Annotated in this window: 86 protein-coding genes and 4 tRNA genes (1 of these 90 running past the window's edge); 45 read left to right on the forward strand and 45 right to left on the reverse strand. The window is 68.3% G+C overall.

Translation table 11 applies throughout. The features are described 5' to 3' along the window. A protein-coding gene (locus AC5P9I_RS06695) for an ABC transporter ATP-binding protein (protein ID WP_049466544.1) crosses the window boundary here: on the reverse strand, positions 1-281 show its beginning. It extends 367 nt beyond the left edge of the window; only the first 281 of its 648 coding nucleotides appear in the window; it begins with the start codon at positions 279-281; the stop codon falls past the left edge of the window. A gap of 75 nt (positions 282-356) precedes the next feature. Here AC5P9I_RS06695 and AC5P9I_RS06700 point away from each other — a divergent pair, with 75 nt between their 5' ends. The 3 genes from AC5P9I_RS06700 to AC5P9I_RS06710 all read left to right on the forward strand — a co-directional run bounded on the left by AC5P9I_RS06700 (position 357) and on the right by AC5P9I_RS06710 (position 3,224). Then, positions 357-998 (forward strand): arylesterase, encoded by a 642-nt coding sequence (locus AC5P9I_RS06700; RefSeq protein ID WP_049466546.1) that lies wholly within the window; start codon positions 357-359, stop codon positions 996-998. 87 nt (positions 999-1,085) lie between these two features. After that, positions 1,086-1,799 (forward strand): response regulator transcription factor, encoded by a 714-nt coding sequence (locus AC5P9I_RS06705; protein ID WP_002811889.1) that lies wholly within the window; start codon positions 1,086-1,088, stop codon positions 1,797-1,799. 153 nt (positions 1,800-1,952) lie between these two features. Next, positions 1,953-3,224: a sensor histidine kinase gene (locus tag AC5P9I_RS06710; protein WP_049466548.1), complete on the forward strand. Its 1,272-nt coding sequence runs from the start codon at positions 1,953-1,955 to the stop codon at positions 3,222-3,224. Between the two features lie 93 nt (positions 3,225-3,317). Here the strand turns inward: AC5P9I_RS06710 and AC5P9I_RS06715 are convergent, their stop codons facing one another. Continuing rightward, positions 3,318-4,019, reverse strand: a complete 702-nt coding sequence (locus AC5P9I_RS06715; protein ID WP_049466550.1) for an SGNH/GDSL hydrolase family protein — start codon at positions 4,017-4,019, stop codon at positions 3,318-3,320. A 213-nt stretch (positions 4,020-4,232) separates the two neighbouring features. Here AC5P9I_RS06715 and AC5P9I_RS06720 point away from each other — a divergent pair, with 213 nt between their 5' ends. The 9 genes from AC5P9I_RS06720 (at position 4,233) to AC5P9I_RS06760 (ending at position 11,594) form a co-directional block, all read left to right on the forward strand. After that, positions 4,233-4,628, forward strand: a complete 396-nt coding sequence (locus tag AC5P9I_RS06720) for a diacylglycerol kinase (protein WP_049466552.1) — start codon at positions 4,233-4,235, stop codon at positions 4,626-4,628. 33 nt (positions 4,629-4,661) lie between these two features. Beyond that, positions 4,662-5,411: a TerC family protein gene (locus tag AC5P9I_RS06725; protein WP_005408127.1), complete on the forward strand. Its 750-nt coding sequence runs from the start codon at positions 4,662-4,664 to the stop codon at positions 5,409-5,411. Between the two features lie 225 nt (positions 5,412-5,636). Next, the gene (locus AC5P9I_RS06730; protein WP_053462198.1) at positions 5,637-6,797 is read left to right on the forward strand and encodes an MFS transporter; all 1,161 of its coding nucleotides are present in this window, start codon (positions 5,637-5,639) and stop codon (positions 6,795-6,797) included. A gap of 564 nt (positions 6,798-7,361) precedes the next feature. Further along, positions 7,362-7,982, forward strand: a complete 621-nt coding sequence (locus AC5P9I_RS06735) for a LemA family protein (protein ID WP_130768587.1) — start codon at positions 7,362-7,364, stop codon at positions 7,980-7,982. A gap of 3 nt (positions 7,983-7,985) precedes the next feature. Further along, positions 7,986-8,873: a TPM domain-containing protein gene (locus AC5P9I_RS06740; RefSeq protein WP_053462200.1), complete on the forward strand. Its 888-nt coding sequence runs from the start codon at positions 7,986-7,988 to the stop codon at positions 8,871-8,873. Beyond that, on the forward strand, positions 8,873-9,367 hold the full coding sequence (locus AC5P9I_RS06745; RefSeq protein ID WP_049470590.1) for a TPM domain-containing protein: 495 nt from the start codon (positions 8,873-8,875) through the stop codon (positions 9,365-9,367). Before AC5P9I_RS06740 ends, AC5P9I_RS06745 begins: the two co-directional genes overlap by 1 nt. A 51-nt stretch (positions 9,368-9,418) precedes the next feature. Continuing rightward, the gene (lgt, locus tag AC5P9I_RS06750; protein ID WP_053506405.1) at positions 9,419-10,306 is read left to right on the forward strand and encodes a prolipoprotein diacylglyceryl transferase; all 888 of its coding nucleotides are present in this window, start codon (positions 9,419-9,421) and stop codon (positions 10,304-10,306) included. Further along, entirely contained in the window at positions 10,303-11,097 is a 795-nt protein-coding gene (locus AC5P9I_RS06755; RefSeq protein WP_053462203.1) for a thymidylate synthase, read from the forward strand. The genes lgt and AC5P9I_RS06755 overlap by 4 nt, the downstream gene beginning before the upstream one ends. 5 nt (positions 11,098-11,102) lie before the next feature. Continuing rightward, entirely contained in the window at positions 11,103-11,594 is a 492-nt protein-coding gene (locus AC5P9I_RS06760; protein ID WP_187756721.1) for a dihydrofolate reductase, read from the forward strand. A 111-nt stretch (positions 11,595-11,705) separates the two neighbouring features. Here AC5P9I_RS06760 and AC5P9I_RS06765 read toward each other — a convergent pair whose 3' ends face one another. The 10 genes from AC5P9I_RS06765 to AC5P9I_RS06810 form a co-directional block, all read right to left on the reverse strand. After that, positions 11,706-12,365 carry a DUF1287 domain-containing protein gene (locus tag AC5P9I_RS06765; RefSeq protein WP_130768585.1) on the reverse strand — a complete coding sequence of 220 codons (660 nt, stop codon included), beginning with the start codon at positions 12,363-12,365 and terminating at the stop codon, positions 11,706-11,708. Beyond that, positions 12,362-13,378 (reverse strand): symmetrical bis(5'-nucleosyl)-tetraphosphatase, encoded by a 1,017-nt coding sequence (locus AC5P9I_RS06770; protein ID WP_103282782.1) that lies wholly within the window; start codon positions 13,376-13,378, stop codon positions 12,362-12,364. The genes AC5P9I_RS06765 and AC5P9I_RS06770 overlap by 4 nt, the downstream gene beginning before the upstream one ends. A 15-nt stretch (positions 13,379-13,393) precedes the next feature. Beyond that, on the reverse strand, positions 13,394-13,777 hold the full coding sequence (gene apaG, locus AC5P9I_RS06775) for a Co2+/Mg2+ efflux facilitator ApaG/CorD (RefSeq protein WP_008268668.1): 384 nt from the start codon (positions 13,775-13,777) through the stop codon (positions 13,394-13,396). A gap of 13 nt (positions 13,778-13,790) precedes the next feature. Further along, positions 13,791-14,594, reverse strand: a complete 804-nt coding sequence (gene rsmA / locus AC5P9I_RS06780) for a 16S rRNA (adenine(1518)-N(6)/adenine(1519)-N(6))-dimethyltransferase RsmA (RefSeq protein ID WP_049470573.1) — start codon at positions 14,592-14,594, stop codon at positions 13,791-13,793. Next, a complete protein-coding gene (gene pdxA, locus AC5P9I_RS06785) occupies positions 14,591-15,571 on the reverse strand; it encodes a 4-hydroxythreonine-4-phosphate dehydrogenase PdxA (protein WP_057495060.1) in 981 nt (326 codons plus the stop codon). The genes rsmA and pdxA overlap by 4 nt, the downstream gene beginning before the upstream one ends. A gap of 3 nt (positions 15,572-15,574) precedes the next feature. After that, positions 15,575-16,918 carry a peptidylprolyl isomerase gene (locus AC5P9I_RS06790; protein WP_049470568.1) on the reverse strand — a complete coding sequence of 448 codons (1,344 nt, stop codon included), beginning with the start codon at positions 16,916-16,918 and terminating at the stop codon, positions 15,575-15,577. After that, positions 16,915-19,395 (reverse strand): LPS-assembly protein LptD, encoded by a 2,481-nt coding sequence (gene lptD, locus AC5P9I_RS06795; RefSeq protein WP_080355593.1) that lies wholly within the window; start codon positions 19,393-19,395, stop codon positions 16,915-16,917. The genes AC5P9I_RS06790 and lptD overlap by 4 nt, the downstream gene beginning before the upstream one ends. Positions 19,396-19,484: 89 nt before the next feature. Continuing rightward, positions 19,485-20,423, reverse strand: a complete 939-nt coding sequence (locus AC5P9I_RS06800; protein ID WP_130768583.1) for a histone deacetylase family protein — start codon at positions 20,421-20,423, stop codon at positions 19,485-19,487. Positions 20,424-20,432: 9 nt separating this feature from the next. Further along, positions 20,433-20,993 carry a cob(I)yrinic acid a,c-diamide adenosyltransferase gene (locus AC5P9I_RS06805; protein ID WP_130768582.1) on the reverse strand — a complete coding sequence of 187 codons (561 nt, stop codon included), beginning with the start codon at positions 20,991-20,993 and terminating at the stop codon, positions 20,433-20,435. Positions 20,994-21,001: 8 nt separating this feature from the next. Next, positions 21,002-21,586, reverse strand: a complete 585-nt coding sequence (locus AC5P9I_RS06810; protein WP_049470553.1) for a hypothetical protein — start codon at positions 21,584-21,586, stop codon at positions 21,002-21,004. A 109-nt stretch (positions 21,587-21,695) separates the two neighbouring features. Between AC5P9I_RS06810 and ubiH the strand changes: the two genes are divergently transcribed. Beyond that, positions 21,696-22,904: a 2-octaprenyl-6-methoxyphenyl hydroxylase gene (gene ubiH / locus AC5P9I_RS06815; RefSeq protein WP_130768581.1), complete on the forward strand. Its 1,209-nt coding sequence runs from the start codon at positions 21,696-21,698 to the stop codon at positions 22,902-22,904. Further along, on the forward strand, positions 22,901-24,082 hold the full coding sequence (locus AC5P9I_RS06820) for a UbiH/UbiF family hydroxylase (protein WP_053462213.1): 1,182 nt from the start codon (positions 22,901-22,903) through the stop codon (positions 24,080-24,082). Before ubiH ends, AC5P9I_RS06820 begins: the two co-directional genes overlap by 4 nt. A gap of 69 nt (positions 24,083-24,151) precedes the next feature. Here the strand turns inward: AC5P9I_RS06820 and AC5P9I_RS06825 are convergent, their stop codons facing one another. The 6 genes from AC5P9I_RS06825 to AC5P9I_RS06850 form a co-directional block, all read right to left on the reverse strand. Beyond that, positions 24,152-24,550 carry an EF-hand domain-containing protein gene (locus AC5P9I_RS06825; protein ID WP_130768580.1) on the reverse strand — a complete coding sequence of 133 codons (399 nt, stop codon included), beginning with the start codon at positions 24,548-24,550 and terminating at the stop codon, positions 24,152-24,154. A 65-nt stretch (positions 24,551-24,615) separates the two neighbouring features. Further along, a complete protein-coding gene (gene rlmM, locus AC5P9I_RS06830) occupies positions 24,616-25,683 on the reverse strand; it encodes a 23S rRNA (cytidine(2498)-2'-O)-methyltransferase RlmM (protein ID WP_049469712.1) in 1,068 nt (355 codons plus the stop codon). Further along, positions 25,667-26,227, reverse strand: a complete 561-nt coding sequence (locus tag AC5P9I_RS06835; protein WP_019661129.1) for a nucleoside deaminase — start codon at positions 26,225-26,227, stop codon at positions 25,667-25,669. The genes rlmM and AC5P9I_RS06835 overlap by 17 nt, the downstream gene beginning before the upstream one ends. A gap of 96 nt (positions 26,228-26,323) precedes the next feature. Then, positions 26,324-27,046, reverse strand: a complete 723-nt coding sequence (locus tag AC5P9I_RS06840) for a DUF6348 family protein (RefSeq protein WP_057495055.1) — start codon at positions 27,044-27,046, stop codon at positions 26,324-26,326. Between the two features lie 50 nt (positions 27,047-27,096). Further along, positions 27,097-27,750: a membrane protein gene (locus AC5P9I_RS06845; protein ID WP_049469715.1), complete on the reverse strand. Its 654-nt coding sequence runs from the start codon at positions 27,748-27,750 to the stop codon at positions 27,097-27,099. A gap of 43 nt (positions 27,751-27,793) precedes the next feature. After that, entirely contained in the window at positions 27,794-29,542 is a 1,749-nt protein-coding gene (locus AC5P9I_RS06850) for a glutamine--tRNA ligase/YqeY domain fusion protein (protein ID WP_130768579.1), read from the reverse strand. Between the two features lie 352 nt (positions 29,543-29,894). Between AC5P9I_RS06850 and AC5P9I_RS06855 the strand changes: the two genes are divergently transcribed. Further along, positions 29,895-30,158 carry a putative signal transducing protein gene (locus AC5P9I_RS06855; protein WP_049467989.1) on the forward strand — a complete coding sequence of 88 codons (264 nt, stop codon included), beginning with the start codon at positions 29,895-29,897 and terminating at the stop codon, positions 30,156-30,158. 30 nt (positions 30,159-30,188) lie between these two features. Beyond that, positions 30,189-30,854, forward strand: a complete 666-nt coding sequence (gene msrA / locus AC5P9I_RS06860) for a peptide-methionine (S)-S-oxide reductase MsrA (RefSeq protein WP_032956996.1) — start codon at positions 30,189-30,191, stop codon at positions 30,852-30,854. Positions 30,855-31,507: 653 nt separating this feature from the next. On the opposite strand, the gene AC5P9I_RS06865 is transcribed toward msrA, so the two are convergent. The 5 genes from AC5P9I_RS06865 to ahpC all read right to left on the reverse strand — a co-directional run bounded on the left by AC5P9I_RS06865 (position 31,508) and on the right by ahpC (position 36,470). Further along, on the reverse strand, positions 31,508-32,464 hold the full coding sequence (locus AC5P9I_RS06865; protein WP_049466524.1) for a transaldolase: 957 nt from the start codon (positions 32,462-32,464) through the stop codon (positions 31,508-31,510). Between the two features lie 50 nt (positions 32,465-32,514). Beyond that, positions 32,515-32,919 carry a nucleoside diphosphate kinase regulator gene (rnk, locus tag AC5P9I_RS06870; RefSeq protein WP_049466522.1) on the reverse strand — a complete coding sequence of 135 codons (405 nt, stop codon included), beginning with the start codon at positions 32,917-32,919 and terminating at the stop codon, positions 32,515-32,517. A 123-nt stretch (positions 32,920-33,042) separates the two neighbouring features. Then, positions 33,043-34,005: a LysR substrate-binding domain-containing protein gene (locus AC5P9I_RS06875; RefSeq protein ID WP_049466520.1), complete on the reverse strand. Its 963-nt coding sequence runs from the start codon at positions 34,003-34,005 to the stop codon at positions 33,043-33,045. A gap of 85 nt (positions 34,006-34,090) precedes the next feature. Then, the gene (gene ahpF, locus AC5P9I_RS06880) at positions 34,091-35,683 is read right to left on the reverse strand and encodes an alkyl hydroperoxide reductase subunit F (RefSeq protein WP_049466519.1); all 1,593 of its coding nucleotides are present in this window, start codon (positions 35,681-35,683) and stop codon (positions 34,091-34,093) included. A 223-nt stretch (positions 35,684-35,906) separates the two neighbouring features. Next, positions 35,907-36,470: an alkyl hydroperoxide reductase subunit C gene (ahpC, locus tag AC5P9I_RS06885; protein WP_005408159.1), complete on the reverse strand. Its 564-nt coding sequence runs from the start codon at positions 36,468-36,470 to the stop codon at positions 35,907-35,909. 322 nt (positions 36,471-36,792) lie between these two features. On the opposite strand from ahpC, the gene prmC reads away from it, so the two are divergent. Together prmC and pip are read left to right on the forward strand one after the other, a co-directional pair. Beyond that, entirely contained in the window at positions 36,793-37,650 is an 858-nt protein-coding gene (gene prmC / locus AC5P9I_RS06890) for a peptide chain release factor N(5)-glutamine methyltransferase (RefSeq protein WP_150827567.1), read from the forward strand. 48 nt (positions 37,651-37,698) lie between these two features. Next, entirely contained in the window at positions 37,699-38,640 is a 942-nt protein-coding gene (gene pip, locus AC5P9I_RS06895) for a prolyl aminopeptidase (RefSeq protein WP_053462225.1), read from the forward strand. A gap of 707 nt (positions 38,641-39,347) precedes the next feature. Here pip and AC5P9I_RS06900 read toward each other — a convergent pair. Next, positions 39,348-40,232 carry a LysR family transcriptional regulator gene (locus AC5P9I_RS06900; protein WP_049465736.1) on the reverse strand — a complete coding sequence of 295 codons (885 nt, stop codon included), beginning with the start codon at positions 40,230-40,232 and terminating at the stop codon, positions 39,348-39,350. Between the two features lie 105 nt (positions 40,233-40,337). On the opposite strand from AC5P9I_RS06900, the gene AC5P9I_RS06905 reads away from it, so the two are divergent. Next, on the forward strand, positions 40,338-41,747 hold the full coding sequence (locus AC5P9I_RS06905; protein WP_088476035.1) for an MFS transporter: 1,410 nt from the start codon (positions 40,338-40,340) through the stop codon (positions 41,745-41,747). A 65-nt stretch (positions 41,748-41,812) separates the two neighbouring features. On the opposite strand, the gene AC5P9I_RS06910 is transcribed toward AC5P9I_RS06905, so the two are convergent. Genes AC5P9I_RS06910 through AC5P9I_RS06925 form a run of 4 tightly spaced genes read right to left on the reverse strand, consistent with a single transcriptional unit; the run spans position 41,813 to position 44,682 of the window. Then, on the reverse strand, positions 41,813-42,610 hold the full coding sequence (locus tag AC5P9I_RS06910; RefSeq protein WP_049465741.1) for an N-formylglutamate amidohydrolase: 798 nt from the start codon (positions 42,608-42,610) through the stop codon (positions 41,813-41,815). Beyond that, entirely contained in the window at positions 42,603-43,157 is a 555-nt protein-coding gene (locus tag AC5P9I_RS06915) for an NUDIX hydrolase (RefSeq protein WP_049465743.1), read from the reverse strand. Before AC5P9I_RS06915 ends, AC5P9I_RS06910 begins: the two co-directional genes overlap by 8 nt. Beyond that, positions 43,154-44,104, reverse strand: coding sequence for a 5'-3' exonuclease (locus tag AC5P9I_RS06920; protein WP_049465746.1), 951 nt, complete (start codon positions 44,102-44,104; stop codon positions 43,154-43,156). Before AC5P9I_RS06920 ends, AC5P9I_RS06915 begins: the two co-directional genes overlap by 4 nt. Then, the gene (locus tag AC5P9I_RS06925; protein WP_049465781.1) at positions 44,101-44,682 is read right to left on the reverse strand and encodes a nitroreductase family protein; all 582 of its coding nucleotides are present in this window, start codon (positions 44,680-44,682) and stop codon (positions 44,101-44,103) included. The genes AC5P9I_RS06920 and AC5P9I_RS06925 overlap by 4 nt, the downstream gene beginning before the upstream one ends. Before the next feature lie 331 nt (positions 44,683-45,013). Here AC5P9I_RS06925 and pacR point away from each other — a divergent pair, with 331 nt between their 5' ends. Then, positions 45,014-47,335, forward strand: coding sequence for a PacR family protein (pacR, locus tag AC5P9I_RS06930; protein ID WP_049465748.1), 2,322 nt, complete (start codon positions 45,014-45,016; stop codon positions 47,333-47,335). A 52-nt stretch (positions 47,336-47,387) separates the two neighbouring features. Beyond that, positions 47,388-48,467 (forward strand): NAD(P) transhydrogenase subunit alpha, encoded by a 1,080-nt coding sequence (locus AC5P9I_RS06935; protein WP_057493435.1) that lies wholly within the window; start codon positions 47,388-47,390, stop codon positions 48,465-48,467. Between the two features lie 121 nt (positions 48,468-48,588). On the opposite strand, the gene AC5P9I_RS06940 is transcribed toward AC5P9I_RS06935, so the two are convergent. The 3 genes from AC5P9I_RS06940 to AC5P9I_RS06950 are packed head-to-tail and all read right to left on the reverse strand — an operon-like array spanning position 48,589 to position 49,961. Next, complete coding sequence (locus AC5P9I_RS06940; protein WP_053505765.1) at positions 48,589-49,050, reverse strand: DUF3106 domain-containing protein; 462 nt, start codon at positions 49,048-49,050, stop codon at positions 48,589-48,591. A 3-nt stretch (positions 49,051-49,053) separates the two neighbouring features. Further along, positions 49,054-49,380 (reverse strand): hypothetical protein, encoded by a 327-nt coding sequence (locus AC5P9I_RS06945; RefSeq protein WP_049465754.1) that lies wholly within the window; start codon positions 49,378-49,380, stop codon positions 49,054-49,056. Beyond that, the gene (locus AC5P9I_RS06950; protein WP_187756744.1) at positions 49,377-49,961 is read right to left on the reverse strand and encodes an RNA polymerase sigma factor; all 585 of its coding nucleotides are present in this window, start codon (positions 49,959-49,961) and stop codon (positions 49,377-49,379) included. The genes AC5P9I_RS06945 and AC5P9I_RS06950 overlap by 4 nt, the downstream gene beginning before the upstream one ends. Positions 49,962-50,058: 97 nt before the next feature. Between AC5P9I_RS06950 and AC5P9I_RS06955 the strand changes: the two genes are divergently transcribed. Together AC5P9I_RS06955 and AC5P9I_RS06960 are read left to right on the forward strand one after the other, a co-directional pair. Continuing rightward, on the forward strand, positions 50,059-50,379 hold the full coding sequence (locus AC5P9I_RS06955; protein ID WP_049465758.1) for an NAD(P) transhydrogenase subunit alpha part 2: 321 nt from the start codon (positions 50,059-50,061) through the stop codon (positions 50,377-50,379). Continuing rightward, a complete protein-coding gene (locus AC5P9I_RS06960; RefSeq protein ID WP_130768572.1) occupies positions 50,376-51,836 on the forward strand; it encodes an NAD(P)(+) transhydrogenase (Re/Si-specific) subunit beta in 1,461 nt (486 codons plus the stop codon). Before AC5P9I_RS06955 ends, AC5P9I_RS06960 begins: the two co-directional genes overlap by 4 nt. Positions 51,837-52,103: 267 nt before the next feature. Here the strand turns inward: AC5P9I_RS06960 and AC5P9I_RS06965 are convergent, their stop codons facing one another. Beyond that, positions 52,104-52,523 carry a hypothetical protein gene (locus AC5P9I_RS06965; RefSeq protein WP_049465762.1) on the reverse strand — a complete coding sequence of 140 codons (420 nt, stop codon included), beginning with the start codon at positions 52,521-52,523 and terminating at the stop codon, positions 52,104-52,106. A gap of 122 nt (positions 52,524-52,645) precedes the next feature. On the opposite strand from AC5P9I_RS06965, the gene sufT reads away from it, so the two are divergent. The 6 genes from sufT to AC5P9I_RS06995 all read left to right on the forward strand — a co-directional run bounded on the left by sufT (position 52,646) and on the right by AC5P9I_RS06995 (position 58,657). Further along, complete coding sequence (sufT, locus tag AC5P9I_RS06970; RefSeq protein WP_005415385.1) at positions 52,646-53,197, forward strand: putative Fe-S cluster assembly protein SufT; 552 nt, start codon at positions 52,646-52,648, stop codon at positions 53,195-53,197. A gap of 59 nt (positions 53,198-53,256) precedes the next feature. After that, positions 53,257-54,351 carry a branched-chain amino acid aminotransferase gene (locus AC5P9I_RS06975; protein ID WP_049465764.1) on the forward strand — a complete coding sequence of 365 codons (1,095 nt, stop codon included), beginning with the start codon at positions 53,257-53,259 and terminating at the stop codon, positions 54,349-54,351. 174 nt (positions 54,352-54,525) lie between these two features. After that, entirely contained in the window at positions 54,526-55,182 is a 657-nt protein-coding gene (locus AC5P9I_RS06980; RefSeq protein WP_130768571.1) for a hypothetical protein, read from the forward strand. Continuing rightward, complete coding sequence (locus AC5P9I_RS06985) at positions 55,179-55,514, forward strand: transcriptional regulator (protein ID WP_049465767.1); 336 nt, start codon at positions 55,179-55,181, stop codon at positions 55,512-55,514. The genes AC5P9I_RS06980 and AC5P9I_RS06985 overlap by 4 nt, the downstream gene beginning before the upstream one ends. A gap of 1 nt (position 55,515) precedes the next feature. Next, positions 55,516-56,538, forward strand: a complete 1,023-nt coding sequence (locus AC5P9I_RS06990; RefSeq protein ID WP_064237712.1) for a M23 family metallopeptidase — start codon at positions 55,516-55,518, stop codon at positions 56,536-56,538. Between the two features lie 376 nt (positions 56,539-56,914). Further along, entirely contained in the window at positions 56,915-58,657 is a 1,743-nt protein-coding gene (locus AC5P9I_RS06995; protein WP_049465771.1) for a S8 family peptidase, read from the forward strand. A gap of 88 nt (positions 58,658-58,745) precedes the next feature. Here the strand turns inward: AC5P9I_RS06995 and AC5P9I_RS07000 are convergent, their stop codons facing one another. The 3 genes from AC5P9I_RS07000 to wrbA form a co-directional block, all read right to left on the reverse strand. Continuing rightward, a complete protein-coding gene (locus AC5P9I_RS07000) occupies positions 58,746-59,231 on the reverse strand; it encodes an asparaginase domain-containing protein (protein WP_010481766.1) in 486 nt (161 codons plus the stop codon). A gap of 79 nt (positions 59,232-59,310) precedes the next feature. Then, positions 59,311-59,646, reverse strand: coding sequence for a DUF2069 domain-containing protein (locus AC5P9I_RS07005; protein ID WP_049465773.1), 336 nt, complete (start codon positions 59,644-59,646; stop codon positions 59,311-59,313). Then, on the reverse strand, positions 59,643-60,236 hold the full coding sequence (gene wrbA / locus AC5P9I_RS07010; RefSeq protein ID WP_049465775.1) for an NAD(P)H:quinone oxidoreductase: 594 nt from the start codon (positions 60,234-60,236) through the stop codon (positions 59,643-59,645). Before wrbA ends, AC5P9I_RS07005 begins: the two co-directional genes overlap by 4 nt. A gap of 77 nt (positions 60,237-60,313) precedes the next feature. On the opposite strand from wrbA, the gene AC5P9I_RS07015 reads away from it, so the two are divergent. Beyond that, on the forward strand, positions 60,314-61,588 hold the full coding sequence (locus AC5P9I_RS07015) for a YihY family inner membrane protein (RefSeq protein ID WP_049465777.1): 1,275 nt from the start codon (positions 60,314-60,316) through the stop codon (positions 61,586-61,588). Beyond that, positions 61,585-62,160: a TlpA family protein disulfide reductase gene (locus AC5P9I_RS07020; RefSeq protein ID WP_049465779.1), complete on the forward strand. Its 576-nt coding sequence runs from the start codon at positions 61,585-61,587 to the stop codon at positions 62,158-62,160. Before AC5P9I_RS07015 ends, AC5P9I_RS07020 begins: the two co-directional genes overlap by 4 nt. Positions 62,161-62,587: 427 nt before the next feature. On the opposite strand, the gene ppk2 is transcribed toward AC5P9I_RS07020, so the two are convergent. From ppk2 to hemA, 4 genes are read right to left on the reverse strand one after another with little or no spacing between them, the layout of a single operon-like run. Then, positions 62,588-63,370, reverse strand: coding sequence for a polyphosphate kinase 2 (gene ppk2, locus AC5P9I_RS07025; protein WP_005408184.1), 783 nt, complete (start codon positions 63,368-63,370; stop codon positions 62,588-62,590). Positions 63,371-63,416: 46 nt separating this feature from the next. After that, positions 63,417-65,123, reverse strand: a complete 1,707-nt coding sequence (locus tag AC5P9I_RS07030) for an O-linked N-acetylglucosamine transferase, SPINDLY family protein (protein ID WP_187756743.1) — start codon at positions 65,121-65,123, stop codon at positions 63,417-63,419. Between the two features lie 5 nt (positions 65,124-65,128). Beyond that, entirely contained in the window at positions 65,129-66,211 is a 1,083-nt protein-coding gene (prfA, locus tag AC5P9I_RS07035) for a peptide chain release factor 1 (protein ID WP_049468710.1), read from the reverse strand. Beyond that, positions 66,189-67,472 carry a glutamyl-tRNA reductase gene (gene hemA, locus AC5P9I_RS07040; RefSeq protein WP_049468712.1) on the reverse strand — a complete coding sequence of 428 codons (1,284 nt, stop codon included), beginning with the start codon at positions 67,470-67,472 and terminating at the stop codon, positions 66,189-66,191. Before hemA ends, prfA begins: the two co-directional genes overlap by 23 nt. Before the next feature lie 63 nt (positions 67,473-67,535). Here hemA and AC5P9I_RS07045 point away from each other — a divergent pair, with 63 nt between their 5' ends. The 8 genes from AC5P9I_RS07045 (at position 67,536) to ychF (ending at position 74,723) form a co-directional block, all read left to right on the forward strand. After that, complete coding sequence (locus AC5P9I_RS07045) at positions 67,536-69,221, forward strand: tetratricopeptide repeat protein (RefSeq protein ID WP_180995919.1); 1,686 nt, start codon at positions 67,536-67,538, stop codon at positions 69,219-69,221. Then, entirely contained in the window at positions 69,218-69,877 is a 660-nt protein-coding gene (gene lolB / locus AC5P9I_RS07050) for a lipoprotein insertase outer membrane protein LolB (RefSeq protein ID WP_049468717.1), read from the forward strand. The genes AC5P9I_RS07045 and lolB overlap by 4 nt, the downstream gene beginning before the upstream one ends. After that, entirely contained in the window at positions 69,874-70,743 is an 870-nt protein-coding gene (ispE, locus tag AC5P9I_RS07055) for a 4-(cytidine 5'-diphospho)-2-C-methyl-D-erythritol kinase (RefSeq protein WP_049468720.1), read from the forward strand. The genes lolB and ispE overlap by 4 nt, the downstream gene beginning before the upstream one ends. An 11-nt stretch (positions 70,744-70,754) precedes the next feature. Then, positions 70,755-70,831, forward strand: a tRNA-Gln gene (locus tag AC5P9I_RS07060). 140 nt (positions 70,832-70,971) lie between these two features. Further along, positions 70,972-71,931, forward strand: coding sequence for a ribose-phosphate diphosphokinase (locus AC5P9I_RS07065; RefSeq protein WP_005415400.1), 960 nt, complete (start codon positions 70,972-70,974; stop codon positions 71,929-71,931). 109 nt (positions 71,932-72,040) lie between these two features. Next, positions 72,041-72,658 (forward strand): 50S ribosomal protein L25/general stress protein Ctc, encoded by a 618-nt coding sequence (locus tag AC5P9I_RS07070; protein ID WP_005408191.1) that lies wholly within the window; start codon positions 72,041-72,043, stop codon positions 72,656-72,658. 48 nt (positions 72,659-72,706) lie between these two features. Further along, positions 72,707-73,285 (forward strand): aminoacyl-tRNA hydrolase, encoded by a 579-nt coding sequence (pth, locus tag AC5P9I_RS07075; RefSeq protein WP_049468722.1) that lies wholly within the window; start codon positions 72,707-72,709, stop codon positions 73,283-73,285. A 346-nt stretch (positions 73,286-73,631) separates the two neighbouring features. Next, complete coding sequence (gene ychF, locus AC5P9I_RS07080) at positions 73,632-74,723, forward strand: redox-regulated ATPase YchF (protein ID WP_049464661.1); 1,092 nt, start codon at positions 73,632-73,634, stop codon at positions 74,721-74,723. Between the two features lie 503 nt (positions 74,724-75,226). On the opposite strand, the gene AC5P9I_RS07085 is transcribed toward ychF, so the two are convergent. From AC5P9I_RS07085 to AC5P9I_RS07110, 6 genes are all read right to left on the reverse strand, one after another. Next, complete coding sequence (locus AC5P9I_RS07085) at positions 75,227-78,496, reverse strand: autotransporter family protein (RefSeq protein WP_049464663.1); 3,270 nt, start codon at positions 78,494-78,496, stop codon at positions 75,227-75,229. A gap of 261 nt (positions 78,497-78,757) precedes the next feature. Then, positions 78,758-79,399, reverse strand: coding sequence for a response regulator (locus AC5P9I_RS07090; RefSeq protein WP_049464665.1), 642 nt, complete (start codon positions 79,397-79,399; stop codon positions 78,758-78,760). Beyond that, positions 79,396-82,626, reverse strand: coding sequence for a hybrid sensor histidine kinase/response regulator (locus tag AC5P9I_RS07095; RefSeq protein ID WP_049464667.1), 3,231 nt, complete (start codon positions 82,624-82,626; stop codon positions 79,396-79,398). The genes AC5P9I_RS07090 and AC5P9I_RS07095 overlap by 4 nt, the downstream gene beginning before the upstream one ends. Positions 82,627-82,778: 152 nt before the next feature. After that, on the reverse strand, positions 82,779-83,972 hold the full coding sequence (locus AC5P9I_RS07100) for an EAL domain-containing response regulator (RefSeq protein ID WP_049464669.1): 1,194 nt from the start codon (positions 83,970-83,972) through the stop codon (positions 82,779-82,781). After that, on the reverse strand, positions 83,969-86,740 hold the full coding sequence (locus AC5P9I_RS07105) for a response regulator (protein ID WP_049464670.1): 2,772 nt from the start codon (positions 86,738-86,740) through the stop codon (positions 83,969-83,971). Before AC5P9I_RS07105 ends, AC5P9I_RS07100 begins: the two co-directional genes overlap by 4 nt. A gap of 163 nt (positions 86,741-86,903) precedes the next feature. Then, positions 86,904-89,642, reverse strand: coding sequence for a TonB-dependent receptor plug domain-containing protein (locus tag AC5P9I_RS07110; protein WP_049464673.1), 2,739 nt, complete (start codon positions 89,640-89,642; stop codon positions 86,904-86,906). 170 nt (positions 89,643-89,812) lie between these two features. On the opposite strand from AC5P9I_RS07110, the gene AC5P9I_RS07115 reads away from it, so the two are divergent. From AC5P9I_RS07115 to AC5P9I_RS07140, 6 genes are all read left to right on the forward strand, one after another. After that, positions 89,813-90,832 (forward strand): cyanophycinase, encoded by a 1,020-nt coding sequence (locus AC5P9I_RS07115; RefSeq protein WP_049464676.1) that lies wholly within the window; start codon positions 89,813-89,815, stop codon positions 90,830-90,832. Between the two features lie 105 nt (positions 90,833-90,937). Continuing rightward, entirely contained in the window at positions 90,938-91,954 is a 1,017-nt protein-coding gene (locus tag AC5P9I_RS07120; protein WP_049464674.1) for an isoaspartyl peptidase/L-asparaginase family protein, read from the forward strand. A gap of 137 nt (positions 91,955-92,091) precedes the next feature. Beyond that, positions 92,092-92,177: transfer RNA gene (locus tag AC5P9I_RS07125), tRNA-Tyr, on the forward strand. A gap of 24 nt (positions 92,178-92,201) precedes the next feature. Then, positions 92,202-92,275: transfer RNA gene (locus AC5P9I_RS07130), tRNA-Gly, on the forward strand. 49 nt (positions 92,276-92,324) lie between these two features. Continuing rightward, positions 92,325-92,400 (forward strand) — tRNA-Thr (locus AC5P9I_RS07135). Positions 92,401-92,441: 41 nt separating this feature from the next. Beyond that, positions 92,442-92,678, forward strand: a 237-nt coding sequence (locus AC5P9I_RS07140; RefSeq protein ID WP_495217355.1) for a GTP-binding protein, incomplete at its 3' end; no start/stop codon positions are given.

The raw sequence follows: 92,678 nt of genomic DNA on the forward strand, positions 1-92,678 counted from the left end.
ACGTTCTCGGCGGCAGTCAGCGCCGGCAGCAGGTGGAAGCTCTGGAACACGAAGCCGACCTCGCGCGCGCGCAGCTGGGCCCGAGCTTCCTCATCCAGGTCGCCCAGGTTCTGGCCCGCCAGCGCGATGTGGCCGCGGCTGGGCAGGTCCAGTCCGGCCAGCAGGCCGAGCAGGGTGGTCTTGCCGGACCCCGAGGCACCGACGATGGCCACACTGGTGCCTTCATGGACGGTCAGGGTGATGTTGTCCAGTATGTGGACTTCACCCTCCGGGCCCTGCACGGACTTGCCGACCTGGTCGACGGCGATGGCGACGGGCGCGCTGCGGAGGGACAGGCTGTCGATGAGGAGACTCCAATGCGCAAGACGGGATGGAGCCGGCGAGCCGGCGCGATGATGGTGCTGCTGCTGGGATTGCTGCTGCCCGGGCTGGCCGGAGCCAAAGGCCCGGCGGGCACGGTGCTGGTCCTCGGCGACAGCCTCAGTGCTGCCCACAATATCCCCGCCGACGCCGGCTGGGTCAGCCTGCTGCAGCAGCGGGTCAGGCAACAGTCGAAAACGCCGCCGCGCATCGTCAATGCCAGCATGAGCGGAGAGACCACTGCCGGCGCGCTGACCCGCCTGCCGGGCCTGCTGGCGAAGGAAAAGCCGACGGTGGTGGTGATCGCGCTGGGCGGCAACGACGCGCTGCGCGGGCTGACCCCGGCACAGGTGCAGGGCAACCTGGAAAAGATGGTGCAGGCCAGCCAGAAGGCCGGCGCCAAGGTGCTGCTGCTGGGCATCGACGTGCCGCCCAACTACGGGCCTGCTTACCGCCAGCGCCTGGCTGCGGCCTACAAGGCACTGGCCACGCAGTACAAGGTGCCGCTGCTGCCGTTCCTGCTGGAAGGCGTGGCCCTGCAGCCGGGCATGATGCAGGCCGATGGCCTGCACCCCACGGCGCAGGCGCAACCGAGGGTGCTGGACAACGTCTGGCCGCTCCTGCGGCCCCTGCTCTGAACGATTTACAACCCTCTTGACGGAACTTCACATCGCGTCCACCGTCGATCCGGCATGTTTCACAAAGCTGAAGTTAGAGGGAATCACATGCGTCAGACGAAGGAGACCTCCGGCTTGGTGCTGGTGGTCGAAGACAACCGCAACATCTCCGAGATGATCGGGGAATACCTGGAAGGTCGCGGCTTCGAAGTCGACTATGCACAGGACGGCCTGGATGGCTACCGCCTTGCGGCGGAGAACAGCTATGACGTCGTGGTGCTCGATCTCATGTTGCCGCGCCTGGATGGCATCGAAGTATGCCGTCGCCTGCGCAACGATGCGCGCAAGTCCACACCGGTGCTGATGCTCACGGCACGCGACACGCTGGACGACAAGCTCACCGGCCTCGGTTTCGGTGCCGATGACTACCTGACCAAGCCCTTCGCGATCCAGGAGCTGGAAGCCCGCCTGCGCGCGCTGATCCGTCGCGAACGCCGCCAGGTCGGTTCGGAAGTGCTGAAGGTCGCCGACCTGGTGCTCGACCCGGTCAGCATGCGTGCCACCCGCGCCGGCACCGAGCTGCAGCTGTCGCCGATCGGCCTGCGCCTGCTGACCATCCTGATGCGCGAATCGCCGCGCGTGGTCACCCGCCAGGAGATCGAACGCGAGATCTGGGGCAATGGCCTGCCGGATTCGGACACCCTGCGCAGCCATCTGTACAACCTGCGCAAGATCATCGACAAGCCGTTCGACCGTCCGCTGCTGCACACCGTGCAGAGCGCCGGTTACCGCATTGCCGATATCGCCCAGCCGATGGCCTGATCGGGGCCAGGCCGGTGCAGCATCAGGCCCGGCCGGGCAACGACCCCGCACCGGGCACGGATGACCGGCCGGCGCTGCCGCCGGTCATCCTCCGTGCACGACTACGGCGCAGCGCGCTGCCTATAATCGCAGCGCTCTGACCGGGACCCCGCAATGCCGCACGGCCTGCCGCGCAAGATCCGTATCGCCTTCATCCTGCAGGCAGTTCTGGCCAGCCTGGGCATCCTGCTCGGTGCCTGGCTGGTTTCGCTGGTGATCAAGCACAGCCTGGTCGGCGCCGCCCTGCGCGAGGAAGCGGCCTATTACTGGACGCTGCACGAAGCCTCGCCGGTACAGCCACCGCCCAACACCCAGAACATCCGCGGCTACCTGCTGGAAAGCGGGCAGTCGGCGCTGTCGTTGCCGGCCAACCTGCGCAACCTGGAGCCGGGGTTCCACGAGCTGCGCGGGGACGACCAGCTGGTACTGGTCGATGTACGTCCGGCCGGCCGCCTGTACCTGGTGTTCCTGCGTTCGCGTGCGGAGATGCTGGCGTTCTGGTTCGGCATCGTGCCGGTGCTGCTGACCCTGTTGGCGGTGTATGGCGCCAGCTGGGTCACCTACCGCGCCTCCAAGCGCCTGGTGTCGCCGGTGAACTGGCTGGCACGGCGCGTCTCGCGCTGGGACCCGGGCCACCCCGAAGCGGCCGATCTGGAGCCGAACAAGCTGCCGGCGGACATGCAGGGCGAGACCCGGCAGCTGGCGGCCGCCCTGCATTCGCTGGCCAACCGGGTCAGCGCGCACGTGGCCCGCGAGCGCAACTTCACCCGCGATGCCAGCCACGAGCTGCGCACGCCGTTGACCGTCATCCGCGTGGCCAGCGACATGGCGTTGGGCGATGAGACCCTGCAGCCGCGCCTGCGCCGCAGCCTGCAGCGCATCCAGCGTGCCGGCCGTGACATGGAAGCGGTGATCGATGCGTTCCTGATCCTGGCGCGCGAGGCCGATGTCGAACCGCAGATCGAGCTGTTCGACGTCAACGACATCGTCCGCTACGAGGTGGACAACGCCAACGAACTGCTGGGCAACCGGCCGGTGTCGGTGCACCTGCACAGCGAAGGCCCGGTGCAGCTGCACGCACCGCCACGGGTGCTGCAGGTGGTGGTCAGCAACCTGGTGCGCAACGCCTGCAGCTACACCGACGAAGGGCGCATCGACGTGCACGTGCTCGACGATCGCGTGGTGGTGCGCGACAGCGGCATCGGCATGTCCGCCGAGGCGCTGTCGCGCGCGTTCGAGCCGTTCTACCGCGCCGAGCCGAGCCGCCCGCAGGGAACCGGCCTGGGCCTGTCGATCGTACGCAGGCTGTGTGATCGCTTCGGCTGGAAGGTCAGCCTGGCCAGCGAGCCAGGGCAGGGCACCGAGGCCACGGTGATCTTCCGCTGATCCCCCGACCCCATTGCCCGTGATTCGGTAGATCCACGCCATGCGTGGATGGGGTTGCGGTAGCGCCGGGCCATGCCCGGCGTCCGCAGTCCCTCAGTTGCAGTGGACCTTCGGCGCCAGCGCCTTGGTCCAGATCGCGTAGCCGGCCGGGGTCATGTGCAGCATGTCTTCGCGGAACAGTGTCGCATCCGGCTGGCCGTCGGCGCCGAGCATCGGCGTGTAGATGTCGGTGAAGCCGGTGTTGGGCAGCCTGGCCAGTGCAGCCTTGATCAGCGCGTTGGCTTCCTTGATTGCCGGCAGCAGGTGCGCGCGCGACGGGCTCGGCTTGATGGACAGGTATTCCACCCGGGTCTTCGGCAGGTCGCGGTGCACGCGCTGCACGAAGGCGACCACATCGTCGCGCACCTGCACCGCGCTGCGGCCGCTGTTGAGGTCGTTGTCACCGGCGTAGAAGAACACCTTGCACGGCGCATACGGCACCACGATGCGGTCGGCATACCAGGTGCTGTCGCGCACTTCCGAACCGCCGAAGCCGCGGTTGAACACCGGCTGGCCGGGGAAATCGGTGGCCAGGCTCTCCCAGAAGCGGATGGAGGAGCTGCCGATGAACTCGATGCCACCGCGCGGCGGCGGGTTCGCCTGGTCCGCGCTGGCGAAGTGGGCCATGTCGCCGGCCCAGGCCACGTTGGAGACCTGTTCGGGCACCTGCGGCGGCCTGGCCGGGCCCAGGGCCTGGGCAAGCGGTGCGGCAGTCAGCAGGCCCAGCATCAGCAGGCAGGTGTGGCGACGGGACATCAGGCGCTCCAGCAGGCAAGGGAAGACCCATCATAGGAGCATGGCGCGGCCCGGTGCTTGCCCCTGGCAGGCCATTCGCCCGGGCCGCCGGGGATAGGGCCGGCGGCCTTGTGGCAAAATGGCGGCCGTCTGCCTATTCCTGTGCACCCATGATTCCCTGCCGTGCGTCTGAGCGGTTGCTGCGCCGCGCCCCTGTTGCTGGACGTTCCACCCGTGGCTGATCAGTTCGGTCATCTGCCGCGCGGCCCTCGCCGCATCTTCCAGGCCGCCCGCTGGTCCTGGCAGGGCCTGCGGGCCGCCTGGCTGCACGAGTCGTCGTTCCGGCTGGAGGTGTACCTGCTGATCCTGCTGACGCCAGCCGCGATCTGGCTGGGCCAGACCCCGGTCGAACGCGCGCTGCTGATCGGCTCGATGCTGCTGGTACTGGCCATGGAGCTGGCCAACTCGGCCATCGAAGCGGTCATCGAACGCTACGGCAGCGAGATCCACGAACTGGCCGGCCGTGCCAAGGACATGGGCTCGGCGGCGGTGTTCGTGCTGATGATGAACGTGCTGCTGTGCTGGGCGCTGGTCGTGGTTCCGCACGCGCTGGCCGGCAGCTACGGCTGAAACCCCATTCCCCCACTGCCTTGAAGAGTTTCCATGTCCTTTGAGTTCCTCGCCGACCCCAATGCCTGGGTGACCCTGTTCACGCTCAGCGCGCTGGAAATCGTGCTCGGCATCGACAACCTGGTGTTCATTTCCATCGCGGTCAGCAAGCTGCCGGAAGAGCGTCGTCCGTTCGCACGCAAGCTGGGCATCGCGGTGGCCTGCATCACCCGCATCGGCCTGCTGGTCTCGCTGGCCTACCTGGCGCACATGGCGGCCAACCTGTTCACCGTGGCCGGCATGGGCATCTCCATCCGCGACCTGGTGCTGATCGTCGGCGGCCTGTTCCTGATCATCAAGGGCTGCATGGAGATCAAGGAGCTGATCAGCGGCGGCGAGGATGAAGACCCCAGCACCACCAAGGCCTCGGCCGTGTTCGGCTACGTGATCGCGCAGATCGCGGTGATCGACATCGTGTTCTCGCTGGACTCGGTGATCACTGCCGTCGGCATCGCCGACCACATCCCGGTGATGGTGGCCGCCATCCTGCTGTCGGTGCTGGTGATGCTGCTGGCCGCCAACCCGCTGGGCCGCTTCATCGACGCCAACCCCACCGTGAAGATGCTGGCGCTGGCCTTCATCCTGATGATCGGCGCGGTGCTGATCCTGGACGGCCTGGACGTGCACGTGCCCAAGCCCTACATCTACGCTGCGATGGGCTTCTCGGTGCTGGTCGAGTGGCTGAACCTGCTGATGCGCCGCCGCGCCCGCGAGCACAACGTGCCGGGTGCCGGCAACTGGTAAGCACGCCACCGGCGTACACGTTTCCCAGAACCCCCGGCCCCGGCCGGGGGTTCTGCGTTGTGGGCCCCCGGCTCTGCAACGGCCCTGCGGTTTTTGCACGGATGGCGGATTTCCGGGGTCCACTTGTGAATCAGGATCAACAGTGTTTTCCCGGGCCGAGGCTTAATCCGGCGCAGCAAAGCGCGCAGGCTACGCACTCCCGATTCCCGCCCCCAGGAAACCCCCATGAATTCCAGAGCCGCCTTGCTGGCGCTTGCCGTTGGCGCCTTCGCCATCGGAACCACCGAGTTTGCCCCGATGGGCCTGCTGCCGGTCATCGCCGACGGCGTGGGGGTGTCGATCCCCACCGCCGGCATGCTGATCACCGCCTACGCCGTGGGCGTGATGCTGGGCGCGCCGGTGATGACCCTGCTGATGGGCCGTTTCGGCAAGCGCACCGCGCTGATGCTGCTGATGTCGATCTTCGTGGTCGGCAACCTGCTGTCCGCGCTGGCCCCCAACTACGGACTGCTGCTGCTGTCGCGCCTGGTCACCAGCCTCAACCACGGCGCGTTCTTCGGCATCGGTGCGGTGGTCGCCGCCAGCCTGGTGCCGAAGGAAAAGCAGGCTGCGGCCGTGGCCACCATGTTCATGGGCCTGACCATCGCCAACATCGGCGGCGTGCCGCTGGCGACCTGGGTAGGCCAGCAGCTGGGCTGGCGCCTGTCCTTTGCGGGGACTGCGGCGCTGGGCCTGATCGCAATCACCGCGTTGGGCTTCGCGCTGCCGGCGTCCGCGCCGGGACCGCGCCCCGACGTGCGCCGCGAACTGAAGGCGATCCTGCAGCCGCAGGTGCTGCTGGCGATGGCCACCACCGTGCTGGGCGCCGGTGCGATGTTCACCCTCTATACCTACGTCGCACCGGTGCTGACCGAATTGACCGGCGCCTCCAATGCCTTCATCGCGATGTCGCTGGCACTGATCGGCATCGGCTTCACCTTCGGCAACGGCATCGGCGGGCGCATGGCCGACTGGTCGCTGGATGGCGCCACCCGCATCCTGCTGGCCGTACTGGCGGTGCTGATGTTCGTGCTGCCGCTGGCCTTCATGAGCCACGCCACTGCGGCGCTGGGCGTACTGCTGTTCGGTGCGGCGACCTTCGCCCTCGTGCCGCCGCTGCAGATCCGGGTGATGCAGGTGGCCAGCGAGGCGCCGGGCCTGGCGTCGTCGATCAACGTGGGGGCGTTCAACCTGGGCAATGCGGTGGGTGCGGCGCTGGGCGGTGCGGTGATCAGCTCGGGCCTGGGCTACGCCGCGATTCCGGTGGCCGGTGGCCTGCTGGCGGCATCGGGCCTGCTGCTGGCGTGGCTGGGGCGTCCGCGCACTGCGGTGGCCGAGGCCTGCTGAGGGGGGGGGGCCGGCAGGGCTTGCAGCCCTGCACCCGCTACAGGCCAAGGCAACGGCCGAAGCAACAGCAACCGCAACAGCCGGCGCTGGTTTTCTGAGGGTTGGGCGGGGCGGTGTGGGTTGGCAGGACACGCCGTGAACCCATCCATGGGGGCTCGATGGCGCCATCCATGGCGCCAACGGTCCTGCCAACCCACACCGCCCCACCTCCGACAGATTGCTGCGATCGGTCGGAACGGCGTCCCGCTCTGGCAGGTGTCGACCTTGATCGCCTCGAATGCCTGAAAAACCGGCTTTTGCTTTTGATTTTTTCTTTTGATCTTCCCGCGGTGTGCAGGAAATTGTCCGTGGCCGGGAGGGTGGGTTGGCTGGGGGCGTGAGCGCCATGGATGGCGCGACCGAGCCTACATGGACGTATTCACGGCGTCCCCCAGCTAACCCACCCTCCCGGCCGATCCCGATAGCGCTTCCTTGCCAACCACCGCGGAGGGGGCGGCGCCCGATGGCCGGTCTTTCACCCGGACCATGGCATGCTCGGCGCCAAGCCCACCCGGAACCTCCGCCATGCGCCTGTTCACCCGTGTCCTGCCCCTGATGCTGCTGGCCTCCCTGCTGTCCGGCTGCGGCTACAACGCCATCCAGCAGAAGGATGAGGCGGTCAAGGCCAGCTGGTCCGAAGTGCTCAACCAGTACAAGCGCCGCGCCGATCTGGTGCCCAACCTGGTGCAGACGGTGAAGGGCTTTGCCAGCCAGGAAGAGCGTGTCCTGACCGAAGTCACCAACGCCCGTTCGCGCGTCGGCCAGATCAACGTCAACGCCGACGACGAAGCCTCGCTCAAGCAGTTCCAGCAGGCCCAGGGTGAACTCGGCAGCGCACTGTCGCGGCTGCTGGTGGTCACCGAGAACTACCCGGTGCTGAAGTCCGACCAGAACTTCCGCGACCTGCAGGCCCAGCTGGAAGGCACCGAAAACCGCATCACGGTCGCGCGCGGCCGTTACATCCAGCAGGTGCAGGACTACAACACCTACATCCGTTCGTTCCCGCAGGTGGTCACCGCCAAGATCTTCGGCTACAAGACCAAGCCGAACTTCACGGTGGACAACGAAGCGCAGATTTCCAACGCGCCAGCGGTCGATTTCGGCAACGCGCCGCAGCGCCAGCCGGCACCGCAGCCGGGCCACTGACCGATGCGCCTGGCCACCGCGCTGCTGGCCCTGCTGCTGTGGCTGCCGCTGGCAGCGCAGGCACAGCCGCTGGCGCCGATCCCTGCGCTGGACTCGCCGGTGGTCGATACCACCGGCACGCTGGACGCCACGCAGAAGCAGGCGCTGGTGCAGCAGGCGATCGAGCTGCAGCAGCGCAAGGGCAGCCAGCTGCAGGTGCTGGTGGTGCCCACGACCCAGCCGGAGGACATCGCGCAGTACACCACGCGGGTCTTCGACCAATGGCAGATCGGCCGCAAGGGCGTGGATGACGGCGTGCTGCTGGTGGTGGCCAAGGATGACCGGCGCGTGCGCATCGAGCCGGGCTACGGTCTTGAAGGCGCCATCCCCGATGCCATCGCCAACCGGGTCATCCAGGAATACCTGGTCCCGCGCTTCCGCAGCGGCGACTATGCCGGCGGCATCACCGATGCCACAGCGGTGCTGGTCAAGCTGATCGACGGCGAACCGCTGCCGGCACCGGTCAGCGGCCATCGCGGGCGCGAGCCCGGCGCTGGCGGCGACACCTGGTTCCTGGCGCTGTTCATCGGCGTGTTCGCCGGCAGCATCCTGCGCGGCGTCTTCTCGCGCGTACCGCGTCCGCTGCGCGGCCTGCTCGGCGGCGCGGGTGCGGCGCTGGCGGCGTTCCTGTTCACCTCCACGCTGCTGGCCAGTGGCCTGGCCGGCGTGGTCGGCCTGATCGTGGCGATGCTGTCCGGGCACCCGGGCCGCTTTGCCGGCGGTGGCGGTTGGGGCGGTGGCAGCTGGGGCGGGGGAGGCGGTTTCGGCGGAGGCGGTGGATTCGGCGGCGGTGGCGGCTGGGGCGGCGGCGGTGGCCGTTCCGGTGGCGGTGGCGCTTCGGGAGGCTGGTGATGATCCAACGTCTGTTCCGCCATGCATTTTCGCCCTCGGTGCGGCGCGCGTTCCCGCCGGCCACATTGCAGGCGATCACCGAGGCCATCGCGGCCGGCGAGCAGCGCCACGGCGGGCAGGTGATGTTCGCGGTGGAAGCGGATCTGCCGCTGGCCGCGCTGTGGCACAAGGTCACCCCGCGCCAGGCCGCCGAGCAGGCGTTCGCCCGGCTGCGCACCTGGGACACCGCCCACAACAACGGGGTGCTGATCTACCTGCTGCTGGCCGACCACGCGATCGAGATCGTCGCCGATCGTGGCCTGCACGGCCGGGTCAGCCCGGCGCAGTGGCAGCGGGTCTGCACCCACCTGCGCGAGGGCCTGCGCGGCGCTCATCCGGTCGAAGCATTGCAGGATGCGATCGACGAGGTCTCCAGCCTGATCGAAGGGCACTTTCCCGCTTCGACGCGGTCAGACGATGACGGCCTGCCCAACACGCCCCAGCTCCTTGGTTGAGCCGGGGCGGCACTGGCCCGAGAATAGGCGTTCAACCGCAAGGCACCTTCCATGATCTATTTCCACGACATCGACCCCATCGCCCTTTCGCTGGGGCCGATCAAGGTGCATTGGTACGGCATCATGTACCTGCTTGGCTTCACCGCGGCCTGGCTGCTGGGCCGCACGCGCATCGCCGCGGGGCGCCTGCCGGGCGTCGATGCCAACGGATTCTCCGACCTGCTGTTCTACGCCATGCTCGGCGTGGTGCTGGGCGGCCGCATCGGCTACATGCTGTTCTACGCGCTGGGTGACTTCTTGCACAACCCGCTGCTGCTGTTCAAGGTCTGGGATGGCGGCATGAGCTTCCACGGCGGCCTGCTCGGCGTGCTGGGTGCCTGCTGGTGGTGGTCGCGCAAGCACCGCCTGCACTTCTTCGACACCATGGATTTCATGGCGCCGCTGGTGCCGCTGGGCCTGGGCTTCGGCCGCATCGGCAACTTCATCGGTGCCGAGCTGTGGGGCAAGTACACCGACGGGACCTGGGGCGTGGTGTTCCCGTCGGGCCTGCCGGCCCCGCTGAACCAGCTCGACACTGCCACCCTGCAGGCGCAGTTCGCCACCGGCGCATTGAACCCGTACGCCCGCCATCCGTCGCAGTTGTATGAAGCGTTCCTGGAAGGCCTGGTGATGTTCGTGGTGCTGTGGACGGTGTCGGCCAAGCCGCGCCACCGCTATCTGGTCGGCGGCCTGTTCGCGCTGATGTACGGCCTGTTCCGCTTCGCCGTCGAATTCGTGCGCATGCCCGACAACGGTGTCTACGTGGCCTTCGGCTGGCTGACCCGCGGCCAGATCCTGAGCCTGCCGTTGATTGCCTTCGGCCTGGTGCTGCTGGTGATGTCGCGCCGCGCGCCGGTCCTGCAGCCGCAGCCGCCGGTGGCCGCCGGGGGCAAGGCATGAAGGCCTACCTGGACCTGCTGGCGCACGTGCTCGAGCACGGCGCCGAGAAGAGTGATCGCACCGGTACCGGCACCCGCAGCGTGTTCGGCTGGCAGATGCGCTTCGACCTCAACGATGGCTTCCCGCTGGTCACCACCAAGAAACTGCACCTGCGCTCGATCATCCACGAGCTGCTGTGGTTCCTGAAGGGCGACACCAACATCGGCTACCTGAAGGACAACCAGGTGCGCATCTGGGACGAGTGGGCCGACGAGAACGGCGACCTCGGCCCGGTCTACGGCAAGCAGTGGCGCAGCTGGGCCACTGCCGACGGTCGCGAGATCGACCAGATGCAGTGGCTGGTGGACGAGATCAAGCGCAATCCGGATTCGCGCCGGCTGGTGGTCAGCGCCTGGAACGTGGGCGAGCTTTCGCAGATGGCGCTGATGCCGTGCCACAACCTGTTCCAGTTCTACGTGGTGGACGGCAAGCTCAGCTGCCAGCTGTACCAGCGCAGCGGCGACATCTTCCTCGGGGTGCCGTTCAACATCGCCAGCTACGCGCTGCTGACCCACATGGTGGCGCAGGCCACCGGCCTGGGCGTGGGCGACTTCGTGCACACCCTGGGCGATGCCCACCTGTATTCGAACCACTTCGAGCAGGCGCGCGAGCAGTTGTCGCGTGAACCGCGCGCGCTGCCGACGCTGTGGTTGAACCCGGAGGTGACCGACCTGTTCGGCTTCCAGTTCGACGACATCCGCATCGACGGCTACGACCCGCACCCGGCCATCAAGGCGCCGGTGGCGGTATGAGTGCCCTGAAGCTGTCGATGATCGTGGCGCTGGACCGCAACCGTGGCATCGGCCAGGGCAATGCCATGCCCTGGCACCTGCCGGATGACTTCAAGCACTTCAAGGCGCTCACCCTGGGCAAGCCGATCCTGATGGGGCGCAAGACGGCCGAGTCGATCGGCCGCGCGCTGCCGGGGCGGACCAACCTGGTGCTGACCCGCAGCGGCCAGGTGCCGTTCGAGGGCATGCGCGCGGTGGCGTCGCTGGACGAGGCCAAGGCCATTGCCGAAGCCGAGGGCGCCCGCGAGCTGTGCATCATCGGTGGCGGCGAGATCTTCCGTCAGCTGCTGGACCAGGCCAGTGACCTGTACCTGACCTGGGTCGATGCCGAAGTCCCCGCCGATACCCATTTCCCCGAAGTGGACGTGCAGGACTGGCAGGAAGTGAGCAGCGAGCCGCACCCGACCGACGAACGGCACGCCCATGCGTTCCGCTTCGTGCACTACGTGCGGCGCTGATCGCGGAAGTATCAACGAAAACACCGGCGGGGTAGCGTCGACTGTTAGTCGACTATAGCGCGCAGCGCGGGGTTTTCAGGGGGGGCAGGAGCAGTCGACTAACAGTCGACTCTACCGGGACTGTCGCTGCGGCATCCGGTAATGCCCGATGATCGCGTGCTGGAACAGCAGGTTCTCTTCGCGCGTGCCGCGCGCGATGTTGTGCAGCACCAGCGGTGTGCCATTGGCCAGGCGCCGGTCAGAAACGATGCCCACGTGCAGCAGGCCGTTGCCATTGAGCTTCCAGGCAACGATGTCGCCGGCCGCGTAGTCGGCGGCGAGGGCCGTGACCGGTTGCTGCCAGCCCTGGCGCTCGAACCAGCGCATCAGGTTCGGTACACGACGATGATCGATGTTGCGGTCCGGCCGTGACAGGCCCCAGATCGCCGGATAGGCACTGAGGCTGCCGCGCATGTCCTCATGCACGCGTGCCTGCAGGTCCAGGCCCAGATCGCGCAGGGCGCGCACCACCACGTCCGTGCACACGCCGCGATCCAGTGGCACGTCGCCGCCGGGATAGGCCAGTACCTGGTAAGCAGGATCGTAACGGGTGGTGACGCCGATCTGCGCGCGGGCTGCGGCCACCAGTGGCGGCGAAGGGGCCCGCGGCTGCGTCGGCGCATGTGCAGCACCATCCGCAGCCGTGGGAGCAGGCGGCGAGCCGGGCTGGCAGCCGCTGGCCAGGGCCAGCGTCAGCAGCACCGTCCCTGGTGCCCAGCCGCGCCGCGTCACGCCTGCGGCGGGGGACTGTTGTTGGTGCCGCCACCCGCGCCGCCCCCTCCGCCACCACGACGGCGACGGCGGCGTGGGCCACGGTTGCCCGGGGTGGCAGCGGCGTTGCCGCCCTGTTCCTTGCCCTGTGTCGCAGCGGCGGGGCGCTCGTGCGCCGGTCGCGCGGGTGGGCGGGCGTTGGGCACTGGTGCCGGTACATCGCGGCCCGGGACCTGCACCACGCGCAGCTCGTCGGTATCCAGCTGGAGCGCGGTCAGCTTGCCGCCCCAGACCGCGCCAGTGTCGATGGCGTGCACGCCCTGGGTAATGGTCAGGCCCAGCGCCGACCAGTGGCCGCAGACCACCTTGAGGTCGCGCTCGACCCGGCCCGGCACTTCGAACCAGGGATACAGCCCCTGTTCCTGCGTGCCCGGCGTGCCCTTGTCCTCGATGCCGATGCGCCCGCGCGGGGTGCAGTAGCGCATGCGGGTGAGCACGTTGATGATCGCGCGCGAGCGGTCGTAGCCGGACAGGTTCGGGGCCCAGCTCGGCTTGTCGCCGTACATGTTGCGGAACAGCTTGCGGTAGCCGGCGCCATGCAGCTGCACCTCGACCTCGGCGGCATGCTTCTCGGCCATCTGCGTGGTCCACTTCGGCGCCAGGCCGGCGTGCACCATCATCCAGCCCAGCTCGCGGTCCACGTGCACCAGCTTCTGCAGCCGCAGCCAGTCCAGCAGTTCGTCGCGGTCCTCGGCCTGCACGATGCGCAGCAGGTCCGGGTTGACCTTGCGCTGTTCCTCTTCGGTACGCGAACCGACGGCCAGCAGCGAAAGATCATGGTTGCCCAGCACCACCACGCTGTGCTCGCGCAGCGAGTGCACCAGCCGCAGCGTTTCCAGCGACTGCCCGCCCCGGTTGACCAGGTCGCCGCAGAACCACAGGGTGTCCTGCGCCGGGTCGAAGCGGATCTTCTCCAGCAACCGCTGGGTGACGTCATAGCAGCCCTGCAGGTCGCCGATCGCCCACACACTCATCGTTCGGCCTCCGTGTCAGTGCAGGGTGCGCGGGACGGCCAGCACGAACGGTGCGACCGGCGCGGCGAATTCGGTGCCATCGTCGGCGACCATGTCGTAGTGCCCCTGCATGGTCCCGTGATCGGTCCCCAGCATGACACCGGACGTGTAACGGAAGTCTTCACCGGGGCGCAGCCGTGGCTGCTCGCCGATCACCCCGTCGCCGTCAACGTGCTCGACACGGCCATTGGCATCGGTGATGCGCCAGTGGCGTGCGACCAGGCGTGCGGCGACCCGCCCCTGGTTGTGGATGCGGATCGTGTAGGCGAACGCGAAGCGGCCGTCTTCCGGGGCGGATTGATCGTCGAGGAAGCGCGGCGCGACTTCGACGGAGATGGCATATACGTCAGCGTCTTCCATACCGGCAGTGTAATCAGGAGGCATTGGCCAAAGCGATGAATTCAGCCACGTCCAGCTGTTCGGCGCGGGCATCGGGACGCACGCCGGCGGCGATGAACTGCTCGGCGGACACCACGTTGTTCAGGGCATTGCGCAGGGTCTTGCGGCGCTGCCCGAAGGCGGCCTTGACCACCTCGGCGAAACGCTTGTGGTCGTTGATGTTGATCGTGGCCGGGTCGCGCGGCACCAGCCGCACCACGGCCGAATCGACCTTCGGCGGCGGCCGGAACGCGCCCGGCGGCACCACGAACAGCGAGGTGACCTGGCAGTAGGCCTGCAGCATCACGCTGAGGCGGCCATACACCTTGCTGCCGGGGCCAGCGGCCATGCGGTCGACCACTTCCTTCTGCAGCATGAAGTGCATGTCGCGGATCACCGCGGCATGCTCCAGCGCATGGAACAGGATGGGCGAGGAGATGTTGTAGGGCAGGTTGCCGACCAGGCGGATCGGCTGGCCGCCGGCCAGTTCGGTGAAGTCCACGCGCAGCACGTCGCGGTGGACGATGGTCAGCTCGCCCAGCGGCTCGGCGGCGGCGGTCAGTGGCGCGATCAGGTCGCGGTCGAACTCGATCACCGTCAGCTTCGGGTGCACGCGCAGCAGCGGCAGGGTGATCGCGCCCTGGCCGGGACCAATTTCAACCAGGCGGTCGCCATCTTTCGGGTTGACCGCCATCACGATCTTGTCGATGTAGTGGCGATCGGCCAGGAAATGCTGGCCAAGCTGCTTCTTGGCCGGGGCGGTGAACACCGGGCCGGAGGGGGAATGCGGGGAATTCATGCGCTCAGTGTACGTTGCCGCGCAAGCTGCGCACACAGCGTCGCTGCCGCCTGCAGGCTGGAAGGATCGGCGATGCCACGGCCGGCCAGGTCCAGCGCGGTGCCATGGTCCACCGCCACGCGAGGGTAGGGCAGGCCCAGGGTCAGGTTCACGGCCTGTTCGAAGCCTGAGTACTTCAACACCGGCAGGCCCTGATCGTGGTACATCGCCAGCACGCTGTCGAAACCGGCCAGCTTGGCCGGCAGGAAGGCGGTGTCGGCCGGCAGCGGCCCGACCAGGTCCAGGCCCTCGGCGCGCAGCCGCTGCAGCAGGGGAATGACCAGGTCCAGTTCCTCGCGGCCCAGATGGCCGTCTTCGCCCGCGTGCGGGTTCAGGCCGAGCACGGCGATGCGTGGCGCGGGCAGGCCGAACTCGCGGCGCAGTGCCGCATGCACGGTGCGCAGGGTGTGCTCCAGGCCGGGGGCGGTGATCGCATCGGCCACCTCGCGCAGCGGCAGGTGGGTGGTGGCCAGCGCCACGCGCACGATGTGATTGGCCAGCATCATCACCACCTTCACCCCGGCCTGGTCGGCCAGCAGTTCGGTGGTACCGCTGTAGGCGATGCCGCCTTCGTTGATGACTGCCTTGTGCACCGGGCCGGTCACCACACCGTGCAGTTCGCCGGACAGGCAGGCCTGGCCGGCGCCGAGCAGGGCGTCGATGACCGCGCCGGCATTGGCCGGATCGGCCTGGCCGAAGTGGCTGGGCGCAGCGTTGCGGACGGCGCGCAGGCGCAGATCGCCGGGCACGCGTGCTTCGGCGTCCTCGGGCAGCAGTTGCAGCGGCAGGTTCAGCGCGGCCGCGGCCGCGCGCAGGGTGTCCGGGTCGGCAAAGGCCAGCAGCCGGCAATCCTCACGCGGCTGCTGGACGAGGCGGACACACAGTTCCGGGCCGATCCCGGCGGGCTCGCCCGGTACCAGCGCGAGCTCGGGGCGCATCGGTCAGGACTGCGGCGGGGTGGCGGTGTTTTCCGCGCGGTCGCCGCTGCGGAAGCTGACGTAGGCTTCGCCACGCAGTTCCTGCAGGAAGCGGTTGTACTCGTCTTCCAGCTTGCGGCGGCCGATGGTCTCGCGGACCTGGGCACGCTGGTTGTCGGTGGTCACGTCGGTCTGGCGGGTCGCCACGCGCTGCACGATGTGCCAACCGGCGTCGGTGCGGAACGGCTGGCTGACGCCGCCGTCCTGTAGGCCTTCGACCTGCTGGCCGAACGCCGGACCGAACGCGTCGGCCGGGAACCAGCCCAGATCACCGCCCTGGCCCTTGCTGTTGTTGTCCTCGGAGGACTCCCGGGCCACGGCCTGGAAGTCGGCACCGCCGGCAATGCGGGCACGCAGGGTGTCGATCTTGGCCTTGGCGGCGGCGTCGGTCTGGTGGTCGTCCACGCGCACCAGGATGTGGCGGCCGTGGAACTCGGTGACCGTGTGCTCACCGGTGGCGGCGCTGGCATCGCGCACTTCCACCAGCTTCAGCAGCTGGAAGCCGCTCGGGCCGCGGATCGGGCCGACCACTTCGCCGGGCTTCATCTTTTCCATCAGCTGGGCGAACGCGGTGGGGATCTCGTCCAGGCTGCGCCAGCCCAGGTCGCCGCCTTCCAGTGCGTTCGGGCTGTCCGAATAGCGCACGGCTGCGGCGTTGAAGTCCAGCTCGCCCTTGTCCAGCAGGGTCTTCACGCCATCGGCCTTCTTCTGGCCGGTGGCGATCTGGTCGGCGTTGGCGCCGTCGGGCAGGGCGATCAGGATGTGCGCCAGGTGGTACTGGTTGCCCACCGTGGCCTGCTGCTTCAGGGCGGCGTCGACTTCACCCTCGCTGACGCTGATGCGGCTCTGCGCGAAGCTCTGGCGCAGGCGCTGCACGGTGATCTCGTCACGCACCGAAGCGCGGAAGTCGTTGAAGTCGATGCCGTCATGGGCCAGGCGCTGGCGCAGGGCGTCCAGGTTCGACCCATTCTGCTGGGCGATGGAATTCATCGCCTGGTTCAGCTCCTGGTCGCTGACCCGGATGCCGCTGCCCTGGGCGCGGGCCACCTGCAGCTTGACCAGCACCAGGCGCTCGAGCACCTGGCGGCTGAGCACGTCTTCCGGCGGCAGCTGGTTTTCACGGCCGGCGTACTGCGCCTTGATGTTGGCGATCGCACGCTGGAGCTCGCTCTGCAGGATCACGTCCTCATCGACGACGGCGGCGATGCGGTCAAGCGGCTGCGCCTCCTGGGCAAGCACCTGCAGGGGGGCGGACACGCTGGACACCGCCAGCAGCGAGGCGAGAAGAACGGGGAAGCGCTTGGTCATGGGATCAGGTTCGGATCGTAGTCATCCCGGGTCGCCCCGGTGTTGCTCGGCGGCACGAGATAGAGGTCGTCGCGGTTGTAGCCGAGGATAGCACGGCGCAGGGTACGGTCCGTGTCCTGGCCCAGGGAGCTCAGACCCTTGAGCACGAACTCCAGCTGGATGGCGTTGTTCATCTCGCCTTCGCGGTTGCGGACGTAGCGGCGGGCGACCGCACGCACGGCCAGGCAGCAGCTGTCCCACTGGACGCCGGCGATGATTTCCAGCGGTTCCTTGTCCTGCAGCGAGTAGTAGTAGCGGCCGACCAGGCTCCAGCGCGCATTCAGCGGGTACAGGAACGACAGGTCGGCCTGTTCCAGCAGCGTGCGGTCATGCTTGTTGGCGGTGGCCGGGGCGCCGGAGTTGATGCGGTAACGGTAGCTGAGGTTGATCACGCCATCGTTGGGCATCAGGTAGCGGGCGCGGACGCTGGCCAGATCCTCGCGCTTGTACTTGGGGTCCCACTGGTAGGTGGCACCCAGGGTCCAGCGGTCGTTGATCATGTAGTTGCCGTCGGCGATCCACGCCGACTTGCCCTTCTCCACCGGCGCGCCGCCTGGGGTCACGGTCACCCGCGACTCGTCGAAGTACTGGATCTGGCCGATGGCGGCCGAGAACCGTTCCTTGCCGGTGGTCTGGTCGATGAAGCGGGTGCCCAGTGCCAGGGTCAGCTGGTTGGCATCGTTCTGGCGGTCGGCGCCGGTATAGCGCGAGTCGCGGAACAGCTGGCCCCAGCTGAAGGTGAAGTCACGGGTGTCGAAGATCGGCAGGTCGTCCTGGTTGCGGTACGGCGTGCGCAGGTAGAACAGGCGCGGCTCCAGCGTGTGCAGGAACGACTTGCCGCCGATGGTGGTCTCGCGATCGAAGAACAGGCCGGCGTCGATGCTGCCGATCGGCAGGCTGCGGCTGGGCGATTTGTTGCCGCGCAGCTGCTCCGGCGTGGCGGTGTTCGGGTCGATGCCCTGCGAGACCAGCACGTTGCGGCGGACGCTGTCGGCCAGGCCCTGGTCCAGGTCGTAGCCGGTGTAGCGGTAGGCCAGGGTCGGGGTGACGTACCAGGCCGCGCCGCTGATCGGGAACGACACGTACGGCTTCACGTCCAGGCGCGAGCCGCCGTACATGCGCTGGGTCTGGCCGTTGCGCGTGTACTGCAGGTCCGGGCCGGCGCTGGCGTCGTACTTGAAGTTGATGTCGTCGTGGGTGAAGCGCACCGCTTCGGCGTAGACGCCGGTTTCCAGCCACGGCAGGACCGGCTTGTCCCAGTTGAAGTACAGGCGCGGCTGGCGGTTGTAGGGCAGCGCGCTTTCGTTGAGGGTGTAGTCGGTCAGCTGCCAGCGGTCGGCCATGATGCCGGCCGTCCAGTTCTTGCCGGTGCCGTACAGGCCCACGGTGCTCTGCAGGTTCGAGGCGGTCACCCCGACCAGGCGGTTGGCGAAATCCTCGACGTAGCGTTCGTCGCTGACCCAGGCCAGGTTGGCGCGCGCCTGCCAGTGGTCATCCACGTTGTGGTAGCCGCTGAACATGACGCGGCCGCGGTCGCGGTCGCGCAGCTTGTCGTTGGGAATGTAGGCGGTCAGCAGCTCGCCGCGGCCGCCGTTGTAGAGGTAGCGGAACTCGTTGTCGAGCATCAGGCCACGCCGGCTCATGTAGCGCGGCATCAGCGTGTCGTCGTAGTTCGGCGCCAGGTTCAGGTAGATCGGCTGGGTGTAGTCGAAACCGTTGCGGCCGGACATGCCCAGCTGCGGGAACAGCAGGCCGGTCTTGCGGCGGTCATCGATCGGGAACTTGAAGTACGGCGCCCACAGCACCGGCACCTTGCCGATGCGCAGCACGGCATTGCGCGCGGTGCCGAAGCCCTCGTCGTTGTCCACTTCGATCTGCGGCGCCGACAGCTTCCACACCGGCTGCGACGGGTCGCAGGTGGTGTAGGTGGAGCGGTGCATCTGGCCGACCGCACCCTGCAGGTCGACCGACTCGGCATCGCCGTTGCCGCGGCGCGACACCAGCTGGTACTTGATGTCGGTGATCTTGTGGGTGTCGCTTTCCTGGTTGCCCTCGGCGCGCTTGGCGACCATGCGGATCGAGGAGTCCTGGTAGCGGACATTGCCGTCGGCGATGTAGTTGCCGCTCTCGGTATCGAAACTCAGCTTGTCGGTGCCGACGAACTGGTCGCCCCGGCGCAGTGCCACGTTGCCTTCGTACTGCGGCACGGTGGTGGTGCCCAGCAGCTGGTCGCCCTCGATGTCGGTCGGCTGCTGCTCGCGCGCGGCGCTGGCGGCGGCCTTGTCCTGCCCGGGGACCGGGGTGGGGGCATCGGTGAACGCGGGAATCACGTCGGTAGCCGGGCACAGGCCCCAGTTGAGCGGCTTTTCATCGGCCATTGCCGGCAGGCAGATGGCGATGCTCAGAGGCAGGGGAAGCAGGCGGAGGGCTCGGCGCACGCGGTTCGGATTCGGGCGAAAACGGACGGTAGCTTGCCCCATCCCTTGCATAGGGGCAATGAAGGCGGACGGATCCCGCCGGTTCGGGTTCATCCGGCGGCGGTCCCGGCAGGGTCCTGCATCAGGGCCCGGACATGGGCCACGCTGCATTCGGCAAGGGCCTGCAGGTCGTAGCCGCCTTCCAGCATCGAGACCACCCGGCCGGCCGCATGGCGACGCGCCAGCGCATGCAGTTCGCGGGTGATCCAGGCGAAATCGTCGGTTTCCAGCATCAGGTCGGCCTGCGGGTCGCGCAGGTGGGCATCGAAGCCGGCCGAGATCAGCAGCAGCTGCGGGCGGAAGTCGTCGATGGCCGGCAGCATCTCGTCGGCCCACACATTGCGGAAGCGGAAACCGCCGCTGCCCGGGGGCAGCAGGATGTTCATCAGGTTGCCCGCACCGCGGTCGCGGCGCAGGCCGGAATTGGGGAACAGCCCGGCCTGGTGGGTGCTGTAGTAGGACACCCGGGCGTCGTGCTGGAAGATGTCCTGGGTGCCATTGCCATGGTGGACGTCGAAATCGACCACGGCGATCCGCTCCAGGCCGTGGCGGTCACGGGCGTGGGCGGCGGCGATGGCGATGTTGTTGAGCAGGCAGAAGCCCATCGCCGTGCTGCTGGTGGCGTGGTGGCCCGGTGGCCGCACCGCGCAGAATGCCAGCGGGTCCCCGCCCAGCATCACCGCGTCGACCGCCGCCACGCCGGCGCCGGCGGCATGCACGGCGGCACTGGCCGAGCCGGGCGAGGTCCAGGTGTCCATGTCGAGCTGGCGCAGCGGCGCGGTCTGCGGCTGCAGGACGAAGTCGAGCAGGGCGCTGTCGTGGACGCGGGTCAGATCGCCGAACTTGGCCGGCGGCGCCTCGCGCCAGTCCAGCTGGCCGGGGAACGCGGCGTGCAGGGCGTCCAGCACATGCTGCAGGCGTTGCGGGCATTCCGGATGACCGGCGCCGGGGTCATGCAGCAGGCAGGACGGATGGGTGAAGACCAGCATCGTGCCGACTCAGCGCTGGCGCTGCTGCGGCTGCGGCTGCCACAGCGCTTCGCCGTGGCCATCGGCGCGGGCCAGCACCCGGGCCAGCACGAACAGCAGGTCCGACAGCCGGTTGAGGTACTGCAGCGCCTCGCTGCGCACGGCCTCGTGGCGGGCCAGGGTGACCGTCTCGCGCTCGGCGCGGCGGACGATGGTGCGGGCCAGGTGGCAGCGGGCGGCGGCCTCGCCGCCGGCCGGCAGGATGAATTCCTTCAGCATCGGCAGGCCGGCGTTGTAATGGTCCAGCTGCTGCTCCAGGGCGGACACGTCGGCGGCGTGGATCGCGGCGTGGCCGGGAATGCACAGCTCGGCGCCCAGGTCGAACAGCTGGTGCTGCAGATGCACCACCAGCGCGCGCACGTCGTCGGGCAGCGCCGTGGCCAGCAGCAGGCCGAGCGCGGCATTGGCTTCGTCAACGGTACCGTAGGACGCCACGCGGGCGTCATCCTTGGCCACGCGCTGGCCGTCGCCAAGGCCGGTACTGCCGTCGTCGCCGGTGCGGGTGTAGATGCGCGAGAGGCGATGGCCCATGGCGTGGCTCAGTGACGGATGTCGCGGCGGGCCTGCTGGAGCTTCAGTACCTGCTCCACGGCCAGCTGCAGGGCGGCGGCCAGCGCCACGTAGATCGCCGTCGTACGCAGGTACGGGCCGAACCACTGCGCGTAGTTCTGTGCCCAGCCGGCCAGCGTCGGTTCGGCCACGTTGCGGCTGGTCCAGTAGAAGCCACCCTGTGCCAGCAGGTGACAGACCGCCACCGAGGCCACCAGCAGCAACGTGCCCTTGGCCAGCACCGGCCAGCGTGCGCCCTGGTAGTTGCGGCCCAGCAGCATGCCGCCGGCCCACAGCGAGAAATACGCCGGCAGCAGCAGCCAGTAGCCCGGCGAAACGCAGTAGTGCTGCCAGAAATCCAGGCCGCTGCTGCGGATCACGATCCAGTCCACCAGCACGGCGAACACCATCAGCAGCGGGAACGCCCAGCGCGTCCAGGTGGCCAGGTAGAAGCCACCGATGAAGAACACGGCCCAGGAGGCATCGGGGATCGCCGCGAAGTGGTTGACCCGGGTCGCCGCCAGCACCAGCACGAGCACGGACAGGACGAAGGCACGGTTGGCGGTGGCGGACATGGCAGCGGGCCCGGAGCGGATTCAGGTTTCATTCTAGCCCGCCGCGCCGGTTGGCGCAGGTCGGGCGCCGTTGGGTGTTCGGGCGGGGCGAGCGCGTATCATGAACACCATGAGTGAACGACATGACGTGCTGATCGTCGGTGGTGGCTTGGTCGGTGCCAGCCTGGCCATCGCCCTGGACCGGCTGGGCCGCGACGTGGGCCTGCTCGAAGCCAGCCCGGCCGGCGAGCTGCCGGCGGTGTTCGACCAGCGCAACCTCAGTTTCGCCGCTGCCACGGTCAATGCACTGACCGCCCTGGGGGTCATGCAGAAGCTGGCGATGGCACCGGGTCCGATCCGCCGCATCCATGTCAGCCGTGCCGGCGATTTCGGCCGCGTGCGGCTGGAGGCAGGCGACTACGACCGGCCGTGGTTCGGCCAGGTGGTGGTGGCGCGTGACTTCGGCCAGGCGCTGGAAGCGCGCCTGCAGGAGCTGCCGCGGCTGCGGCGCTACCGGCCGATGCGGTTCCTTGGCCTGGGCAAGGTGGTCGACGGTTACCGCCAGGTGCGGGTGGCCGACGAGGCCGGCGAGCGCGTGCTGCAGGCGCGGCTGGTGGTGGGGGCCGATGGCACGACCAGTGGCGTGCGCGACGCGCTGGGCATCGAGGTCGATCGCCATGATTTCCAGCAGACCCTGTTCGTCGCCCGGGTGCGCAGCCAGCGCGCGCCGGACGGCACCGCCTGGGAGCGCTTCACCGATACCGGCCCGACCGCGTTGCTGCCGCGGGGTGACCGTCATTTCGGCTGCGTGCACGGCGTGGCACGCGAGCAGGCCGATGCGGTGATGGCGCTGGACGATGCCGCCTGGCTGCAGCGCCTGCAGAACGCGATCGGCTGGCGTGCCGGTCGCTTGCTCGAATCCGGCCCGCGCAGCGCGTATCCGCTCATCCAGGTGCTGGCGCGCGCGCTGGCCGGTGAGCGCACGGTGCTGCTCGGCAATGCTGCGCAGACCATCCATCCGCTGGGCGCGCAGGGCTTCAACCTGGGCCTGCGCGATGCACTGACCCTGGCCGAACTGCTGGAGGATGCGCAGGACGATGCCGGCAGCGATGCTCTGCTGCAGGCCTACGTCGCGCGCCGCGAGGACGACCGCCGGCAGACGGTGGCGTTCTCCGGCGGACTGGCGCGCCTGACCAGCAACCCGGCGCCGTTGATGCGGCCGTTGCGCAGCCTCGGCCTGGTGGCCGCGCAGCGCGCGTCGGTGCAATCGATGCTGGTCGGTGGCGCGATGGGCTTCCGCGGCGAAGTGCCACGCCTGTGCCGCGGAGAAGCCGCATGAGCCGGCGCGCGCGTCTTGATGTGGCCATCGTCGGCGGTGGCGTGGTCGGTGCCGCGTGTGCGCTGGCGCTAGCCGATGCCGGACTGTCGGTGGCGCTGGTCGAGGGCCGCGAACCAGCGCCGTGGCAGGCCGCACAGCCGGACCTGCGCGTGTTCGCCTTCGCCGCTGACAATGTTCAGCTGTTGAACCGCCTCGGCGTGTGGCCGGCCATTGCCCAGGCCCGTGCCTGGCCCTACCGGCGCATGCAGGTGTGGGACGCGGCCGGTGGCGAGGATCTGCTGTTCGATGCCGATCGCTTCGGTCGACGCGAGCTGGGGTACATCGTCGAGAACGGCCTGCTGCAGGATCGCCTGTGGTCGGCACTGCCGGCGGCGGGCGTGCAGCTGCACTGCCCGGCACGGGTGGACGCGCTGGAGCAGGACGAGGACGGTGTGCGCCTGCGCTTGGATGACGGGCGTCGCCTGGAAGCGGCGTTGGCGGTGGCCGCTGACGGCGCCGAATCGACCCTGCGCCAGCTGGCCGGCATCGAGGTCGAGCGCCACGACTACCACCAGCGAGGCGTGGTGGCCTACGTGGACAGCGATCTCCCCAACCAGGCCACGGCCTGGCAGCGCTTCCTGCCGAGCGGGCCGCTGGCGCTGCTGCCGGTGGCCGAGCGCCGCAGCTCGATCGTCTGGACCCTGCCCGAGGACGAGGCGGCGCGCGTGCTGGCGCTGGACGAGGACAGCTTCAACCGCGAACTGACCCGCGCCTTCGCGGCACGCCTGGGTGAGCTGCGCTTGGCATCGCCACGTGCGGCATTCCCGCTGCGCCGCCAGTTGGCCCGTCACTACGTGGCCGGTCGCGTGCTGGCATTGGGAGACGCCGCCCATGTGGTGCATCCGCTGGCCGGGCAGGGCGTGAACCTGGGGCTGCGCGATGTCGCCGCCCTGCAGCAGTGGCTGGCGCCCTCGGCAGAGCGCCGCGGCCAGCCGCGGCTGTCACCGCAGCGCCTGCAACGCTGGGCACGCGAACGCCGCAGCGACAACCACGTCGCTGCCTACAGCTTCGATGCGATCAACCGCCTGTTCTCCAACGACGAAATGCACCTGACCCTGGCGCGCGGCCGCGCGCTGGGCTGCGTCGGCAAGTGGCCGCCGCTGGTGCAGGCGTTCTGGAAGCGCGCCGCCGGCGTCTGAAGCAAAAAGGGGACGGAGGGGATTAAGTCGTATGTGCACATGCGACTTAATCCCCTCCGTCCCCTTTTTTCAGTCAACCAGCCATCCGGCCAGGTCGGTGCGGTCCAGCTTGCCGCGATGCCTGCGGTCCAGCGAGTTGAATTCGTCGGCCAGCGCTGGGTTGGCCTGTGCTTCCTCGCGGCTGATGAAACCATCGCCATTCACGTCGAGGTCGCTGAAGCGGATGCGGTACTGGCCGACCACGCTGCTGGGCTCCAGCGAGCGCACGGTCACCTGGGCCTCGCCGGCCGGCTGTGCAATCTCGACGCTGCCGGTCACCCGCCCGGCATCCAGCGGTTGCTGGCGGATGGCACCGCCGGTCGGGCCCAGCGGCTGGCTCTGCGCAGGGGTCGATGGGCCGTGCTGGGCCATGGCCGGTACCGCGGCCAGCAGAATGGTCAACAGCAGGACAGCACGTGGAAGGTTCATGACAGGCTCCTTGCCAAAGGGGTACCGGGAGCGTACTCCCGGCACCCTGTGCCGCCGATGACGGATCAGCGCAGCGGCGAGGCCAGCACGGTGATCTCTTCACGATCGTGATAGAGCTGCTTGGCGCGCACCACCAGCGGCTTGCCGGCCTGGTCCTGGAACAGATCCAGGCACAGCCGGGTTTCGTCCCAGCGCTTCTTCATCGGCAGCTTCAGGTTGAAGATCGCGTGCCGGCACCAGCCTTCGCGGAACCAGGTGGCCATGCGTTCGGCGACGCGACGCGGCTGCTCGACCATGTCGCAGACCATCCAGTCCAGCGGTTGTTCCGGGTGCCAGTGGAAGCCGTCGGCGCGCAGGTGCTCGACCAGGCCGGTGTCCAGCACGTGCTGGCGCAGCGGGCCGTTGTCGATGCTCAGTACGTGCATGTGCTGGCGGGTCAGCACCCAGGTCCAGCCGCCGGGGGCGGCGCCCAGGTCGGCTGCGCGCATGCCAGGCCTGGCCAGCGCCTCGCGTTCCTCCGGCGTCAGCAGGGTCAGCAGTGCTTCGTCCAGCTTCAGCGCCGAACGCGAGGGCGCTTCGGGCAGCAGTTTCAGGCGCGGAATGCCCAGCGCCCACGGCGCGCTGTCGGCCGGGTCGGCCACGCAGACGAACGCGTGGGTGCCATCGACGAACACCACGTGCAGGCGCGGCAGACGGTTGTTCGGCTTGTCGCTGAGCTTGCCGGCCTTGCGCAGCGCCGGGCGCAGTGCATTGCCGAAGGCTCGCGCCAGCCCGGACAGCGGCTTGCCAGCGTCCGAATCGGGGTGCTCCACCCAGAGGTCGCCGAAGCGCGGCGCATCGGCCAGCACTTCCAGCATCGGGGTGATGCGATCGCTCGGGTCCAGTTGCGGCAGCTCGGCCAGCACGACCAGCTTCTGCCGCGCGAAGATCAGTTCACGCCAGCGCAGGCGTGGCGCCAGTGCTGCAGCGTCGTCGCACATGAAAAGCACATAGCCGTCATTGCGCTGGGTGCGCGCATAGCCAGCGAAACCGGCTTCACCGGCGCGGAACTGCAGCTCGCCGGCCAGCTCGGGTTCGAAGCCCTGCCGGCACAGGCACAGCAGGCCGATGCCGGTCTCAGTAACGGGCGCCATCGCTTTCCCCATAGGTTCGCAGCACGCTGCGCGCGGCGTCGCGGTCCAGGCCCTGCACCACTTCGATGCCGCGCTTGTTGAGTTCGCCCACCCAGTCGGCCGGCAGCGGGCCTTCGTCGAACGGCGTCAGTTCCTCGACGTCGGCCGCACTGGCACCGATCAGCAGCCGGTCGATGCCGGCCCAGACGGTGGCGCCGTAGCACTGGCAGCAGGGCTGCGAGCTGGTGGCCAAGGTGACCGGCGACAGCACCGCGTTCAGGCGCGGGGTCTGCAGGCGTTGCTGGGCCAGCATGTAGGCCATGTTCTCGGCGTGCGCCAGCGAGGTCGCGTGCGGCATCACCCGGTTCACGCCCGCGGCGATCACCTTGTCATCCGGACCGAACACCACGGCGCCGAACGGGCCGCCGCTGGCGTGCTCGACGTTCAGCCGCGACAGCTCGATCGCCAGCGCGACCTTGGCCTCGTCGCCCGGATATCGACGATCCAGGTCGATCTGGTCGTGGATCCAGGCGGGAAGGGTCAGGTGGACTTGCGCGTACAGCATCGCGGGGGTGCCTCGTAGGGATGGAAGAAGGTGCGGTTGCTTGGGAAACCGGCGCGCAGTGTAGCTGCACCGGCCTGTATCGGGTGTGGCGGTGGGTCAGCCCGGCGAGCCAGTGCGGATCACCACGTACTGCTTGCGGAACTCCAGCCCGGCCTGCGGCCAGCTGGCCGCGTAGGCGCGCAGCAGGGGCAGGGCGGCGGCGAAGTCGTGGCCGTTGACCCGGCAATCGGCCTCGCACAGGCCATCGGCATCGCGCGAGGCGAACAGGCGGATGGCCAGGAAAGAACGCGTCTTCAGCAGCGCATCGAATGCACCGATGCTGCGGGTGAACAGGCAGCAGGGGCAGGAGCCATGATCGTCTTCGCTGCGGGGGCCGGTGTCCATCTCATGCTCGCGGTAATGCGCCAGTGGACCGAGCACCACGGTGCGTTCGAGTTCCTGGCCGTCAGCGCCGGCCGGATAGGTCAGGCCCATCATCGGCAGCCCCTGCGCGTCTTCGGCGCCGATCGCGGTCTGCAGGGTCGCAAGGTCTACCCGTACCCAGGCCTGGAAGCCGGACAGCAGCGATGCCTGCTCATCGGTACCGTTGGCATGCTGGTACTCGAACAGGCCATCGGCGAACAGCACGGGATGCTGGCTCTCGACGACGGTGGAAGTCTGCCAGCCGCCGTTGTCGCGCGCGTGCGCGGCCACCGCATGCGGGGTCAGGCGCAGGCCGCTGTCCAGCAGCAGCGCGCCGCCGTCGACGCGGCTGGCAGTGCCGGTCTCCTGCAGGACCTGCTGCAGCAGCGGGAGGAGGGCGGCGGAGGTCATGGTCATGTCAGGCCTGTGGGTGGATGGGGTGGAGCATCCAGGCAGGGCCTGGGGATCTAGCGGTCGAGCGCGTCGAGTTCGGCGCGATATCGCTGCGCGTCGGGCTGCTGCTGCGGGTCGTTGCCGTGGTCGCGCAGCCAGCTTTCCAGTTCGCGGCGATAGTCCGCGCGGAACTCGGCATTGCCCGGGCTGAAGTGCAGCTTGCGCGCCGCCACCTCCACCCGCTCGCGCGCGCTGGCCCGGGCCTGGGCCAGCCCGTGCGGGGATTCGTTGGTGAGGATGACGAAGTTGCGCGGGAAACCCGGCGTGTACTTGACCACGAACGGCTGCTCGCGCGCCGGGATGCGGATGGCGTTTTCCAGCGGCCACAGCGAGGCGGTGTTGGTGTGGAACACCACGTCCACATCGCGGCCCTCGGCGGTACGCAGCACCCCTTCGTAGCGCCAGATGTACTGTTCGTTGAGCGTGGAGCTGGTCCGCTCGGCCTTGACGATCACCGCTTCACCGCGCTCGCCCACCATGTTGAGGAAGGTGGCGTTGAGGAAATGGCCGAGGAACATGTTGAGCATCGCCAGCGGGAACACCACGATGGCGTAGCCCGGAAAGCGCCGCCACCACGAGACCAGCCCGGCCAGCACCATCGCTGCAAAGAACGTCAGCAGCGGATGCTGCGAGATGAACCAGAGCAGGACGGACAGGGCGGTGATCATCGTCGCGGTCGTGCGGGCGCCATCCAGGCGCCCGCGCAGGTCCTCAGGCCGACCAGGTGTCGCGCAGGGTCACGCTGCGGTTGAACACCGGCTTGGCCTCGCTGTGATCGCGGCGGTCGGCAACGAAGTAGCCGGTACGTTCGAACTGGAACGACTGCTCCGGCGCGGCGCTGGCCGCGGCCGGCTCGACATAGCCGGTGACGGTGCGGCGCGATTCCGGGTTCAGGTAGTCGCGGTAGGTCTTGCCTTCCGATTCGTCGTCCGGGTTTGGCACCGAGAACAGGCGGTCGTACAGGCGGATCTCGGCCGGCACGCCATGCACGGCGCTGACCCAGTGGATGGTGCCCTTGACCTTGCGGTTGGCGCCTTCCATGCCCGGGCGCGATTCCGGGTCCAGCCAGCCGCGCAGCTCGGTGATGGTGCCATCGGCATCCTTGATCACTTCGTCGCAGCGGATGATGCCGGCGCCGCGCAGGCGCACTTCGCCACCCGGCACCAGGCGCTTCCAGCCCTTCGGCGGCACTTCGGCGAAGTCCTCGCGGTCGATCCACACCTCGCGTGCGAACGGCACTTCGCGGCTGCCGAAGCGCTCGTCCTTGGGATGGTTGCTGAAGGTCAGCAGCTCTTCATGGCCTTCCGGCAGGTTGGTCAGCACCAGCTTGACCGGATCGACCACCGCCATGCGGCGCGGCGCGGCGCTGTCCAGGTCTTCGCGCAGCGCGCCTTCCAGCACGCTGAAGTCGATCAGCGAATTCTGCTTGCTGATGCCCACGCGCTCGGCGAACAGGCGCATCGCGGCCGGGGTGTAGCCGCGTCGGCGCAGGCCCTGCAGGGTCGGCATGCGCGGGTCTTCCCAGCCGTCCACCAGCTGTTCGGTGACCAGCGCCATCAGCTTGCGCTTGCTCATCACCGTGTAGTTGATGTTCAGGCGCGAGAACTCGATCTGGCGCGGCTTGGCGGCTTCGCGCGGCAGGCCGGCATCGACCAGCGGCTGGGTCAGCGCGTCGTCATGGGCGAAATCGACGTTGTCCACGCACCAGTCGTACAGCGGGCGGTGGTCTTCGAATTCCAGCGTGCACAGCGAGTGGGTGATGCCCTCGATCGAATCACCCAGCGCGTGGGCGAAATCGTACATCGGGTAGATCGGCCACGCAGTGCCGGTGTTCTGGTGCTCGACGTGCTTGATGCGGTACAGCGCCGGGTCGCGCAGGTTGATGTTGCCGCTGGCCATGTCGATCTTGGCGCGCAGGGTGCGCGCGCCATCCGGGAATTCGCCGGCGCGCATGCGGCGGAACAGGTCGAGGTTCTCCTCGACGCTGCGGTCGCGCCACGGCGACGGACGGCCCGGCTCGGTCAGGGTGCCGCGGTAGGCGCGCACTTCCTCGGCCGACAGGTCGCAGACATAGGCCTTGCCCTGCTCGATCAGCTTTTCGGCGGCCAGGTAATAGGCCTGGAAGTAGTCCGAGGCGTGGCGCAGCTCGTTCCACTCGAAGCCCAGCCAGCGCACGTCGTCCTGGATCGCAGCCACGTATTCCGGATCTTCCTTGGCCGGGTTGGTGTCGTCGAAGCGCAGGTTGCAGACGCCGCTGAACTCACCGGCGATGCCGAAGTTCAGGCAGATCGACTTGGCGTGGCCGATGTGCAGGTAGCCGTTCGGCTCGGGCGGGAAGCGGGTCTTGATCGCCTGATGCTTTCCACTGGCCAGGTCCTCGCGCACGATCTGGCGGATGAAATCGCGCTTCTCGTGGCTGTCGGCGGGGGTCTCGGGGCTGGCGGGGGTGTGCTCGGACATGAGTCGGCGAAAAGAAAGGCAGAAAGACCAACAGTCTAGCGCGTACGGGGCAGGGCTGCCCGGTGGCGGATGGGGATGCCGGCCAGCGGCCGGCACTACCCGCCCATCTTCCGGTAGTGCCGGCCGCTGGCCGGCGGAACGCGGATCGACGCGCAGGTCGGTAGCGCCGGCCGCCGGCCGGCGGAATGGGGATCGACGCGCAGGTCGGTAGTGCAGGCCGCTGGCCGGCGGAACGCGGATCGACGCGCAGGTCGGTAGTGCTGGCCGCTGGCCGGCAGAATGGCCATGCGCCGTCACCGCCACCATTCAGCCCCCGGGCGTATGCTGGAACCCTGTCCCACGGAGCCGCCGCATGCACATCGTGTACAAGGCCGACAACCTGTTCGACGCCCATCTGGTCAAGCACGCGCTGGAAAACGCCGGCATCCCGGCCTTTGTGTTCGGCGAGCAGCTGCTGGGCGGCATGGGCGAGCTGCCGTTGTTCGGCGTGCTGCGGGTCGGCATCCCCGACGCGGCGCGGCCGCAGGCGGAGGACATCATCGCCGCGCTGGACTTGGGCCCGGCCGCGGACGCCCCCATTTCCGATGCAGACGATTGGGCCGGACAGCCGGCGTAGGAGTGCATCATGTTGGGAATTGGCCAGGGCATCCTCGGCATCGGGGCCTTCAAGCAGCGCCTGCCGCGCCCGGAAGAGGCACTGCCGGGACGTGAGCAGCCATTGCCGCTGCACAGCAACCAGCACTTCGTGAACAGCCATCCGCTGAAGGACCGCTTCGCCGGCCTGCAGCAGATCCGTTTCGCGCTGGGCTGTTTCTGGGGCGCCGAGCGCAAGTTCTGGACCGAGCCGGGCGTGTACAGCACCTCGGTCGGCTACGCCGGCGGCATCACCCCGAACCCGACCTATGAAGAGGTCTGCTCGGGCCTGACCGGCCACACCGAAGTGGTGCAGGTGGTGTTCGACCCGGCGGTGGTGAGCCTGGAACGGCTGTTGCAGCTGTTCTGGGAAAGCCACGACCCGACCCAGGGCATGCGCCAGGGCAACGACACCGGCACCCAGTACCGTTCGGCGATCCATGCCACTGACGAGGCACAGTACGCCGCTGCGCTGGCCAGCCGCGAGGCCTACCAGGCACAGCTGGATGCGGCCGGCTACGGCCCGATCACCACCGAGATCGTGTATCCGGCACCGGCGTACTACTACGCCGAGGACTACCACCAGCAGTACCTGGCGAAGAATCCGAACGGCTACTGCGGTATTGGTGGCACCGGCGTAAGCTGCCCGATCGGGCTGGATGTGGAGGCGCCGCGCTGACGCGCGGTGGTCCGCCTGCGGCGGGCAGAAGCCAAAGCCAAAGCCAAAGCCAAAGCCAAAGCCAAAGCGGCTCTGGGTTGCTGATGGTTGGGCGGGACGGGGGCGGCCGGCAGGACACGCCGTAAACCCGTCCATGGGGGCTCGATGGCGCCATCCATGGCGCCAACGGTCCTGCCAGCCGCCCCCGTCCCACCTTCGACAGTTTCCCGGTGACGGTGGGAAAGAGCATGGGGTTACTGACGAACTGAAGGACGCGGCTTTCGCCGCGTCCTTTTTGTTTGTTTCTGCATTCCCCTTGGAGAGCCGAAGCCAGCGGCAGGAGCCGCTGCCAACGTCGCTTGCGACGGCCCGGCGGGTGCCGGTCAGGACGACCGGCATAGCCATGCTCGGCTCCGAGCAAGCGAAGCGTGCGACCCGCGTTTGCTCTTCTTTCTTTCTTTCTTTCTTCCGTGGCGAGCGGCCACAGGAAACTGTCAGAGGGCGGGCGGGTTGGGTTCGCGGGAGTGTCCGCCGCATGGATGCGGCGGCCAAGCCTCCAGGGATGGATTCACGGCGTCTCCCGCGAACCCAACCCGCCCGACCCAGCACGGCTGTTGCTTCATGCCTTTCGCGACCAACCGCCCCGCCACGAGGGGCTCAGCCGTTGGCCGGAATCACAGTGCCGCGCGGATCCGCTCGCGCAGTGCTTCCAGATCCTTGGCAAACGCCTCGATACCCGTCGCCAGCTTCTCGGTGGCCATCGGATCGGCCGCCAGGTCCGCCGCGAACGTCGCCGCGTCGATCGGGGTCACCGCCGCGCCATCGGCGGCGCTGGCCACCAGCTTGCGCGGCAGCTCGCCGTGGTCGGCGTCCAGCTTCTCCAGCAGGTCCGGCGAAATCGTCAGGCGGTCGCAGCCGGCCAGCGCTTCGATCTGCGCGGTCGAACGGAACGAGGCGCCCATCACCACCGTCTTCGAACCACGGCGCTTGAATTCGGCATAGACGCCGCGCACGAACTTCACGCCCGGGTCTTCGTCGATGGTGGCCGGGGTCTGGCCGTTGGCCACGTACCAGTCCAGGATGCGGCCGACGAAGGGGGAGATCAGGAACGCGCCGGCCTCGCTGCAGGCCAGCGCCTGGGTCGGGTTGAAGATCAGGGTCAGGTTGCAGTCGATGCCTTCGGCCTGCAGCACGCGCGCGGCTTCCACGCCTTCCCAGGTCGCGGCGATCTTGATCAGGATCTTCTCGCGCGGCACGCCGGCATCGGCGTACATCTGGATGAACTGGCGCGCCTTGGCCACGGTGGCAGCGGTGTCGTGGGCCAGGTCGGCATCCACCTCGGTGGACACCCGGCCCGGTACCAGCGTGCTCAGCAGCGTGCCGACGCCGATGGTCAGGCGGTCGGCCACCGCGTGCACCACGGTTTCACGGTCGCCGCCCTGCTGGCGGCCCCAGGCCAGTTCACGTTCGATCAGGTCGGCATAGACCGGCAGGTCCAGCGCCTTCTTCACCAGGGTCGGGTTGGTGGTGCAGTCCACCGGCTGCAGGCGCTTGATCGCCTCGTAGTCACCGGTATCGGCAACGACCACGGACAGTTCGCGCAGCTGGGACAGTTTGGACGGGGTACTCATTACGGCTCCTGGTGCAAGGGAATCGAATCGCGCGCGGTGCGCAGCGGTAATCAGGGGTGATCGTTGTGGACAGCCGTCACGCGCAGGCGCAGCTTGCGGCCGCCGGGCGCGTTCCAGTCGATGCTCTGGCCGATCGCCAGGCCCAGCAGGGCAGTGCCGACCGGGGCCAGCACGGAGACCTTGCCTTCATCGACATTGGCTTCGCGGGGGAAAACCAAGGTCAGGACGTGCTTTTCGCCCGACACTTCATCTTCGCACTCCACGCGCGAATGCATCATGACGATGCCTTCGGGAATCTGGTCCGGCGCCAGCACGGTGGCCCGGTTGAGTTCTTCAGCAAGCGCGAGCGCGGCAGGCGTCTGGCTCAGCGCAGGGGACTCGAGCATGGCGTCCAGGCGGTCCATGTCGAAGGAAGAAACGGTGATCGACGGCGGCAGGCCGCTGGCGGTGTTCATGGTGAAGCTCCTTGGTTGAAAGCCATGCAAAAGGCGGCACCTGCTGGCGCCGCCTGTCTGTATTGTGGGGACAAATGCGGCCGGAATCGACTCCTGCCGATTCCGGGCCGGTGCTGCGGGGGCTCAGCCGTTCAGCGCGGGGCCGGGCAGGGCTGCCGCATCGGACGTGGTGTGCAGCGCATCCAGGGTGAACAGTGCCTGCGGCAAGCGCTTGAACTGGTCGGCCAGCTCCATCAGGAAGTCGTTCATGGCCGAGCTGCGGCGCCAGATCATGGCGATGCGGCGGCTGGGACGGCCCTCGCCGGTGAAATCGAGCAGGCGGATGTTGTTCGAGCGCGGCACCGGTGGCTGCACCGACAGGCTCGGCAGCAGGGTGATGCCGACGTCAGCGGCGACCATCTGGCGCAGGGTTTCCAGGCTGGTGGCGCGGAATTCGGACTTCTCGTTGGCGCCGAACAGGCGGCAGACTTCCAGCGCCTGGTCGCGCAGGCAATGCCCGTCTTCCAGCAGCAGCAGCTTCTGCGTGGCCAGCTCCTGCACGTCCAGGTGTTCGCGACGGGCCAGCGGGTGGCGGCCGGAGACGGCCAGCAGGAACGGTTCCTCGAACAGGAACTCGGCATGCAGCTGGTCATCGATCACCGGCAGCGCCAGCAACGCAGCATCCAGCTTGCCTTCGCGCAGGCGGTCCAGCAGCACGTCGCTCTTTTCCTCGACGAGCAGCAGTTCCAGCTCCGGGAAGCGTTCACGGATGCGCGGAATCACATGCGGCAGCAGGTACGGGCCGAGGGTCGGGAAGATGCCCAGGCGCACCGTGCCGGCTTCCGGGTCGCGGCTGCGTCGCGCCGCTTCCTTCAGTTGTTCCACTTCGGACACGATCACCCGTGCCCGTGCCGCCGCTTCCTGGCCGGCCGGGGTCAGCATCACCTTGCGCGGTGCGCGTTCCACCAGCGGCAGGCCCAGTTCCTCTTCCAGCTTGCGGATCTGGGTGGACAGCGTGGGCTGGCTGACGAAGCAGGAGGCGGCAGCCCGGCCGAAATGCTTGTGGTCGGCCAGGGCTACCAGGTACTTCAGATCACGTAGGTTCATCCTTACACCCCAAGGGTAACGGACCGGCTGACGGCGTGGTTACCCGACAGGCAGACAATGTTCCCGGTGATCTGGGAACGGTGGATCAGGCCGCTTCAGCAACGGCACCGCTGCTGTTGCTCACCGACGAGCGGATCAGGTGGTCGAACGCGCTCAGTGCGGCGGTCGAGCCGGCGCCCATGGCGATGATGATCTGCTTGTAGGGCACTGTCGTGCAATCGCCAGCAGCGAACACACCCGGCAGGTTGGTCTGGCCGCGGTCGTCGATGACGATTTCGCCACGCGGCGAAAGCGCCACCACATCCTTCAGCCACTCGGTGTTGGGCAGCAGGCCGATCTGCACGAAGATGCCTTCCAGCTCGACACGGTGGGCATCGCCGCCGATGCGGTCCTTGTACACCAGGCCGGTGACCTTGCTGCCGTCGCCCAGCACTTCGGTGGTCTGTGCGCTGGTCAGCACCGTCACGTTGGCCAGGCTGCGCAGCTTCTTCTGCAGCACTTCGTCGGCACGCAGGCTGGAATCGAACTCCAGCAGGGTTACATGCGACACGATGCCGGCCAGATCGATGGCCGCTTCCACGCCGGAATTGCCACCGCCGATCACCGCCACGCGCTTGCCCTTGAACAGCGGGCCATCGCAGTGCGGGCAATAGGCCACGCCCTTGTTGCGGTACTGGTCTTCGCCCGGCACGTTCATCTGCCGCCAGCGCGCGCCGGTGGACAGGATCACCGAACGCGACTTCAGCACCGCGCCGTTCTCCAGCTGCACCTGCACCAGGCCGTCTTCGCCGGCCGGCACCAGCGCGCTGGCACGCTGCAGGTTCATGATGTCCACGTCGTACTCGCGCACGTGCTGTTCCAGCGCCGTGGCCAGCTTCGGGCCCTCGGTCTCCTTCACCGAAATGAAGTTCTCGATGGCCATGGTGTCCAGCACCTGTCCACCGAAGCGCTCGGCGGCGATGCCGGTGCGGATGCCCTTGCGCGCGGCGTAGATCGCCGCTGCCGCACCGGCCGGGCCACCGCCGACCACCAGCACGTCGAAGGCGTCCTTGGCGGCGATCTTCTCGGCGTCGCGCTTGCCGGCATTGGTGTCCAGCTTGGCCACGATCTGCTCGAGGGTCATGCGGCCCTGGTCGAACACTTCACCGTTGAGGTACACGGTCGGCACCGACATGATCTCGCGCTTCTCGACTTCGTCCTGGAACAGGGCGCCGTCGATGGCCACGTGCCGGATGCGAGGGTTGAGCACCGCGGCCAGGTTCAGCGCCTGCACCACGTCCGGGCAGTTCTGGCAGGACAGCGAGAAGTAGGTTTCGAACGCGTACTCGCCTTCCAGGTTCTGCACCTGCTCGATCAGCTCGGCGGTGGCCTTGGACGGATGACCGCCGACCTGCAGCAGCGCCAGCACCAGCGAGGTGAATTCATGGCCCATCGGCAGGCCGGCGAAGGTCAGGTGGATATCCTGGCCCGGCGTGCCCAGGTCGAAGGACGGCACGCGGCCCTGGCCATCGCGCAGGACCTGCAGCGAGATCTTGTCCGACAGGCTTTCCAGGGTCTGCAGCAGCTCCAGCATTTCCTGCGACTTGGCGCCGTCGTCGGCGTGCGCGGTGATCTGGATCGGGCGGGTCACGCGCTCCAGATAGGTCTTCAGCTGCGACTGCAGGTTGGCGTCCAACATCGGTCTTCTCCTGGCTTCAGGCAAACAGGGGGCGTGGCACCGCTGTACAAGGTAGCGGACCAGCTGGGGGTAGGGGTGAACCCAAGACAGCGACCGTGGAAGGGGCTGGCTGGCCAAGGCGGGCGAGCGTTGGCTGTCTTGGGTTCACCCCCACGCCGGCAGAGCACCGGCATGGGGATGAAGGGCGCGCCGTGGCGTGGGGCCATGGCAGGCCGGTACGGCGTTAGATCTTGCCGACCAGGTCCAGCGACGGGGTCAGGGTCTTCTCGCCTTCCTTCCACTTGGCCGGGCACACCTGGTTCGGGTTGGCGGCGGTGAACTGGGCAGCCTTCAGCTTGCGCAGGGTCTCGGAGACGTCACGGGCGATCTCGTTGGAGTGGATCTCCAGGGTCTTGATCACGCCTTCCGGGTTGATGATGAAGGTGCCGCGCAGGGCCAGGCCTTCTTCCGGAATGTGCACGCCGAAGGCGTTGGTCAGCTGGTGGGTCGGGTCGCCGACCAGCGGGAACTGGGCCTTGCCGACGGCCGGCGAGGTCTCGTGCCACACCTTGTGCGAGAAGTGGGTATCGGTGGTGACGATGTAGACCTCGGCGCCGGCCTTCTTGAACTCGGCGTAATGGTCAGCTGCGTCCTCGATCTCGGTCGGGCAGTTGAAGGTGAAGGCGGCCGGCATGAAGATCAGGACGGACCACTGGCCCTTCAGGCTGGCGTCGGAAACCTTGATGAACTCGCCGTTGTGGTACGCGTTGGCTTCGAACGGCTGGATCTGGGTGTTGATGAGAGACATCATTTTTCCTCTTGGTGAAGGGGAGCGGGTGAATCGACAGGAGCTAGGTTACCCATTCGCTGGCGATAAGAACAATGCATTGATTGCATCTATTTAATAGACACAGTCTATCGTAAGGCCATGAGCAGGCACTGAATCCTGCTGTGGCCATCCTGCAACTGACTGTGTGACAAGGAAAATCTTCCGCAGCAGGGGAAGACGGCCGATAGCCCGTCCTTATCCCGTGGACGGGGACCTGAACGGATTCCGGTTTTGTAGAGCCGGACCTGTGGTCGGCTGCTCCACAAGCAGCCGGGCACGGGCCCGCCTCTACAATTGCGGAATGTCCTTCCAACCCGAACCCTCCCTGCGCCAGGTCGTGGCCGACGCCAGCGCCCGCCTTGGCGGCATCGACGCCCGCCACGAAGCCGAACTGCTGCTGCTGCACGTGCTGGAACGCCCACGCAGTTGGCTGTTCGCGCATGCCACCGATCCGCTGGCTGCCGCCGACCAGGCCGCCTTCGAATCGCTGTTGGCCCGCCGCATGGCCGGCGAGCCGGTCGCCTACCTGACCGGCCGCCGCGGTTTCTGGACGCTGGATCTGGAGGTCGACCCGGCCACGCTGATTCCGCGCCCGGAAACCGAGCTGCTGGTCGAGCTGGCGCTGGAGCGCCTGCCGCCGGATCGCGACCTGCAGGTGGCCGATCTCGGCACCGGCAGTGGTGCGATCGCGCTGGCGCTGGCCAGCGAACGGCCGCAGGCGCAGGTGCTGGCCACCGACGCCAGCCCGGGCGCGCTGGCGGTGGCCGCGCGCAATGCTGCGCGCCATGAACTGCCCAACGTCTGCTTCGCCGAGGGCGGGCACGACTGGTACGCGCCGTTGCAGGGCATGCGTTTCGACCTGATCGCGAGCAATCCGCCGTACATCGCCAGCGACGACCCGCACCTGGACCAGGGCGACCTGCGTTTCGAACCGGCCTCCGCGCTGGCCTCGGGCGTGGACGGCCTGGATGACATCCGCCGCCTCGTCGACGGTGGTCAGGCCCACCTGCGGCCCGGTGGCTGGTTGCTGATCGAGCACGGATGGGACCAGGGCGCGGCGATCCGCGCGTTGTTCGACGCCGCCGGTTTCGCGGAGGTGCAGACCGCGCAGGACCTTGAGCAGCGCGATCGCATCACCCTGGGCCGGCGACCGGCCTAGAATGGAGGTTCTCCTGCCCCGGCAGGGCATCACCCTGGAGCTGCAAGCATGCGTACGCTGTACCCCGCCATCACCCCCTACGACGTCGGCACCCTGAAGGTCGACGACCGCCACACGCTGTACTTCGAGCAGTGCGGCAACCCGGACGGCAAGCCGGTGGTGATGCTGCATGGTGGCCCGGGTGGCGGCTGCAGCGACAAGATGCGCCAGTTCCACGACCCGTCGAAGTACCGCATCATCCTGTTCGACCAGCGCGGCGCTGGTCGCTCCACCCCGCACGCGGATCTGGTGGACAACACCACCTGGGACCTCGTTGCCGACATCGAGAAGCTGCGCGAGCACCTGAAGGTCGATCGCTGGCAGGTGTTCGGCGGCAGCTGGGGTTCGACCCTGGCCCTGGCCTATGCCGAAACCCATCCGCAGCGCGTGACCGAACTGGTCCTGCGCGGCATCTTCATGCTGCGTCGCTGGGAGCTGGAGTGGTTCTACCAGGAAGGTGCCAACCGCCTGTTCCCGGATGCGTGGGAGCACTACCTCAAGCCGATTCCGTCGGTGGAACGCCATGACCTGATCTCGGCCTTCCACCGCCGCCTGACCAGCGAAGACGAAGCCACCCGCCTGGAAGCGGCCAAGGCGTGGGCAGTGTGGGAAGGTGCGACCAGCTTCCTGCACGTCGATGACGACTTCATCAACAGCCACGAAGACCCGCATTTTGCGCTGGCGTTTGCCCGCATCGAGAACCACTACTTCGTCAACGGCGGCTTCTTCGAGGTGGAAGACCAGTTGCTGCGCGACGCGCACCGCATCGCCGACATCCCGGGCGTGATCGTGCACGGCCGCTACGACGTGGTCTGCCCGCTGGCCAACGCCTGGGACCTGACCAAGGTATGGCCGAAGGCAAAGCTGGAAATCACCCCGGCGTCGGGCCATTCGGCGTTCGAGGCCGAGAACGTGGACGCGCTGGTGCGCGCGACCGATAGCTTCGCCTGATCGGTAGTGCCGGCCGCTGGCCGGCAACGCCTTACCTGTCCGTTCCGCCGCTCGCCGGCCAGCGGCCGGCGCTACCCGATAGCCAAGGCGTCGGGCCATTCGGCGTTCGAGGCCGAGAACGTGGACGCGCTGGTGCGCGCGACCGATAGCTTCGCCTGATCGGTAGTGCCGGCCGCTGGCCGGCAACGCCTTGCCTGCTCGTTCCGCAGCCCGCCGGCCAGCGGCCGGCGCTACCCGATAGCCAAGGCGTCGGGCCATTCGGCGTTCGAGGCCGAGAACGTGGACACGCTAGTGCGCGCGACCGATAGCTTCGCCTGATCGGTAGTGCCGGCCGCTGGCCGGCAACGCCTTACCGGTCCGTTTCCCCGCCGCCCGAGGTGGCTCGCCGGCCATTCGGCGTTCGAGGCCGAGAACGTGGACACGCTGGTGCGCGCGACCGATAGCTCCGCCTGATCGGTAGTGCCGGCCGCTGGCCGGCAACGCCTTACCGGTCCGTTTCGCCGCCGCCCGAGGTGGCTCGCCGGCCATTCGGCGTTCGAGGCCGAGAACGTGGACACGCTGGTGCGCGCGACCGATGGCTTCGCCTGATCGGTAGTGCCGGCCGCTGGCCGGCACCGCCTTAGCGGTCCGTTTCGCCGCCGCCCGAGGTGGCCCGCCGGCCAGCGGCCGGCGCTACCCGATAGCCATGTGTGCTGCATGGCGTGGATTTACCAATCCCCGGCCAGCAACGCGTCGGCCAGCACCTGCAGCTTCGGCGAGTGCTGGCGCGACGGTGGGTAGATCAGCGACAGCGCACGGTTGCGGCCCTCGAACGGCTGCAGCACGCGTTGCAGGCGGCCGTCAGCCAGCGCGTCGGCCACGGCGAAATCCATCACCTGCACGATGCCGATACCGGCGATGGCCGCTTCCACCAGCGGATCGCCGCTGTCGAACACCATCCGCGTCGGTGGCGTGAACTCACTCAGCTGCCCGTCCTGCAGGAACTGCCAGTCCACCAGCCGGCCACTGCGCAGGTTGCGTACCGCCAGGCAGGCATGATCCCGCAAGGCGGCCACATCGTCGGGCGCGCCACAGCGGTCGAGGTAGTCCGGGCTGGCCACCGTTACCCAGCGCAGCGGACGCAGCGGGCGTGCGACGATGCGCTGGTCGGCGATGACGCCGGTGCGCAGCGCGGCGTCGAAACCTTCCTCGACCAGATCGACCAGGCGGTCGCTGAGCACCGCCTCCACCTGCAGTTGAGGATGCCGTTGCAGCAACGGCCCCAGCAGCGGCACCAGCACCTTGCGCCCGAACATCGAGGGTGCGCTGATCTTCAGGGTGCCCGAGGGCGTGCACGGACGATCGGCCAACTGGCGTTCGGCATCCTCCAGGCCACACAACAGCGGCGCCACCTGATCGACGAACTGGCGGCCATCTGGGGTCAGCGCCACGTTGCGGGTGTTCCGCTGCAGCAGCTTCACTCCCAGCGTGGCCTCCAGCCGGCCGATCGCGCGCGAAAGCCCGGACTGGCTCAGGCCCAGCTGACCGGCGGCCACGGTGAAACTGCGCGCTTCGGCCACCTGCACCAGCATGCGCACCGCATTGAGGTCCATCGAGGTTCCATTCATGCCGAAAATCATGACAGATATGGTGGGTTGGGGGTTTATTGATTGCCCGGCATCAATGAGACTGCGCTCCCCCAACGCGCCAGACCGCCGATGCCTCCCCTCAAGTACCCGCGTTGGGCGCTGACCCTGCTGGCCACTGCCCAGCTGATCATCGCCCTGGATGCCACCATCATCTTCGTCGCCCTGCACGACATGGGCCGCGCGCTGCAGATCAACGCGCAGCAGCTGCAGTGGGTGGTCAGTGCCTACACCGTGGCGTTCGGCGGCAGCCTGCTGCTGGGTGGCCGCGCCGCCGACCTGATCGGCCGCCGCCGCTTCTACCGGCTGGGCATGCTGCTGTTCGCCCTGGCATCGCTGCTCGGCGCGCTGGCGCCGAATGCCACCCTGCTGATCATCGCGCGCGCGGCGCAGGGCATCGGTGCGGCACTGCTGTTCCCGGCCACGCTGGCGCTGATCAACACGCTGTACGCGGAAGGTCCGGTGCGCAACCGTGCGCTGGCGATCTGGAGCATGGCCAGCGCGGTGGGCCTGGCGCTGGGCACGCTGCTCGGTGGCGTGCTGACCCAGGCGTTCGGCTGGCCGGCGGTGCTGGCCGTGATCGTGCCGCTGGCCACCGCCTGCGCGGTCGCGGCCGGTGCCTGGCTGCCGGCCGACGGCCCGCGTGCGCACGGCCGTTCGTTCGACCTGGCCGGGTGCATCACCGTCACCCTCGGCGGCAGCCTGCTGGTGACCACGCTGGTGCAGGGCCCGGAATGGGGCTGGACCGCACCGGCCACGCTGGGCTGCCTGCTGCTGTCGGCGCTGCTGCTGGTGGCGTTCGTGCAGATCGAACAACGCAGCCGCGATCCGCTGATGCAGTTCGCGCTGCTGCGCCTGCCCGGCCTGCGTGCCGCGCTGGGCCTGACCTTCGCCTTCATGAGCAGCTACGGCGTGCAGTACTACTTCATGGCGCTGTATTTCCAGGACGGCTACGGCTGGAGCCCATTGCAGGCCGGCCTCGCCTTCCTGCCCGCCACCGCAGTGTGCACGGTCGGCATCCAGCTGGCGGAGTGGACATTGCAGCGCTGGAGCGCGCGCAGGGTGCTGGTGGCCGGGCAGCTGGCCGGCGCCATCGGCATTGCCTGGGTTGCAGCGTCGCTGCCGCATGCAGCGAACTTCTGGCCGCTGCTGCCCGGTGTGGTGGTCATGAGCATCGGCCAGGGCATGACCTGGACCGCGATGTGGATCGTGGCCGGGCAGGGCGTGCCGGCTGCGCAGCAGGGCGTGGCCTCCGGCATGGCAGCCACCGCGCAGCAGATCGGCGGTGCGCTGGGCCTGGCGGTGCTGGTGATGGTGGCCAACGCCGATGCCGGCGCCGCCGGTTCGCCGAGTGCACTGGCCGGGCTGGTGCGCGCCGAATACGGCGCCGCGTTGTTCGCCCTGCTGGGTGTGGCGATCGCACTGGGCCTGCGCCCGGCGCCGGTGGCGGTGGTGCCGGCCGCTGGCCGGCAAACACTCTGATCCAACGATCCGGAGGTTGCCGGCCAGCGGCCGGCACTACCGGTTGGGCATGGATGCACGCGCGTTCAACCCAGCGCCAGCAGCTCCGGTTGCAGCGCACTGAAGATCCGCGCCAACCGCTCGGCCCAGGCCTGCTGCCCGGCGACGCCGGCGATCAGGTCCTGGCGGATCTCCAGTTCCACGTGCACCAGGCCACGGCCTTCGCCATGCACCGGTACAGCGTAGTCGCTGGTACTGCTGACCGAATACGGTTCGTTGTCACCTACCACCAGGTCGCCTTCGTCACGCAGCGCCTGCAGCAGGACATGCGCGAAGCGCGTGTCCCGGTGGTACAGCACGCCGGCATGCCACGGCCGCTGCGTGCCGTTCATCGCCGGGGTGAAGCTGTGCATCATCACCAGCAGGGTGGGGCGGCCGGCATCGCGGCGCACATCCAGCTCTGCGTCGATGCGCGCGTGGTAGGGCGCGTGGATCGCATCGATGCGCTGCTGGCGCTGCGCCGCCGACAGCCCGGCATTGCCCGGTACCACGGTGTGGTCGCTCACCTCCGGGATCAGCGTGGGCGAGGCCAGCGGGCGGTTGCAGTCGATCAGCAGCCGTGAATAGGTCTGTTCGATCGCCCACGCATCCAGCCGTTCGGCCAGTGCACGGGTAGTGCCGGCGATGCCGATGTCCCAGCCGATGTGACGATCCAGCTCGGCCTGCGCCAAGCCCAGGCCGGCCAGCGCGCGCGGCACCTGCTGCCCGGCGTGGTCGGCCAGCAGCAGGTACGGCGAAGCGCCCTGCGGCCGGTGCACGGTGTAGACCGCAGGATCGCCGGCCCCGAGCAATGCCGGCACGGGGTGCAGGTCGGCATCAGCCACGCGGGCGCCCGTCCAGGTGGTGCTCGATCATCCACAGCCCGGCCCAGAGCTTGGCATCCAGCTCGTAGCCTTCGCCCATCTTCTGTACCAGCCAGGCGGCGGCCTGGCTGCGTGGAATCTCGTGCACGGTGATGTCTTCGCTGTCATCACCGCCACCGTCGCCGATGCGGCGCAGGCCGGTGGCGCGCACGAAGGCGATCTTCTCGCTGCTGGCGCCGGAGGAGGTGGGGCCGATCATCAGCACTTCGGCATGGTCGGCGGTCCAGCCGGTTTCTTCTTCCAGCTCGCGCACGGCCGAGACTTCGATCGACTCGCCGGCGTGGATGTCGCCGACCAGGCCGGCCGGCATCTCGATGGTGGGGGCCTGCAGCGGCACGCGGAACTGTTCGACGAACAGCACCTTGTCCTCCGGGGTCACCGCGATGATGATCGCGGCCAGGCCGCCGGCATGGGTGCGTTCGCTGTATTCCCAGGTGCCACGCACCACCATGCGCTGGTACTTGCCTTCATAGACGACACGCGGGGCTTCGGTGTTGCGCTGGCTCATGCGGGCTCGCTGGAATTGGAAAAGGAAGGAGTGGGAACGGGGTCGGCCACGCCGGCGGCACCGAACAGCCGGCGGCGGGTCATCGGGCCGAAGCGCAGGGTCTGGCACAGGCCATCGAGCAGTTCCGGGTCGGCCGGCTGGCGCAGCAGGCCGGGTTGGCTGCCCTCCAGCGGCGCGTCCAGCGCGATGGTGGTCAGCTGGCGCCAGAGCTGGGCGTGCTCGCGCTGCTCGCGCAGGCGCACGGCCATCTGTGCAGCGCCACGCAGGCGCAGGAACGGCACCTCGTCCAGGCGTTCGAACAGCGCATCCATGCTGCCGAAGTGAGCCAGCAGCACGGCGGCAGACTTGCTGCCGACACCACTGACCCCGGGAATGTTGTCCACGGCATCACCGCACAGCGCCAGGTAGTCGGCGATCTGGTGCGCGTGCACGCCGTGCCGGGCCTTCACCCCGGTCACATCCCAGCGCTGGTTGCGGGCGTAGTCCCACTGCTCGTCGTGGTCGGCCAGCAGCTGCGACAGGTCCTTGTCGGCGGAGATGATCACCCCGCGATGGCTGCTGCGGTGGACGTGCAGGGCACTGCCGATCAGGTCGTCGGCCTCGTAGTCGTGATGGGCCAGGACCGCCAGGCCCAACGCCGCGCACAGCGCCTTGCAGTGCACGAACTGGCGCTTGAGCGCCTCCGGTGCCGGATCACGGTTGGCCTTGTAGGCCGGATACAGGCGGTGGCGGAAACCGCTGTCGAGCGCTTCGTCGAAGGCGATGGCGATGTGCTGCGGGCGCTCGCGTTCCAGCAGGTCCAGCAGGAAGCGGGCGAAGCCGTGCACGGCATTGGTCGGCCAGCCCTGCGCGTCCTGGAACTGGTCCGGCAGCGAGTGCCAGGCGCGGAACACGTAGATGCTGGCATCGACCAGGTACAGCGACGGCGGCGGTGCCGGCAGGGTCATGCCGGCGGCGTCCAGTCCCGCAGCAGGGTTGCCGAGTCGGGGCGCTCGCGCTCGGGCACGTCGGCCCTGGCGGTGCCGATGTGGATGAAGCCGGCGATGCGTTCGCCCTCGACCAGGCCCAGGTGGGCCTGCACGACCGGATCGAAGGCCATCCAGGCCGTCAGCCACTGTGCGCCGAAGCCCAGCGCCTGCGCGGCCTGCAGCAGGGCGAAGCAGACGCAGCCGGCGGTCATCAGCTGCTCCTGCTCGGGCACCTTCGGGTCCGGGCGCGGGCTGGCCACCACCACGATCACCAGCGGGGCGTGGCTGAAACGCTGGCGGTCCTTCTCGAACACGGCCTCGCCGGCATGCGGGTCGCGCTGGCGGCTGCGTTCGGCCAGGAAGTCGCCCAGAGTGTGACGTGCATCGCCGGCGATCTTCAGGAAGCGGAACGGTACGCGCTTGCCGTGGTCGGGCACGCGTACGGCCGATGCCAGCATCCGCTGCAGCGTGGCCGGGTCCGGGCCGGGCTCGCCCAGTTGCCGCGAAGGCACTGAGCGGCGGGCATCCAGGGCGAGCAGGGCAGCGGGGTCGGGCATGGAGTCTGAACCGGTCATCACGGGGGTTTGATTATAGTCGGGGTGGTCAATGACGCCGTCTGTGTCGCGTCCGGCCTCTGAATACCAAACTGTGATGAACGTCATGCCACTGACGGGGAATGAACGATCGCTTCCCCTCGCCTCGCAGGCCTTGCACGGCTTACGATACCCCTCTTGCCGGGCCGCCGGTCATGAGGTTTGAAGTGAGGACTGTTTCACTGTCCGTGACGGGCTGGCCGGCCTACCATCGACGTACCGGTACATGGGGTGTGCCGGTCGTCGCGATGTCCATGGTGTCTGTCGTACCAGAGAAGGTGGGGAGCCTTCCCGAATGATGAGCGTGCCCACACCGATGGGATCGCCGGGCCGTGACCCGGCCCAGCTCCAGCTTGCCCGGGACATGGTCCTGCCCGCGCTGTGCCAGGCCTTCGGGGCCGCACTGGCGCGTTTCGACGATGCCCTGTTCGACCGTGCCGGCAATGCCGGCTCGTCGCAGTTGCTGTTCCTGGATGCGATGCGCGAGCTGCGCCGGCGTCGCGAGGACATCGCCGGCGCCTTCGCCGGCCACCTGCAGCAGGCCTGGGCGGCATTGGCCGCCGGTGAGCCGCTGTCGGCCGAGGCGACCCTGTCCGGGCCGGCCGAGGACGGCTTGAGCCTGCTGGCCGAGCATGTGCTGGAATCACGGTTGGCGGTGCGCAATTTCGCCACCGTACTGCTGCGTGACTTCAAGCCGGTGCTGGCACGGCTGGACCGCCGCCTGGGCCGCTTGATCGGCGGCGTCGAACTGGACGCGGACCATAATCCGATCAGCCCCGAGCATCTGGGCGTGGCCATCCACGAAGCCTTTGCCGGCTGTGAACTGGCCCCGGAAGTGCATCTGGTGCTGATCAAACTGTGTGAGCGCGACCTGCGCGCACCGGTCGGCCGCATCTACGAGAAGCTGGACGAGCAGCTGGCTGCGGCTGGCGTGATGTCGCAGATGGGCACTCCGCAGCGCCCACCGCCGCCGGCGCCGGATCCGCGCATGGCCGGGATGCTGGATGACCTGGTCGAGCAGCGCCACGGCGCGGGCTTCGATCCAGGCTTCAGCGATGACGAGCAGGCGGCACCGGCCTGGGCGCAGCGCTTCGCCGCCCGCTGGTCCGAGCGCCGCGGGCATATGCAGCAGCACCTGGGCGGCGATGACGGCGCCACCGGCGAGGCCTACGCCGGCCAGCAGGGCATGCTGCTGGAAGCGCTGCACGAACTGCTGCAGCAGACCCGGCACGTGCGTGAGGACGCCACGTCTGCGGCACAGGTGGCGGTCGGCCAGCAGCGACCGCTCAGCCAGCGCGAAATGATGTCGGTGCTGTCGCTGCTGCAGGCCACGCCGAGCGCGACCCTGCGCGCGGCCATCGGCGAGGACGGCGAATCGCTGGCGCAGCGGCTGAAGAGCGAAGTGCTGTCCAGCGCCACCCAGCTTGGCGTCGATCCGGGCCAGACCCGCCTGGACCCGCAGGACGAGGACGCCATCGACCTGGTCGGCATGCTGTTCGACGTGATGCTGGACGAGCGTGAACTGGAGGGCCGCTCACGCGAACTGATCGGCCGCCTGGTGGTGCCTTTCGTCAAGGTGGCCATGCTCGACCGCCGCATGTTCGTGCAGAAGACCCATCCGGCGCGCAAGCTGCTCAACTCGCTGGCCGAGGCCTGCGAGGGCAACACCGGCGAAAGCCAGGCCGAGCGCATGCTGATGGCCAAGGTCGAAGAGATCATCGAGCGCCTGGTGGCCGAGTTCAACGAGAACCTGGCGATCTTCCTGACCCTGGAAGAGGAATTCCGCGAGTTCCTGGTGCAGCATCGCCGCCGCGTGGAAATCGCCGAGCGCCGTGCCGCCGAAACGCAGCGCGGCCAGGAAAAACTGGAAATGGCCCGCACCCGCGCCGGCGCCGAGCTGGACCGCCGTATCGGCGATGCCAGCCTGCCGCCGGCCATTGCCGAATTCCTGCGCCAGCCGTGGCAGCACCACCTGACTCTGGCGCTGCTGCGCGAGGGCGAAGAAGGCGCCTCGGTGGCCGAGGCATTGAGCCTGGGCGACGGCTTGCTGGAGGAAGTGGCCGAGGCGCGCCGCCAGATCGTCGGCAAGCCGTGGCTGCAGGCCTGGCAGCCGGTGTTGGCCAAGGTGTTTGCCAGCGTCGGTGTGCACGGCGATGCGGCCACCGGGGCGATTGACGCCCTGCATGACACGCTGCAGGGCATCGCCGAGTCGCGGCCGGAACTGCAGCGCGCGCTGCCCGAGCTGCCACAGGTCGCGCTGCCGGCGCCGCCGGTCGCTGAATCGCCGGCGGTGGAACTGGGTGGCCAGATCGACGCCGATGATTTCGACAATGCCGATGCCGACCGCTTCCGCCGCATGGAAATCGGCAACTGGCTCGATTTCGTCGACAAGGACGGCAAGGTGCAGGCCGGCAAGCTGTCCTGGGTCAGCCCGATCTCTTCGCGCCTGCTGTTCGTCAACCGTCGCGGCGTGCGCTTCTGCGTGGCCTCGCCGGAAGAACTGGCGGTGATGGTGCGGCTGGGCCGCCTGCGCGCCCATGTGGATGATGGTGCCTTCGACAGCGCCATGCAGGGGGTGATCGACCGCCTCGACCCGGGCAGCGCCACGCTGCACTGAGCGCGGGCCGCCTGCTAGGATCGGGAAAACTCACCGATCAGCGGGGACCTGCATGGCCGTGGCGTTGCTGGGGATCAAGGAGACCGCGCCGGGCGAACGGCGCGTGGCGTTGACGCCGGAAACCGCGCGCAAGCTCGGCGCGCTGGGCATAACGGTCTGGTACGAGGCTGGCGCCGGCCTGGCCGCCGGCTTCACCGATGCGGCCTATGACGATGCCGGCGCACGCGTCTTCGACGCGGGGCGCTGGCCCGAGATCGATATCCTGCTGTGCGTGCAGGCACCTGCGGCGGCAGTGCTGGAGCAGCTCAAGCCCGGGGCCAGCGTGGTCGGCCTGTTGACCCCGGCCAGTGATCCGGCGCTGGCGGCGCTGGCGGACAGCGACCGCCTGTACCTGTTCCCGCTGCAGCAGCTGCCGCGCACCACCCGCGCGCAGGCGATGGATGTACTCAGCTCGCAGGCCGGCATGGCCGGCTACAAGGCGGCGCTGATCGCCGCCGAGCGCGCGCCGCGCTTCTTCCCGATGTTGACCACTGCCGCCGGTACCGTGCGGCCGGCCAAGGTGCTGGTGATCGGCGCCGGCGTGGCGGGCCTGCAGGCCATCGCCACCGCACGCCGTCTCGGTGCGCAGGTGGAAGGGTTCGACGTGCGCCCCGAAACCCGTGAGCAGATCCAGTCCCTGGGCGCACGCTTCCTCGATCTCGGGGTGAGTGCGGCGGGCGAGGGCGGGTACGCGCGGGCGCTGACCGATGACGAGCGCGCCGAGCAGCAGCGTCGGCTGTCCGACCACCTGCGCGGCGTGGACGTGGTGATCTGCACGGCTGCCGTACCGGGCCGCCCGGCGCCGACGATCGTGACTGCCGCGATGGTGGAAGGCATGGCCACCGGCAGCGTGATTGTCGATCTGGCCGCCGAGAGCGGCGGCAACTGTGCACTGACCCGGCCGGGGCAGTGCATCGAGCACCAGGGCGTGACCATCGATGGCCCGCTGGGCCTGGCCAGTCGCGGTGCGACGCAGGCCAGCGAGATGTATGCGCGCAACCTGCTCAACTTCGTTGCGCTGTTCGTGCGCGAAGGCCAGCTCGGGTTCGACTGGGATGACGAGCTGCTGGCGAAGACCCGCTGGCAGGCATGAATGACAAGGGGTCAGAGACCTTTGCCTCTGGCAAAGGGCTCTGACCCCGAACGTGCGGCGGGTCATCCCGGGGTCGGATCCCGTTGCGTCAGTAAAGGGCTCTGACCCCGTCCCCGGGGCCTTACCGCGGCTTCGCTGGCGGCGGGTTGTCGCGCACCCAGTCCCGGCGCTGCTCCGGCGTCATCTGCGACCAGCGCTCGCGCAGCGCGTCGCGCTGTGCCGGCGGCATGTCGCGCATCTGCCCGAACAGGGCGCGTGCCTGCTCGCGCTGTTCCGGGCTCATGTGCTCGAAGCGGCGCAGGCCGCGGCGGGCCTTGTCGCGTTCCTCCGGGCTCATCGATTGCCAGCGCTGGCCATGCGAGAGCATGCGCTGGCGCTGGCCGGCATCGGCACTGTTCCAGCGGTCGCGCAGCGGCGCCAGCAGGGACTCACGCTGGGATTCGCTCAGCTGTTCCCACGCAGGCAGCGTGGCGCCCGGCGCAGGGCGTGCAGCAGGCGCGGGCGCTGCGTTCTGCGCCAGCGCCGGGACGGCCGGCAGCAGCGACAGGGTCAACAGCAGCGGCAGGGTAGGCAGTCGGGACATGATTCACTCCATCGCCAGGTCGGTATCGCCCAGCCACAGGTACAGATCGGGATTCTCGTCGTACAGCGCGCTGTTGTCTTCCACCGCCGCCGTCGGCGCTACGGTTGCGGGCCCGGAATGCAGGCCCAGGCCGCTGAACTGCACGCCGACAGCCAGCGCCACCACCAGCGAACAGGCGCTGGCCAGCCACCAGCGCCCGCGCCCGCGGTGGATGGCCGTGGCGCCGTGGCGCGCCTGGCGCAGCCGCGCCAGCGTGGCCGGCGACAGCGCCTGCAGCGACTGCGCGTGCAGGCGGCGCAGGGTGTCATCGGATGGCAGGGAGCGGTTCACGGTCGGGTCTCCAGATAGTCCTGCAGCGCCTGCCGGGCGCGTGCCAGATGGGTCTTTACCGCGCCTTCGCTGCAGCCCATGGCGCGGGCGGTGGTGGCGCCGTCCAGGTCCTGCAGCACGCGCAGGGTGAAGGCTTCGCGCTGGCGGGCGGGCAGGGTGCGCAACGCCTCCACCAGCTGCTGGTACTGCTGGCGCTGTTCGTGCGCCTGCGCCGGGTCCGGGCCGGGGTCGGCCCAGTCGATCCCGCCGCCGTCGTCGTCCGGGGTGTCGCGCCAGAACGGCAGGCGGAAGCGGCGCCGGCGCTGCATGTCGATCACGCGGCGGCGCAGGATGCTCCAGAACAGCGGCGCCCATTCGGCAGCCGGCTTGTCGGCGTAGTCCAGCATGCGCAGCAGCGCATCCTGCACGGCGTCCATCGCGTCTTCGCGCTGGCGCAGGCCGGCCTCGGCGAATCGGAACGCACGCGGGCCGACATGGGCCAGGAACGCTTCCAGCGAGGCCGGCAGGGCCTCGGTCTCGGCGCTCGGGGGGACAGGGCTGCTCACCAGCACAGGGTACGGCTCCTTGCTCGGGGTCACCATCGACAACGCGTGAGCGCCGCCACGGTTGACGCCGGATGCGCAGGGGTTCAGCCCGTGGTTATGATGGGGCGACGAAGACAGAGCAGGAGCGTTGCCGGTGAGTGACGGGTTCGTGGCGCTGTACATCTTCATGCTGGCGGCCATCGCCGGCCACGTGATCATTTCGCGGGTGCCGGTGATCCTGCACACCCCGCTGATGTCGGGCTCCAACTTCATCCACGGCATCGTGCTGATCGGTGCGATGGTGGTGCTGGGGCATGCGCAGACGCCGCTGGAAAAGGCGCTGGGCTTCCTGGCCGTGGTGCTCGGCGCCGGCAACGCCGCCGGTGGCTACGTGGTCACCGCGCGCATGCTGGAAATGTTCAGGCCAAGCGCGCCCAAGGGCGGCAAGGACGAACCGAAGGAGCCGCAGGCTTGAACATCAGCACCGTCGAACTGCTCGATTGGCTGGTCAAGGCCAGCTACCTGGTCGCCGCCACGCTGTTCCTGCTCGGCCTGCAGCGCATGGCCTCGCCGCTGACCGCGCGCAGCGGCATCCGCTGGGCCGGGCTGGGCATGCTGCTGGCCACCGCAGCCACGTTCTTCCTGCCCGAACTGCATAACGTGCCGTTGATCCTGGCGGCACTGCTGCTGGGCGCGGGCCTGGCCTGGTGGTCGGCCGGCAAGGTTGCCATCACCGACATGCCGCAGATGGTGGCGCTGTACAACGGCATGGGTGGTGGCTCGGCGGCGGCGATCGGTGCGGTGGAACTGCTGCGCTATGCCTTCCTGGCCCACCGCGATACCAGCCACTGGAGCGCGCAGGCGCTGGCCGACCTGGCCGCGCGCCAGCCGTCGGGCACGATGCTGCTGCTGGCGGTGGTCGGCGCGGCGATCGGTGCGGTGTCGTTGTCCGGTTCGGTGATCGCCTGGGCCAAGCTGGATGGACGCCTGGACAAGCGCGTGACCTGGCCGGGCCAGCAGGTGATGAACCTGCTGGTGGCCCTGGCGGTGGTGGTGCTGGCGATCATCGCTGCCAGTACGCTCAGCACCTGGGCGATCGTCGCCTTCTTCGTGCTGGCGCTGGCACTGGGCGTGCTGATGACGTTGCCGATCGGTGGCGCCGACATGCCGGTGGTGATTTCGCTGTACAACGCGTTCACCGGCCTGGCGGTGTCGTTCGAAGGTTATGTGCTCGGCAACGAGGCACTGATCATCGCCGGCATGATGGTCGGCGCGGCGGGCATCCTGCTGACCCGGTTGATGGCCAAGGCGATGAACCGGCCGATCCGCAATGTGCTGTTCTCCAACTTCGGCGGCGGCGCCGGTGGCGAAGCACAGGCGATCACCGGTTCGCAGAAGCCGATCGAAGCGGCAGACGTGGCTGCGATGATGGCCTTCGCCGAACGCGTGGTGATCGTGCCCGGTTACGGCATGGCCGTGGCGCAGGCCCAGCACAAGATCTGGGAACTGGCGCAGCGGCTGGGCCAGCGCGGGGTGAAGGTGAAGTTCGCCATCCACCCGGTCGCCGGGCGCATGCCCGGGCACATGAACGTGCTGCTGGCCGAAGCGGGCGTGCCCTACGACCTGATCGCCGACATGGACGATATCAACCCGGAATTCGCCAACACCGACGTGGTGCTGGTGATCGGTGCCAACGACGTGGTCAATCCGATGGCGCGTACTGATCCGGCCAGCCCGATCTACGGCATGCCGGTGCTGGACGTGGTCAACGCGCGCAACGTGGTGGTGATCAAGCGCGGCAAGGGCACCGGCTTCGCCGGCATCGAGAATGCGCTGTTCTATGCCGACAACACCCGCATGCTGTATGGCGATGGTGCCGAAGCGGCCGCCTCGCTGGTGAGCGAACTGAAGGCGCTCGACGGCGGGCATTGAGGACTGGGGTCGGTTCCCTTTCCGCAGGAAAGGGCTCTGACCCCTTTGCCGGCCAGCGGCCGGCACTACCGGATCCACGCGTGGTGGCCGCACCAGGTAGGTGCGGACCTGGGTCCGCACGCTTTTGCCGGCCAGCGGCCGGCACTACCGGATCTACGCGTGGCGGCCGCACCTGGTAGGTGCGGACCGTGGTCCGCACGCTTTTGCCGGCCAGCGGCCGGCACTACCCGCCCATCCGCGCGTGGCGTGGATCTGCGATCTACGCGATCAGCGCGCCAGCCAGGCGCCTACGGCAACGGCCACGGCCAGCCACAGCCATTCGATCGTGCCGTTGGCGAGGGTGATCAGGGTCCAGGCCAGGTGCGGACCCATCCGCATCGTGGCGTCCCACAGGTCCAGGCCGATCGAACCGCCCATCCAGGCGCTGGCGATGGCCCAGTTGGCCACCGCGGCCACCAGCAGGGTGCCCAGCACGACCAAGGCGACGCGCAGCCGGCCCGGGCCCAGCGTGCCCAGGCGCAGCATGAACACCAGTTCCAGGGCGGCCAGCACCGCCATCCAGCCGACCTGGCGGCCGGTGATCAGCGCCAGCACCATCCAGGCGAGGGGAGCAACAAGCAGGCCCAGCAACAGCATGAGGGGCCAGAGCCAGGTCACGGTCCTGGCACGCGCGGCATTGGAGGACATCGAAGCTCCCTGAAGATCACCCACAGGATACTGTGGTTTGCCGCAGTGCACCGGCGGTGCCGGGGCGGCTGGGCTAGAATGCCGTCTTGCGTGGCCATGGCCACGGCCCCATATCGGTCCCCATGTATTCCCGTAGCAGCGAACCTGTCCACTTCGAACGCGATTGCGAGGCCGTGATGGTCCCGCAGGGCGACACCGTGACCCTGCCCGCCGGCAGCTATGGGTACATCACCCAGGCGCTGGGCGGCAGTTACTCGGTGTTCGTCGAGGGCAACCTGTTCCGCATCGCCGGCAAGGACGGCGACGCCATCGGCAAGGAAGCACCGGCACCGCTGGAGCTGCCGGCCGATGCCACCGATGAACAGGTGGAACAGCTGGTGTGGCAGCAGCTGCGCACCTGTTTCGACCCGGAAATCCCGGTCAACATCGTCGAACTGGGCCTGGTCTATGAAGTCGAGATCAAGCACCTGGACGAGGGCAAGCGCGAGATCGACGTGAAGATGACCCTGACCGCGCCGGGCTGCGGCATGGGCGAGATCCTGGTCGACGACGTGCGCAGCAAGCTCGAGATGATCCCGACGGTGGCCGAGGCCGACGTCGACCTGGTGTTCGACCCGCCGTGGAACCAGCACATGATGTCCGAGGCGGCCCGGCTCGAGACCGGCATGCTTTGACCCAGGGCCCGCAGTGACGCGGGCCCGGCACTACCCGCAACCAGAACAGGAATCCTCCGGTGTCCCAGTCCATCCCCAGCTTCGCCGTCACCCGTTCGGACCACCCGCGCAGCGCTGAAGAGCGCGCCAAGATCCTGGAGAAGCCGGGCTTCGGCCTGCACTTCACCGATCACATGGTGGAAGTGCGCTGGGACAAGGATGCCGGCTGGCACAACGCCAACGTGCGCGCCTACGGCCCGCTGCAGCTGGACCCGGCCGCAGCTGTGCTGCACTACGGCCAGGAGATCTTCGAAGGCATCAAGGCCTACCGCCATGCCGACGGTTCGATCTGGACCTTCCGCCCCGATGCCAACGGCCGTCGCCTGCAGCGTTCGGCGCAGCGCCTGGCGCTGCCGGAACTGCCGGTGGAGATCTTCGTCGAATCGCTGAAGCAGCTGATCGCCGTCGACAGCGACTGGGTGCCGTCCGCCGATGAGTCGAGCCTGTACTTCCGCCCGTTCATGATCGGCGACGAAGCCTTCCTCGGCGTGCGCGGCGCGCACAAGGCCGGCTACTACGTCATCGCCAGCCCGGCCGGCCCGTACTTCGCCAAGGGCGTGGCCCCGGTGTCGATCTGGTTGTCCACCGAATACGCGCGTGCGGCCAAGGGCGGCACCGGCGCCGCCAAGTGCGGTGGCAACTACGCGGCCTCGCTGCTGCCGCAGCAGAAGGCGCAGGCGCAGGGCTGCTCGCAGGTGCTGTTCCTCGACCCGGTCGAAGGCAAGTACCTGGAAGAACTGGGCGGCATGAACGTGTTCCTGGTCTACAAGGACGGCACGCTGGTCACCCCGGAACTGTCCGGCAGCATCCTCGAGGGCATCACCCGCGAGAGCATCCTGCAGCTGGCCCGCGACCGCGGCATGAAGGTCGAAGAGCGCAAGGTCAGCATCGACGAGTGGAAGGACGGCGTGGCCTCCGGTGCGATCAGTGAAGTGTTTGCCTGCGGTACGGCGGCGGTGGTTACCCCGATCGGCCAGCTGAAGGGCGAAGGCTTCGCGGTGGGCGACATCAACGCCCCGGCTGGCGAAGTGACCATGTCGCTGCGCAAGGAGCTGACCGACATCCAGTACGGCCGCCTGCCGGACCGCCACAACTGGCTGGTCAAGCTGGGCTGATCGCCCACGCTCAACTGGAGAGCCGAGCCTACGCTTGGCGGCGTTGTTCCTGGAAAGCCCGTCCCTGTGACGGGCTTTCTGCGTTGTGGGGCCGCCAGATCGCTGCATAGGACTGCTTGACGCAAATAGGTTTGCAGTGCAAACTAAATTCAAGCGACCCCGATGGAGCGTGTCATGCAGCAGCCGTCCGTCATTGATCCTTCCTCGCGCCTGCAGGCGTTGACCCGTGAATACTCGCGTTACTCGCGCAGTGCCGGTGGCCTGTCGGCGATCGCGGGTGGTGTCGCCTGTCTGGCCTCCTTCCTTGCGGGCGCGCTGTTGCCGACCACCCTGGAACTGCGCGTCGCGCTGATCGCTGTCCCGGTGCTGTGGATCGTCGGCAAGCAATGGCTGGCGCGCCGCTACTACCAGCGGCTGGGCCAGGTCGAGGAGCAGGTGACGCCGGCCGAGCGCAACTTCCAGCGCTTCTTCATCGCCTTCACCGCCTTGGTGAGCGTGCTGGTGATCGGCAGCGTGCTGCCCAGGCTGGCGCCGATGGGCGAGTTGCCCTGGGATCTGCGCGCCATCGGCTATCTGGCCGTGGTGGCGCTGCTGCCCTGGGTAGTGTGGCGCTGGCTGCGTACACCGCTGGAGTTCATCGTGGGTGTGTTCCTGCTGTGCCAGGCCGCGCTGGCCTTCACCGGGCAGACCTACGATTTCGGGCTGAGCACTGCGGTGTTCCCACTGGCGTCCATTGCGCTGATCGTGGTCGGCTGGCGTGACCACCAGCGGTTCCACCGCCTGCAGGCGGAAATGCGCGCGTTCATGGCCGGACGGACGCTCGTCGAATGACCCGCTTGCCTGATTCGCGCGCGCTGCTCCAGCTCGACCGCCTGATCCACGAACCTGCGCGCCTGCTGATCCTGTCGATCCTGGCCGGCGCCGAGTCTGCCGAGTTCGGCTTTGTCGAACATCTCAGCGGGTTGAGCAAGGGCAACCTGTCCAGTCACCTGAGCAAGCTGGAGGCAGCCGGCCTGGTCGCCATCGAGAAATCGTTCCGTGGCAAGCGCCCGCTGACGACCCTGCAGTTGACGCCACTGGGGCGCACCGCCCTGGCCGAGTACCGCACTCAGCTGGCGGCGATCGTCGCCGGCATTCCCGATCCGGATCGAAAGGACGCCTGACATGACATTGCTCCCGCGCCTGTTTGCAGTTCTGGTTGTTTCCTTCTCTGCCCTCACCGGTGCCGCCGCGGCCACAGATCCGCGCCAGCAGGGAGCCACGCTGACCGCGCAGTTCTATGAAGGCCACATCGACGCCCTGTGGGAACGGATGACGCCACAGATGCGGGCGGGGCTGCAGTCCCCGCAGAACCTGGTGGCGCTGCGCGAGCAGGTGCTGGCAGGCTGGGGCGCAGAAACCGAGCTGGTCAGCGAGAAGGTCGAGAAGGCTGAGGGATACGACACCTATCTGCGGCAGGCGCGCTTCGCCAAGAGCCAGGCCATCATCCAGGTGCTGTGGGCCATCGACGCTGACGGGCGGATCGGCGGCTTCTACATCCGCCCGCTACAGACCACGCCTCCGCAGGCCGCGGCGAGCGGGTTCCTTGACTACCAGACCCGCACACGGCTGCAACTGCCGTTCAAAGATGAATTCTTCGTGTTCTGGGGCGGCCGCAGTGTCGAACAGAACTACCATGCGGCCCACGCCGGCCAGCGCTTCGCGATGGACCTGCTGGTGGTCCGCGATGGCCGTTCCCATGGTGGAGAGGGTCAGCGCAACGAGGACTATTTCTGCTTTGGCCGGCCAATCCTCGCGCCGGCCGACGGCACGGTGGTGGAGGTGGTCGAGGGCGTCGCCGACAACGTGCCAGGCCAGATGAACGCTGCCCAGCTCACCGGCAACCGCGTCATCCTCGATCACGGCAATGACGAGTACTCGGTGCTGGCGCACCTGCGCCAGGGCAGCGTGCGCGTTGCACAGGGGCAGGTCGTCCGCAGCGGCACGCACCTCGGTGACTGTGGGAACAGCGGCAATTCCTCCGAACCGCACCTGCACTACCAGCTGCAGGCCGGGCCTGCGTTCGGGGTCAGCGCGGCGCTGCCGGCCCAGTTCTCCGGCTATGTGGCCGACGGCCAGCCGGTCGCGCGCGGCGAACCGGTCAAGGGGCAGCACATTCGGCCTGGCGGCGCTGCACACATCGAATAGTCCCTGCACTCGAACGGGGTAGCACGATGGCCGCGCCGGTGCTGCGCGGCCATCGGCGTGGAAGTGCACGCCGATGTCGGCAAAGTCATCGGCGGACAGGACAACGCCCAGTCAGGTGCGTGCAGGGCGTGAGAAAGTCCTTCACCTTCACAAACCCTCGACCCGAAAAGTCTCATATCAGACATTTCATCTTGCTGAAAAGACGCTGAAAATCTTGTGGTGTCCGCTTTTGGTCATTAGCGTCATGTGCACGGCGGATCGATAGGGGGATCCGCTGGCCCGCCGGACTTCGAACCTCGCCAACGCAAGCCAGCCCAGGGTTCGGGCCGGTGCTTCTGCCGATTCCGGCATTCACACCACTAGAAAGGGAAATACGATGTCCCAGGTAACGCAACCGCGTGTGCGTCGAGTGTGGGTGGTCCTTGGTGCGTCCGTTCTGTCATCGCTGCTGCTGGCCACGCCTGCGCTGGCCGGTGACGTCCAGCTCAGCGGCCTGCAGTCCGCGCCGACGCACCAGCGCTTCATCGTGAAGTACCGCGACGGCAGTGCGCCGGTGGCCAACACCACTGCACTGGCGTCTTCGCTGAAGAGTGCCGCCGCCGGCCTGGCCAGCAGCCAGGGGCGCGCGCTGGGCCTGCAGGAAGTCCGCAAGCTGGCCGTGGGCCCGACCCTGGTCAGGACCGATCGCCCGCTCGACCAGGCCGAATCCGAGCTGCTGATGCGCAAGCTCGCTGCCGACCCGAATGTGGAATACGTCGAAGTCGACCAGATCATGCGTGCGACGCTGACCCCGAACGACACCCGCTTCAGTGAACAGTGGGGCTTCGGTACCTCCAATGCGTCGATCAACGTGCAGCCGGCCTGGGACAAGGCCACCGGCACCGGCGTCGTGGTGGCCGTGATCGACACCGGCATCACCAACCATCCCGATCTCAACGCCAACATCCTGCCCGGCTATGACTTCATCAGCGACGCTGCGATGGCGCGCGATGGCGGCGGCCGCGACAGCAACCCGAACGACGAAGGCGACTGGTATGGCGCCAACGAGTGCGGCTCGGGCATCCCGGCGTCCAACTCCAGCTGGCACGGCACCCACGTCGCCGGCACCGTGGCGGCGGTGACCAACAACAGCACCGGCGTGGCCGGCACGGCGTTCAACGCCAAGGTCGTCCCGGTGCGCGTGCTCGGCAAGTGCGGCGGCTATACCTCCGACATCGCCGATGCCATCGTGTGGGCCTCCGGCGGCACCGTCAGTGGCGTGCCGGCCAATGCCAATCCGGCGGAAGTCATCAACATGTCGCTGGGCGGCGGCGGCACCTGCTCGGCCACCTACCAGAACGCGATCAACGGCGCGGTCAGCCGCGGCACCACCGTGGTGGTCGCCGCTGGCAACAGCAACACCAACGTGTCCTCGTCGGTGCCGGCCAACTGCGCCAATGTGATCGCAGTAGCGGCCACGACCTCGGCCGGTGCGCGGGCCAGCTTCTCCAACTATGGTGCCGGCATCGACATTTCCGGTCCGGGCCAGAGCATCCTGTCCACCCTCAACACCGGCACCACCACGCCGGGCAGCGCCAGCTACGCGTCCTACAACGGCACCTCGATGGCGGCCCCGCATGTGGCCGGTGTGGTTGCACTGATGCAGTCGGTGGCGCCGAGCCCGCTGAGCCCGGCGCAGGTCGAGAGCATCATCAAGAGCACCGCACGCCCGCTGCCGGGCGCCTGCTCGGGGGGCTGCGGCGCCGGCATCATCGACGCCAACGCGGCGGTCACCGCAGCGATCAACGGCGGTGGCAACCCGAACCCGGGTGGCAACGTGCTGCAGAACAATGTGCCGGTGACCGGCCTGGGCGCTGCGACCGGTGCCGAGCTGAACTACACCGTCGCCGTCCCGGCCGGCAGCACCCAGCTGCGCGTGGCGATCAGTGGCGGCAGCGGCGATGCCGACCTGTACGTGCGCCAGGGCAGTGCCCCGACCGATACCACCTACACCTGCCGCCCGTACCTGAGTGGCAACAGCGAGACCTGCACCATCAACAGTCCCGCCGCCGGGACCTGGTACGTGCGGGTGAAGGCGTACAGCACCTTCTCGGGCGTGACCCTCAGCGCCCAGTACTGAGCCCAAGACCCTCTCCAAGGGCACGCCCTGGCTTCGGCCGGGGCGTTTTTTCCTGGGTGGATGCCGACCCTGGTCGGCGCCCTGTTCCTCAGACCGACTCGAAGCGGTTGGCCGCCACGTTCTTGCGCACGTGCTGCGGGTCGAAGATCCGCCCGTTCATCGCGATGTACACGCCACTCGGCAGCGACTGCACCGCACCGATCGCACAGCCGATGTTGAACTCGGCATCCGAGCCGCGGAAACGGGCCGGGCTCAGCGCGCCGGTCATCACGATGGTCTTGTCCGGGATCGTCGCCAGCACCTTGCCGGTCTGCACCATCGAGTCGGTGCCATGGGTGACCAGCACGTGCCGGGTCGGCTGCGCGGCGATGGTGGCACGGATCAGCTCGCGGTCCTCGTCGTTGATGTGCAGCGAATCCTTGCGCAGGATCGGGATCACGTTGAAGCGGAACGTCACGCCCAGCTCGCGCAGGATCATGCCGATCTGCGGATCGCCGATCTGGTAGTCCGACTTGTCGTCGAAGTAGATCTTGTCGATCGTGCCACCGGTGGTGACGACCAGGAGCTCTTCCATCATGTGCATGCGCGAAACCAGGACAGGGACTGCGGCGCGGGGCCAGGAATGCAGATGATAAGGCCCTGCGCGCGCAGCGTCAGCGCCGCTTGCCGAAGCGGGCGCGCAGGCCGGGCAGGCTGGCGCTGAAGATCACCAGCAGCGCCAGCGCGATCTCGATCAGTGCCAGCCAGCGTGTTTCCGGGTGGCTCCAGGCGCTCATCACGCCGTGGCTGAACCAGCCCAGCGCCAGCACCGAGGCCCAGAAGCCGGCCTTGCGCCAGCCCAGGCGCACGGCGATGGCCAGTGCCAGCGGTGGGGCGGTGAACACCAGCTGGGTGGCCAGCCAGTGCCTGTCATTGATGAACCAGCCGGCGAACAGCGCGGCCAGCGCCATCAGGGCCAGCAGCAGCACCGTGCGCGGCGCCCGGCTCATCGGGCCAAGCGCTGCGCGATGTCGGCCACCCGGCGCCCCAGCGCGCGCGCCAGCACCGCTTCGTCGTCGGTCGGCTGCGGATCGTCGGCGGCACCGGCCACATGGCTTGCGCCGTAGGGCGTACCGCCGCTGGTGGTATGGCTCAGCGCCGGCTCGGTGAACGGGATGCCGACGATCACGCAGCCGTGGTGCAGCAGTGGCACCTGCATCGACAGCAGGGTCGACTCCTGCCCGCCGTGCATTGACGCGGTGGAGGTGAACACGCCCGCCGGTTTGCCGGACAGGGTGCCGTTGACCCATTCGGCGCCCAGCCCGTCCAGGAAGTGCTTGACCGGCGCGGCCATGTTGCCGAAGCGGGTGGGGCTGCCCAGCAGCAGGCCCTGGCATTCGGCCAGGTCCTGCACGCTCACGTAGGGCGCGCCATCGTCGGGTACCGGTGGCTGCGCGGTCTGGGTCACGGCAGCCACCGGCGGCACCGTGCGCAGGCGCGCGGTCATGCCCGGCACTTCGCCGATGCCCCGCGCGATCTGGCGCGCCAGCCGTGCCACCGAACCGCCCCGGCTGTAGTACAGCACCAGAATCTCGCCCATCGTGCCCGCTTCTCCTCGTCGTGTGGCCGCCAGTATGGCTATCCTGCGAGCATTCCGCATCGGGTACCCTTTCGCCGATGGAACCTTTGGATACGCTCAACCTGTGGATGGAGCGCGCGCGGGATCGCGCACGGGCCATCAGCTTCGGCCGCTTCCTGTGGCACCGCTTCCTCGACGACCGCCTGTTCCAGGCAGCGGCGGCGCTGGCGTACACCACGGTGTTCGCGCTGGTGCCGCTGGCAATCGTGGTGTTCGGTGTGCTGTCGGCCTTCCCCGTCTTCGACCGCTGGAGCGACCAGCTCAGCGACTACGTGTTCTCCAACTTCGTGCCCTCCGCGGCACGTGCCGCCGAAGGCTACCTGCGGCAGTTCTCGGCCAGTGCCGGGCAGCTGACGGCGGCCGGCTTCATCGCGCTGGTGGTATCGCTGCTGATCACGCTCAACAGCGTGGAAGAGACCTTCAACCAGATCTGGCGGGTCGGCTCGACCCGGCCCAAGCTGACCCGCTTCCTGGTCTACTGGACCGTGCTGACCCTGGGCGCGATGCTTGCCGCTGCGTCTCTGGCCGTATCGGCGCGGGTGTTCGCCATGCCGTTGTTCGGTACCCAGGAGGGCCGGTGGCTGGCCGAACTGGCGCTGCGGCTGGCGCCGATCCTGATCGAGTTCGTCTGCATCACGCTGATGTTCCGGGTGGTGCCGCACCACACGGTGAAATGGCGGCATGCCGTGCCCGGCGCGATCCTGGCGGCGGTCATCCTGGAACTGGTGAAGTGGGGCATCGGTGCCTATCTGGGCAGCTTCCAGTCCTACCAGAAGCTGTATGGCACGGTGGCGTTCGTGCCGATCCTGCTGCTGTGGATCTACCTGTGCTGGGTGGCGGTGCTGCTGGGGGCGTCGCTGGCTTCGTCGATGGCCGCCTTCCGCTACCAGCCGGTGGAACTGCGCCTGCCGCAGGGCTATGAGTTCTATGGACTGCTGCGCCTGCTCGGCCGCTTCCAGCATGCACGGGCCAAGGGCAAAGGCCTGGCCGATGACGAGATCCTGCGGCTGGAGCCGATGCTGACCGATTCGCTGCTGCAGGACCTGATCTGCAACCTGCAGGAGATCGACCTGCTGCGCCGCGATGAGCGCGGCGAGTGGCTGCTGTCACGCGACCTGGACCAGGTCAGCCTGGCCGATCTGTACGAATGCACCCAGCTGCGCATCCCGGTGGCCGAGCAGCACCTGCCGTACCGTGACGACAGCCTGGGCCGTGCCGCGTTGGCGGCGCTGGACGATCTGCGGCTGCCCCTGCGCGAACGCCTGAAGCGACGGGTCAGCGATATCTATACCGATTCTGGAGACATGCCATGACCCGCAAGACCCCGTTGCCGCAGCTGCTTCCAGTGGCCCTGATGCTGGCCCTGGCGGCCTGCAAGCCGGCCCAGGAACCGGCGCCGGCCAGCAGCCAGCCGCCGGCGCAGGCGCCCACCCTGAGTGCCCCGGCACCTGCGGAGGAGACGCCGGCCGAGCGCACCACGGCCGAGTTCCCGACGCTGAAGATGAAGGCGGTGGACGGCAGCGACTACGACCTGGCCGCGCATCGCGGGAAGTGGGTGGTGGTGAACTTCTGGGCCACCTGGTGCGCACCGTGCCGCAAGGAGATGCCCGAGCTGTCGGCGTTGCATGCGATGCGCAGCAACATCGAAGTGGTCGGCCTGGCCTATGAGGACATCGCGGCACCGGAAATGCAGTCGTTCCTGGCCAAGCATCCGGTGACCTATCCGATCGTCATCGTGGATCCGTTCGATCCGCCGGCGGACTTCGCCACACCGCGCGGCCTGCCGCTGACGCATCTGCTGGACCCGCAGGGCAAGCTGGCGCATACGTTCCTTGGCCCGGTGACCGCCGCCGACATCGAAAAGCAGATCGCTGCTGCCAAGTAATGGGGTTGGGCGGCAGGGCCTGCGGCCCTGCACCCGCGGTAGTGCCGGCCGCTGGCCGGCAGCAACAGCGGGCTATCCGTGGGATGGCGGGGCGGTGTCGGAGTGCGGGGACGCTGCAAGTACGTCCCTGTAAGCTTGGCAGCCGCATCCATGCGGCTGACACCCCGCACTCCGACACCGCCCCACCTCTGACAGATTCCTCATGTCTGGTAGATCCACGCCATGCGTGGATGATTCTCCAGACAAATCGAATATTTCGAATTGAATTCGAAGAGCATCCACGCATGGTGTGGATCAACGACAGATCGCGGAAATCTGTCGAAGGCGGACCCACCCCGCCTACCCACAGGTAATCCGCTTCTGCTTCGGCTGTTGTTGTTGCCTCGGTTCGTAGCAGGTGCAGGGCCGCAGGCCCTGCCGACCCACCCTAATCCTCGACCGGGAAGTCCTCGATCGGCTTCAGCACATCGTAGTGCTCGCGATGCAGCTTGCCCTTCAGCTTCGGCAGCTCCGGCAACGGCGCATCCACCCGCGTGTCCGGCAACCGGTCCAGCAGGTTGCGCACCAGCGTCAACCGGCCCAGCCGCTGGTCATTGAAATCCACCAGCGTCCACGGCGCCGCCTCGCGATGCGTCGCGCGCAGCATCGCCTCGCGGGCTTCGGTATAGGCGCTGTACTTGCTGCGCGATTTCAGGTCGACCGGGGACAGCTTCCAGCCCTTCAGTGGATCGAGATGGCGCTCGGCGAAGCGCTTTTCCTGCTGCTCCTGGTCCACGCACAGCCAGTACTTGAACAGCAGGATGCCGTCATCCACCAGCAGCTGCTCGAACACCGGTGCCTGGCGCAGGAACTGCTGGTACTCGGTTTCGCTGCAATAGCCCATCACCCGCTCGACGCCCGCGCGGTTGTACCAGCTGCGGTCCATCAGCACGATCTCGCCGGCGGCGGGAAGATGCGAGGCATAGCGCTGGAAATACCACTGCGTGGCTTCGCGGTCGGTAGGCTTGGGCAACGCCACCACCCGGCATTGGCGCGGGTTGAGATGCTGGCTGATGGCCTGGATCGCGCCGCCCTTGCCTGCCGTGTCCCGTCCCTCGAACAGCACCAGCAGGCGTTGCCCGCTGTGCTGCACCCAGCGCGCCATCGCGGTCAGTTCCAGCTGCAGCGGCAGCAGCAGTTCGTCGTAGTCCTTGCGCTTGAGCTTGGCCATCGTCACACCACGCGGGGAGGAAGCCCGAGCGTAGCGCAGCGGTGGCTCAGGCGATGTCGACGCCCTGCCAGCCCTGCTCGCCGGCCAGTCGCTGCAGCAGCGCCGACAGGTCGCGGGCGAACCCGGCCATGTCGAACAGGCCACTGCGGTCGCGCGCCTGCGCCAGCTCGGCGCGCAGCGCGGCCAGGGCCGATGGGTCGTTGCCCAATGCGCTGGCGGCGGCGATGAACGCCGCATCGTCGACAACATTCATCCGCGAAAGACCCAGATGATGGTTGAGGCTGCCGGCCACGCGCGCGGCGAAGGTATCGCCCGGGCAGGTCAGCACCGGGCAGCCGGCCCACAGCGCATCGGAAGCGGTGGTGTGCGCGTTGTACGGATGCGTGTCGAGGAACAGGTCGGCCAGTTGATACCGGGCCAGGTACTGCGGGTGTGGCAGCTTGGCCATGAACACCAGGCGCGCCGGATCCACGCCCGCCGCCTGCGCGGCAGCGCGCAGGCGGGCGTCGGCCTGGCCCGGGCCGGACAGCAGCCACAGCACGCTGCCAGGCACCGCCTGCAGCACGGCGAACGCGCGGCCCATGCTGCGCGGGTTGAGCTTGTAGCTGTTGTTGAAGCAGCAGAACACCACGCCCTGTTCGGGCAGGCCGCACTCGGCGCGGGACGGGGACGGCTCCAGCGTGCGGGTGTTGTCCGAGGGCTGGAAGGCCCGTGGCAGGCGCAGGACGCGTTCGCTGAAGTGCGGTTCCAGCGATGCCGGCAGCACGAATTCATCGGCGACCACGGCGTCCAGCCAGCGCGCGCCCGAGGTGCCGGGGTAGGCCAGCCAGTTCAGCTGCAACGGGGCCGGGCGCATGGCCAGCACTTCGGGCGTGCCACCGCCGCCCCAGCCGCGCAGATCGAACAGCAGGTCGATGCCCTGCGCACGGATGCGGGCCGCGATGTCGGCATGCCGCAGCGCGGCCACGTCATGCAGGCGGGTCGCGGCCTGCAGGCGGTCGCGGATGCGGCTGCCATCGGCGCGGTTCAGCGCGAACAGGTGCAGTTGCAGTGCCGGGTCATGACGCAGGTGTTCGAGCAGGGCCACGGTCAGCAGCCCGGTGGGATGGGCACCGAAGCCATTGGAAAGGAAGCCGACGCGCAACGGGCCGCGCGTGCGCATCTTCACCGCTGGCAAGGGCCGCACCGAGCCGGCGATGACAGCGGCGCGCGCCCGTGCACAGGCCAGCTGCTCGGCCGCGCTGGCGTCTTCACTGAGAAAGGCGAAGGGTTCCACCGCACCCTGCCCGGAAGCGAGCGCGGCGCGTACCTGCGTGGACAGCGCGTCCACGTCCTGCCAGTGACACAGGCGGCGCTGCCAGGCCAGGCGCTGGGCCGCGATGTAGGGCTCGTCGGGCATCAGCGCATGCGCGCGGCGATAGGCCGCTGCCGCGCCCTCGGCATCATCGGCATCTTCCAGTGCATGGCCCAGCCACAGCGCGATGCCCGGGTGCTGCGGCGCCAATGCCGAGGCCTGGCCGAGCAGCGCCGCCGCGTCGGCATGCGCGCCGGCCATCCAGGCCACGCGGCCCAGGCGCGCCAGTGCCTCGGGGTGGTTCGGGCGCAGCTGCAATGCACGTCGTGCGGCCTGCTCGCCGGCGGCGATGTCGCCGGCTTCCAGCTCCAGGTCGGCCAGCATCACCCAGGCGACGAAGTCACCGGGCTGGCGTGCGATCGCCTGCTGCAGGTGCTGCCGCTGCTGCCAGGCCGACATCGTGCTCAGCCCGCCGACAGCTGGGCCAGGGCATCGACCTGGTGTTCGTGGCTGAGCCGCTGCAGCAGCGGGTCGAGGTCGCCGGCGAGGATGTTGGGCAGGTCGTACAGGGTCAGGCCTTCCACGCGATGGTCGGTGATCCGGCCCTGCGGGAAGTTGTAAGTGCGGATGCGCTGGCTGCGGTCGCCGCTGCCGACCTGCAGGCGCCGCGATTCGGCCTGCGCGGCGTCCTGGCGCTGGCGCTCGGCATCGAGCAGCTGCGCCTTCAGGCGCTTCATCGCCTTGTCGCGGTTGGCGTGCTGGCTGCGCTCGGTCTGGCACTCCACCACCACGCCGGTCGGCACGTGGGTGATGCGGATCGCCGATTCGGTCTTGTTGACGTGCTGGCCACCGGCGCCGGACGAGCGGAACGTATCCACCTTCAGGTCGGCCGGGTTGATGACGATGTCATCGACCTCGTCGGCCTCGGGAATGATCGCCACAGTCGCCGCCGAGGTGTGGATGCGGCCCTGTGATTCGGTGGCCGGCACGCGCTGCACGCGATGCGTGCCCGATTCGAACTTCAGGCGCGAGAACGCACCGCGGCCGACCACGCGCGCCACCACTTCCTTGTAGCCCCCATGCTCACCCGGGCTGTCCGATTCGATCTCGACCTTCCAGCCCTGGCGTTCGGCATAGCGGGCGTACATGCGGAACAGGTCGCCGGCGAAGATCGCCGCCTCATCGCCGCCGGTGCCGGCGCGCACTTCCAGGAACAGGTTGCCGTCGTCGCGCGGGTCACGCGGCACCAGCAGCAGCGCAAGCTCCTGCTCCAGTGCCTGCAGGCGCGCCTGCGCGGCGGCGATTTCCTCCTCGGCCAGCTCGCGCAGGTCGGGGTCGGCGCGCATGCCTTCGGCGGCGGCCAGGTCGGCCTTGGCACGGGCTTCATCGGCCAGTGCAGTGGCGACCGGTTCAAGTTGGGCGAATTCGCGCGAAAGGTCGCGGAAACGGGTGTTGTCGGCGACCACGTCGGGTTCGGCGAGCAGGCGTTCCAGTTCTTCGCGGCGCTCGGCCAGCGCTTCCAGCTTACGGCGCAGGGTCGGCGTCATCGGGTCTCACGGGTGGGTGGCGGTAACCCGGCGTCGCCGGGAACAGGCGCTCGGCGGCGCGGGTCAGGTCGGCATCGCCGCTCAGCGCGGCCGCGCGCAGGGCGGCGGTCGGCGGATGCAGCAGGCGGTTGGTCAGGCCATGGGCCAGCAGTTCCAGCACTTCGTCGGCGGGCTTGCCGTTGGCCAGCTGCTGGCGCGCACGCTCCAGCAGCTCGGCGCGGGTGGCTTCGCCAAACGCGCGCAGCTGCCGCAGCGGTGCCTGGTGGGCGCTGGCCTGCTGGGTCTCGATGAAACGCGACACCTGCAGGTCGATGATCGCCTCGGCCTCGGCGGCGGCCTCGCGGCGGCCACGACGGTTGTCTTCCACCGCGCGTTCCAGGTCATCGACGGTGTAGAGGAAGGCGTCGTTGAGCGTGCCGACCTCGGCTTCGATGTCGCGCGGCACGGCCAGGTCGAACAGCAGCATCGGCTTGTGCCGGCGCGCGCGCAGGGCCTTGGCCACCATCTCGCGATGGATCACCGGTTCGCGCGCGGCGGTGGCCGAGAACACGATGTCGGCCTCGCCGAGGTGGCGATCCAGTTCGGTCAGCGGCAACGCCACGCCGCCATGGCGGCTGGCCAGTTCCTGCGCGTGGGCCAGGGTGCGGTTGGCGATCAGCAGCCGCCGTACCTTGCCTTCACTCAGGTGCCGTGCAGCCAGTTCGATGGTCTCGCCGGCACCGACCAGCAGGACGGTGGAGTCGTCCAGCCGGGCGAACGCGTTCTGTGCCAGGCGCACGGCCGCCGAGGCCACCGACACCGGGTTGGTGCCAATCTGGGTATCGGTGCGCGCACGCTTGGCCACCGAGAAGGTCTGCTGGAACAGGCGGTCCAGGCGTTGGCCGAGCAGTCCGTGGTCGCGCGCCGTCGACCAGGCTTCCTTCACCTGGCCGAGGATCTGCGGCTCGCCCAGCACCATCGAGTCCAGGCCGGTGGCGACCCGGAACAGGTGGCGCACGGCTTCGGCATCGGCGTGCTGGTACAGATAGCCCTGCAGGTCACCGGCCTGGCTGTGCAGCCACTGGTCCAGCGCCTGTGCCGACTCGGCCACGGCGTACAGCTCGGTGCGGTTGCAGGTGGACAGCAGGACCGCCTCGGCAATCTGCGGGGTGTCGCGCAGCGAACCCAGCGCACGCGGCAACGCCTCACCGGCGAAGGCCGCGCGCTCGCGCAGCTCCACCGGTGCGGTCTGGTGATTCAGTCCGAGCACCCACAGGGTCATTGTTCAGTTGCTTGCGATAAGCTGCTGGCCATTGGACGACATTTTAAGGCCCCGATGCCGACGATGCCCGCATTGATTCGCATCCCCAGTGTTCTGCTGCTGTCCCTGGCCTGCGCCCAGGCCATGGCGGCGGCGCCGGCCAAGGCGCCTGTACGCGGCCCGGCCACTGAGGAACTGGCGCTGGAACCGGTGATGGCCGGCGAGTTCGCGCTGCAGGCCGGCAAGCTGGCCGAGGCCGCGCGCTGGTACCTGCAGGCGGCCCAGCAGACCGACGGCGATGCAGGGCTGGCCGAGCGCGCCACCCGTATTTCGATGCTGGCCAACGATGACGCCAGTGCCGCCAAGGGCCTGGCCCTGTGGCAGCAGCGTGCGCCGGATTCGTTGACCCTGCGCAGCGCCGCCGGTGCGCTGGCCATGCGCCAGGGCGATGTGAAGGCGGCCCGCAGCGCGTTGCAGGCCCTGCTGGCCGACCCCGACGAGCGCGGCTGGAAGTTCGCCCTGGCCGCACTCATCGGCGGTGGCCGCGACCCGGCGGTGCCGGCGCAGGTGCTGGGCGAGCTGGTCGATGCCAATGCGATTCCAGCGAAGATCGAGGCCTGGCAGGAGTTCGGCCGTCTCGCCCTGCGCATGGACAAGCCCGAACTGGCGCGGCGCATGATCGATGAAGTGGTCAAGCGCTTCCCCGAAGAACCGCGTGTGGCGCTGCTGCGTGCCAGCCAGCTGCAGCAGGCCGGCGAGACCGACAAGGCCCTGTCGCTGCTGCACGACGTCGAACCGAAGACCCGCCAGGACCCCGAGCTGCGCAACGCGGTGGCCATCGCCTATGACAGCCTCGGCCAGCCGGCTGCGGCCGAGCGTGTGCTGGCGTTCGGCCCGCAGGACGTGCAGACCTGGGGCATGCGCGCCTCGCTGCTGGCCAAGCAGGGCGACAAGGCGGCGCTGTCCAACCTGTACAACGAACTGTCACGGCAGGCGGCCAAGCCGGACCCGGCGCAGCGACTGCTGCTGGGCAAGATCGCCGAGTACCTGAAGCGCTACCCCGAAGCGGTGCAGTGGTACCACAGCGTGCCCGGCGGTGATGAACTGAGCGAGGCGCGCCTGCGTGCGGCCAACGCCCAGGCCCTGGCCGGGCGCCTGCCGCAGGCCCTGGATGAAGTGCACGCGATCCAGTCCGACGCAGTGGTCGACGACGATGTGCGCCGTGACGCCTATCTGCTGGAAGCCGAACTGCGCCAGCGTGGCGACGACAGCGCCGGTGAACTGGATGCGCTGGCCCGCGGCCTGGCCGCCTACCCGGATGACAACGGCCTGCTGTACGCACGTGCGCTCACCTGGGAGCGCCGCGACGACATCCCGCGCGCCGAGGCCGACCTGCGCAAGATCCTGGTGACCGACCCGGAAAACGTGCCGGCGCTGAACGCGCTGGGCTACACCCTGGCCGACCGTACCGGCCGCCTGCAGGAGGCGCTGGAGCTGATCGACCGCGCCCGCGTGGCCGAGCCGGACAACGCCGCCATCGTCGACAGCTATGGCTGGGTGCTATATCGCCTGGGTCGCAAGGAAGAGGCATTGGTGCAGCTGCGCCGGGCCTGGACCCTGGCCAAGGACCCGGAGATCGCCGCCCATGTCGGTGAAGTGCTGTGGGTGCTGGGCAAGCATGACGAGGCCCGTCACTTCTTCGAGGAAGCGGCCAGGCTCGATCCTGAAAACCGCGCGCTGCTGCGCGCCCGCGAGAAATTCAATCCATGAGTGTTTCCCTGATCCGGCCGCTGCTGCTGGCGGCTGCGACCTTGGCGGTGACCGCCTGTACCAGCGTGGGTACGCAGAAGACCGCGCCACCGGCGGTGGTCCAGACGGTTTCGGCCGAAGCGGCACAGGCCGAAGCGGCCCGCGTGGCGGCCCTGCACGCGCAGCCGGAGTGGGCCTTCCAGGGCCGGGTCGCGGTCAGCAAGGGCAAGGACGGCGGCAGCGGTCGCATTGACTGGAAACAGGACGGCCGCCGCTACGTGGTCGAACTGAGCGCGCCGGTGACCCGGCAGAGCTGGAAGCTGACCGGCGACACCCATTCCGAAGCCGGCCGCCTGGACGGGCTGTCCGGCGGTCCGCGTGATGGCGAGGACGCCCAGCAGCTGCTGCTGGAGGCGACCGGCTGGGACATCCCGGTCAACCAGCTGCCGGAGTGGATCCGTGGCCTGGTGGCCGGCGACGCCGCCGGTCCGGAGGCGGTCGAGCGCGACGCTGACGGCCGGCCGCGCCGCATGCAGCAGATGGGTTGGCAGGTGCAGTACCTGGACTGGTACCCGGCTGAGGGCGGACGCCCGGCGCTGCCACGCCGGATCGAGGCCAGCAATGGCGACGCCAAGGTGCGCCTGCTGGTGGACCAGTGGGGGCAGGGCACGCCATGAGCGGGGCTGCCGACGACGCGGGCTGGTCCTGGTGGCCGGCCCCGGCCAAGCTGAACCTGTTCCTGCACATCACCGGCCGCCGGGCCGACGGCTACCACGAGCTGCAGACCGTGTTCCGCCTGCTGGACTGGGGGGACCGCATCGGCCTGCGCCTGCGTGAAGACGGCCAGGTGCATCGGCAGGGCGAGGGCCTGGCCGGCGTGGCCGAAGCCGATGACCTAGCGGTGCGGGCCGCGCGCCTGCTCCAGGAAGCGACGAAGGTCGCGCAAGGTGCTGACATCATCGTCGAAAAGCACGTTCCTGCCGGTGGTGGGTTTGGCGGCGGTTCGTCCGACGCGGCCACCGTGCTGGTGGTACTGAACCGGCTCTGGCGTGCCGGCCTGGATGAAGATGCCCTGGCCGCGCTGGGCCTGCGCCTGGGCGCCGACGTGCCGGTGTTCGTGCGCGGGCGCAACGCCTGGGCCGAAGGGGTGGGCGAGCGCCTGCAGCCGATCACGCTGGCCCCGGCCTGGTATGTGGTGGTTGAACCGGGCGTTCATGTTCCCACGCCGGTCCTCTTTGCAGACCCGGATTTGACGCGCGACAGCCCAGTGGCGAAAATAGAGGACTTCGCTTCCGGGACCCTGGTCGGGAACGCGTTCGAACCGGTGCTGCGCCGCCGTGAGCCTGCCGTCGAGGCCGCGCTCGCTGCGTTGAGCGGCATCGGCACGGCGCGGCTGACCGGTTCGGGAAGTGGTTGTTTCGTCGAGTTCGCATCGCAGTCTGCCGCAGAGCAGGGACGGTCGAAGTTGCCGAAGGAGTTGCGGGCAAGGGTGGCAGCGGGCGTTGCGCGTTCGCCACTGCTGGATGCACTCGAGCAACACTGATTTATCAATGCAGGGGCGTCGCCAAGAGGCCCAAGGCACCAGGTTTTGATCCTGGCATTCGTAGGTTCGAATCCTACCGCCCCTGCCAATAGCGGCTGTGTCCGCGCCTTCCAGCGCATCGCCCGCGCGGGACGTGGATACAACCGCGGTGTTGTCAGCAGCAAGGGTCCATCGGGGTCCTTGCCGACTCCGGATCCCCGCCACTCGTCCCCGCCCGAGACAATCATGATGCAAGAGTCCCCGAACCTGCTGGTCTTTTCCGGCAACGCCAACAAACGTCTGGCGCAGAACATCTGCAAGGAACTGGGGGTTCGCCCGGGCAAGGCGCTGGTCTCGCACTTCTCCGATGGTGAAGTGCAGGTGGAGATCGAGGAGAACGTCCGCAAGCAGGACGTGTTCGTGATCCAGCCGACCTGTGCGCCGAGCGCGGAAAACCTGATGGAACTGCTGGTGCTGATCGACGCGCTCAAGCGCGCGTCGGTGGCCAGCGTGACCGCCGTGGTGCCGTACTTCGGCTACTCGCGGCAGGATCGCCGCATGCGTTCCTCGCGCGTGCCGATCACCGCCAAGCTGGCGGCGAAGATGTTCAGCACCGCTGGCGCTGATCGCGTGCTGACCGTCGACCTGCACGCCGACCAGATCCAGGGTTTCTTCGATATTCCGGTGGACAACGTGTATGCGTCCCCGCTGCTGCTGGCCGACATCTGGCGCGCCTACGGCACCGAGAACCTGATCGTTGTGTCGCCGGACGTGGGCGGCGTGGTCCGCGCCCGTGCGGTGGCCAAGCGCCTGGATGACGCCGACCTGGCGATCATCGACAAGCGCCGCCCGCGTGCCAACGTCTCCACCGTGATGAACATCATCGGTGACGTCGAAGGCAAGACCTGCGTGATGGTCGATGACATCGTCGATACCGCCGGCACCCTGTGCGCCGCTGCCGCTGCCCTGAAGGCGCGCGGTGCGCTCAAGGTCGCCGCCTACTGCACCCACGCGGTGCTGTCGGGCCCGGCGGTGGACAACATCACCAATTCCCAGCTCGACGAGCTGGTGGTGACCGACACCATCCCGCTGAAGGACGCGGCGCGGGTATGCAGCAAGATCCGCCAGCTGAGCGTGGCGGAAATGCTGGCCGAAACGATGCGCCGCATCGCCTTCGGCGAGTCGGTCAGCTCGCTGTACGTCGACTGAGTTTTTCGCCCCTGCCGGCAACGGCGGGGGCATACCCGGATGCTTCTGGTCGCGGAAGCATCTTCAACCGCCACGCCGCAGGGCGCGGCAACAACCTGAGTAGTCGAAAATGTCGAAGACCCATGAAATCAAGGTCACCAAGCGTGAACTGCAGCGTAAGGGTGCGAGCCGCCGCCTGCGTCACGCCGGTGTGATCCCGGCCATCGTGTACGGCGGCAACGCCGAGCCGGTCGCCATCAGCCTGGATCACAACGAAATCTGGCTGGCCCAGCAGAACGAGTGGTTCTATGCCTCGATCCTGGACCTGAACCTGGATGGCCAGGTGCAGAAGGTCCTGCTGCGTGACATGCAGCGCCACCCGTACAAGCAGCTGATCATGCACCTGGACTTCCAGCGCGTGAACGAGAACGAAGCCCTGACCGCTTCGGTCCCGCTGCACTTCGTCAACGAAGACACCTCGCCGGCCGGCAAGGCTGCCGACGTCGTGGTCACCCACGAACTGAAGGAAGTGACCATCACCTGCCTGCCGAAGGACCTGCCGGAGTCGATCGAAGTCGACCTGGGCGAGCTGAAGGCCGGTGACGTGGTGTACCTGTCCGACATCAAGCTGCCGAAGGGCGTGGAAATCCCGGCCCTGGCGCTGGGCAAGGACCACGACGACGCCATCGTCACCGCCAAGGCCGGCAAGGCCGACGAGGCTGACGAAGAAGCGGCTGCCGCCGAGTAATACCGTTACGGTGCCTGCCTCCGGGCAGGCACCGTACTGGAAGGAACCATGGCAGGACTGAGACTGATCGTCGGTCTGGGCAACCCCGGATCGGAACACGCCCGGACCCGGCACAATGCCGGGTTTCATTTCGTTGAGGCCCTGGCGGAAAAAGCCGGTGCGCGATGGAATGTGGACAGCAAGCTGTTCGGTGAGACCGCCAAGGTCGAGATCGCCGGGCAGACGGTGTGGCTGCTCAAGCCCGCCACCTTCATGAACCTCAGCGGCAAGTCGGTCACCGCCGCGCAGCGGTTCTGGAAGATCGAGCCGGAGGAAACCCTGCTGGCCCACGACGAGCTGGACCTGCCGCCCGGTGCGGCGCGGCTGAAGTTCGACGGTGGCCACGGCGGCCAGAACGGCCTGCGCGACACCATGCGCCTGCTGGGCCACGGCAGGTTCCATCGCCTGCGCGTGGGCATCGGCCATCCCGGCCACAAGGACCGCGTAGTGGGTTGGGTGCTGGGTCGCCCGTCCAAGGAGGATGACGTGCTGATCGCACGCGCCATCGACGACGCGATCGACGTGCTGCCGCTGGCGGTGCAGGGCGATTTCAACGAAGCGATGAAGCGGCTGCATACCCCGAAATAACCGGTAGGTACCGACCGCTGGTCGGTACGGAGCCAACCAGACCGGTAGGTACCGACCGCTGGTCGGTACGGATTCAACCAGACCGGTAGGTACCGACCGCTGGTCGGTACGGAGTCAACCAGACCGGTAGGTACCGACCGCTGGTCGGTATGGAGTCAACCAGACCGGTAGGTACCGACCGCTGGTCGGTACGGAGTCAACCAGACCGGTAGGTACCGACCGCTGGTCGGTATGGAGTCAACCCGACCGGTAGGTACCGACCGCTGGTCGGTACGGAGAATGATTGGAAAAGCAGCGCCCACGTCGCTGTTTCCCCAATCACTTTCACCCCAGAGAGCTGTCACCCATGGGTATCAAATGCGGCATCGTCGGCCTGCCCAACGTCGGCAAGTCGACCCTGTTCAATGCGCTGACCAAGGCGGGCATCGCCGCGGCGAACTTCCCGTTCTGCACCATCGAGCCGAACGTCGGCATCGTGCCGGTGCCGGATCCGCGCCTGAACGAGCTGGCGGGCATCATCAACCCGCAGAAGGTCATCCCGACCGCGGTCGAGTTCGTCGACATCGCCGGCCTGGTCGCCGGTGCCGCCAGCGGTGAAGGCCTGGGCAACAAGTTCCTGGCGCACATCCGCGAAGTCGATGCCATCACCCACGTGGTGCGCTGCTTCGAGCACGGTGACATCGTGCACGTGGCCGGCAAGGTCGATCCGATCTCGGACATCGAAACCATCGACACCGAGCTGGCGCTGGCCGACCTGGACAGCGTCGAGAAGGCGCTGAACCGTGCCGAGCGCGCAGCCAAGGGCGGCGACAAGGATGCGGCGGCGCGCAAGCCGGTGCTGGCCAAGCTGCAGGCGGCACTGTCCGACGGCAAGGCCGGTCGCTCGGCCGGCCTGGACGACGAGGAAAAGGCGCTGGTGCGCGACCTGTTCCTGCTCACCCTGAAGCCGGTGATGTACATCGCCAACGTGCTGGAAGACGGCTTCGAGAACAACCCGCACCTGGACGCCGTGCGCGCGCACGCCGCCGCCGAGGGCGCGCAGGTGGTGCCGGTGTCGGCCGCGATCGAAGAAGAGCTGTCCCAGCTCGACGACGAAGACCGCGATACTTTCCTGGCCGACCTGGGCCTGAGCGAGCCGGGCCTGAACCGCGTGATCAACGCGGCCTACAGCCTGCTCGGCCTGCAGACCTATTTCACTGCCGGCGTGAAGGAAGTCCGCGCGTGGACCGTGCGCAAGGGCGCTACCGCTCCGCAGGCCGCCGCCGTCATCCACACCGACTTCGAGAAGGGCTTCATCCGCGCCGAAACCATCGCGTATGACGACTTCATCAAGTACAAGGGCGAAGCCGGCGCCAAGGAAGCCGGTCGCCTGCGCCTGGAAGGCAAGGAATACCGCGTGCAGGAAGGCGACATCCTGCACTTCCGCTTCAACGTCTGATCCAGCGGCATCGGATCGGCCCCGGACGCCCCGCCTTGTGCGGGGCGTCTGCGTTTCTGGCGATGGACAAAAAATCACCACGCTGCGAAACGCTTGCGGCGTGATGTTCGCCGGCACTTGTCCACAGCAAACTCCCATCGCTTTCCACGCCGGGTGTGGAAAATCGGCGAAGCCGATGTAGCGCCGAGCCCATGCTCGGCTGCGATGGACGTGAGCCGAGCGTGGGCCCGGCGCTACACGCCTCAATCGTTCCGCGTGGACAAAATTTCGCCACGCATCGAAACGCTTGCGTGGCAACATTCCCACCCACTTGTCCACATCAAATCCCAACCGCTCTCCACGGCGCATGTGGAAAACCGCGGATGGGCATGGATAAAAATTCACCAGCCTTTGAAACGCTTGCGCCGCAACGTTCGCGGTCACTTGTCCACATCAAGTCCGCATGGCTTTCCACGCGGCGTGTGGAAAAGCGCCCGGCACTCCCTTGCCGGGCACGTCCCGCATCACCAGGTGTACGACACGCCCAGCTGGGCACCGACATCGCGGAAGCCCATGCCACCGCTCTGCCGGCTCAATTCACCCCAGCCGCGCCAGCCACCGGACAGATCCACCTGTACACCGGCCTTGGCTTCGTAGATGTCGCGCGGCAACGGCCGCTGCAGGCGCTCGCCGTCCATCGCCAAGCCTGCGCCATTGCCGCCGGACCACCAGTTCACCGCCACGTACGGGTGCACCTGGCCCGGCGCCGGGCTCAACCCACGGCTGTAAAGACGCAGGCCGAGGCGCGTGCTGGTCTCGCCACCGCCACGGTCTTCGACCACCGTGCCGTTGGCTTCGATCAGCCGGTCGCTGTCGTAGCGGCTGTGCACCACCTGCAGCTGCGGTTGCAGGTAGACGCCACGCTGCGCGGTCTGGCGCAGCGGCAGCACGTAGCCGGCCTCGGCCGACGCGCTCCAGTTGCGCGCGTCATAGCGCTCCTTCTGCAAGCCATCGCCCTGCACGCTGTTGCGGAAGCGGCCGTACTGCAGCCAGCCATCCACATAGGCGCCACCGCGCATCTGCGCATCCTGCAGCCAGGTGGCATAGGCACCGACGCTGGTGCCGGTGACCACGCCGCGTGCGGTGTAGCCGGTCAGCTGCGAGCGGCTGTCATTGCGGGCGCGGCCGTGGCCAAGCATCGCACCTGCCTGCAGTTCGCCGGTACCGCCCACTTCGAAGCGGCGTCCGACGCCGACCAGCACACTGCTGATCTGCCCATCGACGTGCACCTGGCGGTTGCGGTCGTGGCTGTCCGGCTGCGCGCTGCGCAAGTGCATCCAGGCCACGGCATCGCTGCTTGCGCCGGCCTCGGCGGCGGGATCACCGGCGCGGTCGTGCAGGCTGTGCCGGAACATGCCCAGCGCGGCGTTGCGGTTGGCCAGGTAGGCCGCCGGTTCCGGGCGTTCCACCTGCGGGCGCGGCGGATCGATCGGCGGTTCCGGTGGCAGCGGCGGATCGACCGGCGGTTCCGGCGGCAGTGGCGGATCGATCGGCGGTTCCGGCGGCGACGGCGGATCGACCGGGGGATCGGGTGGCTGCGGCGGATCAACCGGCGGCTCCGGCGGATCGACCGGCGGCACGTATTCCGAACGCAGGTACCAGTTGCCGTCATCCGGGGTCGACACGCCGCCCTTGAACAGGAAGTAGTCGTAGGCACCGGCAACCGCGCGGCCCTGCAGGCTGAACTGTGCATCCGACTGGCCAGCCACGGTGATCAGGCGGATGCCCTCCTGGGTCAGTGCTCCGGCGCCGCCGGCGTTGCGCACGCTCACGTTGGCAGTGCCGCTGCTGTTGCCGTTGATGACAAGCTGATCGCCGAGCGAGGTGTCGTCACCCAGTGCGCGGTTGAAGATCCACTGGCCACCGTTGCCCACGTAGTCGCCGCTGACAGTGACGGTCTTGAAGCCGTCCGCCGTCGGCGCATCGAAGGCGATGGTGCCGGCGTGATCGAGGGCGCCGACGCTGGAACTGGCACGCACGTTCCATTGGCTGCTGCCATCCAGCGACAGCTGCGCGACCTGGTAGCCGGAATCGCTGCGCAGGGCACCACTGAAGAGCGTGCCGTTGCCCAGCAGCAGGTGCACGTCGGCGGTTGCGCTGTCGACCACCACGTCGCCGCGCAGCGTGCTGGCTTCGGCGTTGAAGTCGATGCGGCTGGTCGCCACGCTGCTGCCGTCGGTGAACACCGTGTCGCTGACCCGCAGCAGCCGGCCGTCGCCATCGCCGGCGGTCACCTCGCTGCCCTTGACGGTCAACGCATGATTGCTGCCCTGCAGCCAGAACGCGGCGCCGCTGGCGGTCTCGATATGGCTGTCGTTGAAGGTGGCGCGGTTCCAGTAAGGGCCGAACGCGGTCAGGTACGAACGATAGCCGCCGCTGTTGCTGCCGGTCATGCGGATGTCCAGGCGATCGGCCTGGGTCAGCCGTGCGGTGTTCATGTGCACGATGCCGAACACGTTCTCGCCGTCGCCGCGGATCGCGACGCTGTCGAGCAGCGCGGTGGCGGTGGAGCCCCCGATGAACACGCCGCCGCCGCCGTCGCCGCGCACATCGATCACGTTGCCGGTGGCTTCGATGCGGCTGGCGGAGCTGCCGGTGGAGCCGGTCACGCGAACACCATAGGTCGCATCGCCGTGCGTGGTGATCCGGCCGTCCTGCACCGTGGCGGTGCCGCCGTAGATCTCCACGCCGTGGCCGTAGCTGTCGGTCCAGGTGTCGACGCTGCTGTCGGTCAGCTGCAGGCGCGACGCATCGCTGGCCAGCCAGAAGCCGGAATATCCTTCGCGTACATCGAAGGTCGCGTCGCGGGCGGTCAGTTCGCCCCAGCTGTTGATGTTCACGCCATAGCCGCCGACGGTGAAGAAGCTGCCGCCGTTGATCACCGCGCTGGAATAGGTCTTGCTGAGGGTGCTGCCGAGCAGTCGCATGCTGCCGCCCACCGAATGGGCTTCCACGTTCTCCAGCAGCAGGCTGCCGCCGCTGTCGATATCGAACCAGCCGCCCTGCAGGTAGGTGTCGTACAGCTCGGCGCGGCTGCCCACGCCGTCGGCCGCCACGCCGGCAAGGATGCCACCGGGGGCTAGGGTGATGCGGCTGTTGCGGATCGTCAGCAGGCCGGCGCTGTCGGCGCGCAGGCGGGCACCGCCGTCGGCGCTCATCTGCAGATCGGCCAGGTGCAGTTCGCTGCCCTTGCCGGACGCACCGGCCAGCGTGCCACCGGTCCCGGTCATTGAAAGACGGCCCCCGGCATAGTGGATCACGCCACCGTTGTAGGCCTGCACGCTGCCGAATCCGCTGCCGTTACGGGTGGCGTCGATGTCGACGTCGCGTGCGTCGATCACACTGCCAGCGCCATTGGCGTACAGCGCATAGAAGCCCGTACCGGTGGCCGGCGCGATCGACAGCGTCGCGTTGCGCAGCTGCACCTGTCCCCCATTGCTGGCGGACACGGCGCTGCCACTGCCGGTCACGTTGATACGGCTGCCGTCGATCACTGCCTGGCTGCCCGCACCGGTGACGGTCAGCGCAAAGCTGCCGGCGGCATGGGTGAGGACATCGTCCGCACCGAGTTGCAGGGTGTTGCCGTCGCTGACCTGCAGTGGGCCGGTCAGATCGGCGGCGTGGACCGGCAGTGCCGCCCACAGGGCGGTCGCCAGCAGGGTGGGAAGGAGCGGGGCAGGCGCGCGGCGCGCGCGCCCGGACGCACGGCGGCGCCGTGTAGGGGAGGCGTACATGCTGTTGGACTTCCTGTGGCAGGGCGCAGCACGGCTGCGCGAACTGGCGCGGCAGGGCCGCGTCGCTGCGGAAGCCACATGCGATGGCGGCTGCAGGCGCCATCGGGCTTCCGTCCCCCACGGCGACGCAGTGCTGCTGACACGCGCACCATGGCGGGATGCATCCAGCCTAGAAATCGGCGCCGTCCTATGGAATCAGGCGTTTCCTAAAGCCACTGTGGCCCGCGTACATCACCCGCGCGATTCAGCCCGGAGTCGGTCTCAGGCGAACAACGAGGCCTGCAGGCAGTACTCGATCAGCGCCTGGTCGCTGTCCACGCCGAGCTTGCGCATCGCGCTGATCTTCTGCGTGCTGACCGTCTTGGCACTGCGTTGCAGCTGTCGTGCGATCTCGCCCACGCTCATGCCGCCGGTGAACAGGCGGATCACTTCCAGCTCGCGCGGTGACAGGCGCGCACGCACGGCCTCGGCATCGGCCGGTTCACCCGCGTCTACCGGCAGCAGGCCCGGGGGCCGGTAGACCCGGTCGGCCAGCACCACGCGCAGGGCCTGTACCAGGCTGCCCAGTCCATGGCTCTTGAGCACCACGCCGCCGGCGCCTGCGGCATACATCGCCGCCACCAGCGACGGGTTGGATACCATCGTCAGCACCAGCAGGCGTGTCTCCGGAAAGCTGCGGCGCAGGAACGAGATCAGCTTGATGCCGTCCCCGAAGTGATCACCCCCGGGCATGCTGTAGTCGGTGATCACCGCCTGTGGCCGGGTCCGGGTCATCAGCTCGATCAGCGTCGCCGGGTCGGCCGCTTCGCCCACGATCTCCAGGTCCAGTTCCCCGGCCAGCACGTCGCGGATGCCGGCAAGCACGATCGGGTGGTCGTCGGCGATGAGGATCCGTGTGGTCATGGCAGGGCCGGGTCGTCGGGAAGGGAGGGGGATGCGGGGTCAAGCAGGGGGTGCAGCAGTTGTTCGAGGCGCCGCTGGAAGCCGGCAAGCGGGGCCGCCTGGGTCGCCAGGTCAGCGCCGCCCGCCAGGGCACGTTCGATCTGCAGGCCGCGGTCCACCAGGGCTGGCGCGCCGACGATCACCAGTGCGCCGCGGATGCGATGCAGTACCTGCACCACGCGTGCGGGGTCGGCGGCGGCGATCGCCTGGCGCAGGCTGTCCAGGTCGCCCTGCATGGTCTGCACGAACAGCGCCTGCATCCTGTCCGGAACCTGCAGTGGCGCATCATCATCATCGCGCGCATCGGCGGAGTCCGGGCTCTCCGGCAGCGCCTGGACGCCTGCGTCGCCCTGGCTGATCCGGGTCAGCAGGCGCTGCAGGGCTTCCAGCGTGATCGGCTTGACCAGTACGCCCTGCATGCCTGACTCCTGGCAGCGTTGTCGCTCGGCCGGGTCGGCGTTGGCGGTGGCGCCGTGGATCGGTACGCGGGCACCGCGCGCGCGCAGGGCACGGGCCAGGCCGTACCCATCCATGCCGGGCATGTTCAGGTCGGTCAGCACCAGCGCGAACGCACCCTGCTGCCAGTAGCCCAGCGCTTCATTGCCATCGCTGGCGACCACGGCGCGGCAGCCCAGCTGCTCCAGCTGGTCGCGCAGGATGGCCTGGTTGATCGGATTGTCCTCGGCCACCAGCACCTGCAGGCCGAAGCGCCGCGGCAGGGGCAGGCGTCCGTTGGCACTGGCCGCCAGGGGCTGGCCTGCGGCGGCGGCCAACGCCATCACGATCGCATCGAACCGATGCAGTCCCACCTGCCAGAAGCCATCGATCTGCCGAGGCCGCACGCCGCCGTCGCGGCAGGCGACCACGCGCGCGCCACCGGCCCAGTGTGGCAGCGGACCGTCCAGGACCAGGTCAAGCAGTACCGCAGCCGCTGGCAGGCCCGTGGCGCTGTCTTCCCGGTACGCGACGGCGTGCGCGCCGCGCTGCTGCAGGCGCTCGCACAGCGACTGCACCAGCTCGCGCACATTGCCGCGCACCTGTACCTGCAGCCCCGCCGGCAACTGCGGTGCCGGGCATTGCTGCGGATCCGCCGGCGCCGGGGACAGCGGCAGTTCGACGCTGAAACTGCTGCCCAGGCCACTCTCGCTGACCACGCGCAGCTGGCCTTCCATCAACGCCACAAGGTGCGCACAGATGGCCAGGCCCAGGCCGGTGCCGCGCATCGCGTCGGTGCCCGGGTTGGCCTGGAAGAAGGGCTCGAACAGATGCGCCTGGTGTTCACTGGCAATGCCGATGCCGGTATCGGCCACCTGCCACTGCAGCCAGCAGCGCTGTGCCTGCCAGCGTGCCGACACGCGCACCACCACGCGCCCGCTGTCGGTGAACTTCAGCGCGTTGCTGATCAGGTTGTTGAGCACCTGGCGGATCCGTGCGGCGTCACCGCATACCCTGGAGGGCACGTCGGCATCGATGCAGGCGTAGAACTGCAGCCCCTTGCTGGCGGCCGCGGCGGCGTACGAGTCGAGTGCATCTTCGGTCAGCCGGACCGGATCGAACGGGCTGGGCTCCAGGCTCAGTTGTCCGGCCTCGGCCTTGCTGACATCGAGGATGTCGCTGATCAACTGCATCAGGGTCGAGGACGAACGCTGGATCGTGGCGAGGTACTCCTGCTGCCGCGCATCCAGCGGCGTGAGCCCCAGCAGTTCGAGCGTACCGAGCACGCCGTACAGCGGCGTGCGGATCTCGTGGCTCATGGTGGCCAGGAACTGGCTCTTGGCGCGGTTGGCCTGGTCGGCAGCGCGGCGCGCCTGCTGCAGTACCTGTTCGGCCTCGTGCTGGCTGCTGAGATCGATGAACAGGCACAACACCGCCGGCTCGCCGCGATAGCGCGCCGGTGTCGCCGTCACCAGCAGGTGGCGGTCCTCAGGCGTGGTGTAGGCCAGTCCGTCGCCGAGGGTAGTGCCGCCAGCGGCCAGCACGCTTTGCCGCCAGGGGCCATGCCAGCCGCCTGCGTTATGGTCCTCGCCCAGCCAGCGGCGGGCGAGGGCGTTGTCCAGCAGTACCGTGCCATCGTCGCGCCGCAGCAGGCACAGCCCGATCGGTGCGTTGTCCAGGATGGTGCGGCTGAAGGCCTCGCTTTCCAGCAGGCGCGCGTGGTGGCTGCGCAGCGGCTCGATGACCGAACGCCGGTACGCGCGCAGCAGCAGCGTGCCACCCAGCGCCAGCAGCAGGGCCGCCACCGTCGCGCCGAGCAACGGCCCTTGCGGGTGCTGGAATACCTGGCGCCAGCTGACGTGGTAGACCGCCTGCCAGCCGCGCTCGCTGCGCATGCGGAACTGCAGGCCGTCCAGGCCGGCCCGCGTGGCGGTGCCGGTGTCGCTGGCGTCTGCGGCATCGCCCAGCAGGCGCTGGCCCTCAGGATCGAACAGCGACAGCCGCTGGAACACCGGGACACCCAGCACCTGGCGGTAGTCATCAACACGCGCCGGATCCAGCAGGCACGCCAGCGCGGCCTGTGAATCCCGGCCATCCTCCCCCCACAGCCGCGCATCCTGTGGGGCGTGCGCGATGGCCAGCAGGCGAGTCTGGCGGTCGCGCCACGGCACGCTCACCCAGGCGATGCCGCCACGCCGCAGCGCGGGCCGCGTGGCCAGCGCCCGGTGGATGTCGGCGATCGCCGGGCGCAGGTGATGCGGGCTGTTCTGGCCGGCGTCATGACGGCCGATCTGCACCGGTGCCAGCAACCCGCGCGTGCCCTGGTCGTTGACCAGCAGGCATTGCGGCGGTGGGTAGCGCGAGGCCGACCAGAACGTGCCATAGAAGCGCAGGAAACGGTTGCCCAGTTCGGACGGCGGCGAAGGGCTGGCGCCCTCGCTTCCGACCATCGCAAAGTGCGCGAACAGCGGGCCGTGTTGCAGTTCGCCGCTGGCATCGGCAAGCGGTGGCCCCTGCATGCCGACGTCATGCAGCCGCCATTGGCGCAGGAAGCGCTCCTGCTCGCGCAGCGTGCCGTCCAGGCGGCGGAAGTGGAACTCGATCTTGCTGCGCTCTTCGTTCAGCAGCTGCGAACCGGCCGACAGCAGCAGTCCGGCCTGCAGGGTCGCCAGTGCCACCACGCCGATCAGCACGGCATGGACGCGCAGCGAGCGGCGGGCGAGTCGGCGGACGGGAGCGGCCTCGGCCGGCATGGCAGGTCTCGGAGCAGGGGGCGCACAGCGGCACCGGTAGCAGCAGCGGCACAGGTCCCCCCGCCGCAGCGCAGACAGGATCATCAATGCCGCTTGATGGTTTCGTGAAGCCGCCGCGGAGCCGGCGTCAGCGCAGCGCGGCCCGCAGGCGGTCATCCACAGGGCGCTTCCTCGTCCAGCAGGCGGGTGAACTCGTCCGACGGCAGCGCCTGCGAGATCAGGAAGCCCTGCACCTGGCTGCATCCGAGCTGGCGCAGTGCGGCCAGGTCCGCATCACTTTCCACGCCTTCGGCCACGATGGTCAGGCCCAGTTGGTTGGCCAGTGCGATCACCGTCGACAGGGTCAGGTGCAGGGCAGGATCACGGGCGCAGCCGCTGACCAGCGCGCGGTCGATCTTGACCTCGGTGAAGGGGGTATTGACCAGATTGTGGACCGAGCTCAGGCCCTGCCCGAAATCATCCTGGGCCAGGCCGAAGCCTTTCATGCGCAGCCGGCAGGCCCCGGCATAGAAATCACTGACGTGCCGCGTGGTGCTGTTCTCCATCAGCTCGAAGCACAACTCACCGGGGCTGCCGCCGTGGGCCAGGGTCAGCGCCAGCAGTTCATCGGGCAGGTCCGACTGTTCCAGCAGATGAGGCGGCAGGTTGATCGATACCGGTACCCGGAAGCCCTGTTTGCGCCAGCGTGCCTGTGCGCTGATGCTGGCCTTGAGCATCATCCGCAGCAGCTCGCCCTCCAACCCGTGGCGGCAGATCGCCGGCAGGAAGCTGCCAGCGGCCAGCGTGCCCAGCTGCGGATGGCGCCAGCGCACCAGGGCTTCGGCCGCCACCACCCGTCCGGACTGCAGCGATTTCTTCGGCTGGAACCAGGCCGTCAGGCTGCCGTCGGCCATGGCCTGGCGCAGTTGGGACGCGTCCGGTTCGGGCGCTGCCGGTGCGCGCGCGGGAACCTCGCCGGCGGCCGGACGCGCCTGCGCCAGGGCCTCGAACAGGGCGTCCACGTCGGCCGCCGCCACCGGCTTGGGCAGCAGGCCGATCACATCCAGCCCCAGCGATTCGGCCATGAGCCGTGCCGAGGTCATCATCCGCCGCGGCGCCGCACTGACCACCGCAAGGCGCGGCGGACGCGGCTGGGCCGCCAGGGCCTGGATGAACTGGATGCCGTCCTGCCCGGGCATCAGCAGGTCACTGACCACCAGGTCGTAGGGCTGGCACGCACACAGCGCGATGGCCGCCTCGACGTCTTCGCAGGCATCGACCTGGACGTCGGCGCGGCTGCCGAACAGGTTGGCCAGGAAGCCACGCTGGAAGGCCTGGTCTTCCAGGATCAGGACACGCTGGGTCATGCGGGGTCTCCTTGGCGCAGGGCGGTGAGTGCCTTGCGCAGGCGGGCGATGTCGATGGGTTTGCTCAGGTAGCCCTGCATGCCACTGGCCAGGCAGCGCTCGCGTTCCTCGGCGGTGGCATTGGCGGTGGCGCCGATCACCGGCACCAGGCTGCCGTCATCGCGCAGCTGGCGGGCCAGCGCGTGGCCGTCCATGCGCGGCATGTTGATGTCGGTCACCACCAGGTCGAAGCACTGATCGCGGCACCGCTGCAGGGCTTCCACGCCGTCCTGGGCCAGCTCCACCTCGCAGCCCAGGGTGCGCAGCTGCTCGGCCAGGATCACCCGGTTGATCGGATTGTCCTCGACGGCCAGCACGCGCAGGCCCAGCGGCATCGGTGGCGCCAGGCGGGCGGGCTCCGGCTGCGCCGCACGTTGCCGCTGCACGCTGGCCAGCGCATTGCCGATCGCGGCCATGCCATGCAGGGTCACCACCAGGCTGCCATCGGCCGCGACGATCGGCTGGTCACCGCCCTCGATCGACGCCACCACGCGCGGTCCTGTCCACGCCAGCGGCATCCCGGCTTCGCCATCGAGCAGGATTGCGCCATCATGGTCCAGCAACGCCGGGTCGCCCTGCAGGGGCTGTGCGTTGGCGCCCCAGCGACGAAGCCATCCACAGGCACTGTCGACCAGCTCGCGGTTGCGGCCGCGCACCAGGATCGGCGGGTCCGGCAGCAGCGCGGGGCCGTCTTCGGCGGCGGCCAGGACCGGCAGCGGCAGGCGGACGCTGAAGCTGCTGCCCAGGCCAGGCTCGCTCACCACCTGCAGTTCGCCGCTCATCAGGCGCACCAGGCGGTCGCTGATGGACAGGCCCAGCCCGGTGCCCTGCGCGCTGGCCGCACCGCGCACCTGCCGGAACGGTTCGAACAGGCGTGCCTGCTCCTCAGCGGGGATGCCGACGCCGGTATCGGTGACCTGCCAGGCCAGCACGCTCGAATCACCTTCGCGCTGCACCTGGCGCACGCGCAGTACCACCCGGCCATGCTCGGTGAACTTGATCGCGTTGCTGAGCAGGTTGGCCAGCACCTGGCGGATGCGGTCGGCATCACCGAGCACCCGCGTCGGCAGGCCCGGATCGGTGCAGACCAGGACCTGCAGGCCCTTGCAGGTGGCCGACGCGGCGAAGCTGCGCAGCACGCTCTCGGTCAGTTCGCGCGGCGAGAACGCCGCCGGTTCCAGGCTGAGCTGTCCTGATTCGATCTTGGAAACATCCAGCACGTCGCTGATCAACTGCAGCAGGACCGATGAAGAGCTCTCGATGGTGCGCAGGTACTGCGACTGCCGGGCATCCAGTTCGGTATGCCCCAGCAGTTCCAGCGTGCCCAGCACGCCGTACAGCGGGGTGCGGATCTCATGGCTCATGGTGGCCAGGAACGCGCTCTTGGCCTGGTTGGCCGCATCGGCGGCCTGGCGCGCCGACGACAACGCGGCCTGGGCCTGGCGGTGCCGGGAAATATCATGGAAGACGCACAGCAGCACGTCGTCGCCCTGGTAGCGGCAGGCCGCGTGCAGCACCTGCAGCTGGCGCCCGTCGCGGGTGGTGAACTCCAGCCCACGCCCGCGTTCGCCGGCGTGCCCGCGCCACGGAGCCTGCCAGTCGCTGTGCTCGCCTTCTTCGCCCAGCCAGTCGCGCAGCAGTTGGTTGGACAGCAGCAGCGCGCGGTCGTCGCGGCGCAGCACGCAGATGCCGACCGGTGCCATGTCGATCACCGTCGAACTGAAATCCAGGTTCTCCAGCAACCGGCGGTGCTGCTGCAGGGCCGGCTGGATCAACTGGCGGTCCACGCGATGCTGCAGCAGGTACAGCGCGACGCCGGCCAGCAGCAGCAACAGGAGGCAGACCAGCAGAGGCGCGGCCAGGTCGCCCAGCAGCAGTGGCGGCGGCAGGTGGTAGACCAGCCGCCAGCCATCGGTGCCAACGCCCTTGACCAGCGCCACGCCACGCGGCAGTCCGCCGCTCCACAACGTGCCGAAGCTGTCGTTCTGGCGCTGTTGAAGGGTCGTCCAGCCCGCGCGGTCCAGCCGCGGCGCCTGGCTGGACAGTGCGGGCTGTCCAGCACGGTCCAGCAGCGCGTAACCGCCGATGCCCTGGCCATCGATCATCCCCGCCGCTGCATCGGCATCAAGCAGCAGTACCAGCCACTGCGCCGGCTGCGGACCGGCCTGCACCGGCTTTGCCAGTGCAACGCCACGCTCACCCGGGCGCAGCCAGTACACCGGGTCCGCGCCCTCCAGGCTGCCGTTGCGCGCCTGCAGTGCACGCAGCGATGGCAGGCGCGCCAGGTCGACGTCGACCGCGTCGCCGGCCAGCCAATGTGCACCTCGCGCATCGACCAGCAGCAGGTGCGTCTGCAGCGCCTGCAGCGTGTGCTCGGCGCGTGCCGACAACAGCAGTCGCTGGCCCGGCTGGCCGCCGGGTCCATCCAGCGCCACCTGGCGCATGCCTTCGCTGTCCGCAGCGGGCGCATCCGGGCGGCCGGCCAGCACCGAATCGCCCAGGTACCGCAGCAGGGCTTCGCGCTGGTCGAAATAGATCTGGGCCTTGTAGGCGGCGGCATTCATCTCGCGGCGATGGGTCGAGATGTCCTCGGTGAACGCCGTGAGCAGGTAGAACCCGGCCGCCGCAGCCAGGCAGAGGAAGACGCACACGGTCAGGCAGCGCAACAGCACCGACGCGGTGGCCGATGGCACGGTCTGCTGCAGCGAAGGGCGGGGAAAGCGGAACATGCAACGATGCTAGGAAGCAGCGCGGAAGGCGCGGAATCAGCCGTTTCCTAAAATCCCCTGCGGCCGGGCCGGGCTGAAGCACACGCGCAGGTGCCGTTCAGGTGGCGGAAAAAAAGAACCCCCGCCGGAGCGGGGGTCTTCTGTGTCTGCGCTGGCCGGGCGCTTACAGAGCGCTGCCACCGAACTTGTGGGTGTACTGCAGGTTGATCGTGCGCCCCACGCTGTCGAACCAGGACACGTCGTAGTACGGGTATGCAGTGTAGGTACGGTCCTTCGGCGGCATCTTGTTGAACACATTGACCACCGACAGCGACAGGCGCGAATGGTCGTCGACGCGGTACTGCAGCGAGGCGTTGTAGCGGTAGGTCGCCTTCACGTACGGGCTGTCACCGCTGTCCCAGTCGAACACCTGGTCGTAGCTGTCCGAGGTCGGCAGCTTGCCCAGGCGCGAGCCGTAGACCGTCGCCGACCATGCCTCCTTCTCCCAGGTCACGCTCAGGCCGGTCTTGGTGCGCGGGATGTCGAAGCCGCTGTTGACTGCGAACTGGTCTTCGCTGCGGTCGCCCGGGTAGCGCTGGAAGTCATGCTTCTTCACCCAGGTGTGGGTGCCGTTGAAGATGAAATCGCCGATCCCTGTCTGCAAGCGGTAGCGCAGGCCGACGTCGATGCCGGAGGTGGACTCGCGGGCGACGTTGATCGGCTCCACGCGCACGCCATACAGGCGCCCGTCGTTGCTGCGGGTGATGCGGGCCAGCGCGTCCACGCAGGTCGGCGAGGTGACGTCGGCGCTGCCCAGGCGGCAGTTCGCTTCGTTGGCCAGGATCGTGCGCACATCCATGTCCTGCACCTGGTTGCGCATGTCGATGTCGAACCAGTCCACTGACAGGTCCAGGCCGATCGCCGGCGACCAGACCACGCCGGCGCTCCACGAGGTGCTGGTTTCCGGGTCGAGCTGGCGGTTGCCGGTGCGGCTGCGGATCAGGTTGCGCTCGTAGTCGGCACAGTCGCTGGCACCGTCGGCGCGGCAGCTGTACAGGTCTTCGGCGCTGGTCTCGTCGTTGCCCGGGCCGGCGAATACATAGTGCAGGTCAGGCGCACGGAACGCGGTGCCATACGAACCGCGCACCAGCAGCGTGTCGATCGGGCGCCATTCCAGGCCGCCGCTCCAGGTGGCCTTGCCGATGGTGTGGCCGGAATAGCGGTACTGGTCGTAGCGGCCGGCCACGCTCAGGTTGACCGTCTCGCGCAGCGGCATGCGCAGCTCCGCAGCGGTCGCCCAGCGGTTGCGCGAACCGTTGCCGTCCGAATCCTTCCAGCTGTAGTAGTAATACTGGGTGGCCAGCGGATCGGGATTCAGCGAATACGCCTGCTGACCCACTTCCACGGTCGCGGCAAACCCGGCGTCGCCACCGGGCAGGGCGAACAGGGCCGAATTGGTCAGGGTGAAGGCGGCGGTCTCCGTGCGCGACTTCGGGGTGTAGGTGGTACGCGCGGCGATCGCGTCGTACTCGGCGCGGGTCAGTGGCCGGTACAGGCGCGACGGGTCGGCGTTGTAGATCGGGAAACCGTCGTCATCCACGCCCAGCTGCGGGCCGAGGAACAGGTCATTGGCCTTGGCGGCAATGATCTGTGCCCAGCTGATCCGCGACTGGTACTGCGAATGGCTCAATGCCGCTTCGTAATCCCAGTTGCCGGCCAGGTTGCCCTTGAAGCCGGTGGTCACGCTGAAGGTCTTCTGCGTGCTGCGCACCATGGCATTGCGCAGGCCACCCATTTCCTCGGGCGAGAACTGGCGCTGCCAGAACTCGATCTCGCCGGTGGCTTCGTTGTTGAAATACCCCGACTCGTCACCGTTGGCATCCATGCGGCCCCACTTGGTGACGTCGCGCATCAGCGACAGCGTGTGGTAACCCAGCTGCACGTCCGCGAACCACTGCTGGCCATTGTCGAAGTCGTAGCTCAGCGACGCGTAGCCGTTGGCACCGCGGCGCTTGCTGAGGATGGTGCCATAGCCGATCGAGCTGTCGCTGCCACAGTAGTAGCCGTACTTCGGGCGATAGGCACGGTAGGTGCTGCCCTGGTTCTGGCCGGACAGCGCTTCGCAGGTGGCCGCGCCCGGGTCCAGGTAGTCATCGTTGTAGTCGGTGCGCAGGTACGCACGGCGCGCGATGCGCGAGCCCTCGGTGGGGCCATCCTGGGTCGAGTCCTGGATGTCACGCTCATAGGCCCACAGCGGGGTCTGCGACTGCAGTTCGACGCTGTAGACGGCGTGGAAATTGCCACGGCTGAAACCGCTGGCCAGGCTCATGTCGAACGACTCACCGCCGCCTTCGGTGGTGGTGCCCAGGCGCATGTCGACGGTGGTGCCATCGGCCTTTTTCTTCAGGATGAAGTTGACCACGCCGGCGATCGCGTCCGAGCCGTAGATGGCCGACGCGCTGCCGGTCAGCACTTCGATGCGCTCGATCATTCCCAGCGGGATGTTGGAGACATCGGTGAAGTTGCTGCGGCCCTTGAACGGCATCGGGAAATCGGCGATGCGGCGCCCATTGACCAGCACCAGCGTATGGTTCGGGCCCAGGCCGCGCAGGTCCACCTGCTGCGCGCCCGGCGAGAAGTCGGCGCCACTGGAGGATTGCGGGCTCTGCGTCTCACCGCCGTTCTGGGTCATTGCACGCAGCACGTCCGGCACGCTGGTGAAGCCACTGGAGCGGATCTGCTCGGCGTTGATCACCGTGATCGGGGCCGGGCCTTCCACCTGGGCGCGCGGAATGCGCGAGCCGGTGACCTGCACCGCGTCCAGTTGTTGAACCGAAGAGGAAGCCGGTGCCTGGGCCGCTGCGGAAGCAGCCACGCCCATCAACGCCAGCTGGATCGACCACGCCATCGCCTGTCTACGCATGAGGAATTCTCAAAAATGATGCCGGCCCGCAGAGGAGGGGCCCTGTCCCCCATTCATATTTCTGGAATGGGCGCGCGCATTTAACGCCTTTTTCATGTCCTTGACTACCGGGTGTCTATCTGGCAAAGAGTGAAAACGCTTGCAAGTCGATTTTGTTCAGGGAGATCAAGATGCGACCCCTCTGCAGTCTCCGGCGCGGTGCCTTCCTCTGGCTGCTGTTGGTGGTCCTGGCCTGGCCGTCCGCGAGCCCTGCCCAGGACCTGCAGGGACCGGGCTTCGCCTACTACGAAGTGGGTGACCTGGATGCGCCGAGACCCGGTCCGCGCGTATCGGCGATGATGCTGATGGGCGGTGGCGAATGGGTGCCCGAGGCCTTCCAGTGGTGGCTGAAGCAGGCCGGCCATGGCCGCGTGCTGATCCTGCGGGCCTCCGGCAAGGACGAGCTGCAGGACCGTCTCTATCACCAGATCGGCGGCACCACCGCCGTGCAGACCCTGGTCTTCGACAGCCGTCGCGGCGCCGACGATCCGGCGGTGCTGCGGGTGGTGGCTGCAGCCGATGCGATCTTCATTGCCGGCGGCGACCAGTCGCGCTACATCCGCTTCTGGAAGGGCACCGCGCTCAACCGCGCGCTCAACGCGCATGTGCGCGCCGGCAAGCCGATCGCCGGTACCAGCGCCGGGCTCGCCATCCTGGGGGGCTATGCCTACGGCGCGATGGACGGCGGCAGCATCACCTCCGCCGGCGCCCTGGCCGACCCGATGGGCCGCGCGGTGACCCTCGACAGCGGCTTCCTGCAGATGCCCTACCTGCAGCGCGTGGTCACCGACACCCATTTCGACAAACGCGACCGGCTCGGACGCCTCATCGTGTTCGTGGCCCGTGCCGCGCTGGAGAGCGGCGACCCCGGCATCGTCGGCATCGGCGTCGACGAGGACACCGCCCTGTGCGTGGAGCCCGATGGCCAGGCACAGGTCTACAGCGCCGACGGCCAGGGCCGGGTCTGGGTGGTCAGCCCCGGCCGCAGCGCCGATCGCCTGGTCGAGGGCGAACCCCTGCGCTTCCATGCCGTGCCGGTAACGGTGGTCGCCAGTGGCAGCCGCATGCGGCTGGACGACGTCCAGGCCGAGGCCGATTACCAGGCCGTGGCCGACATCAGCGATGGCGAAATTGAGTTCACGCTTCGGTAGGGCCGGCCGCTGGCCGGCAACTCACCTTCCCCGATGCGCCCCTTGCCGGCCAGCGGCCGGCGCTACCCTGCAATCCATTCCCTCGTCCTGCTGGAGATGTACCCGATGAAACTGCGTCTGGCCCTGTGTGCGCTGCTGTCCCTGCCGTTGCTGGCCCAGGCCGCCCCAGCGGTCTCGCCGCTGCTGGTCATCCACGGCGGCGCCGGCGTCGAGCGCAGGGACCTGTCGCCGGCCGAAGAGAAGGCCGCGCGCGATGCGTTGCGCGCCGCGCTGCTGAAGGGTCATGCCGAACTTGCGGCCGGCCGCCCGGCGCTGGCCGCCGTCACCGCAGCGATCACGGTGCTGGAAGACGATCCGACCTTCAACGCCGGCAAGGGCGCGGTGTTCACCCATGACGGCCACAACGAGCTGGACGCCGCCGTGATGGACGGCGCCACCCAGGCCGCAGGCGCGGTGGCCGGCGTGCAGCGGGTGCGCAACCCGATCCTGCTGGCACAGACCGTGATGCAGAAGTCCAGGCACGTGATGATGGTCGGGCAGGGCGCCGAAACCTTCGCGGCCGAGCAGGGCATTGCCCTGGTGGATCCCTCCTACTTCCGCACGGAGAAGCGCTGGCAGCAGCTGCAGCGTGCACTGAAGGAAGAGGCCAGCGGCCAGGCCCATGCCGACCTGGAGACCGCAAGGCACTTCGGCACCGTGGGCGCGGTCGCGCTGGACGCGCAGGGGCACCTGGCCGCCGGCACGTCCACCGGCGGCATGACCAACAAGCGCTACGGTCGCGTGGGTGACTCGCCGATCATCGGCGCCGGTACCTGGGCCGACGCGCGCTGTGCGGTGTCGGGCACCGGCTGGGGCGAGTACTACATCCGCACCGCGGCCGCGCACGAGATCTGCGCGCGCATGCGCTACCAGGGGCAGACGCCGGAGCAGGCCGGCAAGGGCGTCATCAACCAGGCGATTCCGCAGATGGGCGGCGACGGCGGCGCGATCGTGCTCGGCGCCGATGGAAAAATGGCCGCGCCGTTCAACACCCAGGGCATGTATCGGGGCTGGATCGGCGCCGACGGCGTTCCCCATGTCGCAATTTTCGCCAGCGAAGCACTGCCGGCTCCCGGGCAATAACCTTGCGTATCAATGGGTTTGCGACGACGTGTGAAAAAGATGGAAAAAAGCGTTGACAGCCCCTCGTCCCATCAGCAGAATAAGCGGCTCACCACCACACACCGCAACGCTTCGGCGGCAACGGGACGGGGTGGTAAGGAGGGATACCCAAGCGGCCAACGGGGGCAGACTGTAAATCTGCTGGCTTACGCCTTCGGTGGTTCGAATCCACCTCCCTCCACCAGTTTCACGTTGTGACATTCCCGGCGCGGGAGTAGTTCAATGGTAGAACCTCAGCCTTCCAAGCTGATGGTGCGGGTTCGATTCCCGTCTCCCGCTCCATTGAATGAACTTTGAATAGTATCGAGTTCATGTCATAATGCAAAACTCGGCTCACGTAGCTCAGTCGGTAGAGCACTTCCTTGGTAAGGAAGAGGTCGAAGGTTCGATTCCTTTCGTGAGCACCATCTTAAGCATCACCTCTCAGACGAATTCGAGATAAGCAGCCATGGCCAAGGGTAAGTTCGAGCGCACCAAGCCGCACGTCAACGTCGGCACCATCGGTCACGTCGACCACGGCAAGACCACGCTGACCGCCGCACTCACCAAGATCGGTGCCGAGCGCTTCGGTGGCGAGTTCAAGGATTACTCCTCGATCGACGCCGCGCCGGAAGAAAAGGCTCGTGGTATCACGATCTCGACCGCGCACGTCGAATACGAATCCCCGATCCGTCACTACGCCCAC

It is taken from the genome of Stenotrophomonas sp. YJH_SMC_29, from assembly GCF_059371235.1.

Excerpts from the sequence above, each read along its gene's own strand:
- AC5P9I_RS06855 (WP_049467989.1), top strand. The coding sequence starts at position 29,895 with ATGCACATCGTGTACAAGGCCGACAACCTGTTCGACGCCCATCTGGTC.
- AC5P9I_RS06800 (WP_130768583.1), bottom strand. The coding sequence starts at position 20,423 with ATGCTGGTCTTCACCCATCCGTCCTGCCTGCTGCATGACCCCGGCGCC.
- ahpF (WP_049466519.1), bottom strand. The coding sequence starts at position 35,683 with ATGTTGGACGCCAACCTGCAGTCGCAGCTGAAGACCTATCTGGAGCGC.
- AC5P9I_RS06900 (WP_049465736.1), bottom strand. The coding sequence starts at position 40,232 with ATGGACCTCAATGCGGTGCGCATGCTGGTGCAGGTGGCCGAAGCGCGC.
- AC5P9I_RS06710 (WP_049466548.1), top strand. The coding sequence starts at position 1,953 with ATGCCGCACGGCCTGCCGCGCAAGATCCGTATCGCCTTCATCCTGCAG.
- AC5P9I_RS07020 (WP_049465779.1), top strand. The coding sequence starts at position 61,585 with ATGACCCGCAAGACCCCGTTGCCGCAGCTGCTTCCAGTGGCCCTGATG.
- AC5P9I_RS06940 (WP_053505765.1), bottom strand. The coding sequence starts at position 49,050 with ATGTCCCGACTGCCTACCCTGCCGCTGCTGTTGACCCTGTCGCTGCTG.
- AC5P9I_RS07115 (WP_049464676.1), top strand. The coding sequence starts at position 89,813 with ATGCGACCCCTCTGCAGTCTCCGGCGCGGTGCCTTCCTCTGGCTGCTG.
- rlmM (WP_049469712.1), bottom strand. The coding sequence starts at position 25,683 with ATGGCGCCCGTTACTGAGACCGGCATCGGCCTGCTGTGCCTGTGCCGG.
- AC5P9I_RS06770 (WP_103282782.1), bottom strand. The coding sequence starts at position 13,378 with ATGAGTGTGTGGGCGATCGGCGACCTGCAGGGCTGCTATGACGTCACC.
- AC5P9I_RS07090 (WP_049464665.1), bottom strand. The coding sequence starts at position 79,399 with ATGACCACACGGATCCTCATCGCCGACGACCACCCGATCGTGCTTGCC.
- AC5P9I_RS06725 (WP_005408127.1), top strand. The coding sequence starts at position 4,662 with ATGTCCTTTGAGTTCCTCGCCGACCCCAATGCCTGGGTGACCCTGTTC.
- ispE (WP_049468720.1), top strand. The coding sequence starts at position 69,874 with ATGAGCGGGGCTGCCGACGACGCGGGCTGGTCCTGGTGGCCGGCCCCG.
- AC5P9I_RS06735 (WP_130768587.1), top strand. The coding sequence starts at position 7,362 with ATGCGCCTGTTCACCCGTGTCCTGCCCCTGATGCTGCTGGCCTCCCTG.
- AC5P9I_RS06790 (WP_049470568.1), bottom strand. The coding sequence starts at position 16,918 with ATGACCAAGCGCTTCCCCGTTCTTCTCGCCTCGCTGCTGGCGGTGTCC.
- lgt (WP_053506405.1), top strand. The coding sequence starts at position 9,419 with ATGATCTATTTCCACGACATCGACCCCATCGCCCTTTCGCTGGGGCCG.
- AC5P9I_RS06995 (WP_049465771.1), top strand. The coding sequence starts at position 56,915 with ATGTCCCAGGTAACGCAACCGCGTGTGCGTCGAGTGTGGGTGGTCCTT.
- AC5P9I_RS07065 (WP_005415400.1), top strand. The coding sequence starts at position 70,972 with ATGCAAGAGTCCCCGAACCTGCTGGTCTTTTCCGGCAACGCCAACAAA.
- AC5P9I_RS06840 (WP_057495055.1), bottom strand. The coding sequence starts at position 27,046 with ATGACCATGACCTCCGCCGCCCTCCTCCCGCTGCTGCAGCAGGTCCTG.
- AC5P9I_RS06705 (WP_002811889.1), top strand. The coding sequence starts at position 1,086 with ATGCGTCAGACGAAGGAGACCTCCGGCTTGGTGCTGGTGGTCGAAGAC.
- AC5P9I_RS07015 (WP_049465777.1), top strand. The coding sequence starts at position 60,314 with ATGGAACCTTTGGATACGCTCAACCTGTGGATGGAGCGCGCGCGGGAT.
- AC5P9I_RS06835 (WP_019661129.1), bottom strand. The coding sequence starts at position 26,227 with ATGCTGTACGCGCAAGTCCACCTGACCCTTCCCGCCTGGATCCACGAC.
- AC5P9I_RS06805 (WP_130768582.1), bottom strand. The coding sequence starts at position 20,993 with ATGGGCCATCGCCTCTCGCGCATCTACACCCGCACCGGCGACGACGGC.
- AC5P9I_RS06875 (WP_049466520.1), bottom strand. The coding sequence starts at position 34,005 with ATGAACCTACGTGATCTGAAGTACCTGGTAGCCCTGGCCGACCACAAG.
- AC5P9I_RS06950 (WP_187756744.1), bottom strand. The coding sequence starts at position 49,961 with ATGGTGACCCCGAGCAAGGAGCCGTACCCTGTGCTGGTGAGCAGCCCT.
- AC5P9I_RS06755 (WP_053462203.1), top strand. The coding sequence starts at position 10,303 with ATGAAGGCCTACCTGGACCTGCTGGCGCACGTGCTCGAGCACGGCGCC.
- AC5P9I_RS07100 (WP_049464669.1), bottom strand. The coding sequence starts at position 83,972 with ATGACCCAGCGTGTCCTGATCCTGGAAGACCAGGCCTTCCAGCGTGGC.
- AC5P9I_RS07070 (WP_005408191.1), top strand. The coding sequence starts at position 72,041 with ATGTCGAAGACCCATGAAATCAAGGTCACCAAGCGTGAACTGCAGCGT.
- ahpC (WP_005408159.1), bottom strand. The coding sequence starts at position 36,470 with ATGTCTCTCATCAACACCCAGATCCAGCCGTTCGAAGCCAACGCGTAC.
- AC5P9I_RS06990 (WP_064237712.1), top strand. The coding sequence starts at position 55,516 with ATGACATTGCTCCCGCGCCTGTTTGCAGTTCTGGTTGTTTCCTTCTCT.
- AC5P9I_RS07120 (WP_049464674.1), top strand. The coding sequence starts at position 90,938 with ATGAAACTGCGTCTGGCCCTGTGTGCGCTGCTGTCCCTGCCGTTGCTG.
- AC5P9I_RS06925 (WP_049465781.1), bottom strand. The coding sequence starts at position 44,682 with ATGCCCGACCCCGCTGCCCTGCTCGCCCTGGATGCCCGCCGCTCAGTG.
- prfA (WP_049468710.1), bottom strand. The coding sequence starts at position 66,211 with ATGACGCCGACCCTGCGCCGTAAGCTGGAAGCGCTGGCCGAGCGCCGC.
- AC5P9I_RS06715 (WP_049466550.1), bottom strand. The coding sequence starts at position 4,019 with ATGTCCCGTCGCCACACCTGCCTGCTGATGCTGGGCCTGCTGACTGCC.
- AC5P9I_RS06730 (WP_053462198.1), top strand. The coding sequence starts at position 5,637 with ATGAATTCCAGAGCCGCCTTGCTGGCGCTTGCCGTTGGCGCCTTCGCC.
- AC5P9I_RS06920 (WP_049465746.1), bottom strand. The coding sequence starts at position 44,104 with ATGACCCTGCCGGCACCGCCGCCGTCGCTGTACCTGGTCGATGCCAGC.
- AC5P9I_RS06935 (WP_057493435.1), top strand. The coding sequence starts at position 47,388 with ATGGCCGTGGCGTTGCTGGGGATCAAGGAGACCGCGCCGGGCGAACGG.
- pip (WP_053462225.1), top strand. The coding sequence starts at position 37,699 with ATGCGTACGCTGTACCCCGCCATCACCCCCTACGACGTCGGCACCCTG.
- AC5P9I_RS06740 (WP_053462200.1), top strand. The coding sequence starts at position 7,986 with ATGCGCCTGGCCACCGCGCTGCTGGCCCTGCTGCTGTGGCTGCCGCTG.
- AC5P9I_RS07110 (WP_049464673.1), bottom strand. The coding sequence starts at position 89,642 with ATGCGTAGACAGGCGATGGCGTGGTCGATCCAGCTGGCGTTGATGGGC.
- sufT (WP_005415385.1), top strand. The coding sequence starts at position 52,646 with ATGTATTCCCGTAGCAGCGAACCTGTCCACTTCGAACGCGATTGCGAG.
- AC5P9I_RS07105 (WP_049464670.1), bottom strand. The coding sequence starts at position 86,740 with ATGTTCCGCTTTCCCCGCCCTTCGCTGCAGCAGACCGTGCCATCGGCC.
- AC5P9I_RS06850 (WP_130768579.1), bottom strand. The coding sequence starts at position 29,542 with ATGTCCGAGCACACCCCCGCCAGCCCCGAGACCCCCGCCGACAGCCAC.
- ubiH (WP_130768581.1), top strand. The coding sequence starts at position 21,696 with ATGAGTGAACGACATGACGTGCTGATCGTCGGTGGTGGCTTGGTCGGT.
- wrbA (WP_049465775.1), bottom strand. The coding sequence starts at position 60,236 with ATGGGCGAGATTCTGGTGCTGTACTACAGCCGGGGCGGTTCGGTGGCA.
- ychF (WP_049464661.1), top strand. The coding sequence starts at position 73,632 with ATGGGTATCAAATGCGGCATCGTCGGCCTGCCCAACGTCGGCAAGTCG.
- AC5P9I_RS06825 (WP_130768580.1), bottom strand. The coding sequence starts at position 24,550 with ATGAACCTTCCACGTGCTGTCCTGCTGTTGACCATTCTGCTGGCCGCG.
- AC5P9I_RS07005 (WP_049465773.1), bottom strand. The coding sequence starts at position 59,646 with ATGAGCCGGGCGCCGCGCACGGTGCTGCTGCTGGCCCTGATGGCGCTG.
- AC5P9I_RS07030 (WP_187756743.1), bottom strand. The coding sequence starts at position 65,123 with ATGTCGGCCTGGCAGCAGCGGCAGCACCTGCAGCAGGCGATCGCACGC.
- pdxA (WP_057495060.1), bottom strand. The coding sequence starts at position 15,571 with ATGCGCCCCGAGCTCGCGCTGGTACCGGGCGAGCCCGCCGGGATCGGC.
- pth (WP_049468722.1), top strand. The coding sequence starts at position 72,707 with ATGGCAGGACTGAGACTGATCGTCGGTCTGGGCAACCCCGGATCGGAA.
- rnk (WP_049466522.1), bottom strand. The coding sequence starts at position 32,919 with ATGAACACCGCCAGCGGCCTGCCGCCGTCGATCACCGTTTCTTCCTTC.
- AC5P9I_RS06845 (WP_049469715.1), bottom strand. The coding sequence starts at position 27,750 with ATGATCACCGCCCTGTCCGTCCTGCTCTGGTTCATCTCGCAGCATCCG.
- AC5P9I_RS06980 (WP_130768571.1), top strand. The coding sequence starts at position 54,526 with ATGCAGCAGCCGTCCGTCATTGATCCTTCCTCGCGCCTGCAGGCGTTG.
- AC5P9I_RS06700 (WP_049466546.1), top strand. The coding sequence starts at position 357 with ATGCGCAAGACGGGATGGAGCCGGCGAGCCGGCGCGATGATGGTGCTG.
- AC5P9I_RS06865 (WP_049466524.1), bottom strand. The coding sequence starts at position 32,464 with ATGAGTACCCCGTCCAAACTGTCCCAGCTGCGCGAACTGTCCGTGGTC.
- AC5P9I_RS07045 (WP_180995919.1), top strand. The coding sequence starts at position 67,536 with ATGCCCGCATTGATTCGCATCCCCAGTGTTCTGCTGCTGTCCCTGGCC.
- pacR (WP_049465748.1), top strand. The coding sequence starts at position 45,014 with ATGATGAGCGTGCCCACACCGATGGGATCGCCGGGCCGTGACCCGGCC.
- apaG (WP_008268668.1), bottom strand. The coding sequence starts at position 13,777 with ATGGAAGACGCTGACGTATATGCCATCTCCGTCGAAGTCGCGCCGCGC.
- AC5P9I_RS07095 (WP_049464667.1), bottom strand. The coding sequence starts at position 82,626 with ATGCCGGCCGAGGCCGCTCCCGTCCGCCGACTCGCCCGCCGCTCGCTG.
- AC5P9I_RS06745 (WP_049470590.1), top strand. The coding sequence starts at position 8,873 with ATGATCCAACGTCTGTTCCGCCATGCATTTTCGCCCTCGGTGCGGCGC.
- prmC (WP_150827567.1), top strand. The coding sequence starts at position 36,793 with ATGTCCTTCCAACCCGAACCCTCCCTGCGCCAGGTCGTGGCCGACGCC.
- lolB (WP_049468717.1), top strand. The coding sequence starts at position 69,218 with ATGAGTGTTTCCCTGATCCGGCCGCTGCTGCTGGCGGCTGCGACCTTG.
- AC5P9I_RS07085 (WP_049464663.1), bottom strand. The coding sequence starts at position 78,496 with ATGTACGCCTCCCCTACACGGCGCCGCCGTGCGTCCGGGCGCGCGCGC.
- AC5P9I_RS06985 (WP_049465767.1), top strand. The coding sequence starts at position 55,179 with ATGACCCGCTTGCCTGATTCGCGCGCGCTGCTCCAGCTCGACCGCCTG.
- AC5P9I_RS06905 (WP_088476035.1), top strand. The coding sequence starts at position 40,338 with ATGCCTCCCCTCAAGTACCCGCGTTGGGCGCTGACCCTGCTGGCCACT.
- hemA (WP_049468712.1), bottom strand. The coding sequence starts at position 67,472 with ATGACCCTGTGGGTGCTCGGACTGAATCACCAGACCGCACCGGTGGAG.
- AC5P9I_RS07000 (WP_010481766.1), bottom strand. The coding sequence starts at position 59,231 with ATGGAAGAGCTCCTGGTCGTCACCACCGGTGGCACGATCGACAAGATC.
- AC5P9I_RS06915 (WP_049465743.1), bottom strand. The coding sequence starts at position 43,157 with ATGAGCCAGCGCAACACCGAAGCCCCGCGTGTCGTCTATGAAGGCAAG.
- rsmA (WP_049470573.1), bottom strand. The coding sequence starts at position 14,594 with ATGAATTCCCCGCATTCCCCCTCCGGCCCGGTGTTCACCGCCCCGGCC.
- AC5P9I_RS06820 (WP_053462213.1), top strand. The coding sequence starts at position 22,901 with ATGAGCCGGCGCGCGCGTCTTGATGTGGCCATCGTCGGCGGTGGCGTG.
- AC5P9I_RS06965 (WP_049465762.1), bottom strand. The coding sequence starts at position 52,523 with ATGTCCTCCAATGCCGCGCGTGCCAGGACCGTGACCTGGCTCTGGCCC.
- ppk2 (WP_005408184.1), bottom strand. The coding sequence starts at position 63,370 with ATGGCCAAGCTCAAGCGCAAGGACTACGACGAACTGCTGCTGCCGCTG.
- AC5P9I_RS06810 (WP_049470553.1), bottom strand. The coding sequence starts at position 21,586 with ATGTCCGCCACCGCCAACCGTGCCTTCGTCCTGTCCGTGCTCGTGCTG.